Here is a 115,105-nt window from a genome sequence, read left to right as displayed (position 1 = left end):
GGGTACATTCAGATGTCACCAGATCCAGGAGTAAGCGAAGCTTATGATACGTCGGGATGACCATCCGGTGGGAGCGGCGCCAAACCTGTTGTTGTCAATGGTAGCGCATCTGCCGGATGGTCATCCTGAATGGAACGCAGTGGAACTGAAGGATCTCCTGTTGCAAGAAAAAAGTCCTCTGAAAGGGATTTGGTGCAGGGAGCGGGAGATCCCTCCACTGCGGTCGGGATGACCCTCCGGTTGGAGTGGCGCCAAACCTGTTGTTGTCAAAGGTAGCACATCTGCCGGATGGTCATCCTGAATGGAAAGCAGTGGAACTGAAGGATCTCCTGTTGCTATAAAAAAGTCCTCTGAAAGGGATTGGGTGCAGGGAGCGGGAGATCCCTCCACTGCGGTCGGGATGACCCTCCGGTTGGAGCGGCGCCAAATCTGTTGTTGTCAATGGTAGGATACGAATTAACAGATCAACGCATGACGGCCTATTTTGTGTCCTTCATCTTCTGCCGAATGCCGGACACGTATTCAATCGAGACCTCCAATGCAGACGCAATTTGCTGATCTGAGAGCAAGGACTGCTTCACAAGATTCCTAACCGCTTTTTCTGTCTTTTGCTCCATACCAAGCTCTCTGCCTTCTTCCCGCAAATAGTCCCACGTGGTCATTGCTGTCTTTTTTATCGTTACAGGCGCCATATTGATAACTTTTAGTATTTCTTCTCTCTTTAACCCGCTATTTACAAATATATAAATGATGAGGCTGGTTTGCAAGTCTGTACCGGCTTCGTCAGCAAGCCTTAATGTCAGCGGCATCCATACTTTAGGGGCGTCTTTCAACACGCTGTGTTTCAGTGCCAAAAGCGCCGCTGCGAGAAATTTGTTATGCAACATCCGGAGGACATGATCCGAAATTTCTCCCAGGTTATGATAGACATAATCAAAATCAGGCATAAACATACGAAGCTCGGGATCGAGGCCGTCGAAAAGATCATTCAGGGTTCTGTACTTCCATTTTTCTTTGCCGTGGTAGAGGAGAACCGGGACAGGGAAATCTTAACCTTGTGGCGTCGGTCTTTCATTTCGCAGGAGTAAACGATATCCGATACCGTTTTCTGGAGTTCTTTGGATACATAGGTGCCGGGAAGTTGCGCCAATGTCTGAAAATCCAGCCGCTCCGTTATATAACCAGGCAGTGCGGTGCGGAAGTAGTCAACGGCAATCTCTTTATCGGCCAGAATTGACCTTATAAACGTATCGTGTACAGCAGCAGGTTTGTCCATAAAGTATAGTAGTTATATTGCTGTCAAAGATAGGGATTTGGTTTCACTAAAGGCGGGTCGTCCGGAAACAGGATTCCTCAAAGCGTTAACGTTGATTTTTTAAGGTTTCGTCAAGATGAAAATTACCGATTCCCGCATACCTTCCGAAATATTGCCGCAGTTGTCTCTGGCTGTTGAGGTTGTCAGGCAGCATCTGTCATCAAAGCTGCTGGCGATACACTTGTATGGCTCTGCCCTCGACGGGGGCTTAAAGCGATACAGCGATATTGATGTACTGGTCACCATAAACGAAGGACTTGACGAAGCGCTGCGGAAGGCGCTGATTACCGACTTGCTTAAAATCTCTGCCCCGCCGGGGGAAAGCCGAATTCTGCGCGCCCTGGAGGTTACGGTGGTTGTGCTTGGCGATGTTGTTCCCTGGCGCTATCCCGCGGTCAGGCACCTGCAGTTCGGTGAGTGGCAACGGAAGGAAATTATAGACGGGATATTTGATTTGGAAGTCAGTGACCCCGATCTCGCCATACTGCTGACAAAGGCCGGTCAGAAAAGCATAGCTCTGTTCGGACCGCCGGCCGCTACGCTTTTTGATCCTATTCCTGAACGGGATTTTTATGCGGTTCTTTCCGATACCCTGAACCTGTGGAAATCACCTCCCGACTGGGAAAACGACGAGCGCAACGTGGTACTTACGCTGGCGCGTATCTGGTACAGCGCCGCGACGGGAATGATCGCATCCAAGGATTTCGCTTCTGCCTGGGCACTTGAGCGATTACCCGGAAAACATGCGTCCGTGCTGTCCGAAGCGCAACGGGCATACCTGGGGCAGGTGGAAGACCGCCTCGCCTTAAAGGGGAACGAAGTAGCTGAGACCATTGCCGTACTGAAAAATGAAATCGCCGGGGTGCTCCGTTCAAAACCCGGTTCGGATTGAAGACGAAATTTACCGGTCAGCGGGTCGGTTGGTTTGCCAAAAATGGTAACTTGGAGTATTCTAATAAGCATAAAATATACCTATATGGATACCTTGAAACAATTGAAAGAAGAACTGACAGAGGAATATCAAACAACAAAGAAGTTTTTCGAGCTATTTCCCGATGGGAAAAACGGCTATGCGCCGCATCCCAAAAGCATGAAGCTGATGCCGCTTGCACAGCACGTAGCCGAAGTGTTTGGCTGGGCAGACATTGTTCTGAAAACAGATTCTATTGATTTTGCCTCCGGCGACAGGCCTCAACCGTTTAGCAGCAGGCAGGAATTGCTGGATGCGCTCGAGAAAAACCACGCTGTTTCCATAGAAGCGCTCAGCAGAGCGGCTGAAGCAGACCTGCTTCCTCTATGGTCGGTAACTTACAACGGGCACAAGGTAGGCGAATGGACGAAATATGGCGCTATCAGGCACTCGTTAAACCAGGCCACTCACCACCGTGCACAGTTGGGCGTCTATTACAGGCTGAATGACATTAAAGTGCCGGGCAGCTATGGGCCTTCCGCCGACGAGATGTAGTAGCACAAGGTTGACCGGCGCCGTTATTCGGAGAGCAATATTATGAAAGGTTCGGATACAGGAATTCCTGCCTGGGTTCAGTAAGTTTGTTCTTCCTGTGACTTTTTTATACTAGCATTTTGCCGGTTTCGTTACCGGCGCGCCCCCGGGAGTTTTTAAAAGAAAATTCGACGTATCATGGGATCGGACCGTTTTACCGTTGATGAAAAGCAGTTGTTGGAAAGGCTGGCCAGGGGGAATCCGGAGGCCTTCACGATTTTGTACCGTCGTTACGGGCGGAAACTGCATGCCCATTTGCTTCGCATGATCCGGTCCGAGGAAATTGCGCGCGAAATCTTCCAGGATGTGTTTATGAAAATCTGGGAATTCCGCGAAAAAATAGATGTCAACAAACCTTTTGCCGCTTTCCTTTATCATATTGCCGAGAATAAGGTTTATGATCACTTCCGGCGAATGGCCCGCGAAAAACGCCTGGCCGAAAACCTGGTGATTTCCTATGCCGACTTTTATATGGATGACGAGGACGAAGCCCTGTACCAGGAAAGGTTTGGCCTGATCAACAGTGCAATCGACTTGCTGCCCCCGGTACGTAAACAGATCTACCTCTTTTCCAGGCTCGAGGGAAAGAGCTACGAGGAAATAGCGCGCTTGCTCGGAATTTCCACGTCTACGGTGAATGACCACATTGTAAAAGCCAACCGCTTTCTCAAAAAAGTACTGGCCGGGCATACCGGTACTGTGGCGCTCTGGGTTATCCTTTTCGGGGTGTAGGTATTGGTTATAAGTCGGGTATTATGCTGCCAGCTGTAGCCTGCGGGCGGAGGAGAAAGTTTTTTGCCTGAAAAAAGACGCGAACAGAGCAGATGAAACAGGCGGGTCGCGCGTAATCCTTGTTTGTCCGTTATAATCCTGGGGAACCGAAAAAATTACATCCCGCTACCAGTGTTAGGTTAATTTAGTTTTTTGTTTGCAAATCGCGAACAAAAACTAAGTTTGGATTATGGTAGCACATAACGGCATGAGACCGCAGGATGCGGTCATCCTATGTAAGATAGTTTTATGGGAAAATAGACCTTGGCAGTATCGGGATATTGCGGTAGCGTTGGACGTTAGTCTCTCCGAGGTGTCCCAGTCGCTAGTCAGTATTGATCTCACTAATAAACCATAGGCTCTCTAAGCCAAATTCAATACCACATTTAGTGGATACGACAACATCCGGAAAGTAGCTCCAGATACCAATTCCGTGTTAGGAACCTCTCCTGGCCATCCACCACGCCTTTCATTTATTCCTTTTAAGACCAAAATTATATCCGAAATGAAGGCCGGGTTCCCAACCAAAATAGTTGGGCCATTTACTTTCCTTTTCTCTAAAGGATGGCGGTGTATTGGTTTTTACAGGCCAATGAGTCAACCCGACAGATGGTTCTATAAAAAACCGGTTGTTAAATAGTTTAACCTGGTAACCCAAGCGGTAAGTCATAAATAATGTGAATCCGTTGGCCATCTTTTTATTGTCTTCGTTATAATATCTTTGAAAAGCATTCATTGCATGAACGGCGGTATATAACCCTTTCCACCAAAAACGGTTATAAGCCAATCCAAGTACATTCTGGCGTACATGCCCTGGATAGTTTTCTCCCGGTGCATCAAATGATTTTCCCCAGGGGTGCCTAACGGGTAAGCAAACCTGGATCTCTTTAATTCCAGGAAAACAACATCCTTGGGCGTGATCCTGTATCCGACATTCAATTGTATAAAATGAGGCGGATTAGGGTCATCAGGAATAAGATTTCCTAACATCAGGAATGTGCTCCCGACAAAATATTTTTTATAAGCACTGTCTTGTCGGGCGTATTGTGCATTCAGCTGTAAACTGCCTGCCGTCATCAAGGTCAAAGCGAACGATAGAATCTTCTTTTGCACATCAATAGTTGTTAAATGATGATGCAAAGGTAGACGGGCGGAAAATACCGGCTCGTTCACTTAAGTTAAGAAATGATCCTTACCGCTTGTCTTTCTCTACAATCCTTGCTCTCAACCTGCTTAACGACTGGGGTTTGATGCCTAAATAGCTCGCTAACTGATGCTGGGGAACGCGCCGGATAAGGTCTGGTCTCCTTTGTAGTAAGTTCAGGTAGCGTTGTTCGGGCGAAGAAGTTTTAAACTCGTCAAAGTCCATTTGTTGCTTGGCCAGCAATTCTTCCGACAACATTCTGCACATCATTTCAAACTTTGGAAATTTACTGTTCATTTCTACTTCCATATCAGAACTTGAAACCAGGAGAATACTGTCTTCAACACAACTAATGAAATAATCAGAAGGGGTTTTATGGATAACACAATGAGGCGTCAGGGCGTCCATTTCTGTATAGAATGCTGTTGTTTTTTCTTCTCCATCTTTGATGTAGTGAACCCGGATACAGCCTTTTAAAACAAAATAGCTCGCTTGTGAAAGCTGCCCTTCTTTGAGTAAAATCGTCCCTTTCTTTACCGAATGAAATATGTTCAAAGAAGTGATTGCATCCTTTTCATCCTCTGTCAGGGAAATGTATTTTGAAATAAAGTCAAATAGTATATCCTGCATTTTGTTGATACGTTTTGATCATAACCGTGCAACTTTTGGAAGGGAACCGGATAGTTGACCGGGGATGCGTTCCAGGACTATGGTATTGAGTAGCGTTTGTTTGGGAGATAACAAAAGTAAATTATTCCGGAGATATTCGGAAGAGGATGGCCACGAATTCGAGAGAAGCGGCGCTGGCTGGCTTTGATTTAAATAAACAATCTTTAGGTTTTGACCTGGTTGCGGATCAGACATGCTGCAGATTGTGTTAAATGGGTTCGACGGGCTCACCCGCCTACCGGATGGCAGCCTCCGGTAGGCAGCCTCCGGTAGGCAGCCTTCGACGAGCTCAGGCGCCATCCGGCACCCGCCATCCGGCAGGCACCATCCGGACGGCGCCTGAGCCTGTCGAAGGCTGTTCTTTGGATACCCATTCAATAGAAGCCATACGTTCCATTATAAGCCATCTGTAACTTTGTTGTACAGAATACACGAATGTAATCGTTTACGGTGGCGGTTCAACTGTGGATGGGCCGGTAAAATACCGATGCTACCGCGAAACCGTGCTGTATCCTTCCGGCGCATACCGCACTATTACTGTTGGATAACCCTTTCTTAATGGTTATAAAAAAAAAGTAAAAAAGAAGCAGATGGAATCCGCCGGTCAAGCGTAGTTAAAAAAAAACGCGGGCGGCGGACAGAGCAAGCCGGTAAGCCGGGCGGGTGTTGTGGTAAATTGTAGGGAAGCGGTTTGAGTTAAATTCCGAAAACGATGAAAAGAGACGAGGTTATCCGGGAGCTTTTTAAGAAATACCTTGCCGGCGATTGTACGCCCGGGGAGAAGTCGGCAATAATGGCCTACTTTCATTCGGAAAACAATGAAGAAGCCGTCAGGGAGCTGATCCGGGAAGAATTCAGCAAGGACATACCGATTGATACCCACACTATTAAGACCGTAGAGGAAGTCTACGCTACATTTGACTGGGTACAGCACCCCCGGAACACAAGGCGTCCCGGCATCCGCCTGCCGTTTACGCTCAGTTCCAGGGTTGCTGCTGCCTGGGTTGGTATATTCCTTAGCCTGGCCGCCGTCTCTTATTTCTACCGCTTAAAAAAGGACACCCCGGGAAAAACCCTGACCGCCGTTACCGTTTCAGGTGAAAGGAAAAAGGTTACCCTGAACGACGGCACGATCGTGTGGCTGAATGCGGCGAGCCGGCTGACCTACCCGGAGCTTTTTTCCGGGGACCGGCGGGAGGTCGTCCTGGAGGGAGAAGGTTTTTTTGACGTAACTCGTAACCCGGAAAAGCCTTTTGTGATCCGGTCCGGTACTTTGAAAACCACGGTGCTTGGAACAAGTTTCAACATCCGGGCATACCGTGAAGACAAAACCATGTCGGTAGCCGTCGTAACGGGTAAAGTGAAGGTGGCTTCGCCGGAAACAGAACTTTACCTGAAGCCGGATGAACTTGCCGTCTTTGACAAAAAGCAGCGCAGCCTGGACAAGAAAGCGGAAAGTGCCGCTTCCGAAGTAACAGGCTGGAAAGATGGCGCCCTCCGGTTTCGCAACACCACGTTTTCGGAAGTAACCGCCGTTTTACAGCGGAGCAGGGGCGCCGGTATCGCGTATGAGCCCCGGCTCGAAAACTGCCCGGTAATTCATGCCGATTTTGATGCGGGTGATTCACTGGAAAGCATTCTGAACACGCTGATGATTGCCGTCAACGGCAGGGTTGAGAAAAAAACGGACGGAACCTACCTCCTCCGGTCGGACGTCGATTGTCGCTTATAAGCAGCTCATCTTATTATTAAACAAAGGAATCGTGCCTATGGTCGACTAAAAAAAGAAAGCCCGGAGTTGCGCCGGGCCCTGTCAGGAAAACCTTAAAACCGGGAAACGTGGACGAGCGCTTCGAAACAAACGACCACATCCCGGAAGAGAATAGTTCCACCTTAACTAACCAAAATTATGAAAAAAATGTGTACCCGGAGTGGGGATCTTATTTACTATGTTAAGAAAACCATGAAATACAGCGCATTCCTTGTTTTGCTGGTTTGCTCCGTGGCCTCCGCTACTTTTGCGGAGGAGTCCTATGGTCAGCAGTTGCTGAAAGTACCGGTGACGCTCCGGCTGGACCGTGTGACGTTGTCGGAAGCGCTGGATAAAATCGCGAGGCAAACCCGCGTGCAGTTCGTATTTGTCGGTACCCAGCCGCTCCAGAAGAAAATCACCACGCTCCACACCGAAAATGAAACGCTGGAAAAAGTGCTTGATAAACTTCTGACCCCCTACGGGCTGTTTTACCAGGTGGTGGAAAGCCGCGTCGTAATCCGCAGTATAAAAACAGACGCAACGGGCGAAAAGATAACGCCTTTGCCCACACGTGAGGAGATACGGAGCGGGCTGACAGTTTCCGGGCTTCCGGAGCGGTTATTCCGGCGGGAAGATGTTGTCTCGGAAGCTGTCCGGGAAATTCGTATATCAGGGAGGGTTAGCGATGAAAAAGGGGAGCCGCTCCCGGGTGTAAGCGTGCTGATCAAAGGAACGCAACGTGGTATGAGCACGGATGTCAACGGCAGGTTTGCCATAGAGGTACCAGACGAAAGTACGGTCCTGGTATTTTCTTTTGTGGGTTATACAAGCCAGGAAGTAGCGGTAGGCGACCGGAGTACAATGGAAGTGCGGATGGAGGTAGATCAGAGATCGCTCGAGGAGGTAATGGTCGTCGGGTATGGTACTCAGAAAAAATCGGATCTGACCGGGTCGGTCAGCTCGGTAAAAGGCGCCGATCTGACCCGGCTGCCTACCCAGCGTGTTGACCAGGCGCTGCAGGGAAGAGCCGCCGGCGTGATGGTACAGAATACCGACGGAGCGCCCGGCGGAAATGCGATCATACGCGTCAGAGGGGGAAATTCAATTACCGGCGGAAACAATGCGCTCGTCGTGGTGGACGGAATTCAGGGCGTCAACATCACTACGATCAATCCCAATGATATTGAATCGCTGGAGGTTCTGAAAGACGCTTCGGCGACAGCCATCTACGGCGCCCGCGGTGCCAACGGCGTCATCCTGATCACGACAAAGCGGGGGGCGTCCGGGAAAGCGGTTTTTAACTACGGGTTCAGCATGGGGGTGCAAAAACTTGGCCATAAGCTGGACCTGATGAATGCCGGCGACTATGCCCGTAAATCCAACGACTGGGCAGCGACCCAAAACGGTACCGTCAGCGCCCCGATCGACCCGGTGATCCCTTTTTCGGCAGAAGAGATCGCCCGGCTGGATGCCGACGGCGGCACCGACTGGCAGGACGAAATATACCGGAGCGGCAGGATGCAGAACCACCAGTTGTCGGTCAGCGGCGGCAGTGAGTCGATACGTTATTTTGTATCGGCGGGCTATATGAATCAGCAGGGTATTGTGATCAACAGCAAATACACCCGTTACAACCTGAGAAGCAACCTCGATCTGAAAGTAACGCGGTGGCTCAATGCGGGCATTAACCTCAATGTGATCAAGGACAAAGGGAACGTGCCGCCAGTGGGGGAGGGCACGCGTTTCGGAGATATTCTCGGACAGGTGATCAATACCGTAGCCCGGTTTGACCCCGTTACGCCGGTTTATGACGCAATGGGGAACTACAATACCAAGGCACTGAAAGGAGGGCCCGACGGTTCAAAAATTTACGCCGACAACGATGTCTGGAACCCGGTGGCGACCGCGCTGGAAACAAAGTCCGAGAAAAACAACATCACCAATGAAATCAGCACTTTTCTCGACTTCCGGCTGCTGGAGGGCCTGTCGCTGCGGGTTACGGGTGCGGCCAGCATCAATGCCAACGACGACCAGCATTACTACAGTACCAAAACCCAGCCCGGCCGGGGAATCAGCGGGCTCGGTGACCTGGCGGAAAACAAGTACCAGTATTTTCAGAATTCAAATATTCTTACTTACAGCAAGGTTTTCGACAAGCGGCATGCCTTCACGCTCACCGGTGTCGCCGAGCAGCAGCTCATACAATCGAAAGGCTTTTTTGTTTCGGCTCAGGGTTTTTTCAGCGACGACACAGGCATCAACGACCTGGGCGGCGCCTCCCAGATCAACGAGCGGTATAATTCACAATCCAGGCAGGTGCTGAATTCGTACCTGGGCCGCGTGAACTATGTTTTCGACGAAAAGTACATGGTCACCGCCAGCTTTCGCGCCGACGGATCATCGGTTTTCGGCGCCAACAACAAATGGGGATATTTTCCTTCCGCCGCCGCCGCATGGCGGGTTTCACAGGAAAATTTTATGCAGCTCGTGAAAGCGCTTTCAAACCTTAAATTGCGTGGAAGCTGGGGAAGAACGGGCAACCAGGCCATTCAGCCCTACCAAACGCTTGCTACCGTAGCATCGGGCTTCAATTATCCATACGACGGCAATGACGCCACCAACATCGGTTTTGCACTGGGCCGTGCCGCTAATCCCAACCTGAAATGGGAAACGACCGAACAGTCGAATATCGGTATCGACCTTGGCCTGTTCGGGGAGCGGCTCACGGCAACCGTTGACGTTTACAACAAGAAAACTACGGATCTGCTGCTCAACAAGCAGGTCGAAGCCTATACCGGATTCAGCACCATCCTTTCCAACGTCGGCTCGATTCAAAACAAGGGAATTGAGATCTCGTTGGGCGGCAGGCCTTTACAAAGCAACAACCTGAAATGGAACACTTCGTTCAACCTGTCTTTCAACCGGAGCAAGGTGCTTGCTTTGCTTGACGACGCGCCGCTGGCCATCCGGACCAGCACCGGCGGCGGTTACCAGATATGGGGCAGCGGTTTTTCACTGAAGTACCTCCAGGTGGGGCAACCGGTCGATCAGATGCGCGGCTATGTCAACCTGGGCACCTGGAGCGAGGCAGAAAGGGAGCAGGCGAAACTGATGGGACAGGCGCCCGGTGAGGCGAAATGGAAAGACGTCGACGGGGACGGCAGAATTACCAGGGCCGCCGACGGACTCGAAGTGATCGGGAACGCATCGCCGAAATTCATCTACGGCTGGAACAACAGCCTGAGCTTTAAAAACTTTGACCTTACCTTTCTGATCCAGGGCAGCTATGGCAACGATATTTTCAATGCGGTGCGCATCAAAACCGAAAACCCGTCGGTAGGACTGAGCAGCAACCTGAAAAACAGGTGGACCCCGGCCAACCAAAATACCGACGTACCGGTATTCATGAGCTCGCGTGAAAGAAACCTCCTTGAACTGGGCAGCAACCGTACCTCCGGTATCGGGGTAGATCAGCGCTCGAGCCGCTGGGTAGAAGACGGTTCGTACCTGCGGATGAAGAACGTGACGCTTACCTATACCATTCCGTCGGAAATCATCGGCAAAGCGGGTGCAAGCAGGTTGTCGGCCTATGTAACGGCGATTAACCTGTTTACGGTCACGAAATACTCGGGGTATGACCCGGAAGTGAGTTCGTTCAATGCCGGCGGGGCAGGCGGTATGGGGATTGACCTGAGCAACTATCCCACGGCCAAAGTATTCATGTTTGGAATTAATCTCACCTTCTGACTTCTGAAAAAAATGGGAAAGCACCTGTTTTCATACAAGTTTGTTGCAGTACTGCTGTCGTTTACCGGGATTTTCTCCTGCCAAAGCCTGGAAGAATCGCCGGAGGGTATTTCAACACCTCAAAATTTTTATTCGACCGTCGGCCAGTGCGAGGCAGCTTTTGCCGGCGCGATGAATGCGCTGTTCGTTCAGTGGGACCGTTATCAGAACATTCCCATGTTCCCCGACGGCCAGTTCGAGGGCGCAAGCCTTGATTTTGGGGCGACCTCCTTCAACGAGCTCTGGACCTGGCACTACAGGTCGGTTGCAAACGTGAACGCTGTCCTGAAGGCCGTGAAAGGCGGCAGCCTGGCCGGCCTCCCGCAGGAAGAGATTGACGGCGTAGTGGCCCAGGGCAGGTTTCTGCGGGCTTTCAACTATTTTACGCTGGTACGTCTCTACGGAAAAATACCCTACCTGACCGAAGATACGCCCGACCCGGTAGCGGTGCCCCTGACGCCGGCATCCCGGCTGGAAATTGCCGCGGTATACGACCTGTTGGAAGCTGACCTGAGCTTTGCCGTTGAACATCTTGGCGACTATAGCGCGGGTACCCCCGGCAAGCCCAACAAATGGATAGCAAAGGGTTTCCTTGCCAAGGTATACCTGACCAGGGCCACAGCTCCGCTCAGCCAGTCCGAATACTACGCCAAAGCGCGCGACATGGCCGACGACGTGATCACCAGGGGGCCTTACCGGTTGCTGCCCGACTTCAGGGAGATTTTTAAAACTTCGAACAACCGCAACCTGGAAACATTGTTTGCCTTTTACGCTTCGCCCCAATCGCCTTACATGCCCGGTAATGCCTGGGCCCCTTCCGAGATGGACGGCTGGAGCGGCGGTCCTGTGAAAATCTACTGGGCGTTGAACCTGTATCCCGAGCAGCCGCGCAAGCATAGCTATTTGCTGCTGGATTTTACTTCGGATATCTACGATCCCGGCGCTCCGATCATCAATTGGTCGAAGTCATCGGACGGCGTACCCTATATTGGCAAATACAACATGCCCAATCTCACTTTCGACCAGCAGGTCGGCGGCGGCAGTTCGGGCATCGAAATGAAGCTGCTCCGCTTTGCCGATATCCTGCTTATCTACGCCGAAGCTGCCAATATGGCTGCCGGGAAACCGACCCAACTGGCAGTAGATCGCCTGAACATGATCATCGACCGGGCCAATGCGGGTACCGGCAAAGAAGCCAGGGCGTCGCTGTCGATGGCGCGGGATGAGTTCGACAGGAAAGTGATCGACGAAAGAAGTTACGAGCTGTGTTTCGAAAACGACCGCTATTTCGATGTGCTGAGGAAACGGATTCTGGAGCAGGTCAATTTACCGGACAACGCGCAGGGCTACGATGAAAATGATTACCTCCTGCCCATTCCGGCACTTGACGCAGCGGCGATCGGGCAGAACCCCGGTTACGAATAAACCCGGTAATCACGACCGCTTTATGAGGCTTTTAAAGAGTGTTACCGTGTCGGTCTGCCTGTTTGCGGCCGGCACGGGTTTTGGTTCCGCGCAGCCGGATCTGCCGCTCCGCGAAAATGCGCCGCCGCAGGTTTCCGGCGCCGGGGAGGTACACTGGGAAAAGATAGGACCAGGAGGCGGCGGAGCTACCTTTATCCCGACATTTTCCTATCACAGCCCCTCCGATTTCCTGCTGAAATGCGACATGACCGGTTCCTACCACTCCCGGGACGGCGGTAAATCCTATGACCAGATCAACCTGCCGGACGGCGCCGGTTGTTTTGCCTACGATCCGCATGATTCCAATACGGTCTACATCGGCTCGGCTGTACTGAACAGGAGCCGTGATGGCGGCAGGACCTGGGAGCAGTTGTTCCCCGAAAAAAAAGACATGCTCGGCGCTTCGTTTTCCGGGGATCATGCCGGTTACAGGCCTGTAACCCGGCCAGGTTCGGATTACGAAAAAAACGGGCGGATCGGGACGATCAAAGTGGACCCCTCCCGTGCTTCTTCCATGTATTTCAGTATGGGAGAGTTTTTGTTTGCTACCGGCGACCAGGGCAAAAGCTGGCAGAAAAAGCAGATCGGCGGGCCAATCGAACTTCTTTACACCAATACGGCCGGCCTGAAAGAGGAACTGGTCATTTTTACACCCGATGCTGCCTTTACGCTGGATAAGCGTACGGGTAAACTTTCGAAAAATGCTTATCCGGAACAGATGAGCCCGGCATTTTCATTTACCGCCGGAATCGATCCGGTGCGGGGACACGAGGTTTTTTATGCGTTGCATCACGATACCAGCCGGGAGGTACGGGAAGAGTTCGGGTACAGCGAAGTCTGGGTTTCGGAAGACCGGGGCCTTACCTGGGCGGTGCGTCGTAACCCGGTGCTCGCCAATACCCGCGCGGGCGTAAAACCGAGCTATTCCATGATCGCCTGCTCCGAATCCGATGCCCGGCAGGTTTACCTTGTGACGAACCGGTACGAAGAAAAAAGGGAAAAGGGCGTGGTTTACTGGTATGGGGCCATGAAAAGCGAGGATTCAGGCAAGACCTGGGATTGGGTCTGGAAGGGCGGCGGCGGTTCGGGGCGATATGGTGTGAAGGACGGTGTAGGCGTGGCCAACCTGGAAGATGCCTGGGCAGAAGAGGCCTTCGGAGGCGAGTATATCCGCCTGATGGATATCGGTGTATCGCCGACTGACGCCCGTACCGCTATTGTGACCGACTGGTACAGGGCGATGAAAACAACCGATGGGGGCAAATCCTGGAAGGAAATTTACAGTGACCGGCTGCCCGGCGGGACCTACAGGAGCCGTGGCCTGGACGTCACGACCAGCTACGGCGTTCATTTCGACCCGTTCGACAGCAGCCACCTGGCCATCAGCTACACCGACATCGGTTACCATCACAGCTACGACGGCGGCGAAAGCTGGCAGCGTTCCGTGAAAGGAGTGCCCTCCGAATGGGTGAACACCTGTTACTGGGTCGAATTTGACCCGGAAGTAAAGGGGAAGATTTGGTCGGCTTGGTCGGGCATGCACGACTACCCGCGCGGAAAAATGACCCGCGATCCTGCATGGAAACAAAAGGCGAAAGGCGGGATATGCGTATCGTACGACGGCGGTAAAACCTGGGAGCCCTATACAGAAGGAATGGGAGCGGATTCCCCGGCTACCTCCCTTGTGCTTGATCCGACGTCACCGCCAGGGAAACGTACTCTGTATGCGGCCGTTTATTCAAAAGGTATTTTTAAATCCACGGACGACGGCAAAACCTGGCAATTGAAAAACAACGGAATAGGGGACAACACCTGTGCATTTGAACTGACCAGGACCGGGAACGGCACGCTGTTCCTGACGGTGAGCCCGACGCCTGTCCACAGGAACGGTAAAAAGGGACGGGAGTTTTATCCCGGAGCCGTGTACCGGTCGACGGACGGAGCCGAAACCTGGACCCGGCTGCAGGTATCTGAGGGTCTGCTCTTCCCGAACGGAATCGGGTCTGATCCCCGTGACCCGATGCGTCTTTACCTGGCTTGCTGGTCGGATATCGACCTGAGCGACCTGGTCGGAGGAGAGGTGGCGCGCGCCACCGGCGGAAATAAAAAACTGGCTACGCCGGGAGGGGGTTTCCTTTCGGAAGACGGCGGCGATACCTGGCGCAGTATTTTCGATTCCACACAGTACGTATATGACGTGACCGTAGACCCCGGTTTCCCGGGAAGGATATACTGCAACACCTTTAACGGGGCTGCCTACCGGAGCGACGATCACGGTAAAACCTGGAACCGCATAAAGGGGTACGATTTCCATTGGGGACACCGGATTACGATTGACGAAAACAATCCCGGGCAGGTTTATATCAATACTTACGGTTCCAGCGTCTGGCACGGTTTCCCGGTGACCGCCGATGCGGGAACACCCAATCCGAACGGCCGGAACGACGCCTGGGGGTTTGCGGGATTCGGCGGGGGAGGGGCCATGTTTTACCCGACGGTGAGCCCGCACAATCCCCGCCGGGTATTGGTAGCCTGTGATATGACCGGGTCCTATGCAACGCATGACGGGGGAAAGTCCTGGCGCATGTTCAACCTCCGCGGACCTGCCCATGATTTTGTGTTTGATCCTTCAGATTCCAACACGGTATATGCCAATACGATCGCACTCTTCAAAAGTATGGACCGGGGAACGACGTGGTCGCTTTTCTATCCCTCCCCGGCCGAAGTGAGCGGTTTTGTTTCGCAGGGCGACCATGCAAGTGAAACTGTAATAACGAAAGACAGCACCCTGAGAAAGGTGATTGCATTTGCTATAGACCCCGGTGATTCCCGAAAGCTGTTCGCCATTATTTCCATCAACGGGAAACCTTCTTTTTGTACATCGGAGAACGGGGGAGGTAACTGGCGGACGGAAAGGCAACTTGAACCCGGAACCAGGAAGATTTTTATTGATCCGGGTTCTCCACCCGGTGACCGTACGGTATTGATCTGTGGTGAAGCGGGCATTCTCAAACGGCAAAACGGGCATTGGACCCCTCGGAGCGGCCCGGGGGGCGTGCGCGTAATTAATGAGTTTTCGGGAGGTTACGATACACAGAGCAAGCGGTTTGTGGTATATGCGATTTCAGGCAGCTCCTATTTTAACCCGGAAAAAGAGAAACCGGGGATTTTTTATACCAACGATGGCGGCGCTACCTGGATAAGCCGGCAGGAGGGGCTTTTGAAACAGGCCCGGAGTACGGACCCGGAATGGCGAAGCATAGCGACCAGCACAATGCATCCGCACGTCGTGTATGTTTCCTATGCCAACCTGAAAGTGCACGGTGATACCACCTGTATAGGCGTCGCAAAAAGCGAGGATTACGGAAAAAGCTGGACGCTTGTGTGGAAGGACCTGCTGACACGGAACGGCGATGTCGCTTCGCCGAATTTAGAAGAAGAATGGCTTACCGAACGTTTCGGCCCCGGCTGGGGTGAAAACCCGTTTGCAATCGGGGTATCGCCCGCAAACCCGGAAGTCTGTTATACGACTGATTTCGGTCGTACCCTTAAGTCGGAGGATGGCGGGAAAACCTGGGAGCAGGTATTCACCAGGAAAAAACCGGGAGGAGGCTGGGTATCCAGGGGATTGGAAGTTACCACAGGATACCAGCTTGCTTTTGATCCCTTCGACAAAAATCACGTATTCACAGCCAATACCGATATCGGGCTTATGGAAAGCCTGGATGGCGGCGAGAGCTGGACAAGCGCAACCCGCGACAACGGGGTACCGAAAAACTGGTCCAACAGCACGTATTGGGTGGCTTTCGATCCGGAAGTGAAGGGCAGGGTATGGGTAGCGATGAGCGGAACGCACGATTTGCCCAGGCCAAAAATGTGGCGGAAAAACGGGGTTAGTGGCTATAAAGGGGGAGTACTCGTGAGTGACGACGGAGGCAAAACATGGAAGCCGGTCAGCGGGGATATCGGCGAGGGAGCGGTGACGCATCTGCTGGTGGACCCTTTGAGCCCGCCGGCGGGGCGGACACTGTATTCCTGTGTGTTCGGGAAAGGCGTATACAAATCAACTGACGGCGGCGCTACCTGGATGCAGAAAAACAAAGGCATAGACAATCCTGAACCGTTTGCCTGGCGTATCGTGAAAAGGGACGAGGACCACACCCTGTTCCTGGTGGTGAGCCGGCGAAGCGAGGGCGGAGAGACCGGCACAACCGGAGACGGCGCACTGTACCGGTCGTCGGACGAGGGAGAGACCTGGACAAAAATGGCATTACCTCCCGGGACAAACGGACCCACCAGCCTGGCGGCGGACCCGGACCGGCCTCACCGTCTGCTGCTTTCCGCCTGGGGCCGGAAATCGGCCGGGCGTTTTGCACCGGATACAGGCGGCGGGATTTTCGTGTCGGACGACGACGGACGGACCTGGAAACCTGTTCTGGAACAGGATCAGCATGTACACGACCTTACGTACGACGCCCGTGTGAGACGATTTTACGCCTGCGGATTTAACGGGTCGGCCTACGCTTCGGAAGATGCCGGAATGACCTGGACCCGGATAAAGGGCTATAATTTCAAATGGGGGAAACGGGTGGAGCCCGACCCGCGGGACCCCGGAAAAATATTCATTATAACCTTCGGAGGCGGTGTCTGGTACGGACCTGCAAGAGGCGATGCAACCGCCTTAGAGGACATCGTGCCGGTGCGTTGAATCCGCATAATTTTTACCTTCTGGCATTATCACCGGGAAGCAACTTTTATTAGTAACTTCATTGTGAAAATGTTAAGGTAAATGACTCCCGAAATATGACCAATCGACAGCCTGCTTTCCTGTACTGTATCCTGTTGTTATTCCTGGCAGCGACCGCTCGGAGCAAGGAGATTACAGCCAAAACCGAAACGAACCAAATGGTGGAGCTCACCTTTAAAACGGGTACAAATTACAACGACCCGTTTAATGAAGTAGAGCTGGACGCCGTGTTTACTGATCCCTCGGGGAAGGAGCTGAAAGTGCCCGCTTTCTGGGCCGGGGGCGATACCTGGAAAGTGCGGTATTCATCGCCGTTAACCGGCACGCATCGTTTTACAACGGTTTGCTCAAATGTCGGTGATAAGGCCCTGCACCTGGTAAAAGGGAAGGTGGAGGTCAGGAAATACCGTGGCGACAATGTCCTGTTTCAACGGGGAGCGCCGAAAATAGCCACCGACAAAAGGCATTTTGCCTACGGTGACGGAACGCCATTTTTCTGGATGGGGGACACCTGGTGGATGGGATTGACCAAAAGACTGGTTTGGCCGGCGGAGGTGGAGATGCTGGCCGAAGACAGGATCAGGAAAGGTTTTAACGTAGTCCAGATCATCGCGGGCCTGTACCCGGATATGCCGGCGTTTGACCCCCGCGGAGAAAATGAAAACGGTTTTCCGTGGGAAGCGGAGTACGCCAGCATCAGGCCTTCGTATTTTGATGCCGCCGACAACCGTATTCTCTACCTCGCCAAAAAGGGGATCGTACCCTGCGTCGTGGGGGCATGGGGGTATCACCTGCCCTGGCTGGGGGTTGAAAAAATGAAGAAGCACTGGCGCTACCTTATTGCAAGATGGGGCGCGCTGCCGGTTGTCTGGTGCGCAGCGGGGGAGACGACCATGCCGTTTTATTTGTCGGCCAGCAAAGAAGCAGACAAGGCTTTCCTGAAAAAGGAATGGACCACCGTCATGCAGTACCTGAAGGAAACCGATCCGTTCCACCGCCTATTGACCACCCACGCGGCTTATCACGACCGGACTACCCGCGAATCGATAACCAAACCGGAGTTGCTGGACTTTGACATGCACCAGAGCGGTCACGGCGACGTGGCGACCAAACAGGCCGCCCGTGCCCTTGAGGGATGGCGCCTGCAGCCGCCCATGCCGGTTATGAGCGGTGAATCGCGCTATGAAGCGCTGGCTATTCCTGATCCGCTTCCTGCGGATGCGCCAAGAAGCGCATTCTGGGCGCATACCGTCAACAGCGGGCTGGCCGGGCATACCTACGGCGCTAACGGGATCTGGCAACTGAACGGAATTAACAAGCCTTACGGCAAGTCGCCCGGCGGCAATAACTGGGGAGTCACGCCATGGAACGAAGCCATGAAGCTACCGGGCTCGGCGCAAATCGGGGCCGCGCGGCAACTGATCGAATCCATTCCCGGGTGGAGCAGCTTTCAGCCGCGCCCGGAAATGATCACAGAATGGTCGTCTGCGGATGCAGCCGTGCTGGCAGTAACCGATAACAACCGGTCCGCATTGGCCTACCTGCAGTCGCCCGGCAGGATTACCCTGACGTTACCGGCGACTAACCAGGCCTATAAAGCTTTCTGGTTCAACCCGGTAACTACGACAAGAGAGCAGGCGTTTACAGTGGCCACGGACACTTCGGGTAAGCTGGCGGCGACTTCACCGCCCGCCCGGCAGGACTGGGTGCTGGTGTTGACAAAATCTGACTGAATCTCCGGGCTGATGGCATTAATTTGGGAAAATTGTCCCGCAGTATAAATGGTTTGATGATGAACAGCTACCGACAGCTTTGGGTAATAATATTGCCGGTGTTTTTTTGTGTAAGCTCGTCCGCGCAATCGCAGGTAAATGTGAAATACAGGCTGAAGCCGGCCGGACCGGTCGAGGCGCCGGTTATTCTGCAGGGGCATCCTGATGCCGCCGGTAATAAAAATGGCTTCGAAGGCGGGACGGTCTTCCGGGAAGGCAAAGATTTCCATCTTTTCGTAACGGAAGAAATGAAAGGGTGGTCGCAGACGCGGACGGGACATTGGGAAAGCAGGGATGGAAAGAAATGGCGCCGGCTGAGAACCGTTCAAAGTCCCGCTGCGCAGCCTGAAGACCCGCGGTATTCCATCTGGTCGCCCATGCCGGTGTACAATCCTAATGAAGATCGGTGGAACCTGTTTTACGTGGGGTATGAAACGGAACGCACCATCCACGGACGAGTGTTCCGGGCTATGGCCGGGAAGCGGGGCAGGAAAGGTTTGGAAGACACTTTCAACGATGTAGCAGGCACGGTCATCGCATTTACGGATTCTGTCCGGAACGATTGGGAAGGCGTACAGGGTACCGACTCTTTTTACCCGTTCCGGGCAGGCGACAAATGGCTGGCTTTTTACGGGAGTTCCGACGCGGCATCATACTGGTACGTGGGGCTCGCGGAAGCCGACAGCCTGGAAGGGTGCTGGAAGCGTATCATAGGCCCTCCGGTTTTCAGAAACGCCGAAAACCCGATCGTTATTTCACTGGGAAACGGTACTTTTTTCTGCGTTTACGACGACCTGACCCGCCTGAACAACGACAATCGCATCGGCTATGCCTGGTCGGCTGACGGGCTGAACTGGGAGTCTGCCTCGCTGGAAATACCTTTACCGGCTCCTGTGACCAATATCCGCACCCCGCAGGGTATGATCCCGGTCGGTGACGGCGCCTACTGGATTTACTATACAGGCAATACCGCGTCACGCTTTGATGTAGTGGCCCGCGTGAAAGTGAAGATAGAGCCTTACTGATCACGCAGAGGCTAATGGCAGCGTGCGAACAAAAAAACATAGAGGTTAGCTCCCCTTTCTGTGTGCCCCTGTGCCGGTAAAGAGCCAATGGGAGAGGCCGGTGTTGGGTGACTACTTAGCACGGTCGGTTTTAATAGCAGCAATATGCTTTCTCAATTGGTCTCCGTCCGTGATCAGTTCTTTAAGATTCTGGCCAGGCCGGAAAATAATGTAGTGTCCACCGGGGATATAACCTTTGCGAACTACGTATTGAACGGACTCGCAGTCCAGGTTCTTCAGAAAGTTGGTGCATATTTCAGCCTTTGCCGGGGCATTGGGCATTGAAAGGATATAAAATCCGTCTGCGAATACCTCCGGCGTCACCAGATTGTCTCGCATCAGGCTTTGTACAATAATGTCCTTACGTTTCTCATCCGCTGCGAAACGAACATAAGCGCCTAACAGCAGCGAAAGTTTTTGCCGCCTGGTTTCGAGTTTCTCCGCTCGAAGCTTCCCGGTAAATAGGGTGTCGCCTCTGTGGGTTCGACGAAAATCAGGCTTGTACTGGTAATATTCGTCGATTTTAACTGCCAATGCCGGCGAGTACAATTTGATACCCATAGGGGCGCCATTGTTTGCTATTGTGATATCCGGGTAAAGCGGGCTAAACAAAGAATCCAGAAAAACGGCAAGGTTTAACTCACTTTTGTGCAGTATGTCGACTTTCTGATAGTAAAAGCCCCCTTCAACGAATGTACGCTGATATCCCATGTATTCGTTAAGCAGGCCAAGCAGGAAACTGTGCTGATCGTATTTTCCGTTTTTGAACTGCGCGCTTGCTGAAATTGCAGGCAAAAAGAAAATGAAAAAAAGAAAGAGCGGGCGACAGGATAGGATTACCATTGGGATGTCTGGTTTAAGGAGAAATTTCCGGCTTTTTTTGCTTTCGCTCTTCCTTTATTTTTATGAGAATTCTTTTCAACTCGTCCAGTTCGTCATGTGTAAAGTCACGTACCGTGCTATCGGGCAGCGATAGTATTCCAAACCTTACGCCTTCGCCGTAGATAAGCGCATTGCGGGTGGCGCGTCTGATGCGTTGTTCCCAGTTCTCCCTTTCGGTGTCTGACAGATAGATTTTTTTCGGCTGAATTGTATCCTGATACGATGCCGTATATCCGGTTTTTACGCTTTCATGTGAAAGCGTGTCTTCTCTTCCCAGGCCCCGATTTCCCCGGATTATAAGGGTCGTCCCGGCGCTAGGATGGGAGGCGAGCCGCTCACCAAGGGGTTTTCTTTTCAACCTGCCTGTATAAAGCGCTTCGTCTTTCAGATAGGGAATCGGGAAACGAGCGGAATTCGGTTCGATCAAGGCGGCACTATCGGTTCGCACGGTTACTTTTCGGTCCTGTTTCCAATTCCTCCGGGCCACCATGACCTCCCCCTGGGAGTTGTTATAGGTAGCGAGCCGTTCATCAGAAGTAGAGGTGTCTCCGGGTAGCTTTCCGAATCCTACTATTACTATCTCGTCTAAAGCGCTGTCCGTCTGTGTGGCCGCAACCGGGGGAGCGTCGTACAATTTTGCGGGCGGGTATTGGCGGGTAGAAAGTCTGAATTTTTTCGCCTCTGTCTCTTTCGTTTTAATTTCTCGGTGAAAGTCCGTCACGTCAATAGTCACTATCCCTGGTTCTACAGGCTGGTAAATTGTATCCGGCAGGAAAGCAGATTCTTGTTTCAGCGGGAAAAAAAATGGGCGGTGGTAAATCAGAAACCCGCCGGTGATCAACAGGAAGGCGGCCGCTACGTAGGGCCAACTCCTTCTGACTGTGGTCTTGACTGCAGGCGTCCCGTGTTGTAGCTTTTCTTTCCAATAGCCTGGCTTTACTCCATCATTCAGCATCATTTCGAATCCTTCGTACGCCTCGCGCAGGAACGAATCGTCAAGCATCTCTTCCTCAAATTGATACTGTTCTTCAGGTGTCATTTCGTTGAAATGATACCGGTGAAAATCGCTGAATCCATATTGTTTATGCGTTTTCATTTCTTTCCAGACAATTTTTTAAATTTCGCTTTCCATTCTGGATATAACTTTTCACTTTGCTGATGTCAAATCCTGTGACTTCTGCGATCTCCCTGTAGCACTTTCCTTCCAGATAAAAAAGCGATATACTCCGGCGCTGATTGTCAGGCAGTCTGTTCAGGCACGCGGTCAATCGATCGAGCTGGACATCCGATACCCGATAGCCGGTGTCGCTTTCGTCCTTTTCTTCAAGGTCTTCCAAAGATTTGCCGATTTCAATCGGCATCCGTTGCCTCAATTTCATCAGGCAGTGGTTTCTGGCGACCGAATACAGCCATGCCTTAAAATTTTGAGGCTCATGAATTTTTAACTCCACATTTAGCTTCTCAAATAATTCCATCACCGTGTCCCTGGCGTCTTCCTCAGTTCTGAAAAATTTATAGCAGCGCGCGAAAAGGACTTCCATGTAAGGCTGATAAATCTGTCCCAATACCTCCATATCACCAGACAACCGAAAGCGCCGGATTAACTCTTTCTCATCAGAAGTTTTACCTTTAAACAGTTTTAAAAATTTCAATTTCAGCCCGGTTGATACTTATCAATAACCTAAAGATGCGGTCGGTCCGGTTTCTCCATAAAAAGTTTGAAAAAAAATATGGAAAAACCGGCGACATATAATCCTATGTATAAAAGTAATGCGCCTGTTCCAGGGTCAAACACAGCCTGGATGGCTCGAAGCCTTTATATCCGGTTAAAATGAAACCTATTGTATTATGAAAATGAAATCCACCGTATTCCTGTTTTTGCTGTTCCTGGCTTTTGATGGCAACGCGCAGTCCATTTTTAAAGGAAAGGTAGTCGACTCCGGAAAGTTGCCGCTTCCCGGTGTACTGGTGAGTGTGGGGGGCGCATCGGCAAGGACTGTTACCGACCAACAGGGGAATTTCTCTGTCAAACTGGCTCCAACCGACAGTGTCCTGATTTTCCAATTCGTTGGGTATCTGACTAAAGACATCCGGATAAGTGGTTGGCAGGGCCCGGTTATGCTGATTGAGGATCAGGAGTCACTTGAGAAAGTTGTGATTGTGTGTGACAACAAAGAAGTCCCCGGTGAAATAGTTAGCAGGGTAAAATCGGGGTTTATACCGCTGTATCACAACGGGCAATCCAGGTATCACCGGGGCCCGTTCCGGCATAAAAAGCCCGTGGTTACCGGAATTGGTACCAAATTGCCGAATGGAATCGTGTACTAGGAGGGTTAGACCAGGCTCAGCTGTGTCCCGGCCTCTCTGTTCCGTCCGAGCAGGGGAATGGTGTCGATCACGTCATACTGCCGTCTCTGCTCATTGTATCGCCGGATGACAAACGACGTGCATTCGGAATGCGCCTCGAATTCCGGAAAGATAGAATAGGCAAGGTTGATCCATTCGGGCGTAAGTCTGCGGCCGATTGTCATGTGAGGGGCCTTCGATTCGTCCTGCCATTTTCTCATGTACTGCTTCCGGATAGGTTTGCCGAAGGTCTCCCGGACGATTTTATAGCGATGCTTTACTGCCTCTTCTGATTCTTTTTTCAGCCGGACGAAGAAAGCCGGATAGTACCCGTCGAAATGACCGTACCCTGAAAATTCAACGGGGAAAGGTGATAACCCGGCCAGGATCCGCCGATACTCCACCAAAACCAGGGGATAATGGCTCTCATCTGCTTCAAAGCTATCCAGAGAGATATGCGCATCCGCATTTGCGCTGCCGTAACTCTTTCCGATTTCTACCCGGAGCAGCTGTTTCAGGTTTTTTACTTTTTCCGCGATCGGCGGAGCGGGCATTATGGCCAGGGAATAGATCATCTTTTTAAAATTTCCCGTAAATTTTTGTGTTTTTATTTTTTATATCCAATACTATGCTGTAACTTTCATATCTAAATCTTGATTTTAGATAGATTCTAAGAAAAAGATTCACGAGCCCCGCAGTACATCTTTCGAGATAAATTGTGGGGCTTTTTTGTTTATTTTGACCTCCTGCTTTCCCATTCCTGACACCAATCCGGCTGTTTTCAGGTCGATTTCCCCCGTAAAGAATAACATTCACTTTGATTTTGCAATACCACCGATTGGATGCGTCCGGCAGCAATCCGGTTTTCCGCCGTTGTCGGAGAAGGCCGGCTAACAACGACGCTACAAAAATTCATACTGGTCTGACACCATCAACCGGGTGGGCTCCGGCAGTAGAATGTTGTAAAATCGTGTAGAAATTAGTTTAATATTATTCTATGTCTAGTTGTATGTGGATATGTTTGCTTTATTGTGTAGAATGTATTTGATTTTATTGTGGCATATTGTCGTAATTTTTCTCTGATTATTCTATTGATGGTCTTCCTTTGTAGGAGCGCGATGTCTAGAAAAGGTGCTTTTTTGTCTTAATTTTGCTTTTTTAGTCAAATTGAAGTGGTTGTATGCATTTTCTTTCTATCGAAAAATGACTATTGTCATGTTTGGATGATTTGTAGAATAGGTCGATGTGTGTATATCTTTGTAGCGTGTAGATGAGCGCAGTTCTCATGCGTTTTTATACACTTACTACTATTTATACTTTATGCAACCAATTCACAATTTCATGACAAATTTACTTTTACGATCCACACTTATTGTGTCGTTCCTATGTGCCTGGCAGGCAGCCGAGGCGCAGGTAACACCATCAACATTTAATGGTGTTGTTTTCGACGATGCCAATAGCAACGGCGTCCAGGAACCGGGCGAAGCGGGAATTCCCGGTGTGCTGGTAGAGATACGCGGCGGTTTAACTGCCAATGATCTTCATGCAGCGGTAATTTCCGGAGCAGACGGTAGTTACAGTCTAAGCGTGGCTTCTCATCCAACCGCTTCCAATTACCGTATGCGCTATTATTTCCCGACGGAGGCTTACCTGGTAACTGTTCCTTCCGGAACTTCATTTTCCGGGGGCTCAACTCGTACACAACCATTTTCGCTCACTTCCGGGGTTCCGGTCAATGAAACGTCGACACTTGGGTTAAGGTCAAAGTTTGAAACCAAGGCGTTCAGCACGGTAAAAGGATTGGCGCCGACCAACTGGGGAGTAGAGTCCCTGAGCCTGCCGAAGTCGCCGACCGGTGTGGGTATTGTAAAATCGGTTAAGCTTTATATCAACTACCACGTTGTTAACCCGCTGGTATTGATCAGAAATACAGCAGGTGCGGGCGAGGTTACCGGGCGTTTCACTACTTCGGCTGACTTCAATCTGGAGACGCCGTTTAGTAATGAGCAGCTGACGCATGGGGCATCATATAATTCGCCAAATATCATTCCGCTTGGCCCGGGAAGCGAGCTTGTCTTGAACAACCTTCACAGCACCTCGGGCGCAAATGAGCACCTGTACGAAGATTTTTTCTCGGAATTCGTAGGAGATAATTCTTTTTCAGTACCATTCAGCTCAGAAGGGTTTTCGGGGTTCAACGGCAGCGGAAACTTCGACGCGAGCGTCACTACTCAGTCAGCTGTTGGTCTTTTTGTCGTTTACGAGTACGAAGAAGGGTCCCTGCCGGTTAATCTCCTGAGCTTTTCAGCAGTAGCGGAAGGACAGAATGCGGTTTTAAGGTGGTCAACGGCCGCTGAAATCAACAGCCTTGCTTTCGAAGTCGAGAGGAGCCTCAATGGAAAGAGCTGGACGAAAGCCGGCTTGGTAAGCGCTCGTGGAGAAAGTAATGCGGTTTTGAATTATAGCTTTAACGATGTGAATACGGTAAAAGGAATAAACTATTACCGGCTCAAAATGATAGACCGCGATGGTGCTTTCGAGTATTCGCCGGTAGTCTCCCTGAGGTTCAGGTCCGGAAGTCAACCGGCTGTGTCGGTTTTTCCGAACCCTGCCTCTGAGGTCCTTTTTATCAAAAATATTGACGGTTCTGAAGTTGCGGAATTGGCAATTGTGAATCAGACGGGTGGCCGGGTATTGACCGCCAACAGGTACGACGCGTCGAGCGGTGTTGACATCAGGAATCTGAAGACGGGCCTTTACGTAATCAGATATACGTTGAAGAGCGGAGAGCAGAAGTCATTAAAGTTCCTGGTTAACTGATATGCTATTTCTAATGATAGCCCGGAATATCATATCCGTTACAACACCAACTGTGTTTTGATTTAACAAGCGTTGAATTTGTGCTTCAGAGAGCTCCCTTAGCCGGGAGCTCTTTTTTTTTGGGGCCCGTTGCCGGAACGACCGGTCGGGTTACGTATGCCCGTGTCAATAGTGTGGTATTGAACCCGGAAGGGCTTAAAAATAATACGAGTTACTTGTAGGATTTGTTTTAAAAAAAAAGACAAAAAAAACTACCGTCAGCGCTATGATTTTCTGCCTCAATAGATCAGATTTTCAGCCATCGCATAGCAGGAAAACCAATTCCTTTGATAGTTGGAATCGCAAATATTGGTAGCGTCTGCGAAATCGCGACTGGAGCGGTCATCATCAATGTCACTATTAGATCAACTTCACATAAATCACCATTAGAATGAAACACCCATCTACGTACTTAACTGGTAAGGGAACAATTCCTGGCAGGCTAGCGGCCGGCGTTTTCCTGGTTGCAGTATTTTTAACATTGTGGACGTCGCCTTTTCTCTACGCCCAGGATTGTAATGTAAATGCCGGCGGCAACGCCCTTGTCTGCGGGTCAACTACCACACTGGTAGGAGGAATTGAGAATAATGCGGGAAGCGGAACGCCGACATGGACGTTCATCTCAGGCCCTGTTACGCCGACTATCGTTTCTCCAAACGAGTTTACTACCAACGTAACCGGTATGACGGTGGATGGCGCCTATGTATTTCAGTTGAGCCATGCATGCGGTACGGGAACTGCAACCAACCAGGTAACCATTACCGCCCGTGCGAGGCCCGCCTCTTTTACCGCGGGACCTGATGTTACCGGTATTTGCGCCACCGTCGGTACCACCACATTGGCCGGCGTTATCCCTGCGGGTTTTACCGGACAATGGCGGTCTGTAAACATTTTTAGCAGAAACAGGTATGCTACTACGGTATCTACCAATTCAGAGTTCAGCAGCACGAGTTCGGCCACGCCCGCATTTTCCCTCACGAACAAAGCGAACCACCAGATAGACCCTGCCTATTGGGCTATTTTAAAAATCACCTCGGCGGATGGCGTGTGCAGCTATGAAGACACTACGGTAGTAAGGTTCATACCCAACCCGGTGATCATACCTCCAGCCACGAAAACGGTGTGCCGTACGGCCGGATCAACCGACGATTTCATAGACCTTCTGACGACTTCTCCTATGTTCAATACCAGTTACACCGGGTCGGCCGGTACGGTGGCAAATGGTACCACCGTCACCGTAAATGTCATTGAGCAGCCTGCAGGAGGTAACATCAGTTTCAATCGCATGGATGATACGAGGAGGGTATACTTCAACGGGATGAGCGTGAACGGGCTCTACCGCTTTACCTTAACCGTAACGAACAGTTGCGGAAGCCACACCACGCCCGAAATCGCTTTTACGTATACCGGCACTACGCCGCGTCCCGTCAATTTTCAAGTAGCGGGACATCCTGAACAGATGGTTGTCTATGGAGCGGGAGGCACAGGCGGAGAGGTCCACTGCAGCACTAAAGTCGGATCCACAGCGCCTGAAATATTCTATTTTGACATCAACGCTTTGGATAACGCGGCAAACGTTACCACCGTTGTCACACCCTCGGGTATCTATCCGCCGGGTGGTGCGCCCAGCGTTTCGGTTAGCGGCGCAGGAACTGCAAACCGGGTGGCCACGGTAACGCCCCCTTCCGGAGGCTGGCAGGTAGGGACTTATAAGTTCAGTATCACCACAAGCTTCTCCGGATCATGCGGCATCAGTCAGAGTTACTACATCCATGTTTCTGATAGCGGCAGGCCTGACGTTGCGGTGGCAGATCAAAGTGTCTGCTACCCGGGAACCGGCGCGATATCCGCAGAAATTCCTTTGCCCGCCGTTTACCAGGAAGTGGTGAACAGCAGTTATTTCCAGGACTTTTCAGGGGTCTATAATTTTAGCGTAGTGTCGAAGCCGGCCGGGTCGGGCACGCCTACCTATGGGACTTCCGACCAGCGGTCAACCAAACTTACCAGTACCACAATCGGTAATCTGACCACTCCCGGGGATTACGTTTTTCAAATCACGGCTGCTCCCAGGGCGGGAAGCAGCGTAGGTGCATTTCTCCCCGCTGAATATGCCTGTTCCGGGACCTCGCTAACCTCCACTTTTACCATACATGTCGAGAACCTGGTCAACGCGAATGCAGGTTCAGACCTGACAGGTGCATGTCCGACCACGACACTCCTGGGCAATAACCCGGGTGCAGGCACGGGCACATGGACGCTGGTTTCGGCTCCGGCCGGAGCCACCCCGAGCATTGCCAACCCGTCGGCCCCCAATACGGCTGCGACGAATATGAATGTTGAGGGGGTGTATCGTTTCCGTTGGACGATTAACAGCCCGCTCGGTGGCTGCACCAGCGCCGATGAGGTTACTTACACTGTTTCCTCCACTCCCCCGGCGCTTAGCGGCAACGCACTTGCCAATACTTGTCCCGCTACCTCCGTAGATCTGACCGGACTGTTTGCTGGTACGGCGCCTGCCGGGACTTCCGTGGTATGGTACAATAACAGTTCTCATACCGGCGCCCCGGTTTCCGACCCGGCGGCAGTGAGCGTTTCGGGCACCTACTACGCCTTTTTCCTGTCTACCGGCGAATGCTACTCGCTTCCTTCCGCACCTGTAAATGTCACCATAGACGGCAGCTGTTGCGCGGCCGGCGATGCGGCTCCGGTAATCAATCCGTAGGCAGCTGTATGCAAGAAACCATAATATAGATCATTATGATAAAAAATATAGAAATGGGTTTCCGTATAATGTTCGGTGCCGCTGTCTTGTTGATAGCTGATATGGCATACGGGCAAACCACGGTAGACCTGACAGCCAGAATCACACCCCCTGCAACGGCCGGCGTAGTCATCCGGTGGTTTACTGACGCCGGGCATACCAACCCTGTCGCGGACCCTACCCAGGTGGTTTCTACCAGTACACCCACCAATTATTGGGCGTTTTTTTACGATACTGCCGGGGATTGCTACAGTTCGGGAGCGAAGGTTACGTTAATGGACGCTGCCTGCCCGGTCACGACGGTGAATCTGAAAGCATTACCGGGCGGGGATGCCCCGAATTTGGTATGGCATTCGGCGCCGGTTCCGGTAACTGGTGACACGGAAGTACCGGATCCGACAGCCGCAGGGCCGGGTACCTACTGGGCTTTCTTTTTTGACGCCGCCCAGGATTGCTACAGTCCTGCCAGCAGCCCGGTGATCGTGCAGGGAGAATGTTCCCTTCCCGTGTCGCTGCTTTACTTCGATGCTGTCGCGGAAGGAACCGGTGCATTACTAAAATGGGCTACCGCCAGCGAGGAGAACAGCAAGGGTTTTGAAGTGCAGCGAAGCGCCGATGCAAAGCACTGGCGGAACCTCGGGTTTGTAGAGGCAAAGTCAGTGAACGGAGTGAGCGTGCGCGAATTGAAGTACAGTTTTACAGACGCGGCGCCACCGAGCCGGCAGAACTACTATCGTCTTAAAATGATCGATCTCGACGGTACTTTTGCTTATAGTAATATCGCAGTGGTAAGAAATAACGAAAGTATCGTATACACCTTCCCGAATCCGACATCGGGTCTCATCCGGCTTACGCAGGCCGGACTCGTAAACGCCGGAAAAATTGAGCTGATCAACATGGAAGGGAAGGTGGTATACAAAGCCAACGGCATGACGGCGGAGGGGATCAACGTAAAAGGATTGGTGGCCAAAGGCGTGTATCTCCTTAAGGTATACCAGTCCGACGGAATACAGTCGTCCTATAAGGTGATGCTTACAGACTAGCCTTACGCTGCTTCAGGCTCGGGTTTGCCTGAACGATACGCAAAGCACACCGGTCAAAGCCGACCGGCGTGCTTTGCTTTTTACCGGTAGCCGTTTTTCAGGAAAGCCGGCCGGTTGTGCTGGGGAAGCCGTTCGAAACAGGGCCGGATGATATCGGCCGCATTGCGCGCCAGGATGCGTTCCTTGGCGGCTTGCGGTAAGTCGGAAAAAATGACCCATCCCAGTTGTTGCCTCGGATCGCGCATCGGGAGGTCGGAGCCATATACCACGCGTGATTCGCCTGCTCCGGCTACAAGGTACTCAATGATCCCGCCGGTTACGGAGGTAAAGGTAATTTCGGCGTAAACATTGGGATGTTTCTTCATCATCTCAATAGCCAGGTCGGCCATGCGGTAATTACTGCCGGTATGTGCTACCACCCAGCGTACCCGCGGGTACCTGGCAGCGAGTGAATCTACTTCGAGCAGGTCGGCCCGTGAAGGATGGATCAGCGCATAAAACTGGTGCTGGTTGCCGAACTCCCACCATTTGTCGTACACCGCATTATGGTATTCCACACCGAAGAACAGGTAAGGTTTCATACCGATAAAACGGGGGTCGGCATATACCTTCCGGATCTGCTGTTCCATTTCCTGCTGGCTGTAATGGGTCGGGTCAAAGGTTGCGAGTCCCCAGAATCCGCCAGGAGAAAGATCCAGCGCGTTGCGGGTGGTTTCGTTCCCGGCTTCCGAAACAAAGCTCTGGATCCCGTTCCAGCTCATGAGGCCGCCGCCCTGGTACCCCAGGTGGCTGACGGCCTTGAAGACGCCTTTCGGGTCTCCGTTTTGCATGCGGTAATGCCGTCCTACGCCGAACACGCCGGTGTCCAGGATGTGCATGTGCATGTCTACGATCGGCACCGCGGGCGCGGTTCCCCGGCGGACAGCTGCCATCAGCGCATCCTCGTTTTTGTTTTCCCGGGCTTTCGGCAGCCCGTCCAGCTTCAGCAGCCGGGCCAGGTTTCCTCCGGCTATTTTCTGCCGGGTTGCGGCGTCGGTCCGGGCCAGGTCGACGAAAGTCCGGTGCGCGCCTACCGCCATGGCGGGGGCGTTTGATGCAAAAAGCAATTGGTCGGCCAGCCCTTTGCCGGCCAGGTATTCGAGCCCCTCGTTGATCTGGAACGTTTCAAAGCTGATGTGCAGGTTCTTTCTGCGGGCCATCAAAGGAAGCACAAAGCGCTGCTCACCGTAGGTAGCGCTGGTGAGCAGTAGCGGGACTTCCGGGTAGCGGCCGAGAAACTCATCCACGTCAGACCAGGTGCCCAGCTCGCGGGCCTGGGTAATAACCAGCATTTTCTGCTCCGAAATCCAGCGGAACAGGGCCTCGCTGTCGGGCGATTTCCAGTCCCAGGAGTTGGACTGCGGGTAGATGCTGAATGCGCGGACATTATGCTGTTTCACCAGACCGGCCAGTTCTGCCGGAGCCGGGTATTCACCGGAATGATGCGGCATCACGTTCCAGATGGCATGCAAGTGGGGGTATGGCTTCAGCATGCTGCTCAGTTCCAGGTTGGAGTGATGCAGGTCGTAATTGGTAGAAAGCGTATAGGCTACCAGCGCCCCGGAAATGGAGCAGCGGTCCATTTCCTTGAGAAGGTCTTCCAGCCGCCACCGGTTGGCGGGGTGTATCACCTTTTCCGGACCGATCCGTGTATAAGCATCCAGGTAAATAAGGGGGGCTTGCTCGGTGAAGCTGCCGGCCTGTGCGTGAGCAAGGGTGATGAGCCCGGCCGCGCCTGCTGCACCGGTTTTCAGAAATTGCCTTCTCGAAAAAAACTGAGTCACGTAGTCGTAGAATATCGGTTGATGGATCATGACGCCCCGGGTACGTGCGTCTCTCTTCAGACGGGGCGGGTTTTGTTCCTGACGGGTCTGTCTAAAAAAAAGCCACCTGCCGGGCCCGGATACTCATCTATTTGATTAGTTTTGGCCCCTGAACCCCGACGTTTGTGATATGCCGCCCCGGCGATTTTTTTCATGGTTGACAGGATGGTTGTTTCTGTGGCTGCCCCTTGCGGTTTCCGGGGAAGGCGCGCCGTTACCGCTCAATGCCGGGAAAATCCGCCGGGCAAAGGAAGCTGAACAGCAGGCGCTCCGTAATAAGGATTCGCTGCAACTTGCCGAGGCGTACTACCTTTATGGAAAGGCGTATACCTTCGCCGGGGACCATACCCTTTCGCACCGTTATTTTCTCCGGGCGCTGGCCATCCTTGAACCACGCGGCGATTCGTATGAACTGGGGCGTTTGTACTGCCGACTTGCCGAATACCCGGTTTATTTGAAAAACAGCCATGAAATGCAGTACGCCCGAATGGCCACCGATGTTTTTAAGCGGATAGGTTCGCTGACGGGACTGACGACTTCCTACAGCCTTCTGGGGCAGGGATATGAGAAAGAGGCCAGGGAAAAAGGCAACAAAGCCTTTGCCGACAGTGCGCTGAGCTATTTCGCGGCAGTGGAAAAAATCGGCATCCGGTTGAAAGATACGGCGGCGATTGCGCAGGCGAACCTGCTGTTTGCCGAGTTTTACGGGAATTCTAACCCGCGCTGTATTCCTTATCTCGAAAAAGCGCTCACTTTATTTTCTGCAAAAGAAAACCGGAGACCGGTGGTCAATACGATGATCATTCTCGGGGATGCCTATTGTGTGGCGGGACAACTCCAGCGGGGCTACGCGCTGCTGATGCGCGCCAAACAGCTTTGCGAGGAAAAGGGAATGGATGACTATCAGTTGGCGCTCACGCTAGACGGCGCCCTGGTGCGGTACTATGAGAAAGCCGGAATGTGGAAAGAAGCATTTGCCTATCACAAAAGACTCTCACTAAATGAAAAAGCCCGTTTTGTCAGAGAGCGGGACGGGGCCTTTCTGAGACTTCAGACCGAATATGAAACGGGAAAGAAGGAGGCGCTTGTAAAAGCGCAGAAACGGGAACTCGGCCTCAACCGGAAGCTGATGAAGGTACAGCGGGACGTGATCGTGTCGGTAGCGATGCTTTTTGTCCTGGCGGTGGGGGTCAGCATTCTCTTTTTCCGGTTATCCCGTAAAAACCACCGCATGAGCGAGAAAAACGGGCAGTTGGTGAAGGAACAGAATCACCGGTTAAAAAATAACCTGCAGATGATCTCAAGCCTGCTGAACCTTCAGGCGCGGGCGTTATCGGATACGGATGCCAGGAAAGCCGTGCAGGAAAGCCGCTTGCGCGTACAGTCTATGGCGATTATCCAGCGGGCACTTTATGACAATACCCGCCCGGAGCATGTGGATCTGTCGGTATTTATCCCGGAGCTGACCGAAGGGGTTTTGTTTGCCTGCGGGTACGCGGATGCCCGGCAGGTATACGAGGTAGCGCCTGTGTTACTGGATGCCGACCGGATTACCTCCCTGGGATTCCTGCTGACGGAGCTGGTTATGAATGCCTGTAAGTATGCCTTCCCGGATAACCCGGAACCTGTGCTGACGGTAAATTGCCTGGAAACGGAGGGGATGATCCGCTTTACGGTTGCAGACAACGGCCCCGGTTTTGAGGGCCTGAAAGCCGGCCGGGAAACCGGCTCTTTCGGGATGCGGCTTGTGGAATTGCAGGTAAACCAGCTTTACGGGACCCATCGTTTTACCCGCGATAAGGGTACTGTGTTTACCCTTGAGTTCAAAAAATAACGGCGCGAATGGAGCCCATCAAAATACTTATTATTGAAGATAACCTCATGACCGCGGCCGATATCCGGGGATACATGGAGGATGCGGGGCATACGGTGACGGGCGTTGCGCGCAACCAGAAAGAAGCGGTACGGTTGGTAAAAAACGACCCGCCGGACCTGTTGATCGCCGATATTACGCTGGGGGAAGTCGAAGACGGGGGGATAAAGGCCGTAAAGGAAATCCTTGATCAGCACTGGGCGCCAGTTATTTACCTGACTGCGCGTACGGATGACGAGATGGTTAACAAGGGGGCGGAAACGGCGCCGTCAGCCTATCTGTTTAAACCGTTCAGGGCCGAAGAGCTGGCCATACAGGTGCGGCTTGCCTATGAGAATTTTACCGGCAGACCTGAACCCTCACGAGGGGAAACAATAGGGGAAGACAGTTTTTATTTCCCTTTCAAAACCGGGCATTTGCGTGTAAAAACCGATGAAATCCTTTTTCTGAAGGCGCTTGGGTATTGCACGGAGCTACACCTTGTCCGGCAGAAGGCGCCGCAGGTGATCGGGACAAACCTCGGGAAGCTGGAAAGATATTTTACAAAGCCCAATTTTATTCGTTTGTCCAAATCGTTGTTTATTAACCTCGATCACCTGAGACAAATTGAACGGGACTGCATTTATATGGGTGATGACCGCGTGGAAGTGAAAATTTCGGAGGCTAACCGCAGGGGACTAATGAAAAAGCTGCAGATTGTCCGTACCAGAAAGTCGCCCGGCGCCAGCTAGCGGTGGGTAGGCCGTGTTTGGTTACCAATCCCTTACAAGGCTTTCATCGTCCAGCTATGAATTGTTACGCCCGCACCGCCCAGGCGCACATTTTTAAGGACGTTCGGGAGTCCACCGGGAAGAACGGGCTGCTCGGTCGGATCCGACTTGAATACCAGCGGTTTTGCCGCTTCATCTATAAACAGCTGAAGCTCGTATTCGAAGCGGCCCGATACCTGGCGTTGCCTCACGACTGTTTTAATCCGGTGCTTCTTCCCGTCAAATAAATCGACGTCTTTCTCTCCATCGAAGAAAAGACCGTCCAGTTCATACGAGAATTGGTACAAATCAACACCAATCCGAAATCCCAGGTCGTTCTGTGAATCGAAATCGCCTCCCAGTCGTATGCCCGCATTCGGCGCATATTCATCGGTAAGGGTGAAGCTGTATTCAGATTCAAAGCCGTTTTGTATATAGAAATTGTCGCGTAAGGCAATGCTTCCTCCTTCTTCGCCGGGAACCAGGTTCGATCCCGCCACTTTCATTTCGTTCAGGGCAAAATCAGGTGTCAGCCGGCTGAAATCGGCGATTGAGATATGGGTCAGCATTTTCTTGTTCTCGGCGTTGCGGGCTCTGCCTGCGTAACCCGCGTCGCCGGTCAATGCCACATCTTCAATACAGCTTTCCAGCGCCTGCGGGTCGGTAACACCGGCATTTTCGCATACCGTCCTGGCTTTTACCCGCTGCTCGCCTGTAATCGTGATCTGCTTCCTGGGGTATGAGGTGTCGGTGTAGGTAGCAGTGCTGGTGCCGGTGGCGTAAGTAAAGAGAGAATTGGCCTGGGTAATCCGCCAGCCCGGGGCGTACCGTTTGTACAAATCGTCATAGGATTCACCTACTACCTGCCCTCCGGCAGTCATGAGGTCATTTTGGGCGTTTCCGTCGAAATTGCCCTGTAACCCACACAATTTTCCTTTCCGGCCGGGGTTCGGCCATATATAGTAATCGAGGTCGCCAGGGTAGAGCTGGACTTCGACCAGATCGCCGGCCGGCGTTTTTACGGATACCAGCGCGCCTGCCAGGTTGACGCTGCCGCCATCCCGCAGCCTTTCGCCGGTGGCTTTGATGGTCGTGAGCTGGTCGTTGATGTAAATTTTTTTATCCGCGAGCACACTCACTTTGTCGCTGCCGGTGTGGATCGCAATGGCCGTATTGAAGGATGCAACGCCGTCGTTGTTTTTGCTTTTGATCTCCTGCTGGCGTACCTGTACCTCGAACCTGTCACCGGAGACCGTGGACTTGGCGGCAATAAATTCCCCGGTAGCCATAAAGCCGAATTTTTTTCCGTCAAAAGTGGTCAGATGCGGATCGCCGACTCCTTTTCCTACCACCGCCGCTTCTACCTCCGCGGAGCCCTGACCGGGTTGTTCAGGAGTAAATTCCATCACCTGGCCGCGGTGTACAATTCCCAGCTCATTCTCGGCGAAAGCCTGGTAGTAAACCTTCTCCCTGCTCTGGAAGGTAAAGGACATGTCGAAAGGATGGGGGGCCTTCAATCCTCCCGGCATGTCGCTTACATTTTTGATCAGCGACGTTGTGCTGACCATCCTGGACGGATCACTTCCGACGAGGAAACCGAACCGTACGATATTCTCGCTGTTCAGGAAATTGATCCTGCCCTGAAGTGTAGCCGAGGATGCGGTAATGTTTTTCGCCCCTATAGTTTCCACCAGCTCCTCGCAGAACGCGAGGGTACTGCCGTCATATTTTATACAGAATTCGTAGTAGTCCTTGTGAAAGAGGATGCCATTGGCGACGTGGACCGTATTTACCACGGTCCCCACTTTGGAGAAAGCGTCCAGGCGCTTTACTGCTTTACTCACTTTATCGAGGTAAGCCAGCCATTTCTTGTCGATCACGGTTGCTGCCGCCTGTTCGACGTAGCACTTTCCGCTTTGGGACATGAGGTCCTGGACCGTTTCGTTCAGAACCCCCACTACGGTCTTCAGATCCAGATTTCCCGCTTTTGTCAACAGTTTTTTCAGTCCTTCGTCCGCAATCTTCCCCGCCGCTGTCTGGTAGCAGCCTGATTTAAGGAATCTCTGAAAGAACCGGATGTCGGTCATTCCAATCAGTTCCTCCATGGTAAGGGCCAGGGTCTGCAGGGTCGCTGCCGCTGCCAGGTCCTTTGCACGATCGGAAGCAAGGGGATTGGCTACCTTTACCCTGTATTTTCCTGCGGTTTTGAACTCGAAAAATACCTCTTCGGGAAATTGGTTCTGGAAAAACTTATTGCAAAAGGCCGGTACTTCCTTTGTGCCGAAGTTGTCATTGCATTCTCCGAAATTGGTGATGTAGGTGAAGGTATCCGAAAACAAATCTTGTATGGAAGTATTCGCGGTCCGGAGCTGCCCCAGATCCAGCGGCCCGGTATATGGACGGTCGTTTTCATCATAGGTGCGGGCCATGTAGGTAATCCCGGAGCGTTTGTTTTTTAACCCCAGTTTGTTTCCCCCGACAATCCGTTTTTCTATTACATCGTTATCGGAAATCAGCCCGGAAGTACGTAACGTACCTTGTTTCCCGTCTTTAACGCCCAGGCGATGAATGGCATTGAGGGCGCCGAGCAGCTCTTCATTGCCCGGATCAAGCGGAGACTTCCCGGCGCTTACAGCCGTGCTGATCTTTTTTACGAGCTCCGGGTACTTGGGCTGCTTCTGATATTCCACGAGCAGCCTTTTTCTTGTTTCGATGTCCAGTGAAGCCACCACCGGGTTGAGCATCACCATGGCGTCGGCGGTTGAAGCGGCGTCCATGCGGATATTGGTCTGCCCCGGGAATTGTAAGGCCAACAACAGGATATTGCGCTTTGTGTCGCCCAGATAGAGCTGACGGTAAGTATCCAGGTCAGCTTCGGGCATGCTGAACTGGTTATTTTTAAGGTTGAATTCGCCAAAACTTGTTACTACGGTGAGGCCTTCTGCGCTTATGCCGTCCGGGAGTACAATCTGGCCCGTCACGTTCCCCGATGGCACAGGAGGCTTGTCCCGGGCCGGATCGTCTTTTTTACAGGCCAGTGGCAGCAACAGAAACATCATGAAACTGGAAATGGAGATCAGTTTCTTCATTCGCGTAGTCTTGGGGCGCTTAAGGGAAATCGGTGCGTCAGATTAACTTCTGCGCTTTAAATACGCCGTTTTTCAGCGCTTTGGTTTTGGAGGAACTCTTTGTTTTCAGCGTTACGTCGAGCTTACCGGCAATGTTTTCGCCGTCGAAGCTGGTGACTTCGAGGGTTCCTGTAGTGGAGATCCACTCCGGTATGTTGCTCCCCGAGATTTCAGCCTCCGTTTTGTAGGTCACCAGTACTTCTCCTTTCTGCACGGTGTAGGTGGATTTTCCGGGCTGGAAGTCGGGGATAGTAATCGTCAGTGCATCTGCTGTAAGGACTGAAGCCGCTTTCAGGTAAGGCATTTCCATTTCTCTTTTTCCATTCGCTTCCGGGAAATACCTGAACCCGGCCGAAGTCATTTCCGTTTTCTTGCCGTCGATGTCGACCGTCAGGTCCACGCGATCAGCCTGGTCGGTCTTTTTTTCGATCATCTTGTCGCAGGAGGTCACCGAAATGGCAATAAAAAGTAAGAAAAGGTGTCCGAGTGTAGTTAATTTAGATACGCTCATAAATAAAGGTGGTCTTTAAAAATTGCAGATAGCTGGTGTTGTAGAATAGTGATATGGGCTTCGCCCTTTCCGGGTCCGGAGGCTTTGAATTTTAAAGCGTTTATTTCGGCAGTGGGTTTTTTGGACACAGATAACGGCTGCAAAGTAGCGACGCGGTGTTTTACCGTTCAAGCGGTATCCAATGAACCGGGAGGATTTTCTAACCAACCTTGCTTTTTTTCTAATGTGCGGCGGGTCGTTCCAGGAAAGAAGTTTTTTGCGAAAACCCCTTGGGGTAGAGATGACAAATAGATGTTGTCAATAGAAGTCAATGGTAGCCGGAGGCTACCACCCGGACGGTCATCCTGAAGCGGAGCGCAGCGGAGTCGAAGGATCTCCTGTTGCAAGAAAAAAGCCCTCTGAAAGGGATTGGGTGCAGGGACCGCGAGATCCCTCCACTGCGGTCGGGATGACCCTCCGGTTGGAGCGGCTTCAAACCTGTTGTTGTCAATGGTAGCGCATCTGCCGGATGGTCATCCTGAATGGAACGCAGTGGAACTGAAGGATCTCCTGTTGGTAGAAAAAAGTCTTCTGAAAGGGATTGGGTGCAGGGAGCGGGAGATCCCTCCGCTACGGTCGGGATGACCCTCCGGTGGGAGCGCCTTCAAACCTGTTGTTGCCAATGGTAGCGCATCTGCCGGATGGTCATCCTGAAGCGGAGCGCAGCGGAGTCGAAGGATCTCCTGTTGTTATAAAAAGTCCTCTGAAAGGGATTGGGTACCGGGAGCGGGAGATCCCTCCACTGCGGTCGGGATGACCGTCCGGTTGGAGCGGCGCCAAACCTGTTGTTGTCAATGGTAGCGCATCTGCCGGATGGTCATCCTGAATGGAACGCAGTGGAACTGAAGGATCTCCTTGTTTATTGCAAAAGAAGTCTGAAATTTGATATGCGTCTTTTTTTTCCTACCTTAACCATCCGGCTATTTTGCTGAATGCAGCAATCCGATCACACGCTTATGACCGTTTCAAGATTCATATACAGCTTTCTGGCGGTGTCGGCCGCTTTTGTGACCGTACTTACGGCTTGCCAACGAGGCAACTCCGTTGACCCCGACTGCAAGGAGCAGCCCAGGAATGACAGCGGCTGCTACGCGGTTTATGAACCGGTTTGCGGATGTAATGGTAAAACGTATAGCAATGACTGCGAAGCGCTCGCTCATGGAATTGCTTCCTATCGGCAGGGAGCATGCGGCGATTCCAGGTGAGCTGCTCTTCCCTGGCTATTTGCGGTAATCATAAACTTCCTTTAAATGAAGCGCTTTCCGGGCCTGTTCGGAAGGGCGGGGCGTAAAATCGCGCGGTTCATAATAGGTAGCCTTGTCCCAGATTAGGTCTTCCCCGGTCATACGCGGGTCATTTGTCTTTTTCAGGTAGGCCGTAAGCTGCCGGTTAAGCGAGTTCTTTGTTTTGCGGTACCGGCTGTCCTGCGCCAGGTTGACCGTTTGGTCGGGATCGTTCCGCAGGTCGTACAGCTCCTCTGCAGGGCGTTTGTCAAAGGCCATATGGAACAGCGGCGCCACTTTCGGATCGTCCCGGTGTTCCAGCATATACAGTTTCGTCGGCGCGGCGTAATGCAGCATGTGAGCGTCTACATCGCCGAATAGGGGCGGGTCACCTGCCGGCCAGCGGTCGGGTTCCATATTCCGGATAAAAAGAAAATCGTGGGTACGGATCGCCCTTCCGGGATAACCCAGTCCGTGCTGCCGGACAAACGCATGGCGTTCACGGGCCATTACCGTAAAATTCCGTGTTTTGTCAAGTCGCCCGCTCTGCGGGGCACTCAGCAACGGTACCAGGCTCCGGGCAGTATAGGAAACAGGAACGGGAACGCCGGCCAGCTCCAGCAGGGTAGGAGCGACGTCGTTCAGGCTGATGATATCCTCCACGGTACGTCCTGAGCGGACCAGCCCGGCCCAGGAAATAATGAGTGGGACCCGCGTTCCGAAGTCGTAGAGATTGGCCAATCCCCGCGGCATCTGCCAGCCGTTGTCGCTGCAGATAATGATAACGGTATTCTCAAACTCGCCGCTTTTTTTCAACTCTTCCAGCAGGCGCCCGGTTTCCTGGTCGAAGTACTGGATGGCGGCGTAATAATCGCCGATATCTCCTTTGGTCGCCGCTACGTCCGGTAAATAGGAAGGAACCCTGATAGCGGAGGAATCGATGCCCGCGCGTGTCCCTGAGCCGACCTGGTAAGGCCGGTGCGGGTGTTTGCTGCTGAACCAGTAGGTCCAGGGTTTTTTGCCTTCCGTTTTATTGCCGGCCAGGAACGAAGCAAAACTTTTATAGAAATCGCCGCCAGGGTTCCGCTTGCGGCCCGATGCTTCTACATTGCCCGGTCCCCAGCCTTTTCCTTCATAGCCTACGCGGTAACCGGCCTCTTCCAGCAGGTCGGGATAGGTCTTGAATTCCAGGGGCAATGTTCCCCAGAGATTGGCGCCTTCCCCGAGTCGGTATATTTCCTGTCCGGTCAATAGCGCTGCCCGGGCGGGGGTACACGAAGGTGAAGAACAGAACGCATGTGTAAACCTGACGCCGCTTTGCGCGACTTCATCAATATGAGGGGTCCTAACAACAGGGTCCCCGTAGGCGCCCAAATGGTTCCACGACTGGTTATCGGACATGATAATGAGAAAATTGGGGCGTGATTTTTCCTTTTCGCCCCAACCACACGCTGCGAGCACGCTGAACAGAAATACCGGCGACAACAGGATGATTTTCAAGATGGAAAGGCGCTTTCCGGATAATGGCGTGCGAAGGAATGCGTACATGGTGCAGAAGCAGGTTATTTGCGCTAAAAGTAGGATTTGTTTTTTACAGTTAAAAAATAATCTCCTTCACATTTTACGCCCGGGTGCCGGATTTTTTCCAGGATACCACCCTGTATTTTGAATACCGGGATTAAACACCGCAGCTTTCGGATTTTCTACGGCCCGAATGTGCGCTAAATTGCCGGGGAATTAAGCTACCGACATGAAAAACATTGATAAGAGGCTATCGGAACGGAATTGGCGGAACATCGCAAGGGAACTGCATGATCAGGGCTTTGTGGTTGTCCGAAACGTACTCGACAAAGAGGAATGCGATGCGTTGATCGCCGGATACGAGGTGGACGATACCTACCGGAAAACGATTGACATGGAGCGCTATCGTTTCGGTTCAGGCGAATACAAGTACTTCCGGTACCCCCTGCCGCAGCTCATTTCGGACCTGCGCGAGCAGCTATATCCGCGAATTGTACCCGTGGCGAACTTGTGGATGCAGGAACTGGGTATCGACACGGAGTTCCCGGCAACCCATACGGAGATGAAAGCACTCTGCGCGGCGCATGGACAGGAAAAACCGACGGTTCTTATCCTCAAATACGGGGCGGGCGGTTACAATACCCTGCACCAGGACTTGTACGGTGATGTATACTTCCCGATTCAGATGGTTTTTATGCTCGACCAGGCAGACGAAGACTATACCGGGGGAGAGTTTGTAATAACGGAACAAATTCCCCACGCACAATCCAAAGCAAACGTGCTGAAGCCTGACCGAGGTGATCTGGTGATTTTTACTACCAATTTCCGCCCGGTAAAAGGGACGAGGGGTTACTACCGCGTGGTCATGAAACATGGTGTGGCAACGGTACACAGCGGCGGGCGGCATACACTCGGCATTATTTTTCATGACGCCAAATCGTAAGGACATCATACACCATACAGACCTCGGGCAGGACGCAGATGAAAGGAGCAAGGCCGTGCGCGCTTTGATCCGAAAAGGACAAATTACTCTTGGCGGCTATAAAAAAGGAAAGATCTACGGTCTGCTCCACTGTGCCGCCGGCAAACGGATGAAACCGGAAAACCGGGTTTTCTTTCAGGATGAGACGGAGGCATTGGCAAGAGGGTACCGGCCCTGCGGACATTGTTTAAGGGAAAAATACCGGAGCTGGAAAGCTGAAGGACGGTCAAGCCCTTAGCCTGGTGGAGTTAAGGCGGGTGTGATATACCGTAATCCGGCTGCGCGCCTGTGAATCCACTCAAGTAAACTTGATTTTATTCAAGGCGAAAAAGGTCATTTTCATGACTAACCAGTCATGTATTTCTTAGGTGCGTGACCCCGGCAACGAATTCACGAATGAAAATAGCCTATTTGTGAATTCTGTACAACAAAGTTACAGATGGCTGATAATGGAACGCATGGCTTCTATTGAATGGGTATCCAAAGATGAGCCTTCGACAGGCTCAGGCACCATCCGGATGGCGCCGTCCGGCTGGTGCCGTCCGGATGGCGCCTGAGCTCGTCGAAGGCTGCCTACCGGAGGCTGCCATCCAGATGGCGGGTGAGCCCGTCGAACCCCTTTAACACAATCTGCCGGATGTCTGATCCTCAACCAGGTCAAAACCTAAGCGTTGTTTATTTAAATCAAAGCACCAAACGTGCTTCAATGGAATCCGTGGCTTTAAAAACCGGGTAGAAAGGTACACATTGTATTAAACGACAGAAGCGGTTAAGGGAAAACCTTTCTCCCGCCAATTTTATTCACCCGACAGGAAAATTAACGCCGTTCGGGCTTTTACCTACGTTACCTGTTTTTGAAAGATGAAGAACCCGATGCACAGACTGAGAAAAGACCTGTTTGTATTGCTTTTGTTGCTGATGACGGCGCTTGACGGGAAATCGCAAACATTTATCCGAGCCGCGCTTTGCGACAACAGGATTAACCCCACAGGCATAGACACCGGGGATCTTTTCTTTTCCTGGGAAATAGAATCCTCTGCATTTGAAGTGACCCAGTCAGGTTATCAACTGGTAATAGCCTCTTCACCGCAAAAGCTTGGTGCAGGTGTTTATGATATTTTGAATACCGGCAGGGTGAACAGCGGTCAAAGTATTCAGGTCCGCTATAAAGGTCAAATCCTTGCACCCGCCCGAACTTTTTTCTGGAAGGTAAGAATTTGGGACAACAACAAAAAGGCAACTGACTGGAGCCGGGACCAACACTTCACTACGGGGATATTTCAGGAAAAGGAGTGGGAGAACGCCCGGTGGATCGGTTGGGAGGAGCTGCCCGATTCGATGCGTGTGGTACCGTTTGTTCACATGCGCATGAAACCCGGAGACTGCCGTATCATGCCTAATGCCGTGTCCCCGCTGTTGCGGAAAGAATTTGCGGTCAATAAGAAAGTCAAAAATGCACTGCTGTTCATCAGTGGCCTTGGTCACTACGAGGCCAGCCTGAACGGGCAGAGGGTCGGTAAATCGTTCCTGGCGCCGGGCTGGACGAGCTACGACAAGACCGTTCTGTACAATACCTACGACGTTACCCGCCAGGTTCGCCGCGGCGCCAACGCCATCGGGGTGGTCCTTGGAAACGGATTTTACAATATTTCCCAGGAGCGGTATGTAAAGGGTTCCGGCGCCTTCGGGAATCCAAAAATGATCGCGATGTTGAAAATCACGTTTTCCGACGGCAGTACGCAGTATGTGATTTCGGACGAAAGCTGGAAAAAGGCACGCTCACCGATTGTTTTCAATACCATCTACGGGGGTGAGGATTACGATGCGCGACTTGAACAGGAAGGCTGGAACAGCGCGGGATTTAACGACAAAAGCTGGGCGCATGCGCTAGCGGTCAAACCGCCGGGCGGCAGGCTGTTGCCGGAAATTGATGATCCGGTATTGTTCCTGGATTCATTGAGCAGTTTCAAAAAAAGTGTGTTGAAAAACGGCGCGACGGTTTACGATTTCGGTCAGAATATTTCAGGGGTACCCAGGATAAAGGTGAAAGGCAAAGCCGGGCAGGTGATCAGGATTACCCCGGCCGAGTTGGTGGGGCCCGATGGCGATGTTAACCAGGCGGACGAGGTCGCACCGCACTATTATACCTATACCCTGAGGGGGAATGGAGAAGAAACCTGGCAGCCCAGGTTTACGTATTTCGCCGTCCGGTATTTAAAACTGGAAGCTGTGGAGGGCGCGGGCATGCCGGAGATTTTGAGCCTGGAATTACTTCATAACCGGAACGCAGCGCCGTCGAACGGGGCCTTTTCCTGTTCCAACAATCTTTTCAACAGGATCTGGTCGATGATCGACTGGGCGGTAAAGAGCAATCTTCAAAGCTATATTACGGACAATCCTCAGCGCGAAAAGCTGAGCTGGCAGGGGGAACAGAATTTCATGCGGACTGCCATTCATTACAATTACGACGTATACAACCTGTACCGGAGCCTGATTCAGAATATGAAAGATGCACAGCACGATAACGGGCTGGTGCCCGATATTGCGCCGGAATACATCAAATTCAGCGGTCCGTTCGTCGATTCACCCGAGTGGGGATCCACTGCGATTCTCGATACCTGGTTCCTGTATGAAAACTATGGCGATACGGCCATGATCGGCAAAACCTACGACATGATGACGCGCTATGCGGACTTTCTTGGTAGCCGCGCCGAATCGGATTTGCTCAATTACGGCCTGGGAGACTGGCTGGACCTGGGAAATGTAACGCCCAAAGGGCTCACCGCAACCGCCTATTATTTCCATTGCACAGACGCTTTAAGCAAAATGGCGGCCCTGACCGGTAGAAACGAAGACGCCCGGAAGTATGCCGACCGGGCGGAGAGGATCAGGAGGGCCTTCAATAAGAAATTCTTTCATCCCGAAACGAAAATTTATGCCACAGGAAGCCAGACGGCCATGGCCATGCCTTTGAGTATGGGGATCGTCGATGACCAATTCAGGGAAGGGGTGTTGCAGAACCTGGTGAGGAATATTCAGACATTGGATTCAAACCGCCTGACCGCCGGAGACGTAGGCCACAAGTTCCTGGTGAGGGCTTTGTATGAAAACGGGCACCCGGAGACACTTTTTGACATGACCCACCGCGACGACGTACCGGTTATGGCTACCTCCTGAAAAAAGGGGCTACGGCGCTCGTTGAAACCTGGGACGGGAAACTGTCTCAAAACCAGCTTGCCATGGGCCATATCCTGGAATGGTTCCACGGCGGTATCCTGGGGATTGGCCAGATGGAAAACTCGGTAGCTTTCAGGCATATCCGGATTCGCCCCCAGGTGGCTGGAGATCTGACAAGCGCCGATGGAAGTTTTCATTCCCCGTACGGATGGATCCGGAGCAACTGGGTAAAATCGGCTGACGGGTTTACCCTGAAGGTTGAAATTCCGGCAAACAGCAAAGCGTCGGTGTACCTGCCGTTGCGCACTTCCTCAAAAATAACGGTAAATGGAAAAGAGATTGACCACACAGTGTCTGCCGACGGACTTGCTACATTCGACCTGGGTTCGGGGAAGTATGTGATAAAAGTCGGGTAACCGCAGACGGCCGCCGGGCGACGGTCACAGGGAACGTATTGTGGACTTTTAGGGCAGGTATTTCTCAGGATGAATCCGGGCGGTCTCGTACTTACTCACTTCATCGCCAGGCAATAGGCCTGCAAACGGGGCGTTATTATGCAAGTGGGGCCTGCAATGGCCATAGTAACTGCCGCCGGAAGTTATTAAGCTTCCTAGCACGGAAATTGCAGCCTCGCGAAGTTGCGGAAGGTACTGCTGCCGACCGTAACCGGTTAGAACACACAATCGTTAAATAGAATACGTTATGAAAAAATCGAAGGAAAAAACTCCGGAAGCATTTCCCCCTCAAAGTCAGGCCAGGCAGCCGGGTATCACCTCGGAAATGGTGCCTACTCCCGATACCGAGCCCCGCTCTTATCCCCAGGGCAAAAAGCTGCACGAAAAAGTCGCGATTATAACCGGCGGTGACAGCGGGATAGGCAAGGCGGTGGCCCTGTTATTTGCAGAGGAAGGGGCAAAGCTGGTAATCGTTTACTACGACGAGCACGCCGATGCGGAGCAAACTGAAAAAGAAATCCGCGCACGTGGAAGCGATGTCCTGTTAATTTCCGGCGATCTTACGCGGGAGGCTTTCAGCACCGAAATCGTGGATAAAACGCTCGAGAAATTCGGAAAGATCGATATTCTGGTGAACAACGCAGCCGTTCAGTTTCCCCAGGCATCGATAACGGACATTACAAGCGAACAACTGAAACTGACGTTTAGCGTTAATTTTTTCGCACCGTTTTATCTTACACGCGCCGCCTTGCCGCATATGAAGCCGGGCGCTAATATTATCAACACGTCGTCGATAACGGCATTTCGCGGGAGCGACCGCCTGATTGACTACTCGGCTACGAAAGGCGCGCTGATTTCATTTACCCGTTCTTTGTCTTCCTCGCTCGCCGAAAAGGGAATCAGGGTGAATGCCGTTGCCCCCGGGCCCATCTGGACGCCCCTAATACCCGCAAGTTTTGATCCGGCTGAGGTAGCGGAATTCGGAACGGATGTTCCCATGGGGCGCGCCGGCCAGCCGATGGAAGTGGCTACTGCCTTCCTTTTTCTTGCTTCCGGGGACGGAGCTTATTTTACAGGACAAACGCTGCATCCCAATGGTGGCGTTGTGGTGAACACCTAAGCAAAAGATCATGAGAGCTATCTGGACAGGCGCGATCGGCTTCGGCCTCGTCAACATACCTGTCAAAATCTACAGCGCTGTACAGGACATCCGTCCTGATTTCGACCTGCTCGAGCGAAAAACACTCGCCCGTATCCGCTACAAAAGGGTAAATGAGGATACCGGTAAGGAAGTGGACTGGTCCGATATTGTGAAAGGGCACTATCTGAAGGATCGCTACGTCGTCCTGGAAGAAGGCGACTTTGAGGCCGCCAGCCCCGAAAAAACTAAAACGATTAATTTGCAGTCTTTCGTTCGGGAGTCGCAAATCGAAAGTGTCTTCTTCGAGTCGCCCTACTATCTGGCTCCCGTAAAAGGAGGGGAAAGGGCCTATTCGCTCCTTTTTGAGGCGCTCCGGAAAACGAAGATGGCCGGGTTGTCTACCTTTGTGATGCGTAACACAGAAAGCCTTGCGCTGATCCGGGCATACGAGGGACTTCTTTTGCTTAACACCCTGCGTTTCCAGGAGCAAATCAGGCCTGCGGCTGAACTTAAAATAAGTATCGCGCCAGTTTCAAGGCCTGAGATGGAAATGGCGGTCCAATTGGTGAAACGACATAGCGCAAACTTCGATATCCGGAACTACAAAGATGAATACAGCAAGGAGCTGAACAAGCTTATTAAGGAAAAAGCACGCGGGAAGCATCCCACTATTCGTAAGCTGAAAGCAGCCCCGCGCAAGTCTGATGATCTTCTTGAACAGTTGAAGGCCAGTCTGGCCTGATAAACCCTTTGTGTTATGGCACTCAATGAATACCGCAGAAAACGTGACTTCAAAAAAACGCCGGAACCCGATAGCGGTGAGACAAGCGGCGAAGCGCTCCTGTTTGTCGTCCAGAAACACCATGCATCCAGGCTCCACTACGATTTCCGGCTGGAGCTGAACGGTGTGCTCAAAAGCTGGGCGGTGCCCAAAGGGCCCTCTCTTAATCCTGAAGACAAACGCCTGGCTGTAGAGGTAGAAGATCACCCGTTTGATTACAAGGACTTTGAAGGCATAATTCCGGAGGGTAATTATGGCGCCGGAACGGTCATAGTCTGGGATCAGGGAAGCTACGAAGCATTGGAGGGTGGTACTAAAAAAGAAATGGAGAAGCGTCTCTCCGAACAGTGGAAAGACGGCTCGATGAAATTCAGGCTGAAAGGAAAAAAGCTGAAAGGGGAGTTCGCCCTCGTCCGCATGAAGGGGAACGAGGACAATGCCTGGCTGCTTATCAAACACAACGACCGGTTTGCAACCGCGAAGGAGATAATTACCAGGGACAAATCGGTGGTATCCGGTAAAACGCTGGAACAGGTGGCCGGTACGAAGCGGACGCCCGGCAGGATTCGGAAAAGCGATCCGCCCCGAAAAACCGAAAAAAAAAAGATAAGGATAGCCTGACAGGCCAGGTCCCGGGCTTGGAAGAAATCATGCAAAAAGCGGCGAAGGCACCGATGCCCGCTTTCGTATCGCCCATGCTGGCAACTTTGGTGGATGCCCCGTTCGACAGGCCCGGGTGGGTTTTTGAAGTCAAATGGGACGGGTACCGGGCCATAGCGCATTGCAGCGGCACGGAAGTCGCTTTACAGTCCCGCAATGGTAAATCGTTTGATGAAAGGTTTTACCCGGTTACGTACGCTCTGAAAAATTGGGGAATAAATGCCGTTTTCGACGGCGAAATTGTCACAATAAATGAAAAAGGCATCCCCGGGTTTGCCTTGTTGCAAAACTGGAAGTCGGAGGCGGATGGGCGGCTTTTCTACTATGTTTTTGATGTGCTCTGGCACGACGGCAGGGATTTGACAGCTCTGCCGCTTACCTGGCGCCGCAAAGTTTTAGCGGCTTTGGTGCCGGCGGACGACCCCGTAGTCAGGGTCGGCCATAGCGCCGAATCCGACGGGCTTGCCTTTTTTGATGCTGCGGTCAGGCTGGGTCTGGAAGGGATTGTCGCCAAGCGCTCCGACAGCCGGTATGTGGCCGGGCAGCGTTCTGCCGACTGGCTTAAAATGAAATCAAAGCAGCGGCAAGAGGTTGTAATAGGCGGGTATTTTTTGCTGGATGGTACTTCGCGCCCGTTCAGTTCGCTGCTTTTGGGTGTCTACGAGAACAACAAGTTGCGATATGCCGGAAAAGTAGGTACCGGGTTTGATGAAAAGGAGCAGCAAAAAATGCTCCGGCTTTTTTCTGCTTACGAGCGGAAAACAAGTCCATTTACCGGGCCGGTAGGTAGCCGCAGCAATGTTCCGTATTACGCGGTTCCGGCAAAATCACAAACCGTGTGGCTGGAACCGGAGCTCGTATGCGAAATCTCTTATTCGGAGATAACTACTGAAGGACTCTTCAGGCACCCGGTTTTTATTGCGTTGAGAGAGGACAAAAATGCAGAACAAGTCATGAAAGAAAAAGCACGCAAGGCAGAAGAAGTCTTAAGTACAGCACCCCGGCCCACCGGACGCGCTGCCAAAGAATCCAAACCGGCGACCTTCCCTGAAACTAAGGTCGTAAACGGCATCCGGCTGGAGTTTTCCAACCTTAAAAAGGTGTTATGGCCTGATGACGGTTATACCAAGGGCGATATGCTCATGTACTATTCCACGGTGGCGCGGTACATACTGCCCTACCTGAAGAACAGGCCTCAATCGCTTAACCGGTATCCCAATGGGATCAAAGGGGGAAGTTTCTATCAAAAGGACGTTACCGGGAAAGTACCGGACTGGGTAGAGAAATTTCCCTACAAGACACCCGAGGACAGGAAGCAAAAACATTATATGCTTTGTAATAACGAAGCAGCCCTGCTTTTGATGGCCAACCTCGGCGCGATAGAAATGAATCCCTGGAGCAGTACCATTCAAAAGCCGGATTATCCGACCTGGTGCATATTTGACCTGGACCCGGACGAAGGCAATAGCTTTGACCAGGTTATCGAGGTGGCCGCGGCTATCAATGATTTTCTTACGGATATAAAAATTCCTTCGCGCTGTAAAACCTCCGGTTCGACCGGAATACACATCTACGTTCCGCTGGGCGCCCGGTATACTTACGATCAGTCGCAACTGTTTGCCCGGTGGGTGGCTACGGAGGTAGACAAGCAGTTTACATTTACAAGCGTAGAGCGGATGACCGATAAACGGACCGGCAAGATATACATTGACTTTCTCCAAAATCGTCCCGCTGCGACGCTGGCGGCCCCTTATTCCCTGCGGCCGAAACCCGGCGCGACTGTTTCGATGCCTTTGTATTGGGAGGAAGTAAAGCCCGGCCTTAAAATGACCGATTTTACGATTTCAAATGCGGAAGAACGTGTCAGATCGGAAGGTGACCTTTTTAAGCCGGTATTGGGAAAAGGAATTGATCTGAAAAAGATTCTCAGGCAAATCAGTTAACCCGGTCATTCCGGGAAAGAAGTTTTTTGCGGCCGGCCCTGATAACAGAGCCGCGAATTCGAGAGAAGCGGCGCTGGCTGGCTTTGATTTAAATAAACAATCTCTAGGTTTTGACCTGGTTGAGGATCAGACATGCTGCAGATTGTGTTAAAGGGGTTCGACGGGCTCACCCGCCATCCGGATGGCAGCCTCCGGTAGGCAGCCTTCGACGAGCTCAGGCGCCATCCGGCAGGTAGCCTTCGACGAGCTCAGGCGCCATCCGGCAGGTAGCCTTCGACGAGCTCAGGCGCCATCCGGATGGCAGCCTCCGGATGGCGCCTGAGCCTGTCGAAGGCTTATCTTTGGATACCCATTCAATAGAAGCCATGCGTTCAATTATCAGCCATCTATAAGTTTGTTGTACAGAATTCACGAATACAAATCTATTCGTGAATTCGCGGCCTACACTTACCTGAAAGCCTGTGGCAACAGCCGGTTTACTTCATTGATAATTTTTTCTTCTACATCCTCTTTGAATTTGGATGGTTTTTCATAACCGATCATTGCCGTTTCGGCTTCGTAGCCGCCTTCCTTCAATACCCTAAGCGAGGGAATGTAACAGGGCATGTCATTGGCGTAGGCGTTGATCCAGACCCTGTCTTTCCCGATTTGCTTTTTCAGTCGTAACGAATAGTCAACCACCACTTCTCCTGCCAGGAAAATCATCGCCAGGTCCTTCCCGAAGTTCCAGACCTGTATGGGATATGAAATTTTTTCAGGCATTTCGCTTCGGGCCATTTTACCCAGCATCAGGTTGGAATAGTTGCTGGTCCGTCCGCTTCCGCGCGCGTCTTCGGCCAGTTTCATCGGGTCCGGCATACCGGCAAACTCCAGGTCGACGTTAGACAAAACACCTTTCGGAGCCTCGGTTAGCGATTTCAGCTCTGACGATGCGATCAACCTGCTTACTTCACCGGCAATACTTTTGCCCTGTATCCTGGCATTTTCCAGGTCCATTTCCGGATTTTTGGTGTTCATCCTGGGGTTGGAATTCTGGTCGGCGCCGCACCCTACCGACACCATCGCTATGGCCCCATCAGGCAGGCTCTGCTCGATCTGAAGCTGTGCTTCTCCGACCCAGTCGCCGTGTACGACATTATTGAGCGGACCGAGCGTAACCGCATGACAGGCATAGCTGACCAGTACGGCGCGTATCTTACCGTCAGGGTCGGTAATTTTCAGAAGCGGCATAGCATGGTCAACGGGGCCGTTGGGCTTGATATGCTCCCGCCTGTTAACGGCAAACCCTACCTCGCCCTGCCCCCAGGAGACGCGGGCAGGTGCTATTGTCCTGATAGCCTGCAGCGAAACTTCCTTCAGCTTGGGTACCAGCCCTTGCGAATAGAGAGCCACTTCTGCAAGTTCATCCGGCGATAAGGGTTTGTGAAAATGAGAGACGATGCTCCCGATCTGCGGCCCACTGTGCGTATGGGACGCGCAAATGGTGATGTTCTCCGGCCGGACATTCATCTCCCGCGCCAGTTCCTTGCGTACATGCTCGGTAATCCTGCCCGGGATACCCAGCAGGTCTAACGTGATCAGGAGAGAATACCCGTCCTTTGAATTTCCGAAAGCAAGGGCTTTCCCCCATAGTTTGTGGTGCACGCCCGAAAAAGGAAAATCGCGGTCGGAATAACCGGTAAGCCGGATCGGCCTGACGGGCGTGATTTCTATTTTGGCCACGCCGACTTCGATAAGTTTCGGCTTTTTCATGGCCGGTAACCTATCCAGGCTACCAGCCAGGAGAAAGAGAAAGATGATAAGCTTTTTGTGATTTTTCATTCCAATGATGGTTTACGATTGACCAGGTGTCGCCACGGAGGCAATTGATCTTTGTGAAAATGGTTATGGTTGCTTCAGGAAGGCCAGCAAATCGGCCATCTCCTGTACCGGGATAGCAGTTTCCAGGCCCGCCGGCATAATGGTTACCCCAAGCGCCCGCATCGATTCAATGTCCTGTCTGCTGATTATCTCCGGTGCGCTGCCATAGATACTCAGGGCGATGGTAGTAGGGGTTTCGGTACTGATAATCCCCTGCCTGCTTTCGCCGTTTGTCAGCTTGAGCTCCCAAAGGTCAAAACCGTCGGCTATAGACAGTGACGGGTCCAGGATGTCTGTCAACAGTGATTCGGGCCGCCTGTTCCGGATCGTCCCGAGGTCGGGTCCGAAAGCCGTTCCGTAGTTTCCTCCGATCTGGTGACAGACGGAGCAGTTCCTGGCAAAGACCTGCTGTCCGTTCTCTGCATTGCCTTTCCCGCTTAGCGCGCCGCTGTAGCTTGCGATGGCTTTTTTACGCTCCTCTGTTTTGGACTCGTCTTTGAAGATAACCCTGGCCTTTTTTCTCAGCGTATCGTTTGCAAGCGTCATCAGGTAAATCTGGCGGTAAAAGTCGAGCGAAGAAGGGTCGATTACATTATTTTCGAGTGCTTTTATCAATATCCGCGTACGTTCTTCGCCGGCCAGGAACAGGCCGATGGCAGCGTCGCGGAGTTGAGGAGAAAGCTGCTGCCAATTGTCGGTAAGATAGTCAGCTATTTCAGTGCCGCTCATTTCACCTAACACTTTGAGCGCCGCCTTTTGAAGCCCAACCGGTTCTTTCGGCGTCAGGAGCCGGTAAAACACCGGCCGCAGTGCCTGATCCGGGTTGATCGAAAGGAAGGCGAGCGCATGCAGCCTGTCCTCTGTTTTAGCCGAGGGGTTTTCCAGTATTCCCTTGCTGGCGGCAAGCACTTTTTCGGTAGGCCCGCCTTTGGGCAGCCCGGTTATCCTGAGCAGGTTAAGGCTGGCTTCCTGCACGGCCGGGTAGGGGTGGCCGGAGGCGGCTTTTACCAGGATGTCCCGCGTAGAATTATAGTCTTCATGCCTGAAATCAGTGGCCTTGTTGCGGGCCAATCCCGTCAGGATAGCCGATTGCCATCCCCCGGCATGCCGGTCGCGGGCTCCGATCGCTTCTGCGATCAGCGACCTGATCTGATCGTGGCTGCCTGTTTCACCCGGCATCGAAGTAAGTCTTTCAATGAGACGGTGGCAGGCGTCATCGGTAGACGAATAGCGGCGGATGGCTTCTTTTAGAAGAGATTCATAATCAGGTGCTTTGGCTGAAAGGGCTGCGATTTGCATCCAGGAATCGCGAATGTCCCCGAATAGCAGCTTCATACGGGCTTCTCGTGCTTCAGGGGTATCCAGGGCGCCGAGTGTGCACAAAAGCTGGAACCGGACACGGGGATCGGGGTCTTCCCGCAGGGCCAGGAGCGCCTTGGTGATTTCAGCATGCTCCCCTCCCAGAAGTTCCGACAAGACAATACCGTTTTCCCGGAGTTCCGGAACCCGGCTATCCAGCAGTGCGGCTACTGTAGCGGGGGTAAGCGCATTGAGCCCTTCGAGTGTCCAGGCGGCGTGTAATTGTCCCAGCGGCTGACTGTTTTCGGTCGCCAGGGCAGCGAGTTGATCAACCACTGAACGCTCCTGCCGATCTACCAGCAACCGCTGCGCATTTTTTCTGTACCAGACGTTTTTATGGCTCAAATACCTGACCAACTCTTCATTGCCGGATTTTTCCAATTGAAGTCCCTTTGTCCATTCCGGACCGGGTGTTCCGACGGGGGTTATCCGGTAAATGCGTCCTTTGTCTTTGCCGTCATACAGCGCGCCTGATTTCACGATGTCATCTGCCATCCACTCCGGGTGCTCGATATAACGCCGGTGGTAGTCCACCACATAGAGCGCACCGTCAGGCCCGATATAATGGTTGACCGGCCGGAACCAGGCGTCTCTGCTGGCGAGAAATTCTTTTTTCTCCAGGAGCCGCCCGGCTTTAAAGCTCGCTCCGTCGCCTTTGAGCGTGGCGGCATGGACGAGGTTGCTGACAGGTTCGGCAACAAAAGCCACGTGGTCAAACTGTTCCGGAAACAGGCCGCCGCCATACAAGTTGATTCCGCAGGCGGAAGTAAAAACGCCGACATCGGTAAAAATCTGGTGCTCCGCATTTTCGGTAATGGGGTAGACATCCGCAGGCATTCCATACCCCGACAATGTGTGCGTGGCGTTGGCGACCGCCAGATGCGGGTTCCGGGCCAGGTACCGCGCCTGTATTACCTCATGGTAGAGATGATTGGTGTTATTGCCGAAGAATTGCCGGCCCCAGACATCCTGTGCGTTGCTGTACTGGGTGGCGCTGGAGAGCATTTCCAGCTGGTGCCGGTCCGGCCTGAAACGTACGCTCCGACCGTTTGCATTAGGGGGCAGGACGGCGCTTCCGGCCGCACCGGGAAACCGTATTTCCGTCCCGGTATCGCCGAATTCATCCATATAGAGCTTGGATGCCGTGGCCGGTTCGTTGGCTACATAAATCCAGTTGTCCAGCCCGTATTTAGGCGTACTTACTTTGTGCTGCGGGTTAGAAAGAGCAAACCCGGTCAAAAGCGTATCCTTTACGTCGGCACGACCGTCGCCGTCGGTATCTTCAAAATAGAACACGTGCGGCGCATCGGTTACGAGGATCCCTTTTTTCCAGCGCATTACGCCATTGGGAAGTACCAGCTTATCGGTAAAGACCACTGATTTGTCCATCACCCCGTCGCCGTCCTCGTCGCTCAGCAGTTTCACGCTCCCGGAGCCGCTCTTGTCGAGCGGATAGCCATGCATCTCTATCACGTACATTCTTCCGGACTCATCGATTTCCATCGCCACCGGGTCGGCGATGAGGGGCTCGTGGGCCACTACTTCTATCTGGAAGCCCTCCATTAGTTCAAAAGAACGGAGGGCCTCTTCCCGGTTGAAGGGAGCTGCCGGTTGGTCGCGGCACGATGCGAGCAGGAGCAGTGCGGTGAGACAACCGGCAGCGGTAACAGGGTTAAGGGTTCGTTGTGACATAGTCAGGTTATTCATTAAACTTAATCAACATCCCACCAGAGGGGTGTATACATGCTGTCTTTTCCGTTGAGGTATTTGTTCACCGCTTCTGCGACGGCATCCTGGCTGGAGTTGGTAATGGACGTGGGGTACGGAATACGCCTGATGAATCCGCCTTCCGGAATGTCTCCATTGCTGAAGTTCTGTACGACCGGCCAAAGTCTGGGATACCCGGTACGGCGGAATTCCGACCAGGCCTCCTGGCCTTCGGGGAAGAGGGCGATCCATTTTTGGGTGATAATCCGCTCCAGGTTTTTTTCGGTCGTCGCCGCGGCATCCCATTTCACGGTGATGGAAGAAAGCGCTTTTGCATTATTTTTCGGGTTTACAGGATCTACATAATCCAGGGGTAGCCGGGTATTGTTGCTGAGGTAAGCGTCTGCATTTCCAGTACCATAGGCGGTAAAAGAGGCCTGTACACCCTTTTCATAGAAGTCTTTGGCATTTCCGCCCATGTTCCAGCCGAGAAGGGCGCCTTCGGCCCGGAGGAAGAAACTCTCGGCGACATCCATGACTTTGACATAGGGGTTGCCATTGAAATTAACCTGTGAATATTGGAAAAAATTGCCTTTCTCGAAAGAAGCGCCGGATCTGACGCCTTTGAATTTCCCTTTGAAAGCATCGTGCGTGGCCGGCTTTGCCAGCTTGGGCAGGCGGGGGTCTTCAAAACCGGCCATATATGATTCCAGCGATGCGCCGAACCGCGTTTCCTGCCACGCCTCCGTGATGGTTTCGAGGGGGTGAACCGTCCCTGTGCTCATTTCGAACGACTTGTCTGCCGCATCCAGCACTCCCGATTGTACGGCGGCTTCCGCTTCCTGCCTGGCTTTCGACGGGTTTACCTTCGAGATCCGCATGGCCAGTCTCAGGCGCAGTGTGTTGGCCACTTTTACCCAGGCAGCATAGTCCCCGCCATAGCGGGAACGGTCAAATTTTGCGTACCTGATCTTATCGGCATTCGGATTCGCGGTCTCGGCTTCCTTCAGTCTTTCAACCACTTCTTTCAATTCTGTAAAGAAAAGGTCATAGGCCGATTCGACCGAGTCAAAGGTGACATTACTGGAAACTCCGTAAGTAGAATAAGGGATGGGGCCGAAAGTGTCGGCCAGGCGGTGAGCCGCAAAAACCTTAAAGAGCGTGGCCATTGCAAACAGGTCGGGGTATTTCTTGTCGAACTCCCTTTTTTTCATGGACACCCATTGATCCATCACCTTGGTGGAAGGAACGAGCCAGATCTGGTTGTTCCAACTGTCGATCATTGCATACGTATGGTTGTTGCGGTTGTCGGCGTAGGGCGTAGGGAGGTTCATGTAACCGGCATAGCTGTCGGCGTTGAGGTTAAGCTGCATTTCATAACGCCAGGTTTCCATTACGTCGATAATGCCGAGCTGCATACCCGGGAGCTGGAAGCCGCCTTCGTTGGCGTCAATCATAAGGAGCTCGTCTGTAATGAGTTTTTTATCTGCATTGAGATCTTTCAGATCGTCGGTGCAGGCGTTTATCAACAGGCAGATTGCGGTCGCGATAAATAGGTTTATTTTCTTTTTCATGTTGGTTAGGCTTGGGCGTTTAGCTTTCAGATTGGGCCGGTCGGGCTGCTATCGCCGGTTTTTGTCAGCCAGTGTGGTTCTCAGGCTGAATCCGAACGACCGGGTGGAAGGCAGCACAAAGTTGGCGTGCCCCTCGTTCCCGGGTGAGCTGCCCACCCCTATCTCAGGGTCAAACGGTGCTTTTTTGTAAAGGAACAGCAGGTTCCTGGCAATGAATGACAGCGTCAGGTTGCTGAATACCTTGCTGTTTTTTAGCAGGTTGTACCCAACCGAAAGTTCCCTGAGCCTGACATTGGTAGCGCTGAAGAAGTATTCCGAAGCAGCCGGTGTCTGCCCGGCCCCGGTTTGGTTCAGATAGTAGCTTTTGGCATCTACCATTTTCCCGTTCACTTCTACTCCGCCTTTGTCGCGCGCCTCTCCGGTTCTTTCCGAAAGGCCTTTATAATCAAGCCACATTTCAGTACGGTTGAAAATCGCCCCACCCCAGCGACTGTCTACCAGGAGAGAAAGGTGCAGATCTTTGTAGGCGAATGCGTTGTTCAGTCCGGCGATGAGCCACGGATTGGCATTGCCGAGATAAAAGTCCGGATTGGGTGAAATCTGGGGCATTCCTTCGTTGTTGAGCTTGTATGCTCCTGATTCATCTCGCAGGTAGGTTCTCCCGTACATATCGCCGAATTGTCCGTACTTGCCGTCCTTGGGGCGCATCAGGCGCACGCCCACCTGGCCGCCATGACTGTGAAAGCTCAGAGAGAAAAAGTCGGAATCAAGCTGGTCGCTCAATTCGAGGATCCGGTTTTTATTATGGGAGAATGTCAGCGAAGGCGTCCATTTTACTTTCCCGATCGACGTGCTGTAGGTGACCAAACCTTCAATGCCCCTGTTGTCGATTACCCCGCCGTTTATCCAGAAATTAGCTGCTCCGGCCCCGGCCGGCGCCTGTATCTGGAATACCTGGTCGAAGGTCCTGGCATTGTAGTAAGTCAGGCTCACATTGAGTTTGTTATTGAAGAACCTCAGGTCGGTACCAAATTCGAAAGACCGGGTTCGCTCGGGTTTCAGCTGGATGGTATCGGCGCCGTTGAAATAGGGGAGAGTCCCCCTGCCGACGATGTTGCCGGCGTTGTCGAGGGCGTAAGGCGGCCGGAGGTTGTCAATCCCGAAAGGCAGGCTGTTACCTACTTCCGAATAGGATCCCCGGATTTTGGCGTAGGACAGGGGACCGTAACCCGATTCGGTCAGGATATAACTGAGCCCCGCCGAAGGGTAAAAAAACGGAATGGATACGGTAGAAGTCCATTCATTACGTGCTGTTACGTCAAGAAACAATCTTTCCCTGTAACCCAGAGTCGCATTTCCAAAAACAGCCCTGGAGACGGTTTTCTGCAGGTACTCCGACTTATTGTACAACCCGTTCAGGGCGTATACGGAGAAAAAATTGGGAAAGGACAATGAAGTGGGTACCGTGCTTGATAATCCTACCCCGGCGCTGGTACCCTCCCGGTTACTTACACCGATGGTTCCGGCAATGGTAAAGTTTTCATTGATGGATTTGTCAGCCAGCAGAAGCAGGTCGGTAAATAGCCCGGTAGAGCGCGAGTCGCTAATGCCGTACCCGCCGTTCGGTCCTTCAATAGTCCCCTGGGTAGACGCATAGTTTCTTTTTTCCCAATGCCCTGTTCCATAGTCATAAGTGGCGCGCGCCTGCAGGCTTATCCCGTCGGCGATTTTGTAGCGGGCCAGGAAAGATGCAATTGTTTTGTTGCTGAAATCATCGGTCTGGTTCCTGCGCTGCACCCAGTACGGGTTTTGGCTGGGAAAGGTTTCGTTGCGGATGTAAGGCCAGTTCTGCACATTCACCTGCCGCACGGGGTCCCAGACTTCGAAGTTGTTCCCGCTGTACCTGGACCAGTCGTCGTCGATCGGGAAGGAATATACGCCGGTGAGGGAGCTGTATCCTCCGATGGCATTCTGATTAAAGATTTTCCGCTTCACATAGTTGACCGAACCGTCGACGGACAGCCGGTTGTTGAGGTATTGCGAAGAAACCTTGAGCGTAAAATTATGCTGTGAAAATTTGTTTTCCGGGAGAATCCCGCTGGCAGACGAGTTGGAATAGGACAGGTAAGTCTGGGTGGTTTCGTTGCCGCTGCTAAAAGAGATCGAATTGATTTTACTGGTTCCGGTTTTGAAAAATTCGCGGATATGCCGGTCGCTGCCGTTGGTGACTTTCTCTCCCCAACTGTCGTTATATTGGGGGTCGGTACGCCCGTAGGTAGTTTGAAGCCGTGGCAGGTCAATTGCCTTTTCAAAGGTGAAAGCAGACGAGAAATCTATCTTAGAGCTACCTTTCTGCCCTTTTTTTGTGGTAATGAGGACTACGCCGTTGGCAGCCTGGCTGCCGTAAAGCGCTGCTGCGGAAGCGCCCGGCAATACCTGGATACTCTCGACGTCGTCGGGGTTGAACTCTATTGAAGCCGGCACGCCGTCGATCACATAAAGGGGTGAACTGCTTCCTGTAAAGGATTTATTGCCGCGGATCAGCACGCGAGACGGGCTGCCGGGGCCCATGGTACCGCGGGTAATAATCGCACCGGCCACCTTCCCGGCCAGGGTATTGACATAGTTGAGGTCCTTTACTTCCGAAAGCTCGTTGCCCTTTATCTTTTGTGTACTATAGGTCAGGCTTTTGGTTTCCCGCGTAATGCCAAGTGCGGTAACGACCACTTCTTCCAGCGCTTTGGTGTCGGGGTGCAGGGTAATTTCAAATGCTGTCCTGTTCCCTACCTGGATTTCCTGCGTGATATAACCGACGAACGAAAAGACAAGCACGGATTGTTCATCGGGAACTTCGATTGAAAAATTGCCGTCGCCGTCGGAGATCAACCCCTGCTGGGTGCCCTTGACAAGAATGCTGACACCGGGTAATCCTTCGCCTTTTTCATCGGTCAGCTTTCCTTTCACGGGAATGCCGGCCGCCGCCTCGGTGTATTTCTCCGGTCGCGACATGGCAGCCGACGAGTTGCTTTCTTTCGAGGGCGAGAGTACAATCACTTTATCGCGACGGATTTCGTAGGAGATGTTTTTCCCTTTCAGGATCTGGTGAAGCACCTGGCCCAGGTCTTCGTCCTTGAAATCGACCGTGATTTTTTCTTTGTCATCCAAAAGTTCGTTGCTGTAGAAAACGGTGAGGCCGGTTTTTTTCTTGATAGCCTGGAATACTTTCTGGATGCTGATGTCTTTCGCCGACAGGCTCACTTTTCGTTGCTCCTGGAGCGCAATCGAGTTAAATCCGCATAAGAGGAGCCAACCAAGCAGGAAAATGCCCGGAAGCCGGACACGGCGCGCGGTGTAGTAATAATTCATGGGCGGTTAAAGTTTAGTGTCATACCTTTTTTGGTACAACTACAACCTGCATCGCCAAAAGGGTGAATGCTTCAGGAAATTTTTTTCCCGGTTTTATTTGCGGCTGAGCGTGAGCAGTTGATCGTTCAGGTCGTAGGTGATGTTGGAAGTTGCCCGGAGATCTTCAAGAAACTCGTTGAGATGCCCTTTTTCCAACAGGCCGGAAACGCGGTATTGTTCTAAATTCCCGGGTTTGAAAGCAACCTTTACGCCGAACCACCTGGAGATGACACCGCTTAGCTCGTCCAGTCGGGCCTGGTTGAAATAGTGCACCCCGTCTCTCCATGAAAGCACTTCCCCGGCTTCAAAAGGCCTGGTCGAAAAGCCATTGGTATCCTCGTAAGCAGCTTCCATTCCCGGGGTTAACAGCACAGGCCCGAAAGCATTCGCGGTCACCGAGACGCTGCCTTCCACAAGAGAAGTGCGTACACGGCCCTTGTCGTAGGTATTGACGTTGAAGCGGGTGCCGGTGACGCGAATATCCTGGAGTTCGGTCCGGACGATAAACGGTTTGCCGGTATCCTGCTCCACTTCGAAGTAAGCCTCGCCTTTCAGAAGAACTTCCCGTTTGTCGCCGTTGAAATAAAAAGGGAACCGGAGTTCAGAATCCGAATTGAGGAAGACACGGCTGCCGTCGGAAAGAACGACGGCATAATTTTCTTTCACGGGAACAAAAAGCGTATTGAGTTGTTCCGGGCTGTCAGGCCCACCCTGGTAGACCAGGTCTTTCCCGCTATTTTTGATCCGTACATTGCCTATGGTGAATTCACCCGGCTGATTTTTATCGATGAGAACGGTTTTCCCGTTGCCGGTGGTTAGGGCGACCGAATTTGCAGGCAGTGGTTCGCCTGTTTTATAAGCGTAGGTCGAGAATGCGGGATTTGGAAAAAGCAGGCTGTGTTGCCAGTAGTAATAAGCCAGGCTCAGCGCGACGATGAAAGCTGCGGCGGCAATCCAGCGCGGCGGCGCCAGGAAATAGGGCCGGCGTACCCGCTTTCCAGGCCTTTTTTTCCATTTGTTGAGTGCATTTTCAGGATCAATCCGGGCCAGTACCGAATCCGCGTCCAGGTTTTCATTTTCTCTTTCAAGTTCGTTCCAGATGTCGCGGGCTTCACTGTTTTCCTCCAGTAAAACCCGCAGGTACAAAGCGTCGTCATCGCTGATTGTGCCTGTAAGTTTTTCCAGGTAAAGCTGCCTGATATGGTCGTATGGTTGGTTCATTTCTAACAAACTAAATGGATTTGACTGAAACCGGCTAACGTGGGCTTAGTTTTTCACGCAGGTTCCTTATGCCGATTTTGAGATGCGTTTTGAGGGTATTCAGGCTAACCCCCATTTCATCAGCCGCCTCCTGGTATTTTTTCTCTTCAAAAAAAACGCGTTGCAAGGCCTCTTTTCGCTGAGGCGTGAGATCGTCCAGTGCATTCCGGAGCCGGCTCAGGCTGAGTTCCGTGTTTTCTGCCTCCTCCTGGCTATCGGGTGTCTCCCGGCTAATGAATGCAAATCTCCGTTGTTCGAGCGCCTGCTTTCTGTGGAAGTTGATGCAGCGGTTCTGAACGGCGCGGTAAAGGTAGCCTTTGATATCGCCTTCCAGCTTCATGTACAGCTTTTTATCCCACAGCTCAAATAAGAATTCCTGTACAATGTCTTTTGCCTCCTGTTCATCTTTCAGGTGGAAGTAAGCATTGGCAATCAGTAGTTTATAGTATTTAAGGAAAAGGACGTCAAAAGCTTTTTCATCACCGCTTTTGAGTTCTTTCAGCAGAACAGAGTCCGGGTTTTTATACATTCTTCCAACTGAAAATGGCAATCGCCTAGATGAATGAAACGAAGTGGCGTATCGAGGTAAAAGGTCAGATGTAGAGAGAAAGGTAAGGGCCGGTCGTTTTTACTATGTATGCCCGAACAAATCCCGTCGGTTTTGTGCGGACCCTATGGCTTTTTTGGTAAATTGTAGGAAAAAAATCTTTCTCATAACTCGCTTACGATGAAGAAAATACTGCTTTTGCTTCTATTGGCGCAGCTCCTTGCCTGCATTGGTGTAACTGCGCAAACCCGGAAGGTAGGAGGCCCTTGCGAAGGCTGTGAAGCAATCCACGAATGTCCTGTTCCGTTCGAAGAGCTCAAAGCATTTGTAACCATGCCCGATGCTACCTGGGAGAACCGCAAGCCTCTGGCTATTAATGGTATCGTATACGAAGCTGACGGAAAAACCCCCGCACCAGGAGTCGTAATTTATCTTTACCACACCGACCAGGACGGATTCTACACACCGGGGCCTGGCGCAAAAGGTTGGGAGAAGCGGCACGGGCGGATACGGTCCTGGGTGCGGACCAACGAAAAAGGTGAGTATAAGTTCGTGACGCTTCGGCCGGCCCCGTATCCTGATCGTTCCGAACCGGCCCATATCCACATTACAGTGAAGGCACCCGGTGTGTCCGAATATTACCTGGATGACTACGTATTCGACGACGATCCGTTGGTAACTCCCAAATACCGGAAAAAGTCGGTAAACCGTGGTGGAAGCGGCATTATCAGTCTCAAAGACGTCGGGAACATGTACAAAGGCGAACGCAATCTGTACCTGGGGCGTAATATTCCGGGGTATTAGGAGGTGGAGGTCGGAAATCGGAGATCGGAAATCGGCCCGTTTGCTCCGGAGGTATCCGATTTCCGACTTCCGACTTCCGACTTCCGATTTCCGATTTCCGATCTTCCCAATGGCCGGAAATGCCGCTTTAAGGGTAATCAGGTGAGCAAAATAAATTAATAACCGAGTACAGATAGGCTTGAAGTATAAGGCAGGCGGTTTGCCAGGCCCTCATACCTCACCCCTTACACCTCACCCCCCTTACCAAATGAAACTAAAAACAGTTGCGGCGTTGGTCATTTGCGCTTTCCTGTCGGCGTGTAATAGCCGGCCGGAAGCGCGGGAAGAAGTGAAAGAAGCAGAATCAACGGTTCCGGACTGGGGGCCTGAAAAGTGGAAAGAAGTACCTGAAAACCCGCTTATTGATCCTGCGGGTTTTGGCTTGCCGGAACTCGTAATAGGTGATCCTCAAATCCTGACGCCCGGTGAATTCGATGATCAATGGCATGCGTTTTACCATGGGTTTTCCCACGATGAAAAGGGCTGGCATACCTGGTTTTTCCGGTCTGTCTCAAAAGACGGGCTTGCCTGGAAGGAAGTATTCCGGGAAGAAGGGGAGGTGGGTATCCAGTACATTTTTTCGGACGGTGATCGGTGGATCCAGTATTATGCGGCTACCACCGCGGCAACGGGCGACAAGGAACTTAAGAAAAAGTACGGCACCATCATCCGCGCCCGAACAACGACCGATTTTGTGAATTGGTCCGAACCGGTTGACCTTATCAAACCCGACCTTCCCCTGGAACGGGAAGGATCCGGCGTGGAGGCCCGCAACCCCTGCGTAATCCGCCTGCCGAACGGACGGTACCGGATGTATTATAGCGCCGGTATGGTTTTCCTGAATGATGCGGGATACGGTGAGCCGAAATATATCTTCTGTGCTGAATCGGATAATCCGCTGGGACCTTTCACCAAGCGGGAGGAACCGGTTTTGATGCCCGATCCGAAATTGCCTTTCCGGAACTATGGCTGCGGAGGTTTTAAAGCTTTCGGCTACAAAGACGGTTACGTGGCTTTCTACAACCCCATTTATATTGACAAAGAGCAAAAATCCCGCTCCGAAATCCGGATGCTGACCAGCGCTGACGGGCTGGTTTGGAAAGAAGCGGAAGCCAACCCGATTGTGAAACCCGAACCCTCCGTTCCCTGGCGCTCCGCCATCATCTACCAACTCGATGTAGTGCCGTGGAACGACGCTTTGTGGATGTTTTTCAACGCCCGCGAAGGCTGGCGCGGTGGCGCAGAACGTATCGGCGCCCTGCGTATGAACCTGGACGGCAGCACGCCCCTGGTGAAGCTGCAGGAGCCGTTTAGGAAGAGGTGAGGGGGGAGGTGTGAGGTATGAGGTTTGAGGTTTTGCCTCACGCCCTACACCTCACACCTCACCCCTAGTAAATTCCCACTCGTTTTTGCTTTTCCAGGGATAACCTTGACGCATATGAACGCAAATCCGGCAGGAATTTATAAATTCAGAAAACCAGGCGGGGCTGTGGCCCGGATATGGCCGGTCCTTTTTTTCGTTTTGTTGGGCGCCTGCTACCATAAAAAGCAACCGGCTTCAGAAGGTATTATGACCAGGGGCATTGTCCTGGACGTGAACGACCTGAGTACGGTTGACTGGCCGAAGCGGGCCAAAGAGGCCGGCATTAATACCATCGCCACCCATGTTACCCCCAGCCAGGTTAAAAGTTTTATACAGTCAGAAAAGGGCCGGACATTTCTGAGTGAATGCGAAAAGTATGGGATATGGGTGGAGCATGAGCTTCATGCCATGGCCGATCTGCTCCCGCGGGAGTTGTTTTCAGAAGATTCAACTATGTTCCGGATGAACGAAAAAGGCGTTCGCGTAGGGGATTTTAACCTGTGCGTACACTCAGGAAAGGCCCTGGATATCGTATGCCGGAATGTGGTGGACTATGCAAAGGTGCTGCGCTCCACCTCAGGACGCTACTTTTACTGGATCGACGACGGGCAGCCCATGTGCAAATGCCCGGATTGCGGCAAGTTTTCAGACAGTGAACAGGCCCTTATCCTGGAGAACCGTATGGTGGAGGCGCTTAGAAAAGAAGTTGATCCCAAAGCTACCCTGGCGCACCTTGCTTACATCAACACGCTCGATCCGCCGCGGAAGATAAAGCCGGCGGCGGGGGTCTTCCTGGAATTTGCGCCCATCCACCGGACCTGGGAAAAATCTATCAGTGATACTGCTGCCCGGCAGCCCGCTCAAATCAGCCACGGGGATTACCTCCGGCTTCTTGACGCCAACCTGGAGGTTTTCCCGGCAGAGACGGCGCAGGTACTAGAATACTGGCTGGACGTTTCACTGTTCAGTCATTGGAAAAAGCCAGCCGTTCAGCTACCCTGGAACCGGGATGTTTTTTTGCAGGACCTCGACGCGTACGGGAAACGGGGAATCAGGAATTTTTCCAGCTTTGCAGTCTACATGGATAGCGCCTATGTAAGGAAATATCCTGATGTTTCATTTCTCAAGGCATACGGCGATGGCTTTGCAGCTTTTGAGCATCGCCCTAACCCGACTTCTTCCAGGCCATGATACGTTGTGCCATTCGTCTATTCAACCCGCTTGCCGCACTTTTTGTATGTGTCGCCATTGTACCCGTCGCGGCATTTCAGGGACCTTTCAACCCGGAAAGTATCCTGTCGGGTACCGCGCCGCTGACCTTTGAGGGGGATCTTTCATCGAAGCTGCTGGAGGAAGCGCATGCCGACATCGAACGGAGAATTGCGGAGGCACCGGCAAAGCGGGCGCAATTCTGGAACCGGGACTTTTCAGGCGCTGCCGCCTATAATGCCTCCATAGCGCCCAACCGGGAGCGCCTGAGGCGTTACCTTGGCGTAGAGGACAGGAGCCGACCAGCGGTCAACTACAACCAGGGATTGCCTGATAAGTACCCGCAAGTAGGTATGGAAATTTTTTCAACCGCCAATGAGCCGGCGCTCGTCGCTGAAACTGAAAAATATGAGGTCTACCAGGTGAGATGGCCGGTTTTGGAGCGGGTCTCGGGCGAAGGATTACTGATTCGTCCCAAGGGAAAACCGGTAGCTAATGTGGTGGTTGTGCCCGATGCTGATCAGACACCGGAGCAGATGATTGGCCTGGCGCCGGGAATAGCTCTTTCCTCTCAAATAGCGAGAAAGCTTGCTGAAAATGGGATACAGGTGCTGATACCCACACTTATTGACCGGGGACTTCTTTTTCCGGGCCAGGCAAAACAGCAGTCAAGGCGTGAATGGCTCTATCGACAGGCATTTCATATGGGAAAACACCTGATCGGATATGAGGTTCAGAAAGTGATGGCGGCCATTGACTGGTTTGAAAAAGCCTACTCGAACGATGTGAAAGTGGGCGTGGCGGGCTACCTGGAAGGCGGACTGATTGCCCTATATACCGCCGCTCTTGATACGCGCGTCGATGCCACCCTGGTGAGTGGGTACTTCCAATCGCGGCAAAACATATGGCGGGAGCCTATTTACCGTAATGTATGGGGGATCCTGGAGGAATTCGGTGATGCGGAAATAGCTTCTATGGTCGCCCCGCGCGCGCTGGCGATCGAGTACAGCAGCATTCCCGAAATCTGGGACGGTTCCCGGGCAGACTCGCTTATGGTTTACCGCCATACCGGGTTCAAAGGAAAACTCCAAACGCCGGTTCCGGCAGAAGTACAGCAGGAATACCAAAGGCTGAACACCCTGGTAAAGTCGGGTTTTCAAAAAAGGAAACTGTTTACCGGTGATAAAGGCAACCCTGTTGCGTTCGGTTCGGATGCAGCGGTTTCCGGGTTTGCAGGCTGGGTCGGCGCCTCCAGGTGGAAGTCAGGGAACGACGGGGCGCCTGCGGAGAAAAGAAGCTCGTTTGACCCGGCCGAAAGACAGTTCCGCCAGGCAAAAGAAATTGACGAACATGTGCAAAACCTGTTAAGGATCTCTGACTACCAGCGAAATGAATTCTTTCTCTACCAGGCGGTACCTGATCTGAAAAAACGAACCTGGAGCACCAAAACATATCATCCGTACCTTTCGCCAGATGGGTTCGCAGAAAAAGGCAATTCATTCAGGCAAATATTTGCTAATGATATTATCGGGAGATTTCCGGATAAACTGACCGATCCCGCACCCAGGTCCCGGAAAGTGTATGACATGGCGCGCTGGACCGGTCATGAGGTTTTGCTGAACGTTTTCGGTGATTTTTCGGCAGCCGGTGTTATTTTGATCCCAAAAGACCTGAAGGAAGATGAGAAAAGGCCGGTAGTGGTCACCCAGCATGGGCGGAACGGTGTTCCGGGGGATGTGATAGCCGGAAACACAAGCTATAACAATATAGCCGGCCTTCTGGCTGACCAGGGGTTTATCGTATTTGTGCCTTACGGATTGTATAGGGGAGAAGACAGGTATCGCTGGTTGTGCAGAAAGGCGAACACCGTCCGGAAAACTTTGTTTTCATATGCTTTAGCCCAGCATGAACAAATCCTGAACTGGCTGAATACGCTCCCGCAGGTAGACGGCAAAAGAATTGCATTTTACGGCAAAAGTTATGGGGGGGAAATGGCGATGCGAATACCTTCCATCCTGGAAGGCTACAGTCTCTCCGTGTGTTCCGGTGACTTCGGAGACTGGAGCAGAAAAGTAGCGGATACCAGGTTCGGCTACGGTTTTATGAACTCAATGGAATGGGAGATGCCCTATTTTAACATGGGGAGTACCTTTAGCTACGCCGAAATGGCCTACCTGATATTTCCCCGGCCTTTTATGGTGGAACGCGGGAGACAGGACCTGGTGCAGCCCGACGAATGGGTGGCGTATGAATATGAGAAAGTCCGCTACCTGTATGACGTGTTCGGGCAGAAGGATAAAACGGATATAGAATTCTTTAACGGTGGCCATGCTTCAAAAAACGACGGTGTCTTTCGTTTTCTTCGCAAGCATTTGAATTGGCCGTAATTACTTGCCGGATAAGGCCCACTTCAGGAAATCAGGCATGACCTTACGCCAGGTAGCCGGGTTGTGTTCCCCGTTCTCGACTTCCAGATACCGCACATCACGGTTCCATTGAAAACCCTTGCGTTCAAGCTCGGCGATACAATCCAGCGTGTCACTGACCGAATCAATTACCCCGTCGCCGTCCCGGTCAGAGGTCTCGTCGGCGGTGCCTGTTTGGAACCAGAGCTCCAGGTCGGGCTTCCGGGCCGTTTCCCGGATGGTTTCATGCATGATCCGGTCGGAGTCGTCATAATCCGGACTGAAGGCTTTGGAGCGCCACCAGAGAGAACCGGAAAAAACACCCGCCTTCGCAAATTGCTCCGGGTGGTTCCAGGCGATATCAAGTGCCATTAAGCCGCCCAGGGAGAAACCGGCAATCGTTCTGCGGGTTTTGCTGGTCCGGAAGTTGGTTTGCAGATAGGGCAGGAGCTCTTCCAGGACGAAAGCCGTATACCTGGCTGCACGGCTGCCGCGGCCCATATAGTCCGGCCGGCGGGCCGTTCCATATTCGTAAATCCGGTCTTCGTTCGCATGTATGCCGACGATAATCGCCGGTGAAATTGCCTTTTCAAGCAACAGGTCTTCTATTGTTTCTGCAAGCCGAAGCGCTTCAAAATCCTGGCCGTCCTGGAAAATCAGCAGTGGGAAAGATGGCGCGCTGTTGTAATGTCTGCCGGGGTGTATCACGCTGACAGTCACTGTTCTTTGCAGGTTTTTAGACGGCACGTGGAGTCGCTGACCGGATATCGTCGTGTAAAGAGGAGATTGGGTAAAATCGTTCACCGGCTGCTTTCGGTTGGTTGCACCCCAAATTTAATATGAAAATGTGGAGGGCTTGCAATCCGGCTTTTGTTTTGAGAGGATGCGTGCATTTAAACGCATCCTCCGTGCAGGCACCTGGCTTAATTTTCCTCAATCTGGCCAAGCAGCGATTTGGCACGCAGAAGGAGGTCTTTCAGTCGTTTATCGGAATTCCTGTTTTTGCCCTCGCAACAGTTGATGATGAATTTCCGGAACCATTCCAGCAATAACTTGATTTCATCACGCAGTTCGGGCCTGCCGTGGGATAACTTCGAGAGCAGCGACTCCAGTTGCGCATACATTTTTTTTGCTTCATCACAGCTGTGCCCCGGTTCATTTTCATGTCCGCCGCCGGGCGTTCCATCTCCGGCTTTGAAAATGAGGCCGGTCAGGTACCGGTACCGTGTGACTTTTGCACCCAGAGGTGTTGTGGCGAAAGCCGTAACCGCGATGTGGTAAACACCGGGCTGATAGGTATCGTCGAAGCTTCCCCGGTAATGATCTGCATTGGGGTCCAGCCGGATAATTTTTGTGACGCCGTCGGGCCTTGTGACATGCGCTTCTACCGGCAGGGTAAGCCCGACGGGCTGCCCGTACAGGGTGGGTTCTATAATAACAGACATAGCAGAACCCGGCGCGTAGTCGCTTTGGGCTACAAAGCCGCGAAGCCTCAGGTCGCTCCGGGCTTTGGTCATTACTGCATAGTAGAAATTTTTGCCGTAGCCTTGCGAGGAAGCCAGTCTGTATTCTGATTTCCGGTTGGCCAGCCAGACCCTCCAGCGCCCGATATGTCCCTCAGGTTTATCCGGGAAGGCCGGGAATTGACAGCGGAAATAGACATGTCCGTCGCCGGATATGAACTGGAAGTTGGGGAAGGTGGTACCTGCGTCACCCGGCCGGATGAGCGCTCCGTTCGGGGCCTCAAGCCAGATTTCCACATGGGGGTAGCTGGTCATCTTCCTGTAAACGACTACAAAATCTACGGCTACGTCTACTTCGCCGATATACACATCCGTGGCCTGCTCCGTGCCCGGGTATAAAATCAGAGTGGGGTCTTGTACGAATGCCTCGTCTGCCACGTCGGTCAGAATTTGTACATACAGTTTTTGCAGCAGGAATTCCCGGTCGCCTGCGAGTTCGCCAGTTATCTGGGCCAGGCCGTTATTTACAGAGGCGAGTTGAACGAGCTGGTCTTCCAATTGGTTGAGCCCGAGCCCAACAGCGAAAATGCGCTGCCGCGGGGACTTTGCGCTTACTGCTGCGCTCGCTGCCGGGATATCGGGGCTGGTATTCTGGATACCGTCCGTGAGCACAACCACAGCTCTCGCCGTTGCAACGGCGCTGTCCAGAACCGCGCTGCCCAGTAGGGTGCCGCCACCGATGGAAGTATTACCACCCGGGTTCAGGTTGGTAGTGGTAAGTACATTCCGGGCTGCGGTGCGGCCGCTTCCAGAGACAGGGTCGCCGGCTACCACCAGTGACTGGAGTACATCGCCAGGGTTGGCGGCCTGGTGGTTGAACCGGACAATACCGATGCGGTCATTGTCTTTCAGAAGCGAAACATACAGGTTGGCAGCCTGTATGGCAAGGTCCATTTTTGAAGCTCCCGGTACGCCGGTAGGTTCGCTCATGCTGCCCGACCGGTCAATGACGAGCACCGAGTCAACCGGCGGTGGATCAACTGCTGTTGCGGAGAGGTTGAGCGTTACTGAGGAAGTGACCGGGTCGTCAGGGGTGGTGACGGTAACCGGTCCTGAAAAGCCAGGTCCGCCGGTGGCGGGAGAGGCAAACGCAACGTAAACGCGTCGCGAGGTGAAGGCCTCTGTCGCCAGGGGGGCGGGGAGTATAAAATTCAGGGAGGTCCCGGGGGCATAATCGAAGCCTGCCGGTGGTGGACTGAGCTGCACCTGCAATTGAGAAGAGCAGGTATTGCGAAGGTTTCGTACTTCGAACCAGCGGTACATGGTGAGCCGTCGCGCGACGTCGCCGAAATTGAGCTGCGTGGTACCGTCGGCGGTCTGGACCTGCATGGTAGCCATGGGTGTACAGACCAATGCGGTCAGTGCAATCCCGAGAGCGGCGGCGTTGCTGGTGATTAGCAGGTCGCCGTTGCGAACGCCTGTGGTGAAAGCCGGCCCGAAGGTAACCGAAATGGTTTGCGCCTGCCCGGCATTGAGCGTTCCGACAGCGGCGGGAGATACCGTAAAGTTGGGACTGGAGCTGGTGAGGGAAATACCGGTCACGGGCTCAGTTCCTACGTTGCTGATCTGGAAAGTGAGCGTCAGCGTAGAGCCTGCGCCGATACTCCCGAAATCCAGGCTGGTTGCAGAGGCCGCGAGTGCAGGAGTAGACCCGAAAAACGTGCGCAGGCGATTTTGTATGGCGCCGGCGCATACCTTACAAAATGGCTGTGAAGAATTCCGCATTTTACACGTATAGGTGGGCCGGAACAATCCGCAATGGTAGTAGCCGGCTCCTTCGTACAAGCCAATCTCTGTGTCGGTGGGGCGTACATTGGCCCTTTCGTCGCAGGTTGAGCAATCGGGGTTTTCCATCGTAGGAACCGGCGTCAGCGGCCCCACAAGAGGTGCCCACTTCAAACCTGCCAGGTTTCTGTGGGCGGTGATATTCGGTTCTGCGGGCTCGCCGCCCGGGGCGTTGTCACGGTCGGTTTCGCCGCTGGTGCATCCTGCCCAGGTACTGTATTCGTCGGCCAGGTCAAATGCCGCGTGGCCCAGTTCGTGCATGACCACATCGAGCCAGTCGTTGCTGAGGGCGGTCGCGAAGACGTTCCCATTGGCGCAGCCGCCTCGAATGGAGTTGTTGACCAGTACTGCTGCCGCGTGCCATTGCGGCAGCTGTGCATTCAGCGTGGACCTCACCAGGTTCCAGTCGCAGGCCAGGCATCGCCTTATCCCGGAAGAGCAATAACTGGCATCAAAATACGTGTCTGCGGTAGTGGCCGTTGCCGTAGAACTGTCCGGGCAGGTGGCCGGATTATCGGCCCCGTTGTCATCCGAACGTACATTTAACCGGTGAATATTGATTGCGCCCAGCAGGCCCGCCCCGAACCAGGGTTCGGTTTGAAAAGCATTGACTATATCGTTGCAACGGTTGTTGAAATCAACCTGTGCCGCTACCGAATTCCCCTGGAATCCTTCTGCGACAATCACGATGTTGAAGCGTTGGTTATCGGGACCGTTGTCCAATATTTTGGTTAGTCCCAGTATTTCTCCGTCTGAAGCTCCCATGGTATTGTTTATTTAATGGTGTGGATGATGGGCTATTTCCTGCCGAGTTTCAACACCGTGCGGCCGGTGTGTGCGGTTGCATGGTGTTCGTGCGTATTTTTTCCCGCCGTGTTGTCCACCACGTGAAGCTGCGAGATTTCTGCGACCCCGGGTATCAGAATTTCGAGCGTGAGGTCATGTGGTGGATGGTCCAACCGGTACATATATCCTTTTTCGCTGAATTGTTCCATTCCCAGAAAGGGGTTGGTGATGACCTGCCTGTAATAAATATTACCGTCATTGTCGTAGGCTTCGATCCAGAAACCCCGGCTGTTTTCCCCGTCGGGGAGTTGCGATGGGGCCGGGAGCGTCATATCATTGACCACGACCTGGCCCTCAACCGTCCACTTTTTGCCGTTCCAGCGTATGGTTACGCGCCGGACCGGACCCGGATAGCGGACCTCCATCCATTTGGGGGCGATGTTTTCTTTCATAAGTTTTTGTTTGGATTTGACCTGAATGGTGCGTTGAAGAAAATGAGATTCTGAGGACGATCCGTTCTGCTGCGTTAAGTGAAGTAAATTTGAGTCGTTAAGGATTGTAAATCAACAGGTTGTTATTGAACGGTGGATGTATTGATTAAACGGGATAGGGGGTGGGGAGGATAAGGATGATAGCCGGGAAAACCTTTGCAAAGCGCTTGGTTATCAGGTCGTCACACGATAAGTCTGCCTAAAAAACGGGTATTTTCTTCCATAATATCGCTTTTACCGAGTAATCCCTTCCACGAGGGAAGAGTTGCGGGGCGGAAAACCTCGATTTACACACGTTAATTAAGGCATGACCTCGACGGAAGAAAAAAGCTATGCGGCGCACGCGCGCTGGTTTGAAAAATGTTTCCCCGATCAGAATACCCAGGACGATACCATTCGACGCTGGATCGAGGACAAGGAAGGCGGGTATATCAATTATTGGATTCATCAGCAGATGTTCGGGCTTGCCGATCCGCTTTGCGAAGATCTGGCAAAGACCTGGCTGACTGTGGGGGACGGTTATGGTACCGATGCGAGCTACTTTTTTGAAAAGGGGATGGAGGTGACCGCAACCGATATTTCCGGTACATTCTTACCGGTAGCACGCAGCTTTCGTCTTATTGATAAGTTCTCTGTTGAAAACGTCGAAAAGTTGTCGTTTCAAAATGACAGTTTCGATTACGTTTTTTGCAAAGAGTCTTATCATCATTTTCCGCGTCCCCAAATGGGCGTATACGAAATGCTTCGGGTTGCCCGCGAGGGGATAGTCATCATTGAGCCGCAGGACCCGATCTCCAAAATGCCCCTTTTGCTGGGGCTCCGGAACCTGGCGGATCGTTTTGATACCGGTATGCTCAGGCGGCTCTGGAAAAACCAGTATTCTTTTGAAGAGGTCGGGAATTATGTATCGAAGCTATCTTTCCGTGAAATGGAAAAGCTTGCCAATGGCATCGGCCTGCCTGCAATGGCGGTCAAAGGGGTTAATTGCAATTTCTATACTCCGGCCGTAATAGGGAGCAAAGCAGATAACAGCTCGCCGGTTTTCCGGAAAATAAAACGCAGGAAACGCATGCTGGACTTGTTGTCGTCATGGTCGCTCATACCGGAACAGGTGCTCTGTGTAATGATTTTTAAGAAGAATCCGGCTGAAGCGGTACGGCAACGGCTCAAAAAGGCGGGTTTTCGCTTTTATGATTTCCCCGCCAACCCTTACCTCGTTCGATAACCTTACTCCTTCGGAACCGCAATTTCAATATGGTGAATGCTGACTTCCGGCATTTCAACTTTACGACCCCAGCCGCATTCTATTGCCCTCATTTTACCTGTACGCGAAAATTCAATCTGTACAGGGATGCGAAATAAACCGTCCCGGCTTCCCGCGGATTCAATAATGGGATTGATTTTTTTCATGGAATCCTCGCTGGGCGCAGTAGGTCCTGTTTCCTCGCCGGTGTGCTGCTCAAAATGCCAGGAGCACCCGTCTATAGCGAGTTCGTTGACGAGGTAGGCGTTAGCGGTTTTGACGGCAATTTTGTGGTTTGAACAACCTGCGGACAGTCCCAGAATTGTTATGCCTAACAGTAAAAATTTCATCGGTATCAAAGAGTTTGGGCGCCGGGACTTGCCGGACCGCCGTACGATAAGTGCCGGGGCCGGCTGCTTCTGCGGCCTGGTTATCAAAAAAAAATGGTGATCTCCTTGTTGATCAGAATTTTATTCTAAATTAACGAGAGTTTTTCTGCATAAAAATAGTTGGAATCAGATCAGGTATTATAAAACTGCTGACTAATTGAATAGCAAACGTCGTGTCACCGAGGAAAACGACCGGTTTCTGCAACTGTGGCTTTTGTCACAGCAGGGAGACAATACTGCTTTTCGAAGCCTGGCGGATGGTCTTTATCGTACCCTCTTCAACTACGCCTTCAATTTTACCAGTGATCGCGAGTTTATTAAAGATACCATCCAGGAGCTGTTCATCACAATATGGGCTAAAAAACACCGCATTCATATGGAGGTGGTTGTGCTATATTTCCTGAAATCGCTACGCAATCAGCTCTGGCAGCATTTCCGGCGCCGCGGCAGCTCCGTCCATTTTTACGATATCAGTGAATACGCCGAACTGGAGGAAGAGGAAGGCAACATAGAGGAGATCATCGTAGCCGATGAGGTGTGGGCCGAAAATGAGCACAGGCTGCAGGCCGCCCTGAGGGAACTTCCCAAACGTCAGAAAGAGGTGGTCTTCCTCAAATATTATGAAGGCATGGACAACGACCGTATTGCACAGATTATGCAGGTCAACAAACAGTCGGTTGCCAACCTGCTTTTTAAGGCCATGCAGGTATTAAGAAGCCAGATGGCGGCCAGGGTTTGAAAAATGCGGAAAAGTTTTCCTATCTTTACGAATAACATCGCACGGGGTGCCTGAACTGCTACAAACAGTGATGTGCTGAGATAATACCCGTATAACCTGATCCGGATAATACCGGCGTAGGAATGCTGCCACTTAGCGTGACTTGTCACCTGTTTGTCTCGTTGCATACGCCTGTACTGGCGGTTCAATGAATCAAACATTTAGCAAGTATGTTACCGCAACAAAAAGAGTTCGGCCAACTTTCAGGCCATCTTCAGAACTGGCAAGGCCGCAGCGAATGGTTTTTTAACCGGGAGCACACGGATACCTATGAGCTTTGGTACGAGGGGCGCTATAAAAGAGCGGAAATCTTTCAGAAGAAAATTATTGGCAGCCTGGTCGGGAAAGACGAAAGGGTGAAAACACTGCTTGAATTCGGCTGTGGCACTACCCGTTTTACACGTTGGTGGAAGGAAATCGGTATTGAAGCTTCGGGAGGAGATATTTCCCCGCTCATGCTCGGGCAGGGAGTGAGGCTGTTCGATGGCAACCTGGTGCTGGCAGACGCGCATTTCATGCCCTTCAAAAATGATACTTTCGACGCGCTGGCCTTTATTACTACTTTTGAATATTACCGGGACCCGGTTCACGTTATCCGGGAAGCCGCACGGGTAGCCCGCCATGGCATTGTTTTCGGGATGATGAACCGCAATTCTCCAAAATTTGTGAGAAGACGGGTCCAGCAGTTTTTCGGTAAAAACCCGTTTTATGTCACGGCTACCTTTTATACGCCGCAGCAGTTGGTGGCGTTGGTAGAAAAAGCGCTGGCCGGCAGTCTTTACAAGATTGAATGGACCTGTACAGGGCTTCCCAAGTGGTTCCCGGTGCAGCAATGGGGGCTCCCCTATGGCGACTTTTTCGGGCTTTATGTGCGGTTGGAGAAATGAAAACGAACCAGCAACCCGGCAAAATAGACCGGGAAACCTTTCAGCATACCATCTGGAAAAAAGTAGGGCGGCACCGGCAGGAAGTAATCGCCGGTCCGCAATACGGGGTGGACGTTTCCGTGATCCGGTTGCCCGGGGGCGGTTTCATGGCGAGCGCCAGCGACCCGGCTTCACTGGTGCCGGGCCTTACCCTGGCTGAATCGGCCTGGCTGACCGTGCACCTGACTGCCAACGATCTCGCTACTACGGGACATCTGCCCATGTACGCCCAATTTGTGCTGAATCTGCCTGCGGAAATGAGCACTCCCGACTTTGAAGCTTACTGGACCATGGTACACGAGTACTGTGACGATCTTGGAGTGGCTATTACCGGCGGTCATACCGGAAAGGTGCAGGGACAGGCCTGTACATTTGTGGGTGGAGTAACGATGTCGCTGGTAGCCCCTGAAATTTTACTAAGCAAAAATATCCGCCCCGGCCAGTGCATAATCGTGACGAAAGGCTGCGCCTGGTCTGCTTCGGCTATTCTCGCAAAGGTGTTTCCCGAGACAGTAAAGATGCTTTTGGGCGTGCCGGAATGGGAGAAGGTGGGTGCCTCTTTTCAAGGGCTTTCCGTTGCAAAAGAGGCCGTAGCAGCCTTTCAGACCCGGCAGGTCAGCGCGATGCATGACGTCACGGAGGGCGGCGTTCTGGGCGCTGTTCATGAAATGTGCCTGGCGGGCGGCGTGGGCGCACTGGTCAACACAAGTGTGCTGCCGGTGAGTCAGGCGGTCAGTCGTATTGCCGGCCATTTCGGATTTGATCCGCACTGCAGCCTCGGTTCGGGCGCCCTGCTGATGGCCTGCAATCCCGAAGCAGCCGACACCGTGGTTGACACGCTCGGTACGCTGGAAATTCCTGCTTTTAAGATCGGACATTTTACCAACCGTTTACAGGGCGTAGCCTTATATGAAACCGACCCGGAACATCACCGGATTTTCCTCCCAGCGCAGTACGACGGGTATTGGAATGCCTATTCTGCGGCGCTATCACGTGGATGGAAGTAAGGTGTGAGGGATGAGGTGTGAGCTGTGAGCTGATGCCTACCCTCAACCCTCAAACCTCATACCTCACACCTCATACCTAAAAAACAATGAAAGGCATCTACCTTATTTTAAACCCCGCCAGTCCCCGGTTGTTAGCCGGTCTCGCGGCGGTGCTCGAAACCGGGACAATCGGTTTGGTGCAGATCTGGGATCATTGGCCGGAGGGCCTTGGCAAAGCCGGGCTGGTTTCGGAGATTCTTGCGTTATGCCGGTCGAAAGGTGTGCCGGTATTGGCCAACAATGATGTGAAACTATTGGAAGAATTTGCATTGGACGGAGTTCACCTGGACCACCTGCCCGGGGAACCGCTGGTTTCTTTCCGGAAAAAGCTTCCACCGAAAGCGATAATCGGGCTGACCCTTGGGAACGACCTGTCTGCGTTAACCGGCGCGGAAGCACATCAATTGGACTACGTGTCTTTTTGTTCGGTTTTCCCGTCCGGGTCGGCAGGAGTTTGTGAAATCGTTTCCCGCGAGACAATTTCAAAGGCCCGGTCATTCACCGAACTGCCCATTTTCCTGGCCGGCGGGATCAACGCAACCACAATTTCGAGCCTCCGGGGTCTGGCTTTTGACGGCGTGGCGGTGGTCTCGGGAATAATGGGAAGTGAAAACCCGGCCGCTGAAGCGTTAACTATTTACGGGGGGTTAGGTGTGAGGCGTGAGGCGTGAGGTGTAACCTCATACCTCATACCTCAAACCTCACCCCTCATACCTCAAACCTATCTCCCATGAAAACTTTTTTTGCCGATAAATTGTGTTGTCCTTTTGACCATGCGTCGTTGTCGCTGGCTGAGTTTGTCAAAAACCAGGCGGGTGATATTCTGGAGGGACTGCTGACCTGCCCGACCTGCAAGCGTTATTACCCGATTATTTACGGTATACCGGTTATGACGCCGGATACCTACCGTGAGAAAGCGCTCGAAGCGCCGGTTATGGCCCGTTGGCTGCCCGGTTACCGGGCAAATGGCTTTCAGCTTTTGGTGGACGAACCGGGAGTTGATGATTGAGGCTCGGGGGCCGGTTTCCGATTTCTGATGGTGCGGGTTCCCGGATCCTGGAAAAACTCCGTTATATTTAGCAGGTTGTTTCAGGAGAAGCGACCTTACACCACCTATGAAAGACATCGTTAGATCGGCATACCGGCATCCTTTGCTCGTCGGGGAGGACCTGGAACGCCTGGTAGCTGCGCACCACCGGTGTGAAGTTGAAAAAGGGAAAGTGCTGATACCGGAAGGGCAAGTAGCCGGAGAATATTACATCCTGCAATCGGGGCTGATCCGGGCGTTCGTTCACGACTATGAAGGCAGTGAAATTACCACCGAGTTTTTCGTTGCCGGCGAAATTGCGATTGTACCGGATTCCCTTTTCCAGCGAAGCCCTTCCAAAGAAACCCTGGTGGCCGCGACGAACTCGGTTTTGTGGAAAATTTCATTTGATGATTTTCAACTGCTGTTCCACCAGGTTCCGGGCTTCAGCGAATGGGGGCGTCTATGGTTCACCCAGCAGCTTTTTGCTATGAAGCAGCGGTCGCTCGAAATGATTACGGCCAAGGCCACCGACCGTTATCTGCGGCTGGTGACGGAGAAACCGCAAATTATCCAGCATGTGCCGCTCAAGCAAATAGCGTCGTTTTTAGGCATTACAGATACTTCCCTGAGCAGAATCAGGAAAGAAATCTCCCAGTAGGCGGTGCGGTCGTTTACGCTGCAGCAGTCACGGTGTTGAACCTCAGAGGCTTTGGTAATTTCCCGGTATTAAATTTTGTTTTCTTGTCATTTGGCAAGTGATTCAATGTGGGTGCAGGGGTAACTTTGACTGGTTATAACCGGGGCCACATCCTGGATTACGTCACATACGGACCATTTAATATCAGCACAATATGGAAAACAGGCCAGTAGTCTGGTTCGAAATCTATGTCGATGACATGGAAAGAGCCACGAGCTTTTATGAGAAAGTATTGAATGTAAAACTTACACAAATGTCGGATCCGACGGACCAGGACGAATCGATGATCATGCGCGGCTTCCCGGCCAGTATGGAAAGCCACGGATCGGGCGGCGCGCTCGTAAAAGTGGAGTGGCTGAAAGCAGGCGGGAACAGCAGCGTGGTGTATTTTGAATGCGAGGATTGCGCAGTTGAAGAAAGCAGGGTGGTTGCTGCGGGCGGTAAGGTCCAGCAATCGAAAATGTCGCTGGGAGAATTTGGCTTTTGCACCATCTTTACCGATACGGAAGGGAATATGGTCGGCTTACACTCGATGAAATAAAAGCGTTAACTATTAAACAAAAAAAAGATGCCTAAGATTAATCCATATCTCAATTTTGACGGACAGGCCGAAGCGGCCTTCAACTTCTACAAGTCGGTTTTTGGCGGCGAATTTCTGGGGGGTATTCACCGTATGGGAGATGCGCCCGGCACGGAGAGCCTTTCGGAAGACGAAAAAAATCGTGTGATGCATATTGCGCTGCCTATTGGGAATGACCTGCTCATGGCTTCCGATATCATACCTTCTATGGGCCATGTTCTGAAAGTGGGAAATAACAATTACGTTTCGATTTTCCCGGACTCCCGCGAGGAGGCCGACCGCCTTTTCAATGGCTTGTCAGCCGGCGGAACCGTGGAAATGCCTTTGGCTGACCAGTTTTGGGGCGATTACTACGGAAGCTTTACCGACAAATTCGGCATCGGGTGGATGGTGAATTTCACCGCCCCGAGATAATCGCCGGCACATTTTTTTGTCCGGCTTAGGCGCCATCTGATAAAACTGACTATTCAATGAGCAAGAAAATCACAGTAGAAGCGGTTATTCAAGCCGAACCTGAAAAGGCATGGAACTATTACAATTCACCCGAACATATCACGAAGTGGAATTTTGCTTCGGATGACTGGCAATGTCCGCGAGCTGAAAATGACCTGCGGCCGGGTGGCAAATACGCGGCTCGTATGGAAGCGAAGGATGGAAGTTTCGGGTTCGATTTTGAAGCGGTGTACGACAAGGTGGAAGACGGAAAATCGTTTCAATACACTATGCCCGACGGCCGGGTAGTAAACGCGGAGTTTAAAGACCTGGACGGCAAAACCGGTGTGACGGTTACATTCGACGCCGAGGATCAGAATGACCCGGAAATGCAGAGGGCCGGATGGCAGGCAATTCTCGATAATTACCGGAAGTACACAGAGAATAATTGACCCGACGGATTTGAACTAATCGTCCCGGGTCCGGGGTTGTTGATGTTAAAATGCCTCCAACCTCCTATCAAAGTGCGCGGGGGCTATTGCATAAAAATGTCAAAAACAGAACAACTCAGGCAATCGGTCCTGCGGAGTGTACAGATGGTACGTTACGCGGTCCCCCTCCGGGAGGGCGGTTCGCTGCCCGCCATTGCAGAGGGAGACGACGGGTTCGACTATGTAATCAAGTTTAAGGGTGCGGGCCAGGGAACCCGGGCGCTCATCGCCGAGCTGATCGGAGGGGAACTGGCCCGTGCTGCCGGCCTGAAGGTTCCCGAACTGGTTTTTGCCGAAGTAGACGAAGTCTTCGGACGTACCGAGCCGGACGAGGAGATTCAGGATTTACTGCAGGCAAGTACTGGTATCAACCTGGCCCTGCATTACCTGAGCGGCGCATTTACTTTTGATCCCGTGGTGACTGACGTGGATGCCGACCTGGCATCGCGGATCGTATGGCTCGACGCCTTCCTCATGAATGTAGACCGTACCCGCCGCAACACCAATCTGCTGGTTTGGCACAAGGAGTTGTGGCTGATTGACCATGGGGCCGCCTTGTATTTCCATCACAACGACGACCATTATAGCGCTTATATTGACCGGCCCTTTGCGCAGATCAAGGACCACGTGCTGCTGCGGCGCGCCCGCCGGCTGGAGGACGCCAATGTACATATGAAAACCCTGCTTACCCGGCAGGTTATCACGTCGGTCGTAGCGCAGGTGCCGGACGCATGGCTGGACAATCATGGTGCACCTTTTGACGACCAGCGCCAAGCTTATGTAGATTTCCTTTGCGGGCGACTGGATAAGTCCGATGTATTTGTAAAAACCGCGGAAGATGCAAGGAATGTACTTGTTTGAATACGCGGTGCTTCGCGTTGTGCCCAAGGTAGAGCGGGAAGAATTTATGAATATTGGCGTAGTACTGTTCTGCAAGGAGCTACAATTCCTGGAGGTGAGGTTTGAGCTTGATAACCAGAGACTTCAGACCTTCTGCGTCGACCTTGACCTGCAGGAACTGGCGGCCTATTGTCGCTCTTTTGCCTCAATCTGCCGCGGCGACAAGAAGGGCGGCGAGCTGGAATCGCTCCCGGCGGCATCCAGGTTCAGGTGGTTGACAGCCAAAAGAAGTACCGTACTGCAGGCTTCTGCCGTTCATCCGGGCCTCAGCCCTGACCCGGCAGAAGCGCTTCAGCACCTGGTGAACAAGCTGGTGCTTTGAGCCGTTACAGTTCGCTCATAAGGCGGACGATCTCCATTAAAGCGTGGGTGACCTCTTCCGTTGCGTCTGGAAGATATCGGTTGGCATTGACCGCAAAACAGAGGCGAAGCCCGCTCCGGGTATTGATATAGCCTGCATAGGTACGGGTTCCTTCGAATGAGCCGCTTTTGGCGCGAACGTTTAGCCGGTTCCCGAAGCGGCGGCTTCGTACCGTACCCGCTTCGCCCGCAATCGGGATTCCCTCGTAAAAGGTGCCAAATGACTTGAATTGCGATGCCTTTTGCAGTATTTCGGTAAGGTTATCAGGGCTCAGCAGCGCAGCCCGCGCCAAGCCGCTGCCATCTTTGAATATAACCCCGCCCGTATTGACTCCTTTCAATGCCCAAAAGGAAGTTAATGACTCCGCTGCGGTCGCGAAATCCGGTTTCCCGGCAAGCTTGAGGGCCATTGTTTTGAACATGGCATCGGCGTATATATTTACGCTCCACCAGTTGGTTTCCCTGCAAAGCTGTGACAATGGGGGAGACTGGTAGGTATGCAGCAGTTTTTTTGTACCGGGTTCCGTTTCAATGCCGGCAGTTTCGGGTTGGCCCGAGACGGGGAGACCCTTCCCGGTGAGAAAATCAGAAAAGTAGCCTGCCAGTACCCGCGCAGGATTAAGCAAGGCACCGCGTACCGCCACTTCTTTCCGGCCTCTGGGTACCGAGCCTTCCACTCTTAATATTTTTTCTGCTACCAGGGGGAAAATACGGGCGTCGGTCCCGGACCCTGTCGGTCCCGTTGTTACGCTGTTGACCAGTTTAAATCCGGGAGTTACCGGTTCCGACCGTATCAACAGGGCCGGGGCTCCGGCTTTCGCGTCCGGCCGGAAGATAATCCGCAATACATTTTCATTCCAGTTGAGCCCGGTCACGCCTGCGCCGTAGGCATAGCCGATATCTTTCAGTGCCCACGTATCTTCAAAAGTCCCGCTGTCAAAATAACGGTCATCGGCGATAATACTGCCGGTTATCTTCTTAATGCCCGCGCGTTGCAGGGCGCCCAGCCAATTGTTGAATACCGTTGCCGAATCTGTCTGGTCTTTAAACCTGGAACTGCCCAGGCTCGGGTCTCCTGTCCCCCTGATGTAGAGATTACCGTCCAATGCACCATTTACAATTGCACCGTCGTACTCGAGGTACGTTTCAAAGGCAAAGGTATCACCCAGGATTTCCAACGCTGCCGCCGTGGTCACGAGTTTCATGGTAGACGCCGGCGGGAAGGATTTTTCTCCGTTAAGGTTGAATAGGGACTGACCGTTTTCGAGGTTGATAAGGGAAATACCCAGAAGACCGTGCCGCATACTTTCGCCGGCCTGAAACCGGCCCACGGCGTCCTGCAAGGCTGCCCAGGCCAGCGAATCCGGCGCTTGCCCCCTGGTGATCAAAGGGAGATAAACCAGTAAGATGAAATAATAGCGGCGCATGGTTGGTTGGGAATCGGGAATCAGAGATCGGGAATCAGAGATCGGAAATCGGAGATCGGAAATCGGAAATCAGAAAACGGGAATCAGAAAATAGGGTAGCCAATTGTGACGGCCCTACGCTGCGCGACTGATTTCCGATTTCTGATTTCCGACCTCCCCTTTAACTGACCTCCCCTTTAACTGACCTCCCCTTTAACTGACCTCCCCTTAAACTTAGACGAATAAACTGAGAAATGATTATGTCTTTTTCAATTATTCGTAGTTTTGGCCGCAGAAAACATGAGGTCAAAAAAAGAGCGGTTACCTGAAACGCGGGGAAACGCCTCCTGCATGTGAAGTAGAATTTATGAGATTGACATTTTGGGGAGCCAGCAGGCAGGTGACAGGTAGTATGTACCTGCTGGAAATAGACGATTTCAGAATACTGATCGATTGCGGTCTGGATTTTGATTTGGATGAAAAAGGCAGGAAGCTGCTTTACGAAGAACAGAAAAGTGTATTTCCTTTTGAGCCGTCGATGGTTAATATTGTGTTGCTGACACATGCCCATATTGACCACTCGGGGCAGATACCGAATTTGTACAAAGAAGGGTTTGAAGGCAGGGTAGTGTGCACCGAGCCCACCGCTGCGCTGACGGAGCTGTTGCTTTATGACGTTGCCCGGGTGAACCGGCGGCGGGTCGAAAACCAGCAAACCGGGGCCGCAGGTAAAAAACGGCGCCGGAAGAGGAAAGAGTTTCCCAAAGATCTGTACCTGGAAAAGGACGTCGCTGAAGCGGTCAATAACTTTGTCCCGGTTGCTTTCGGAAAGAGCTACCGGCTTTCTGACCATGTACAGGCGACTTACTACCCGGCCGGCCATCTTTTGGGGGCAGCCCACATTTTCCTGGAGATATTTGAAGGTGGAAAGCGGAAGACCATTTGTTTTTCGGGGGATCTCGGGCGGAAGAATTACCCGCTGCTGGTTGACCCGGCGCCGGTTCCTGCTGCGGACTACCTCATTTGTGAGACCACCTATGGAAACCGCCGGCACGAGGACACCACAACGCCGGAAGATGCGCTGATGGCGGTGATCCGGCGTACCTGCGTGGAAAGGCCGGGAAGGCTGATTATCCCGGCTTTCAGCGTAGGGCGTACCCAGGCTTTGCTGCACGTGCTCAACCGGCTGTATGTGCGTCACAAACTACCGCCTATCAAGGTTTTTTCAGATAGCCCGCTGGCGCACGCTTCTACGCGTGTGTACCAAAAGTATTACCGGATGCTGAACCGTGAAGCGCGCGACTTCCAGGAAGACGAGAATACGCTGTTTGACTTTGAAAACCTGAACTATATTGCCAGTACGGCGGATAGCCACAACCTGAACAATTACAAGGAGCCGTCTATTATTATTTCGGCGTCGGGGATGATCCAGGGGGGGCGGGTAGAGCACCACGTGGCAGCCAATATTCAGAACCCCTATGCGACGATTCTGCTGGTCGGATATGCTTCGGAAGGGACCCTCGGCTGGCGCCTGCTGAACGGGCAGGAACACGTGAACCTCAAAGGAGAAGCGGTTAAAGTTCTCGCGAATGTCGAAAAAATTGACGTATTTAGCGGCCACGGAGACTTGTCTGACCTTGAGAATTTTGTAAAGCAGCAGGACCCGAAACAGCTAAAAACCGTTTTTTTAGTTCATGGAGAAGCTGAAAGTATGCTCTTTTTTAAGTCAGTATTGAACGGACACGACTTCCCGAATGTAGAAATGCCCGAGCGGGGCGCTTCCTACGAACTTTAAAAAGAAAACAACTTCAAGCGCCATCAAACTCACTTTCATGAGAACCTATCTCGATTTTGAAAAGCCCATTGCAGAATTGGAAAACAAGCTTGCAGAAATGATCAAGCTTGCCGACGAAAATAAAGTAGATGTTACCGAAGCCAGCAAATCGCTGGAAAGCAGCATTGTCAAGTTAAGAGACGAAATATTTAATAACCTCACGCCCTGGCAGCGGGTGCAGCTTTCCCGGCACCCGGACCGGCCTTACACGCTTGATTATATCGAGTTGATGTGCGATGAGTTTATAGAACTTCACGGCGACCGGCAGGTTCGCGATGATCCGGCTATTATTGGTGGATTTGCTAAAATAGGAGGGGAGCCGGTTATGATCATCGGGCAGCAGAAAGGCCGTAATACCAAACAGCGCCAGTACCGGAATTTCGGCATGCCTAACCCGGAAGGGTACCGGAAAGCGCTCAGGTTAATGAAACTGGCCGAGAAGTTTAACCGTCCTATCGTTACGCTGATCGACACGCCGGGCGCGTTTCCGGGGCTTGAGGCGGAGGAACGTGGTCAGGGAGAGGCTATTGCCCGGAACCTGAAAGAAATGTTTATGCTGAAAGTGCCGGTTATCTGTGTGGTAATCGGTGAAGGGGCATCAGGCGGGGCGCTCGGCATAGCCATCGGCGACCGCGTGTTTATGCTTGAAAATACCTGGTACTCGGTGATCTCTCCCGAAAACTGCTCCACCATTCTCTGGCGGAGCTGGGATTACAAAGAACAGGCTGCCGAAGCGATGAAAATCACTTCCGGCGACATGCTGGAGCTGAAGCTGATCGACGGCATTATCCGGGAACCGGTTGGCGGCGCCCATGTGAACCACGAGGAAATGGCGGAGTTGTTGAAAAGCAAAATCCTGGAAAGCCTGAAAACGTTGTCGAAGATGTCGCCGGAAAAGAGAATCTCGACCCGGATTGACAAGTTCAGCAATATGGGCGTGGTGCTTGAAAAGTAGAGCCGATGGATCAGTCATATAAAACGATTGTGGTCGGAAATCCTTCCGAACAGAGCGCCCGGAGTCGGGTGCTTGTTGTTTATACGGGTGGGACTTTCGGCATGGTATATGAATCGAAGGGGCGCCAGCTCGTGCCGTTTGAATTTGCCCATGCACTGGATTACCTGCCGGAATTGCAGCGCCTCGAAAAGGAGGTGGTTTTTCTTTCCCTCCACACGCCTATTGATTCTTCTGACATCACGCCGGCGCTTTGGGTGGAATTGGGACAGATTATTAAAGACCGGTATACGCAGTTTGACAGCTTCGTTATTTTGCACGGTACGGACACAATGGCCTACACGGCTTCTGCTTTGAGCTTTTTGCTCGAAGGTCTCAACAAGCCGGTGATTCTGACGGGCGCCCAGCTACCGGTGGGGATTGCGCGGTCCGATGCCCGCGAAAACCTGCTGACGGCATTGGAAATTGCATCGTCAAAGAGTGAGGACGGAAATCCGATGGTGCCGGAAGTATGTATTTATTTTAACTCCTTGCTGCTGCGCGGCAACCGGGCGCGGAAGAAGGAAACCTCGCAATTCAACGCTTTTTACTCGGAGAATTACCCGGTACTCGCCAACGCTGGGGTAAAAATAGACTACAACAGGCCCTACCTGAGGCCTTACCAGCAATTTTCCCAGCTCCTGCTGCACACCCGTCTCGATACCAATGTGGCGTTCATCAAGCTTTTCCCGGGGATTGACACGCGGATTATCCGGGCCATACTCTCGGTAGACGGGCTGAAAGGCGTAGTGCTGGAAACTTTCGGAGCGGGGAATGCTCCCCAGGACCCGGCGTTGATTGCTGCATTGGAAGCGGCAATCGAACGGCAGACGGTGATTCTCAACGTCACACAGTGCGAAGGCGGGCGGGTTGTTCAGGGGCAATACGGCGCGAGCAAGCGACTGGGGGAGATAGGAGTGGTAAGCGGATCGGACATCACGCCTGAAGCCGCTATTACGAAGCTGATGTTTCTTCTCGGTCAGAATCCCGGTTATGCGGAGGTACGCAGGCGACTTTCGAAACCTGTCTGCGGAGAGATGAGCATGTAGGAGGCCGGCATCCTGCCCGGGTTTTTATCTTTTTCTTCCACTAATTCGCAGATTCCGTCTCTTTTCACTTGTTTATAGCGGTTTCATTCATTAGTTTTGCATCCTGATTCATAGAGAGGTGTCCGAGTGGTTGAAGGAGCTACCCTGGAAAGGTAGTATACGGGTAACTGTATCGAGAGTTCGAATCTCTTCCTCTCTACGCATAGTGTTGTAAATGAGTGAGTTATAAATAAACTGCACTTTCTTACACACAAAATTTAGCCCTGAACACACAATTCGGGGCTTTTTTGTTTTACTTCTGAACATACCAAGCATTCCCCAAACCTGGGGCAGGGTAGAGGTCAATCAAACTTTCGATCCCTATCTTCTCTAACTTTGGACAGGCTTGCCTCATGGCAAAAAACTAATCAGTCAATGTGGTGGCGTAATTTTGAACCACGAGGAAAAAAGTGAACGCCCTTAAATTGAAGTTGGTTAACCGCCTACCGGCGGAAAACTCCGCTGGCTTTATTTAATGGTTATTTGATCACTACGCTAATTCTCGCAGCGGCATACTGTTTCGATCATTTCCGAAGATAATCGGAGATCAAAGCCAGATCAGCGTTCTCTGATTGTAGTGATATTTATCCACCGGCCTAGTTTTCCTACTTCATCTTCTTTGTGCGTAAAGCGAATCCATACTTTTGTGCCTTCTGTTCGGAATTCAGACGGGACTTCTGCTCTGTACGAAGTAGTTGAATCCGTCCAGACACTCCATCCCCCACACCATCCGCACATTGTTCCATCATAATTCCCGATAGTTGCTGCCTGTTCTTTTGGCTTGACATCTGAGCAGCCAGTGAATAGTGCGCCTAATACCAGAACTATAAGTAGGTCCTTTTTCATAAGATAAGGTTTTAGCTATTGACCTGGCTAGTTGATAAAAGGTTGGAACTTGGGAGAGAGCCATTAGTTCCGGTGTCCTGATCGGTTGGGGAGTTTTTTTATATCGGTAAATTCGTTTAAAGACGAATTTACAATGTCAGGGAAAGTGATATCATAAAAGCGGGAATTCTCGCTTTTATAAACCTACGAAAACATACATTTATAAAAGCAGGAATTCCTGCTTTTATAGTTGGCTTACTATTAACCGGTTCTATAAAGACCGGAATTCTGGGTTTCATAACGTGTTGATTTTTAGTTCGTTCCATAAAAACCCTGAATTTGGGGTTTTATAACATCCTACATGTCTGACGTGAGCGGAGTTATAAATTGTAACCTTTCGCCCATTCCGATGGACAAATTTGTCCACCGGTGAAAACGGTGTTTGGAGGCTTTGAGTAGATGAGACCAACTTGTCAGGACTCGGTAGGTCTAGCGCCAGCTGTCTTTTTTAATATATTTACTCACTACCCAGCATTATCAAGACACATGAAAGTTAAAGTATTGAGTTTATTTGAAGAGGCTCTCAGTGCTTGTCTAGGTCTTTTCCTGGTTTGGGCTATGTTTTTTAAGGGCGGATCAGCCCAAGAAACTCTTATGGTTGCCTGGATAGTTTCGAGTGAAATCATATGGCTCGTTCTCAAGGTCCGTAGCGTAAACCGAGCCCCCTTTCCTACAGCAAAAGCTTTTCGTACCGACTACGACTTGCCGAAAAGTGGCCGCCGTCTCCGACGGATTATCTATACGACCAATATTATAGAAGGCTTCAATAGGCAGATTCGGAATGTAACAAAGAACAAGGGAGTCCTTACCTCTGAAGTCGCATTAATGTATCTGTAAAATAAAAATTCGTTCCGGACATAGGTATGAAAGAGTACAAATGCTGTTTTTATCATCGTACTCAACTACCTCAACGATGATAATCCGGACATTTACCTTCTCTCTGTGTTTACTTTCCCTGCTTACCCTTTTAGCGATCACCTATCAAAAAAATGATAGCGGAATCACCGGCGACCTGGTGATTATTGACGAATCGCTGCAAGACTATCGCTCACTGGCGGCTGACCTCCCGCCGGGGGCACAGGTGATATACGTCCCCAACAGCCCGGAAGGTTTTCAAAATCTCACCAAACAACTGGCAACGCACGGCAAAGTCAGTCGGGTGCACCTCATGACCCATGGCGCGGAGGGCAATTTTGTGCTGGGGCAGACACAGCTCAACAGCGCCAATATCGGCGAGTACGGCGGCTTTTGGCAAAGCCTGGGGAATGTGCTCGAAAGAGGGAAATCCAGCCTGCTGATTTACAGTTGCCAGCTCACGGCAGGCAGCGACGGTAAGAATTTCGTACAGAACCTGCACCGCATGCTGGGCGTATCCGTAGCTGCTTCCGACGATCAGACCGGCTCCGGGCGCCGCGGTGGCGACTGGGATCTTGAATATGCCGCCGGAAAGATTATCAAAAAGCAGGTATTGAAGTTTCTCGATTTCAAAGGACTGCTCGTGCCCACCTTTACGCAGTTGACCGGAGCGTCCAGCCCGTTCACACCTATGACCATTATGAGCGACAATCAGCTCATCTACGGGGATTTCGATGCCGACGGGGATATTGACATTCATTCTTACGACGGTTCTTCGGTAACCAACGACTTCTGGCAAAATAACGGGAGCGGGTCATTTTCGAAAGTGACCGGGGCGGCCAGCCCGTTTGAAAATGTGTTTGAAAACGCAGTTTTCTATAGCGCCGACAGGGCTTTCGTGGCGGATTGGGATAACGATGGCGACGCCGATATCTATGTTCCGATGCGCAACAGCGCCCAAAACGAGAAAAACTTTTTTTACCGCAACGACAACGGGAAATATGTGCTCCTGAGCGGCGCGTCCAGCCCTTTCAATAACGTCGTTGTGAGCGGGTACAATCAGCTGATCTTTGGCGATTTCGACAATGACGGTGATATTGATTTGCACAACTATCCCGGCAGCCAACTCGACAATGAATTCTGGCGCAACAATGGCAGCGGCGTGTTCAGCAAGGTGACAGGGGCCCAAAACCCGTTTGACAACCTGCCGGGCAAGGCGGCATTTTCCAACGCACAGTATACCTATGTAGCCGATTGGGACAATGACGGTGACGTAGATATTTTAATGACCAGACGGGGAAATACCTCGGTAAGAGAGTACTACCGTAACAACGGCGGTGTTTATTCGCTTCAAACAGGCGCCTCAAATCCTTTCAACGGAATGCCGATCGCTACCGATAACCAGCTTATCTTCGGTGACTTCGATGCGGATGGCGATATTGACCTGCATACCTCGGACGGCTCTTCCACGCTGGTTTTCTGGCGGAACAACGGCAGCGGTATCTTCACGCAGGTAACCGGTGCGGGAAACCCGTTCAATACGCTGCCCAACTCCGGCGCTTTTTATAACAATGCTTTGATGGCTTTCGTGGCTGACTGGGACAACGATCACGATGTGGATGTGTTCACGACCAACTATACTGCTACGGGGCAGAAATATTTTTTTCGTCAGAACGACGCGCCACCCCGGATCACAGCTACCAGCCCCGCCAACCTTGCCGCAGGGGTATCCGTCAGCGGCAATATTTCACTTACATTCAGCCGTGCAGTTACCGGCGCAGGTGGCAAGAATATCCAGATCCGTCGCAGCGACAACAATTCCGTTTTCGCAACCATTGCCGCTAACAGCGCACAGGTGACCGGCAGCGGCACGACTACCATTACCGTTGACCCGGCAACGGACTTCGCCGGTACGACCGGCTACTATGTGACAATCGATAAAGCCGCGTTTGTGGATTCGGAAGGCCGTATTTTCGAGGGTATCAGTAACAATACCACATGGAGGTTTACCACCGGGGCTGCACCAGTGGCGCCTACAGTGACAACCGGGGCTGTGAGCGATATTGCGTTAACAACTGCCCTGCTGAGCGGTACGGTGACGGCCGATGGCGGTGTTGCCGTGACCGAGCGGGGCTTTGTCTGGAGTACCTCCGCAGCACCTACCACTTCGTCCAATAAGGTGGTGGTGGGTTCGGGAACCGGTGCTTTCAATACGACGGCGACGGGACTCCCGCAGGGAACGCAGATCTATGTACGGGCGTACGCCATTAACGCCAAAGGCACTTCCTACGGCAGCGAGGCAGATTTCTACACCCAAACGAGTATATCGTCCATTACTCCGCTGGATGCCAGCCCTGGTAGCGCAAGTTCTGTGACCTACCAGGTGATATTTGCGCAGAGCGTGGTCTCGGTGGATGCTACTGATTTCACGCTGACCACCAGCGGCGTTTCCGGTGCATCCGTTTCCGGCATTTCCGGTTCGGGCACTACCTATACGGTTACCGTGAACACCGGAAGCGGCAATGGAACTATTAAGCTGAACTTTACCGGACTGACCGGCACGGTACCGAATGTGAATGCTGAATTTACCACGGCAGGTGCCTACACGATTTATAAAGTTTCGAACGCCGGCGATTATTACAGAAGCGCGGGACCTAACGGACTCTGGACTACGCCAGGGAGTTGGGAATCATCCCCGGACAACAGCTTCTGGATTACGGCTACATCTTCTCCGGGCAATGGTGCAGCCGGGACGCTCATTGCCGGTGGGCATACGATGCGGATTCCGGGTGCGACAGACCTCAATATCAATAATCTCACGATAGATGGCGTGTTATACTCCGGCGATGCCCAGTTGAATCTGCAAGGCAACTTTACCAACAACGGGACAGTCCGGGGGAATGGCACATTCAGTGGCCTTGGGATGACGAACGCAGGCTCGCTTTCACCGGGAGAATCGCCCGGGGCCCTCGGCTTCACAAGCGGACTGGCCAACCAGGGAACCCTGGTGATGGAGATCGGCGGCACGGTGGCAGGTACGGGTTATGACCAGGTCAAAACCGGCACATTTACTGCCGGAGGCAGCTTGTCGGTATCATTGATCAATGGTTTTACGCCTGCGCTCGGCGATGCGTTTATCCTGGTGGATGCATCCGCCATTACCGGTACCTTCTCCACACTGGACCTTCCCGATATTACTCCCCGCGTTTGGGAAACCAGTTATGAAAACGGCAATTTCACAATCACGGCAGTGAACGACCCCATGCCGGTTACGCTTGTGAGCTTTACAGCTTCGAGGAAGGAATCGGCGGTGGAGCTGACTTGGAGCACTTCCAGCGAGATCAACAGCAGCCATTTCGAGATTCAGCGTAGTCCGGACGGTAAGTTCTGGAAAAACATCGGCACGATTGCTGCGCGTAACTACAGCCCGGAAATTCTGCGCTATCGTTTCGCCGATACGCTTCCTGCACATGCCGTCAACTTTTACCGCCTCCGCATGGTGGATACCGACGGTACGTTTGCGTTCAGCAGGATCGAGCGCGTACGCTTCGCTGAGTCAAGACAACAGATTAGGGTCTATCCCAACCCGGCTACCGAACGGATTTTCCTGGATGCAGCGAACGCGGAAGACATTCAGTCGGTGGAGGTTTATTCGGTTTCGGGCATACTGCATTCTGTGGGTAGGTATACGCAGGCGGGCATTGACGTAAAAGCGCTGCCGCCAGGAATTTTTCTCCTGAAAACGACAAGCGCCAATCGCGAAGTGAGGACTTTCCGTTTTGCAAAACACTGATAAAGTGTTTTAATTAAATTCTGCCTCGTCGCGTCAGGATATAACAGCCGGGAGTATTTGTGTTTATCACGCTTCTCCCGGCTCAATTGCTTATTGCTGACCTTCTAAACCGGTCTTCAGAGAATGCGTTGAAACAAAGCTTCGTTCCGCTGCATAAATGTTCAGGATACGGAAACTGTCCCAAAGGGGATGGTTCGTAGCTTCCGGAAGTTTATTCCGCGCAGCAAACCAAGAGACCGGAACCGTCGCGAAGCAGACAAGAACAGCCGGATTGTATTGGTTTTAGTTTAAATTGCTATCTTCAAACGGCGGGCAAACAGACGCCGCCCTGTAGAATGAGGCGGGCGGGTATCAGTTGCTTTTGCGGCCTGGAGCGCGACTTTAATCAACAATAAACTGAAATGAAATTAGCAGGCACCTGTATTTTGCTTTTAATGCATTTGTTTACTTTTTCACAGACCCGGCCTACAACAATAAATATCGGAATAGATAGCCTGCTGGCAGCGCAAAACCTGGCCGGTGCGGTATGGGCAGTCGTGGACGGAGACCGGATTGATTACGGAGGAACGGGTTTGAAAAACCTCGGAACCGGTGAGAAAATCGATAAAAATGACAAAGTCCATGTCGGTTCCATTACCAAAACCGTGCTGGCGTTGGGCATACTGCGGCTGGCTACGGAAAACCGGTTACATATCGACGATCCTGTACGGCGTTATTTACCGGGGCTGCCTTTGAATAACCCATGGGAGTCTGCAAATCCTGTAACGGTAAGGCATCTGCTTGACCACACCTCGGGCCTCAGCGACATACGGTTATGGCATTTTTTCAGCGACACATCCACTCCCGATGCGCCTCTCAGTGAATTTTATAAAAGAAGCCCCGATGTTCTTAAAATTAATACCCGACCCGGCACCGTGTTTTCATACTCCAATATGGGCTACACCGTGCTGGGAATGCTGATAGAGGCCGTGGTTGGAGAATCCTACGAAACCTACCTCGATAGGAAGCTGCTTCAACCCCTCGGCCTGGAAAACAGTACTTTCCGGTTCGTCTCTCAAAACGCCGACAAACGGTTGGTGATGGGGCATTTTGACAATGGTGACCCGGCGCCTGCCATGCCCATGTACGTCCGTCCTGCCGGGCAGTTCACTACCACCCCTTCGGATATGGGGAAACTCCTGAAGTTCATTCTCGATGAAGGGCGGCTAAACGGAACCGGATTTATCCGCAAGGAATTTATCGGTAAGCTGGGAATCCCGGCAAAAACCATCGCGTCTGAAAACGGACTGAAAAACGGGTATGCGTTCGGGGCTGTCTCCAGGGATCGCCACCGCGTGACAGGCATTGCCCATTCCGGAAATATTGTTGGATTTCACGCGATGTATTACCTCTTCCCCGGGTTGAGAAAGGCTTTTTTTATATCGCACAATATGGACAGTGAGACTGCTGATTACGAAGTGTTCAACCATTTTTTGATTCATTGCCTGGGTATTCCGCCGGAACCTGTGGAACGCGACAGGCCTTATATCGCCGGAAAATCCAAAAAGTGGGATGGGTATTATGTGCCGTTACTTACCCGGATAGAGCCGATGAGACTTTTTGATATAATCGGTTCGCATGTATGGGTGAAGGCTGTACCGGAAGGAATGTCGCTTGCGCCTTTTCAAAAAAAAGAAACAATGTTGAAGTGGGAGAAGGATCAATTGTTTCGCGGGGAAGACAAAACCAATGTCTCGCATTTGTTTTACGAAGGGAAAAACGGGGAGAAATACCTGACTACGGGAATACTGACGCTGGAGAAAACGAACGGGTGGAAGATATTCGGGATCGCGCTGAGTTTTGTCATTGGCGCGCTGGGCTGTTTGCTTCTCCTGCTTTCGGGAATTTACAAATTGGCCGGAGCCGGGAGAGAATTTTTTAAGGAACCGGTTTTCTGGGTGTTTGCAGCCGTGTTCCTGGTTGTTGCTGCAGGCACGGGCGTGCTTTTCAACGGGGTAATTCATATAGGAAATAAAAACGCGGTGACGTTCCTGCTCTTTCTCGCAACTATTTTGTTACCGGCGGGCAGCCTGGTTTCACTCGCGTTGTATGCAAAAAGAATAAAATATAATCTCATGAAACCGGGTTTATGGATCACGGTAAGTGTGCTGCAGCTTGCCGTGCTGCTATGGTGTTACGGCGTTATTCCTTTTGCGACGTGGAGATAATCTGCTGTTCTCACGGTTCCATAATAAGTCGCAAATAGGATCAGCCCGCGCAAAACCTATAAAAAGTAGCTGTTTTTCTTGGTTTCTTTTCTTCGTTCATGGTAAAACGGATCCAGGCTTTTGCGCTGTCTGTTCGGAATTCAGGCGGGACGTCAGCTCTATACCATGTTGTTGAATCCGTCCAGATAAACGTTCCTCCACACTGTCCGCACATGGTGCCATCGTAATTCCCGATAATTACCGCCTGTTCTTTTGGTTGAACTTCCGAACAGTTTGTGAACAGCGCGCCTAATACCGGAACTACAAGTAAGTTCTTTTTCATAAGTTGAGGTTTTGGTAATTGACCTGTCCAGTTGGCAGAAGGTTGGAACTTGGGCAAGGGAGATCGTTCAGGAACTTCGTTTTAATGGATTCCGGTTGCTATTTACGACTCCGTTTACCTATGGTTAATTTTCGCATCAGATCAGCTTTTGCGGATTCAGGAACAACAAGCGGCGTGGTAATATCCTGAAGCCAGAGGCAACTCCCTTCGATCCGGTCAACAAGATGGAGATTAACAATCAGGGAGCGGGACAGCCTGTAAAAAACGGGCGGACTGAAATAGTGCTCTATTTCGGCTATGGAAAGCTGAACCGTTCTGGGTGTCTTTTTATAGACCTCAAAAAGATGGATGGAGTGTGTGCTTTTCCGGGTGGCGATATAAGCCACTTCCGCCTTGACGATTTTTTCAAATCCTTTTTCTACCGGTAAAAAGATGTGATTTTGCGATGGCCCCTCCGACTCTTTAGGCTGCATGCTGAAATTTTGCCAGGCGAGCTCCACCATGCGGACCAGGTCAGGTGCTCTGAAGGGTTTGGTGAGGTAAGCCGCAGGGGTAAAATTTCTCCTGGCGCGAATATAAGTTTCGTTTTCCGTACTTCCCGTAAGGACTACAATCGGTACCTGCCGATGTGCCAGTATCTCCTGAGCCGTGGCGATTCCATCACGGGAACCCGCCAAATGGATATCCAGTATCACAATGTCCGGCATATACGTTACTGCCGCCGAGAGGGCATCATTGAACGAACGTGCGCATGCCGGGACCGTATGGCCTGCCTTTTCCATTGTCCGCCTGAGGTCTTCCGCCACCAGGATTTCGTCTTCTATAATCAGAACGGAGAGTGATTCCATTGATAACAAATAGTCTATATCTCAATAATTTATCACCATTACAAGCGATTCGGTACAGGATCGGAGGGGAAATCCATTATAAAAACTATTCCTCTGTCGTAATAATACGTGAATTGCGCATACAATTGTTCGGCCTCCATTCGGATCAGTTTGATTCCGAATCCGGGAGATGGCATCGTTAGTGCCTGCCTGAATGCAGCAGTAACTTCACCGACCTTTTTTTTTGGCGCTACCGGTTGCATTTCAGCGTATAGTCCCTGTATTCCCGGGCCGTTGTCGGCGATTTCGAGATGAAAATGACGTTTGTTGTTTTTTCTGTAGGTATTGCATTGAAGCCGGAGCGCCGGGTCAGGTATTCCGGGAAATGCATATTTGCATGCGTTGGTAACCAACTCATTGACAATCAGTCCTAGATGGGCAGCCTGATCGGGAGAGAGGTAAATATCATCGATCAAAAAATCGGTGGAAACCTCCCTCAGTCCATAGGTATTAATTACACCGGTTACCAATTCTTCGAGGAAGTCGGGGACAAAAACCATGGCCAGTTGCTGGCCGTCGTACAGCTTTCTATGGAGAATCCCGATGGTTTCCACCCGCAGGCGGCTTTCTTCGATGGCCCGGAGCGCCGCAGGATCTGAGAGTTCGCTGGATTGAAGACTGAGCAGGCTGGACACCGCCTGCAGGTTGTTCTTGACGCGGTGATTTTGTTCCTTGACCAGTAGCTCGTTCTGGCGACTGATCAGCAGGTTCCTTTTGTAAAGGCGATAGAAAACCAGGCTCATTCCGGCCATAACAATCAGAAGAGCGAAAGAGACAACCAGGAATCTCTGCTGCGCTAATAAAGCACGATTGCGAAGGGCGAGCTCAGTATCCTTGGCTTTTAACAGGATGTCTTTCTTTTCCATTTCATACTCTTTTCCGAGCCTGCTGATTGCTCCGTCGCGGTCTGCCGTATAATTTGAAACCTGGAGCTGGTGCGCCCGTTCATTCATTTCGTATGCCTTTTTCCAGTTGCCGGTAAGGCGATAATACCGGGAATACGCGCTCTGGAACCTGTCCAGCAGCCATAGCACGTTGAACGGGTTATGGTCGTAGATTTTTTGAGCCTCATTGAGGTGCGCAAGTGCGGCAGCCGGTCTGTTAAGATCGAGCAGGATTTGGGCGAGGTCTATCTTTGTGACCATCAGCTCACCATCTTCCTTCTTCAGCGTATAGTAATCAGTCGCAACGTTGAAATTCTCGAATAAATGGCTGGTATCCCGGAAACTCTTCCATTTATAGGTAGCCAGGTCCCTGCTGATGCCTGCGATAATAGCTGAATCCCCCGTTCGGTGCCCGATTTGAACGACTTTTTGCAGGTAATACAATCCGCTGTCCGGTCGCGGTCCTGGCAGGTTCGGTTTTTTACCTTTATCCGACCAGTCCCGTTCGTGCATGCTCCTCATATTTCCATAAGCGCGACAAAGGTTTTTGTAGTCCTTGAGGCGCCTCGCCATGTCCATACCCAGGCGCGTAAGCCTCATACATTCTGCATAGTTGCCCTGCGTATAGGCATTGGTGAAAAGCCGCAGATAGAGCCGGCTCAGCTCTCTTGAATCGCCGCGGGGTTCGAGGATTTTAAGGGATTTGTAAAACCATTTATTTGAAAGCAGGATATCTCCCGTTGCTTCGTAGGTTTTGCCGTACAGGTAATAGGCTTCAGCCATCAGCAACGGGTCTTTTTTTGCAATTGCCTCCCGGTAGACGGTGTCCGCATAGAGTAGCTTGTGAGGCTGTGGAGCCAGGAATATTCCTTTTTGCGAAACACCCGAACGGGGGCACAACCACGCGAAAGAAAATAGGAGGCAAAAGAAAAGGTGTTTCACAGAAAAGAAGCGTATCGGGTCTATGCAAAATTAAATAAATCAAAATCGCTAAAAAAGTTGGTTCGTGCCCGATTTGACCGTTTTCGTGCGGGATATACCGTGATTGGTGACAAGGCCTTGTTAGATGGCCGAAAAATGGGGAAGTTCGTTGCATCCAGGCCCATGGGAATAGTCATTTCCAGTTATGGCGCGACCCCGAAGGCCTGTTTCAGTTGAATATAGTCTGAAAGTATATTTTGTGATGTATGCGGGCTTTTTTTACGAGAGTATTTTTATTATCCCTGGTTAATCTAACCATCGTCATTACAGGGATTAAAGCATCGAACGATGAGGTAAGGGCCATAAAAGAGAAGGTCCGGAAAAACAAATTGTATGATGTACCGCTCAAGTATTACGAGGTCAGTTACCCCTACGCTTTTCTGGCAGTAAACGAAAACGATCCAAAAAAAGAAGCGAAAATCCTGAAGATACTTAAGAGGAAATCGGGCTTCAAATGGACGATTATTAAATGGTGGTCAAGATATCTTACGATAGTTCCTGAAATTCTTGTAGGAGAATATGAGCTTTCAGGGAACTATCAAAAGGGCGAACTGGCGGAGGAGATAGGAACGTCGCCCGGAAGGAAATATTCGAAAATATCATTTAGGCCCAGGTATGAGGAGGCTGTATGCCGGAAATACGGTGTGTCGCAGAAGGATTTCGATGAATTTGTTTTATTTCAGCAATTGCAGAATCAGGCGCGGTATCCCTTCGCCAGTTACAAAAATATGGCCGAGTTTTCGAGCGAGCACCGGAAGATTCCGATCGAGCCGCGGAAGATGGTGTCTGAAAAGGGATACCCGTATTATGGAAAGGTTTCTGTAAAAATGCTGGATGAAAAGAAACGTCAGGTAGGGGCTTTCGGTTACGTATATGATAAAGACGTTCAGGTTAAACCCTGGGGTGAGGAGCATACCAGGGAATATTGGTCGAATGTTTCTACGAGCACTACGACGGTAACCTACGAAGTAAGCTGTGACAAAAAGCCGGTCGGGGTCTTCCAGAATGAAGTCAATTCCGTTTCTGAATCATTTGAGGGCAATCTTGCCGGATCGATCCTCTGGACCTTGGCTGCTGAAGGAATAAAAAGATCCAATATCAGGGGGTATGAGGACGAGTTGTTTCGTATGACCCTGATCAAGGCGTGTTATTACGAAGGGGATTCGACCCATCGGGACGCCGCTCACGCAATGGAAAAGTATAAAAAAGCCCGCAAGGAGTATGAAAGCGGAAATTTTTTTCTCGCGTTTCAGTATTCCGAAGAGTCGCTCTGGCTGCGGGAAAATGCGGAATCCTATGAACTAAGGGCAGATATCTACCGGCACTTCAATTATCTTTTAGAGTCCATATCAGATTATCTGACTGCAATTGAGATCAGGAAACGCAAAGGCGATCCTTTAACCGATCTTTACCGGAAGATTGCGATTTCGATGGGCGGACTTGAATTTCAGTCGCTTAAAGACTCGCGAGATTTCTACTTCGAGCGTCACAAGACTTTGGCGACGATCAGTCCTGATATGGCATTGGCGTACATCAGGAAAGCTGACCCGGCCCTGGCCGATCAAATGCGGACACTTAGCCCTAAAGAACAGGCCCTTAAAATTGCAGCATTGAAATGAAAAGTATTGTACGTTTATTATTCTTATGCCTGACAGCTTCTACGGGCTGGTCTCAATCAATAGATTATTTTATTGGAACGAGATATCCAAAGGAGATGGAGAAGCTTCCTGAAATGTCCATGGCCAATATTGGGCACAACTTTTGTAGCGGCTGCTCCACTTATGGAGCTCATGAATTCAAAGGGGTGAATATGAATTATGAACTCGTTTCCAATTACAGAGTTAACTTTACCTGGGAGGAAGAGCTGACGCTCAATCCGTCTACAGATTCAAACGAGATCGTGTATTCGGCGTATGTTATGTATTCCGATAAGGATCAATTTGAGACGGAGGCCAAAAAATTGGACGTAATCTCAAAAAAGAACGGTGAATTCTGGTATGGTGAAAAGCCTGTCTCGCTTTTTGACAAACCCTATAACTACAAAATTAAGCGTATACAATTTGTCGGCGGCAATGGCGCTATGGTGTTGTATCGGGGTTTCAAGATCAGGTATTTTCCGGATTAGGAGACTATAAACTGAATTATGGCCGGAAGTTTTGGAATGTAATTTTAACTCTATCGCCCAGCGCTCTTTTTACACATCAGTCACCGTTTGGGTATCCGGTCAGTAGCGCCATAATGGTTGAGCCTGAAGTGTTTCTGTGGGACCGTCAGTCCGGCGGCGTCAACATCATCCGGGATTCGGTACGGACGAACCCCGGAGCCTGCAAAGGCAAGTTTTACCCTGGCCAATTTTGAAGAAAGCCTGTGGAAATATATAAGTAACTCGTCACAATATGATGCCTGGCTGGCAAACTTGGGAGAATCAAGTATTCCGCTCGCTTGGCAGAAGGCCCTACCACCGCAGCGGCGGCCGCTTTTTTTCCAAGACATCCTTTAGCATGGTGTTTTGTAACGCCAGGTCAGCATACATACGCTTGAGTTTGGCGTTTTCATCCGCGCGGCGGCCGCCTGGAGCTCTTTTGGCTCCTTGAGTTGGCTTGCTTCCATACCTGAATACTTCTACTTTAGAGCAAAAAAGAAGCCTGATTCTCTATTTGGGCTGTTCTAGATTTGGGGGATCTTAAGATGATGATGAACTAATGATCACGATGCTGGTGTTCAGTATGAGTGTTAGGAAACCTTCTTTATTAAGTTGCTCTAAGTAGTCGGATTAATTTAACTCACGTTTTTTTTGAATATTTTGTTTGTCTTTCGCAGAGTAGTACTCGTAATTACGGCTATCTGTTCTGCATATTTTGCTAAAGCACAGGCTTTCAGGAATTTGGCCGGATTGGAAGCCGGTTCAATGTCTAATGCCAGAGGGATTGTTCAGGATAAGCAGGGCTTTATGTGGTTTGCAACCTATGCAGGCCTATTCCGGTATGACTCTCACACGCTGAAAAAATACCTGCACAACTCTTCCGATCCCAATTCTATTTCGTCCGACATGCTGAATGCCGTCTTCTGCGACTCGAAAGGTGACCTTTGGGTGGCCGGAACGGGCGGACTCGATCGGTATAACCGGGAGACAGACAATTTTACGCACGTCGATCACAATCTGCTTAACACAAACCCCGAACTCAATAACAACATCTATACAATAGCGGAAGACCGCGATCACCGGATATTGGTGGGAACGCCTTTCGGCTTAAATAGTATCATGGTTGCAAAAGGTGGAATAAAGGTGACCTATATTCTTCACCGTACTTTTGAGGGGCTCGACAAGGATATTTTTTCAGTAAGCCAAACAAGCGAGGGTGATTTCTGGGCGGGAAGCGATAACGGCTTGGTCCATGTACCCGCTAATGGAAATCCTCCGAAAGTCTTTCATTTCAAATCAGCCAATAAATCGCCGCTGATTAATGATTTCCGTACACAGTATCTGGATGAACGAAACGTAATCTGGCTGGGGCCAAGCTCCGGCGGGATTGTTCATTTTGACATAGCGACGAGGACGTTTAGTCCAATGAAAGACTTCGTCGCCCCAGACGGGGTGACACCCGTTGTAAGCTGCATCTTGCCCGAGCGTTCGGGAAAGCTTTGGATCGCAACGCATTCCGGGCTGGCTTTGTTCGATCCTGTTAGCCGAAAGACAACCTGGTATAGAAATCAGCCTGGTAACATTTATAGTCTGGCCGATAACAACATCCAAACCATGTGTGTGGATCGTCAGGGCGGAGTATGGCTCGGAACTTACTATTTTGGGATCAGTAATTTCTATCCGGATGCTCCCCGTTTCCTTCCATGGCCATTTACAGTGAGCGGCATCTCCGATGTTCGCTATGCCAATTCATGGATGGGCAATAGCAAGGATGGCAAACTTTGGGTAATCGGAAAAGATCAGAAAAAATTGCTCCTGTTTGACACCTCGGGCATGCAGACGAGATCGTTCGACATGAAATTACTACCCTCCTCCGACTATTATCATTTTTACATTGACGGGAACAACACGCTCTGGGCGGCAGGAAACACAGTGCTGACAAGCCTCGACCTTAATTCAGGGAGCTATCGCCATTACCCTACTGCGGCCAGCGGAAGTTACAAAGCGGTGGATGATGGTAGAGTGCACGAGATTCTGGAAGATTCCGGAGGCCGGTTTTGGCTGATAGGTACTTTCGGAGCATTATTGTTTGACAAGCATACGGGCCGGTTCAGAAAATGCAAGTCTGTCAGCTACGCCCACAGTGTATTGGAAGATTCGAAGCAAAATATCTGGATAGGCGGCGGTGATGAGGTATTTGTACTCAAAAATGGCGAGGTCGATTTTTGAGGAATTGGCTACAGACAAAAGCAGGGGAGCCGGAAATTTTGCTGCGGTATGGCGATTGACGGAAGACAAGGCAGGCAAGATATGGGCAGTAACCCGGCAAGGTTTGCAGAGCTTTGACCACTCTTCGGGGACATTCCGACCCGACCCGGGAATAACGCTTTCAAAAATCGAAGATATCCAGATAGACAAAAATGGTTATTTCTGGCTGGCCACTGAGGCCGAGTTGACACGTTATCATCCTGAAAAACGGACCTTGCAAACTTACGGCTACCAGGATGGCCTCCCTTTCAATGGAATTTCGCGGCCCGCGTCGAGCGTGAAAAGTGCGTCGGGGATGCTTTATTTTACAACCAACAAAGGGATTTTTCAATTCTCGCCAAGCCAGGTGACAGCAAGGACCGGTGATTCACAATTGGTATTAACACAGCTGAAATTATTGGACCGGGAGATGAAGGCCGGTGATGACACAGGTTTGCTCGAGCGAAACCTCGATCACACCCGGGAATTGACCATGCGTCATGATCAGAACATCTTTTCTATTAGTTTCGCACTGTTGAGTTTCCCAAGATCGGAACGAAACCGGTATGCTTACAAGCTGGAAGGATTCGACAATACCTGGACCTACACGAGTAGCCAACCTGCTACTTATATGAACCTGCCGCCGGGAAACTACGTGTTTACGGTAAGGGCTGCGAACGGGGATGGCTACTGGAACCCTGAACCGCTCCGTCTGAAAATCAACGTACTGCCACCCTGGTGGAAAACCTGGTATGCCGGCCTGGCCTATATTCTGCTGATTGCTGCCACTGTGTATGCAGTGACAAGGTTTTTCTGGCTCCGCAGCTCGTTCCGAAAGGAAAATGCGCTGAACCAGATTAAACTCGACTTCTTCACCAACCTATCCCACGAAATCAGGACGCACCTTTCGTTGATTTCTGGGCCCATGCAAAAAGCCTTTCAGCATGCATACGATGGTAAAACCGTTGAACATTATTTTGGATTTGCCAAAAATAATTCTGACCGTTTGCTACTACTGGTCAATGAGCTGCTCGACTTCCGTAAGGTCCAAAGCGGCGGGGTGAGGCTCCAAGTCCGGGAATATGATGTCGTCAAAATCATGAAAGGAACCCTTGCCGCATTCGAGCATATCGCGAAAGAAAAGGACATTGAAACGATGTTGGTATGCCCGGACACACCGGTGCTGTTGTGGCTGGACCAGGCCCAGATGCAGAAAGTATTTTATAACCTGCTCAGCAATGCATACAAGTTCACCTCCGAAGGCGGCGGGGTAGTAGTACGCATTGTAGAAGTCAGTAATGAGGTGAGCATTGCCGTTCAGGACAACGGCAGAGGCATAGCCGTTGAGCACTTGCGGAAACTATTCACTTATTACTACCAGGCGGATTCGGAAAAGCCCGGTTATGGAATTGGTTTGGCGCTTTCAAAAAGTATTGTGGAACAGCATCGCGGCGCCCTTACTGCCGAGAGCTGTCTGGAGACTGAAACTACGGCTGGCGGTACAACGTTAACGATTCGGATGCTCCGTGAAAACCGGCACTTTTCCCCCGAGGAAATCGCACCGAAAAACACTGATTACATTGACAGCAGGTTAACAGAAACTGCGGCAAAGTCGCCATCCTCCCTCGTAGGCGCCTCTGCAAAAAAAGCCAATACGATCCTGATTGTCGAGGATAATGACCAGTTACGCGTGTTTATCAGGGAGCTTTTCGAAAGCGAATTCAACACGCTCGAAGCCGAAAACGGTCTTCGCGGTTTACAACTTGCAAATGAGCATCTTCCCGACATCATCCTGTCGGACATCATGATGCCAGATATGAACGGGCTGCAGTTATGCAGCCAACTGAAAGAGAATATTACGACTTCACATATACCAGTCATGCTATTGACGGCAAGGGCACAGAACCAGCAAATCATCGAAGGGCTCGCTTCCGGAGCTGATGATTATCTTGTTAAGCCGTTCGATCCGAGGATTCTTGAGTTAAAGGTGAGCAACTTGATCCGATTGCGAGACGATTTCAAAGACCGTTATCGTCAGTCTGTCTTAACGGACCATGACGAGTGGGGAAGGAACATTGCCAAGGACAAGAACGAGGAATTCATCATCAAACTTAGCTCGCTTGTTAAAGAGCATATTTCCGATCGCGATTTTGGAGTCAATGAGCTTGCTACGCAGATTGGAATGAGCGTATCGGCATTGTATAGAAAATTGAGGTCGCTTACGGGGTTGACAATCAATGGATTCGTGAAAGAGATTCGATTTAATGAAGCCAAAAAGCTACTCGATTCGGGTGTTTACAACGTCAGCGAGATAAGCACGATGATCGGTTTTGAGGGCAGCAAATACTTCAGTGCAGAATTAAAAAAAATTTATGGTAAAACGCCGACCGAGGCTAAAAAGGATAATGAGCGCTAGCGTGACCCTGCTTGTCTATCCGGACATTGCGCCTGAAAGTCATACGTATTCCAACTGATGGGTATCCGTACGCATCCTCATTTTTGCCAAACAGAACCGGGTGAAAAAAAAGATCAGCCAGGTGTCCGGAATCGGTGCCTTGCAGCGATGTGAATCGCGGGTTGTTAGAATGATGGTGGTCGGTCCACCGAAAGAAATGACAGGCGGATCTTTCAAGCCACTTTATCGTGCTTTTCTTTAAAACGTCAGTACTCTGAGCAAGTATCTTATCCCTTAACCTATAGATCGGATTGCTTAAACATGATCATCTGGGTTTTTTATGTCTCAATCATTTATCAATGCCTGAGTCGGATTCATCAGTGCTGCGGTAAGGGATTGATAACTAATAGTCAATAACGTTACCGAAAATATAAGAATTGCGGCACCAATAAAGACTCCGTAGCTAATGTTGATGTGATAAGCAAAGTTTTGAAGCCATCGATCAATTAACCACCAGGCAGCAGGAAATGCAATGAAGACTGCAATTAAGACAAGAATTAGAAAATCTTTGGCTAGCATCGAAACTACATTGCCAACCGTTGCTCCAAGTACTTTTCGCACGCCGATTTCTTTCTTGCGCCGATTTGCTGTAAAAGCCGCAAGTCCATATAATCCGAGACAAGAAATAATAATCGCCAGCACGGCAAAGTAACGGGCAAGTTCGCTCACCAGCTTTTCAGACGCATACTGGACCTGAAAATCGTGATCTAGAAATTGGTAGTTAAATGAATACCCTGGATTGAATGTTTTATAAAAATCCTGAATGCGTGTGATGGTTTCCTGCTCCTTTCCCGCGCTTATCCTGGCCATAACCAACATGGTTTCCTGAGGGGAAAAATAAAGAATAAAGGGCCGGATTCCTTGATGCAGCGAGTTAAAATGAAAGTCTTTGACCACGCCTACAATGTGTCTCTCAGCGTTGCCAAACATGACAGTTTTTCCGACCGGGTCACTTAACTCCATAGCTTTTACCGCGGCTTCATTGAGAATGATACTGGATGTTTCGGTTCCGTACTGCCGGGAAAAACTGCGCCCTTCCGCCATCTTTATACCCATCGTCTCGATCAAATCGAAATTGACCGGCATTTTAAAAAAGCGGATTTTGTCATCTTCATTTTTTCCGTCCCAGCGCACGCCAGATCCATTTCCAGGCAGCATGGCAGGCAAAATGATTTTCTGCTGAATGCTCGAAGCATTTATAACTCCCGGTAGGTTTTTTAATTGGGACAGAAAAGCTTCGCCCTGCGCAGCTACACGCCCTTCCATTTCGAAATAAATGACGTTGTCTTTGTCATATCCCGGATTCTTGTGCTCTAAAAAATGAATCTGTTGATACACTACAAATACTGAAACAATGAAAATGACCGAGACGGTGAATTGGAAAACTACCAGCCCCTTTCTGAGTAGCAACTCGCTGAAGGGACTGACTAACCCGCCTTTTAGAGAAAATGCAGGATTAAACTTCGAAAGATAGAATGCAGGGTAGCTACCGGCGAGCAGACCAGTCACCAATGTAATTACGAGTATTGTCCCAAGGCTTTTTAGTTCAAAATGCAAGGAAAGGTCTTTGCCGATTACATTGTTGAAAGCCGGAAGCAATGCCCAAGTAATCAATATTGCAATCGCGAGTGCCAAAAAACTTAGTATCAGCGATTCGCTTAAAAATTGAAATATGAGCGTAGACCGGTCTGCTCCAAGTGCTTTTTTAACTCCCACTTCTCGTATGCGCATAGCGGCTTTGGCCGTAGACAGGTTCATGAAATTAATACAGGCGATGATCAGTATGATGAGTGCGACGATGATAAACAGGCGAACATAGGTGATTTTGCCGCCGGCCTGCACACCATTTTCATAATTTCCAAACAGGTAAGCGTCAGAATATTTACGTAAAAACAATCGCGAAGTGGAGTCGTTGAAACTGGTCCTGGCAAGAGCTGCCATCTTTTCATTTAATAAGTTAATATCTGCTCCTTCTTTCAAAACAATAAGGTTGTTGAAAGGGCCACTACTTGCCCGGGTAGTACCAGGTGGTATGATCTGGTTCCAGGCGTCCATTGACAGCAAAAAATCGTATTGTTGGGAAGAATTCTTCGGAAAGTCGCTAAAAACCCCACTGACTAAACACTTTTCGGAGTACGCCTGCCATTTCCATACCAGGACTTTTCCCATTGCAAGTTCGGGAGACTTAAACAGCCGGGTAGCCAGTTTTTCAGAGATGGCAATAGACATTTTATTAGCCAAAACCTTTTGCTTGTTGCCTTGAATTAATGGAAAAGACAAGGCCTGGAAGTAATCGTTACTGGCAAAATTCCCGACAGCACTGACTGTATTATCGCCAGAAGATAAACTAAACCTCTGAAACCAGGCCGCAGGTGTTGTCATTACAGCCGTTTCGACCTCTGGCATTGTATTCAGGATGGTTTCTCCAATATATTCACCGGTACTGTTTGAAGTCGCAATGCCATCACCAATCTTTTCATGGATCATGACCTCGTAAAGACGGCTGTCTTTTTCGTGAAATTTATCGAAAGCAAATTCAGCATTTACCCATAGTCCGATCAGCAAAGCTGATGCCAGGCCACTGGACAAGCCAATAATATTGAGCAGCGAAAATTGCCGGTCTTTCAACAAGCGGCGGCTGGCGGATTTAAATTGATTGCGAACGAGGTCGAAATTCAGCATTTTTCTTCGATGTCTGATATGACACTTTCATGGTCAGCCAATATTAACATTTTTTTTTAAGCACAATATTTATTTGCGCTCTTTCTGATCGTTCAGGCAACCGGGGTTCCTCGTCGGAAGGTTATATAAATCAACTGAGGCAGGCTCACAAGCCAAGGGTTAAGACTTCCGCTGCCTCATTCTCCTTCTTAAAAGTGCAGGACGTCAAGTAAATATCCTCATCCTTAAGCACTCCGCCTACAACGTCGTACTGCTCTTTGACTTCACAGGCCATATTCAATGATAGCGGGTTCGGGGGGAGGGGGCTTGCAAGCGGAGCTAAGCGACTCCTGTGTCTGCTCCTCCTGGCAGGTTATGCTGGCAAAGCATTTAGTGAAAAAACTGCGGAAAGCGAAAGAAAGAATGTATCATACTTGCAACATTGTTGCAAGTATGATACATTTGCAACAATGTTGCAAGTATTAAGGTCCATTTGCGGAATGTGCCCATTCCAGGTATTAAAAGCTACATCTCTCTTTATTTTTTTCGCTCTAAGTATGAAGTTATTTACAAAAGTAATTTTCAGAAGACTACCCGCAGTAGTGGTAGTGTGTTTGACCTCGGTTCCGGCGTGGGCCCAGACTACAAAAAACGGTACACTTTCCGGGAAACTGACAGATAGATCGGGAGAAGTCATAACCGGAGCAAGCATCAATACGGCAGACCGGCTATACGTGACTTATTCCAATCAAAGCGGTGAGTTCCGTTTGATATTGCCTGAAGGAAGACACATAATGACGATATCACATCTGCGTTTCGGTGCAACAAGTTACCCGGTGGAAATCTTATCCAATACAGTCACTAACTTGTCGCCTGTACTTGAAGAAGCAACGAATGGGTTGAACGACATTGTGATATCGGCGTCAGCGACGCCTTCCGAACTACGCACTATCGCTTCCAATATTTCCATATTGAAAGCGGGTCAGCCCGAGCTTCGTCAAATGCAGACGATCGATGATGCCCTCCAATTTATCCCGGGAGTGACCATAGACCGCAATCGCGGGTTGACCACTACCGGTACTCATACGGCTGTGACCATGCGCGGCACGGGTTCGGCCAATAGAACATTAATACTGAAAGACGGCATTCCCATCAACGATGCGTATACTGGCGGAGTGAGCGAGTGGAACTCTATGGCGACTGGAAGTATAGCCCGCATAGAGGTTGTGCGTGGCCCGGGATCAGCCATACACGGTTCCAATTCGATGGGCGGAACGATCAACCTTGTGACCGCTTCTCCTACCGAAAAACCTACATTGGGGGTGGATCTACGCTATGGATCGATGAATACCCTGCAGGCCGGCGTCAAAGCCGGCAAGGCATTTAAGAGTGGGTTCGGTATTATGGTGTCCGGCGAGTACAAAAAGACCGATGGGTATCGGTATATGGCTGACAGCTTGTGGCGTGACTATTTTAAGACGCCGAGTATGGAATTGTTCAATGTGAATACCAAACTGGTCTATCAGATCGATCCTGCCTCGAAACTGGAGGCTGTTGTGGATCATCATCTTCAGATGCCCCTCTCAGGGACCTCCACGATCTATGATGATAAAACCACCATTACCAATTCACTGCTACGGTATATAGCCGGGAAAGGCGCTGTAAACATAGAAGCAACCGGGTATATCAATACGCAATTGCGTGTGTCGGATGCGAATCAATGGAACAATGTCGACAAGGCATACAGCAAGGACAACTATGATTCAAGGACACCGGTGGATATCTATGGCTTTATCGGAAAAGTCAGCCGAAGTTTCGGCAGTCACCTGATTACCACCGGAGCCGATCTTAGGTACACTTCCGCTTCAACCAGGCGATTTAACTACGGCTCCGGGTACCAGAATTTTTCAGGAGGTCAGAATTTCCTTTCTTTTTTTATCAATGACGACCTAAAGATTGGGAGCAAGGTGAATGTAAATGTAGGGGTGAGATACGACAATTGGCAAAACCTTAACGGAAGGCTGTTTGACAGTACTTCTGGAGAAGAGATACACCTTGAATACGATAAAGCGTCGGCCAGCGTTTGGTCGCCTAAAGTCGGCGTGGTATATCAGGCATCTCAGAAGCTTCGTTTTCGTACACAATTTGCACAAGGATTCCGCGCCCCGGCCATTTACGATCTCTACATTTCGGGTCCCCTCGGGTCTTCCTTTTTTCGCCTCGGGAATCCCGATCTGAAACCCGAGAGGATGGTCTATTCGGTTGAGTTGGGAAGCGACCTCTACTTAGGTAATATCGAGTTAACCTTGACTGGTTATCTTTCACAATACAGAGATTTTGCGGAAAGAGTAGAAGTAGACGCCTCGAAGCTCCCGTCCTATCTTGATCCGGGAGGATTGCCCGTAAGGCAATTCACCAATATCGGGCAGGTGAATCTCGGGGGAATCGAAAGCTCGCTCCGCTATTTATTGACAAAACACTTTACGCTGATCGGCAGTTATTTCTATAATCATTCCCGGATCGCCAAATATGAGACCAATCCGGACTACGTCGGAAATGAAATGAACGGAAATCCCAGACATACTGTCAGTGGAGGCTTAGTGTTCGACTTACCCGCTAAACTGTATGCAGCAATATGGGTAAGAAGCACTTCCAAGAGCTTTGGAAACCTAGAAAACTCCGCCAACCGCGTCATGGCGCCTGTTACTACAGCTGATCTGAAGGTAAGCTACCAGCTGAAGCGATTTACGTTGAATGCCAACGCGCTCAACCTGCTTGACAAATTGTATTTCGGTAGTTATACATCTCCTACCAGCTACCAGTACGCTCCGCGGAGGTCGGTAAACTTGGGCATTTCTTTTAGCCTGTAAAAAACAGTATAACATGCACGAATGGGTCGGAATACTGCTGGCACTGGCAGGCATATTGTGCAGATTGTGGTTGGGGAAAGTCCTGAAACGGGCTGACTCACCGATCTGGTTGCAGACAGTTTTAGCTAACGCGGCGCTTATTCCGACCGGGTACGGACTTTTCCTTCTGGCCAGCCTTTTTTGGAACGGCAGCCCGACTGCGACAGCCGATATGGGACAGAATTCATCGTTGACGCTGTCTTTCACCCTCTCTCTACTGATTTTGGGCATCAGCTTTAGTTCTGGTATCCTTTTTAATTGTAATAAAAAATAATCATGCTAACGTACATCGAATCCTTCTTATACCAGTTTGCAGTCGCGTTATCGTATCCGGTTTTTGTCAGTTTAGCCCTCATGATCCTGTGGTCAGTTTACAGTATGGGCGATTTTCTGAGGGAGTGGATCCAACGGCGCCACGGTAACGCGGATCCGGGGCAATCCTTTATCAGAACTTACTCCACGCACTTGGACAAAGCCCTTTCAATGCCCGAAACGGCCGATATACACATCACCAGGTTGGTCAGATTATGGGAGAAAGATAAGATTAGTCGTCTGGACCGTGTACGTTTTATGGTTAAAGTAGCACCGTCCGTCGGACTGATCGGTACGCTGATCCCGATGGGCGTCGCCCTTTCTTCGCTTTCCACCGGCGACCTGATGAGTATGTCTTCCAATATGGCCAACGCCTTCACCGCTACCATCGCCGGACTAGCCTGTAGCGTAATGGCTTATCTTATTTCACAGGAAAGAGAAAAGTGGCTGAAAACTGATTTTCTTGAAGTGGAAACCCGGATGGAAGAGCTGCTCCGCGCCCGGGAGCGCCATGAAGTCGCAGGCGAAAACGGGCCTGTCATGAAAATAGAAACACTTGTCAAACATTGGTTCACACTATGAGATTGCTTGGAAAACGCACCGAACAGGATACTCCCCTGGAAGATCCCGTCAGCGGGGTAGCCAACCTTTTCGACCTGAGCGTGGTGCTGATTGTTGCCATGATTTTTGCGCTGGTGTCTACGCTGGACATGCTGGATATGTTCACTGAATCGGATGTAACCTATACCAAACAGGCTGCTAACGGAGAGATCGAGATTATCGAGAAAAAGGGAAAGGAAATCAAAGTAAAAAAGATAACCAAAGACCAGTCGTCCGGTAAGGGGGAGCGACTGGGGACAGCCTACAAGCTGGAAGACGGACAGGTGATCTATGTGCCGGAATAACAAGCAAAATGTTGCCCAATCGGGGGCCACAAAGAGCGGAAGGATCTGTGGATTTCGCAAAACTCATAACCCCATTTATATAGATTAAACTCATGAAAGATATAATTGGGCAGGTTAGAAAAACAATGCTGCGTCCTTTAGCTGCATTTACACTGCTTTGGATAGCAAAAACTGCGTCGGCAGAAAAAATCAGTATAATCGTGTCCGACAGCTACGCCGCCGTAGCTTACCGCGTTTCGGAGAACCTCGAAAAATCGTTGCCGGAATTTTCGGATAAATACGAGCTGAAGGTTTATTCGCAGGGCCACTATCAGGAGAGAGAGCTCTCGCATGTGGCCGAATCAAAGCTGATTTTTGTCTATGTGCACCAGGGAGGTCTTGTGGAGCAGGCTTTGCCGCAACTTCAGGAGGCTCTCAAGCGGGGCGCTTCGGTATATGCACTGGGGGGAACTCCCGCCGAGAACGCATACAAGGAGCTTGGGATCGTATTTGACCGGAAGGTTTTACAGTATTTTGACCAGGGCGGCATAGAAAACCTGCGAAACATGGTTTTGTATGGTTTGAACAGGCGCGGAGGATGGCCCCTACCTTACCGGGATGTGATCGGGTACCCGGCTTCCGGTATCTATTCTTTCGAAAAAGACACTGTATACCTTTCCCAGAAGGAATATATAGCGGGGTACGGAAAGCATAAGCCGGGACAACCCTGGGTTGGATTCTATTCTTTCCGTTTCGAAATACTGAACGGACAGCACCGACATCTCCACGAGCACATTCGCAAGCTCGAGGCAGCAGGATTTAATGTCCTCCCGCTTTTTGGCGTACCGCTCGGCAAAACGCTGGAACAGTTCGCCTACGACGATCAAGGCGAGCCATTAATCAATTTGCTGGTTTCCGCCTCGTCCCTACCCGGATCGTCACCGGAGGAACTGCGGCATGTTTTTGAAAAAATGAATATTCCCGTAATCAGTACCATCCAACTCGACCAGTCGAAAGCAGAATGGGAGGGCTCTAAAATAGGATTGAGCGTCTTCAACCGTACGCTCCATCTGAGCCGGTCTGAAATATCAGGGCAAATACAGCCTACGGTTACCGGTAGCCTGGAAACAGCAACCTACCCTGACGGTACACAGATCAAGGTGAAGACCGCCATTCCCGATCGTGTCGATCGCCTTGTAGGAAGAGTGATGGCCTGGGACAGTCTGCGACGGAAAACCAATGCGGAGAAGCGCATTGCTCTCATTTACTACTCCAACCCACCCGGCAAGCACGCAATCGGCGCCAGCTATCTCAATGTACTGCCTCAAAGCATACAAAGTATTCTTGAACGGCTTGGGAGAGAAGGATATGATCTCGGCGATCAGCAGCCTGACAGCAGCCGATTATTTCAACAAATCATGAATTATGGCCGGAATATTGGCAACTGGGCTCCGGGCGAACTACAACGGTTGGCCACACAAGGGCATCCTGTAAAAGTCCCGGTACGGCAATACAAGGAATGGTTCGGTCAGTTGCGGCCTGCGTTTCAGCAGGAAGTCCTGGCTAAATGGGGGCCGCCAGACAGCTCCCGGATCATGACATGGCGCGATGACTCCGGAGAACCCTATTTTCTGCTGCCTGCCGTATGGTACGGTAAAATCCTCCTGGCGCCGCAGCCGGCACGCGGCTGGAACCAGGATATCGACAAAGCGTATCATGACGTGACGCTCCCTCCGCATCATCAGTACATTGCCTTCTATCTCTACTTGCAAAAGCAGTTTAAAGCCAATGCCATCATCCATCTGGGCACACATGGGACCCACGAGTGGCTCTCCGGTAAAGAAGCCGGACTGAATGACGACGATGCACCCGAGGCCCTGATTGGCGATATGGTTAATCTATACCCCTATATTGTAGATGACGTGGGTGAGGGCATCCAGGCCAAAAGACGCGGAATGGCAATTATTATCGATCACATGACCCCACCTTCAGACACGGCGGGGCTTAACCCCGAGCTACGGGAATTGTCGGGCCTGATCAACGACTACCTGGCAGCCGGAGAGAAAAGCCCCGTTCTGGCGTCGTCAAAGCTGGAGCAGATCTGGCAATTGGCCCGGGAGCAGGGGATGCTGAAAGACATCGGTGCCGAAGGAAAGCCTGACGCGGATAGAATTGAAGAATTAGAACATTATCTGCAGGACATCGGGCAAAAGCAGACGCCCTTCGGGATGCACACTTTCGGAAAATCGCCTGATTCGACTTACGCCCGCAGCACAGCGGTAGCAATCGTGAAGAGAATTTCCGGGCTGTCAAATGAAGCGTACCAAGCGCAGGTTTCAGACATGATGGATCGCATACTGAAAAGCGGTGAAAGCGAGCTCTCGTCACTTGTCAATGCGCTCAATGGAGGCCACGTCCGTTCCGGTCAGGGAAACGACCCTTTACGGAATCCCGCTTCGCTTCCTACGGGGAAAAACTTCTTTGCGTTCGATCCATCAAAAATCCCTTCCAAAGAGACATACAATACCGGGAGCGCACTGGCGGAAGAGCTGATAGCGCATTACCGAAAAGCACACAGCGGAGAATTCCCCGAAAAGGTGACGCTCAATTTATGGTCCGTCGAGACTATACGTCACGAGGGCGTAATGGAGTCCCAGATATTGCGTCTTCTGGGTATCAAGCCGGTCTATGACGGTATCGGGAGGGTGAAAGGCGTTGAACCGATTTCCCGGCAAGAGCTCGGTAGGCCGCGGATCGACGTCGTGATTATTCCATCGGGGTTATACCGTGACATGTTTCCCAATGTAATGGAGCTGCTTGACAAAGCTATTAGCTTGGCGGGGGAGGCAGATGAATCGGACAACTTCGTAAGGTTGAATATCGCAAAGCTCAAACAAACCCTGATCGAGAAGGGTATCAAAGATGAAAAGCTGGCGGAACGTCTCGCTTCGGTACGCATGTTCTCGGTTCCCGCGGGGGCCTACGGAACAGGCGTAGAAAACGTTGTGGAGGCGTCGGATACCTGGGAAACAGAAAACCAGGTTGCCGACGTGTATTTTAAGCGGATGAGCCATTTGTATGGTCAAGGCTTTTGGGGAGACAAGCCAGAAACTATCGATATCACATTAGGAAAGGGGCTGAGTGTGGCCATGATGAAAAAAGCTTTGTCAGGAACCAAGGCGCTGGTGCATAGCCGGTCTTCCAATGTGTACGGCGCGCTCGACAACGATGATTTTTATCAATACCTCGGCGGCGCGGCACTGGCGATACGGTCGATCGACGGCAATACTCCAGACGTTCTGGTGACCAACCTTTCCGACCCGTCGCAAGCCGGTCAGGAAACACTGGATAAATTTATAGGGCGGGAAATGAAAACCCGCTACCTTAATCCAAGGTGGATCAGGGAAATGCTGGATGAAGGGTATTCGGGAGGCCGGATGATCAGCAAAGTCACAGAGCACCTCTGGGGGTGGCAGGTGACGGTACCAGATGCGGTCGACGGAAACAAGTGGCGACAGGTGTACGAGACCTACGTAGAAGATAAATATGGGCTGGATATTCGTGAGAAGTTTGAAAAAGGAGGTAACCTTCATGCCTATCAGGTTACCCTTGCACGTATGCTTGAGACGATCCGCAAAGATTACTGGAATCCCGGTGAAAGCGTCTTACAACGTCTTACCAGCGAATACCTTTCGACCGTAGAAGCAGCAGGCCTCGCCTGCAGTGGCAATGTATGCAACAATCAGGAGCTGACCGATTTCGTCACAAAGATAGCCAGTCGAATTCCTGGGCAAAGTGGCCCCCCTTTGGCCAGTTACAGGCAGCAACTTGCCGATATCAAATCTCCGGCAGAAACAAGTTCCAGTATAAAGAATCCGGGGCAGAAGGGAAACAGCAGCGCCGATCTTAATCCCGCCCCGCAAAAACTGGAAAATACACAGCCTGAGTCGCCTTCCACGAATACGATTGTGGAAATCATGGGATATAAAATGGAAGAGTCTGTTAGGGAACTCTTTGAGGACCGGGAAAAAACGGAAAATGCGCCTTCTTCAACGGTCGGGATAGTTTTGATAATCGCAGCGTTGCTGGCTGCTTTCCGGGTAAGGAGGGAAGAACTATAGAGCTATAATCGCTACCTGGTATGGCACACGGCTTTTACAAGAACGAGCCCCGGTTGGATATCGACCTGTTGCACCGGATTGCCGGGCGCTACCCGCAGGATAACGGAGCCGGTCAAGGCCAAGCTTGAAATAAAGGAGAACATTCCGGTATAACGTAGGACCGTGACTGTCGCCAACCCTAATAAAAAAGCATGAGAGCCCGGCCCTCATGCTTTTTTATATTACCCGACCAGCCGGAATCGGGTTCCGGCGTGACCTTTGCCTATTTTACTAAAAATTTGCCGGTGCGTACGTCGCCGTCCGCCGAGATGAGGCGCAGCACGTAA

87 protein-coding genes, 1 tRNA gene and 1 riboswitch are annotated in these 115,105 nt (G+C 51.4%); of the genes, 60 read left to right on the top strand and 28 right to left on the bottom strand.

Going from position 1 to position 115,105, the window contains the following annotated elements:
• Positions 1-129 precede the first annotated feature (129 nt).
• Complete coding sequence (locus ABD852_RS11720; RefSeq protein ID WP_345028879.1) at positions 130-276, top strand: hypothetical protein; 147 nt, start codon at positions 130-132, stop codon at positions 274-276.
• Between the two features lie 25 nt (positions 277-301).
• Positions 302-448 carry a hypothetical protein gene (locus ABD852_RS11715; RefSeq protein WP_345028878.1) on the top strand — a complete coding sequence of 49 codons (147 nt, stop codon included), beginning with the start codon at positions 302-304 and terminating at the stop codon, positions 446-448.
• Positions 449-479: 31 nt separating this feature from the next.
• Here the strand turns inward: ABD852_RS11715 and ABD852_RS11710 are convergent, their stop codons facing one another.
• Both ABD852_RS11710 and ABD852_RS11705 read right to left on the bottom strand, forming a co-directional pair.
• Positions 480-992, bottom strand: a complete 513-nt coding sequence (locus ABD852_RS11710; protein ID WP_345028880.1) for an RpnC/YadD family protein — start codon at positions 990-992, stop codon at positions 480-482.
• Positions 989-1,276 carry an Rpn family recombination-promoting nuclease/putative transposase gene (locus tag ABD852_RS11705; protein ID WP_345028877.1) on the bottom strand — a complete coding sequence of 96 codons (288 nt, stop codon included), beginning with the start codon at positions 1,274-1,276 and terminating at the stop codon, positions 989-991. Before ABD852_RS11705 ends, ABD852_RS11710 begins: the two co-directional genes overlap by 4 nt.
• A 115-nt stretch (positions 1,277-1,391) precedes the next feature.
• Between ABD852_RS11705 and ABD852_RS11700 the strand changes: the two genes are divergently transcribed.
• The 3 genes from ABD852_RS11700 (at position 1,392) to ABD852_RS11690 (ending at position 3,551) form a co-directional block, all read left to right on the top strand.
• Positions 1,392-2,207, top strand: a complete 816-nt coding sequence (locus tag ABD852_RS11700) for an AadA family aminoglycoside 3''-O-nucleotidyltransferase (RefSeq protein WP_345028876.1) — start codon at positions 1,392-1,394, stop codon at positions 2,205-2,207.
• A gap of 84 nt (positions 2,208-2,291) precedes the next feature.
• Positions 2,292-2,780: a DinB family protein gene (locus ABD852_RS11695; protein WP_345028874.1), complete on the top strand. Its 489-nt coding sequence runs from the start codon at positions 2,292-2,294 to the stop codon at positions 2,778-2,780.
• A gap of 177 nt (positions 2,781-2,957) precedes the next feature.
• Positions 2,958-3,551 carry an RNA polymerase sigma factor gene (locus ABD852_RS11690; protein WP_345028872.1) on the top strand — a complete coding sequence of 198 codons (594 nt, stop codon included), beginning with the start codon at positions 2,958-2,960 and terminating at the stop codon, positions 3,549-3,551.
• A gap of 771 nt (positions 3,552-4,322) precedes the next feature.
• Here ABD852_RS11690 and ABD852_RS11685 read toward each other — a convergent pair.
• Positions 4,323-4,763, bottom strand: a complete 441-nt coding sequence (locus ABD852_RS11685; protein WP_345028870.1) for a hypothetical protein — start codon at positions 4,761-4,763, stop codon at positions 4,323-4,325.
• Between the two features lie 19 nt (positions 4,764-4,782).
• Complete coding sequence (locus tag ABD852_RS11680) at positions 4,783-5,364, bottom strand: Crp/Fnr family transcriptional regulator (protein ID WP_345028867.1); 582 nt, start codon at positions 5,362-5,364, stop codon at positions 4,783-4,785.
• Positions 5,365-6,115: 751 nt separating this feature from the next.
• Here ABD852_RS11680 and ABD852_RS11675 point away from each other — a divergent pair.
• From ABD852_RS11675 to ABD852_RS11650, 6 genes are all read left to right on the top strand, one after another.
• Complete coding sequence (locus ABD852_RS11675; protein WP_345028865.1) at positions 6,116-7,135, top strand: FecR family protein; 1,020 nt, start codon at positions 6,116-6,118, stop codon at positions 7,133-7,135.
• Between the two features lie 177 nt (positions 7,136-7,312).
• On the top strand, positions 7,313-10,903 hold the full coding sequence (locus ABD852_RS11670) for a SusC/RagA family TonB-linked outer membrane protein (protein WP_345028863.1): 3,591 nt from the start codon (positions 7,313-7,315) through the stop codon (positions 10,901-10,903).
• Between the two features lie 12 nt (positions 10,904-10,915).
• Complete coding sequence (locus ABD852_RS11665; protein WP_345028861.1) at positions 10,916-12,367, top strand: RagB/SusD family nutrient uptake outer membrane protein; 1,452 nt, start codon at positions 10,916-10,918, stop codon at positions 12,365-12,367.
• Positions 12,368-12,389: 22 nt separating this feature from the next.
• Positions 12,390-17,114 carry a VPS10 domain-containing protein gene (locus ABD852_RS11660; RefSeq protein ID WP_345028856.1) on the top strand — a complete coding sequence of 1,575 codons (4,725 nt, stop codon included), beginning with the start codon at positions 12,390-12,392 and terminating at the stop codon, positions 17,112-17,114.
• A gap of 95 nt (positions 17,115-17,209) precedes the next feature.
• Positions 17,210-18,886, top strand: a complete 1,677-nt coding sequence (locus ABD852_RS11655; protein ID WP_345028854.1) for a glycoside hydrolase family 140 protein — start codon at positions 17,210-17,212, stop codon at positions 18,884-18,886.
• A gap of 32 nt (positions 18,887-18,918) precedes the next feature.
• Positions 18,919-19,950 carry a glycoside hydrolase family protein gene (locus tag ABD852_RS11650; RefSeq protein ID WP_345028853.1) on the top strand — a complete coding sequence of 344 codons (1,032 nt, stop codon included), beginning with the start codon at positions 18,919-18,921 and terminating at the stop codon, positions 19,948-19,950.
• A gap of 111 nt (positions 19,951-20,061) precedes the next feature.
• Here the strand turns inward: ABD852_RS11650 and ABD852_RS11645 are convergent, their stop codons facing one another.
• From ABD852_RS11645 to ABD852_RS11635, 3 genes are read right to left on the bottom strand one after another with little or no spacing between them, the layout of a single operon-like run.
• The gene (locus ABD852_RS11645) at positions 20,062-20,832 is read right to left on the bottom strand and encodes a hypothetical protein (RefSeq protein ID WP_345028852.1); all 771 of its coding nucleotides are present in this window, start codon (positions 20,830-20,832) and stop codon (positions 20,062-20,064) included.
• 13 nt (positions 20,833-20,845) lie between these two features.
• On the bottom strand, positions 20,846-21,967 hold the full coding sequence (locus ABD852_RS11640; RefSeq protein WP_345028851.1) for a hypothetical protein: 1,122 nt from the start codon (positions 21,965-21,967) through the stop codon (positions 20,846-20,848).
• Positions 21,954-22,523 (bottom strand): RNA polymerase sigma factor, encoded by a 570-nt coding sequence (locus tag ABD852_RS11635; protein WP_345028850.1) that lies wholly within the window; start codon positions 22,521-22,523, stop codon positions 21,954-21,956. Before ABD852_RS11635 ends, ABD852_RS11640 begins: the two co-directional genes overlap by 14 nt.
• A 196-nt stretch (positions 22,524-22,719) precedes the next feature.
• Between ABD852_RS11635 and ABD852_RS11630 the strand changes: the two genes are divergently transcribed.
• Entirely contained in the window at positions 22,720-23,199 is a 480-nt protein-coding gene (locus ABD852_RS11630) for a carboxypeptidase-like regulatory domain-containing protein (protein ID WP_345028847.1), read from the top strand.
• A 5-nt stretch (positions 23,200-23,204) separates the two neighbouring features.
• Here the strand turns inward: ABD852_RS11630 and ABD852_RS11625 are convergent, their stop codons facing one another.
• Positions 23,205-23,792: a 2'-5' RNA ligase family protein gene (locus ABD852_RS11625; RefSeq protein WP_345028844.1), complete on the bottom strand. Its 588-nt coding sequence runs from the start codon at positions 23,790-23,792 to the stop codon at positions 23,205-23,207.
• A 766-nt stretch (positions 23,793-24,558) separates the two neighbouring features.
• Between ABD852_RS11625 and ABD852_RS11620 the strand changes: the two genes are divergently transcribed.
• The 3 genes from ABD852_RS11620 (at position 24,559) to ABD852_RS11610 (ending at position 29,880) form a co-directional block, all read left to right on the top strand.
• Positions 24,559-26,037 carry a T9SS type A sorting domain-containing protein gene (locus ABD852_RS11620; protein WP_345028843.1) on the top strand — a complete coding sequence of 493 codons (1,479 nt, stop codon included), beginning with the start codon at positions 24,559-24,561 and terminating at the stop codon, positions 26,035-26,037.
• A 430-nt stretch (positions 26,038-26,467) separates the two neighbouring features.
• Positions 26,468-28,798, top strand: coding sequence for a hypothetical protein (locus ABD852_RS11615; RefSeq protein ID WP_345028842.1), 2,331 nt, complete (start codon positions 26,468-26,470; stop codon positions 28,796-28,798).
• Between the two features lie 53 nt (positions 28,799-28,851).
• Positions 28,852-29,880, top strand: coding sequence for a T9SS type A sorting domain-containing protein (locus tag ABD852_RS11610; protein ID WP_345028840.1), 1,029 nt, complete (start codon positions 28,852-28,854; stop codon positions 29,878-29,880).
• 80 nt (positions 29,881-29,960) lie between these two features.
• Here ABD852_RS11610 and ABD852_RS11605 read toward each other — a convergent pair whose 3' ends face one another.
• Positions 29,961-31,733 carry an amidohydrolase family protein gene (locus ABD852_RS11605; RefSeq protein WP_345028837.1) on the bottom strand — a complete coding sequence of 591 codons (1,773 nt, stop codon included), beginning with the start codon at positions 31,731-31,733 and terminating at the stop codon, positions 29,961-29,963.
• 139 nt (positions 31,734-31,872) lie between these two features.
• On the opposite strand from ABD852_RS11605, the gene ABD852_RS11600 reads away from it, so the two are divergent.
• Together ABD852_RS11600 and ABD852_RS11595 are read left to right on the top strand one after the other, a co-directional pair.
• Positions 31,873-33,576, top strand: a complete 1,704-nt coding sequence (locus ABD852_RS11600; protein WP_345028836.1) for a histidine kinase dimerization/phosphoacceptor domain -containing protein — start codon at positions 31,873-31,875, stop codon at positions 33,574-33,576.
• A gap of 8 nt (positions 33,577-33,584) precedes the next feature.
• Positions 33,585-34,346, top strand: a complete 762-nt coding sequence (locus ABD852_RS11595) for a response regulator transcription factor (RefSeq protein WP_345028835.1) — start codon at positions 33,585-33,587, stop codon at positions 34,344-34,346.
• Between the two features lie 32 nt (positions 34,347-34,378).
• On the opposite strand, the gene ABD852_RS11590 is transcribed toward ABD852_RS11595, so the two are convergent.
• Both ABD852_RS11590 and ABD852_RS11585 read right to left on the bottom strand, forming a co-directional pair.
• Positions 34,379-37,453 carry a VWD domain-containing protein gene (locus ABD852_RS11590; protein WP_345028834.1) on the bottom strand — a complete coding sequence of 1,025 codons (3,075 nt, stop codon included), beginning with the start codon at positions 37,451-37,453 and terminating at the stop codon, positions 34,379-34,381.
• 37 nt (positions 37,454-37,490) lie between these two features.
• Complete coding sequence (locus ABD852_RS11585) at positions 37,491-38,003, bottom strand: hypothetical protein (RefSeq protein ID WP_345028833.1); 513 nt, start codon at positions 38,001-38,003, stop codon at positions 37,491-37,493.
• 310 nt (positions 38,004-38,313) lie between these two features.
• On the opposite strand from ABD852_RS11585, the gene ABD852_RS11580 reads away from it, so the two are divergent.
• Genes ABD852_RS11580 through ABD852_RS11560 form a run of 5 tightly spaced genes read left to right on the top strand, consistent with a single transcriptional unit; the run spans position 38,314 to position 39,247 of the window.
• The gene (locus tag ABD852_RS11580) at positions 38,314-38,499 is read left to right on the top strand and encodes a hypothetical protein (RefSeq protein WP_345028831.1); all 186 of its coding nucleotides are present in this window, start codon (positions 38,314-38,316) and stop codon (positions 38,497-38,499) included.
• Positions 38,493-38,627, top strand: a complete 135-nt coding sequence (locus tag ABD852_RS11575) for a hypothetical protein (RefSeq protein WP_345028830.1) — start codon at positions 38,493-38,495, stop codon at positions 38,625-38,627. Before ABD852_RS11580 ends, ABD852_RS11575 begins: the two co-directional genes overlap by 7 nt.
• Before the next feature lie 37 nt (positions 38,628-38,664).
• A complete protein-coding gene (locus tag ABD852_RS11570) occupies positions 38,665-38,799 on the top strand; it encodes a hypothetical protein (protein WP_345028829.1) in 135 nt (44 codons plus the stop codon).
• Between the two features lie 37 nt (positions 38,800-38,836).
• Complete coding sequence (locus ABD852_RS11565) at positions 38,837-38,974, top strand: hypothetical protein (RefSeq protein WP_345028828.1); 138 nt, start codon at positions 38,837-38,839, stop codon at positions 38,972-38,974.
• A gap of 24 nt (positions 38,975-38,998) precedes the next feature.
• Positions 38,999-39,247, top strand: a complete 249-nt coding sequence (locus ABD852_RS11560; RefSeq protein ID WP_345028827.1) for a Kazal-type serine protease inhibitor domain-containing protein — start codon at positions 38,999-39,001, stop codon at positions 39,245-39,247.
• A gap of 15 nt (positions 39,248-39,262) precedes the next feature.
• Here ABD852_RS11560 and ABD852_RS11555 read toward each other — a convergent pair whose 3' ends face one another.
• A complete protein-coding gene (locus ABD852_RS11555; RefSeq protein WP_345028826.1) occupies positions 39,263-40,813 on the bottom strand; it encodes a sulfatase-like hydrolase/transferase in 1,551 nt (516 codons plus the stop codon).
• A gap of 202 nt (positions 40,814-41,015) precedes the next feature.
• Between ABD852_RS11555 and ABD852_RS11550 the strand changes: the two genes are divergently transcribed.
• The 8 genes from ABD852_RS11550 to ligD all read left to right on the top strand — a co-directional run bounded on the left by ABD852_RS11550 (position 41,016) and on the right by ligD (position 49,925).
• Positions 41,016-41,729, top strand: a complete 714-nt coding sequence (locus ABD852_RS11550; protein ID WP_345028825.1) for a 2OG-Fe(II) oxygenase — start codon at positions 41,016-41,018, stop codon at positions 41,727-41,729.
• Positions 41,713-42,006, top strand: coding sequence for an Ada metal-binding domain-containing protein (locus ABD852_RS11545; protein WP_345028823.1), 294 nt, complete (start codon positions 41,713-41,715; stop codon positions 42,004-42,006). Before ABD852_RS11550 ends, ABD852_RS11545 begins: the two co-directional genes overlap by 17 nt.
• A gap of 635 nt (positions 42,007-42,641) precedes the next feature.
• Positions 42,642-44,945 (top strand): family 78 glycoside hydrolase catalytic domain, encoded by a 2,304-nt coding sequence (locus tag ABD852_RS11540; RefSeq protein ID WP_345028820.1) that lies wholly within the window; start codon positions 42,642-42,644, stop codon positions 44,943-44,945.
• A gap of 62 nt (positions 44,946-45,007) precedes the next feature.
• On the top strand, positions 45,008-45,361 hold the full coding sequence (locus tag ABD852_RS11535) for an alpha-L-rhamnosidase C-terminal domain-containing protein (RefSeq protein WP_345028817.1): 354 nt from the start codon (positions 45,008-45,010) through the stop codon (positions 45,359-45,361).
• Positions 45,362-45,647: 286 nt separating this feature from the next.
• Positions 45,648-46,520: an SDR family oxidoreductase gene (locus ABD852_RS11530; RefSeq protein WP_345028816.1), complete on the top strand. Its 873-nt coding sequence runs from the start codon at positions 45,648-45,650 to the stop codon at positions 46,518-46,520.
• A gap of 10 nt (positions 46,521-46,530) precedes the next feature.
• On the top strand, positions 46,531-47,283 hold the full coding sequence (gene ku, locus ABD852_RS11525; RefSeq protein WP_345028815.1) for a non-homologous end joining protein Ku: 753 nt from the start codon (positions 46,531-46,533) through the stop codon (positions 47,281-47,283).
• A 15-nt stretch (positions 47,284-47,298) separates the two neighbouring features.
• Positions 47,299-47,943, top strand: coding sequence for a DNA polymerase ligase N-terminal domain-containing protein (locus ABD852_RS11520; RefSeq protein WP_345028813.1), 645 nt, complete (start codon positions 47,299-47,301; stop codon positions 47,941-47,943).
• Between the two features lie 29 nt (positions 47,944-47,972).
• Positions 47,973-49,925, top strand: a complete 1,953-nt coding sequence (gene ligD, locus ABD852_RS11515; RefSeq protein WP_345028811.1) for a DNA ligase D — start codon at positions 47,973-47,975, stop codon at positions 49,923-49,925.
• 214 nt (positions 49,926-50,139) lie between these two features.
• Here ligD and ABD852_RS11510 read toward each other — a convergent pair whose 3' ends face one another.
• The 7 genes from ABD852_RS11510 to ABD852_RS11480 all read right to left on the bottom strand — a co-directional run bounded on the left by ABD852_RS11510 (position 50,140) and on the right by ABD852_RS11480 (position 61,619).
• Positions 50,140-50,292, bottom strand: coding sequence for a hypothetical protein (locus ABD852_RS11510; RefSeq protein WP_345028810.1), 153 nt, complete (start codon positions 50,290-50,292; stop codon positions 50,140-50,142).
• Between the two features lie 80 nt (positions 50,293-50,372).
• A complete protein-coding gene (locus ABD852_RS11505; protein ID WP_345028809.1) occupies positions 50,373-51,746 on the bottom strand; it encodes a neutral/alkaline non-lysosomal ceramidase N-terminal domain-containing protein in 1,374 nt (457 codons plus the stop codon).
• A gap of 63 nt (positions 51,747-51,809) precedes the next feature.
• Entirely contained in the window at positions 51,810-54,836 is a 3,027-nt protein-coding gene (locus tag ABD852_RS11500; protein ID WP_345028808.1) for a PVC-type heme-binding CxxCH protein, read from the bottom strand.
• A gap of 20 nt (positions 54,837-54,856) precedes the next feature.
• Positions 54,857-56,425: a SusD/RagB family nutrient-binding outer membrane lipoprotein gene (locus ABD852_RS11495; RefSeq protein WP_345028807.1), complete on the bottom strand. Its 1,569-nt coding sequence runs from the start codon at positions 56,423-56,425 to the stop codon at positions 54,857-54,859.
• Positions 56,426-56,473: 48 nt separating this feature from the next.
• The gene (locus ABD852_RS11490; RefSeq protein ID WP_345028806.1) at positions 56,474-59,791 is read right to left on the bottom strand and encodes a SusC/RagA family TonB-linked outer membrane protein; all 3,318 of its coding nucleotides are present in this window, start codon (positions 59,789-59,791) and stop codon (positions 56,474-56,476) included.
• A 93-nt stretch (positions 59,792-59,884) separates the two neighbouring features.
• Positions 59,885-61,051 (bottom strand): FecR family protein, encoded by a 1,167-nt coding sequence (locus ABD852_RS11485; RefSeq protein ID WP_345028804.1) that lies wholly within the window; start codon positions 61,049-61,051, stop codon positions 59,885-59,887.
• A gap of 34 nt (positions 61,052-61,085) precedes the next feature.
• Positions 61,086-61,619, bottom strand: a complete 534-nt coding sequence (locus ABD852_RS11480) for an RNA polymerase sigma factor (RefSeq protein ID WP_345028803.1) — start codon at positions 61,617-61,619, stop codon at positions 61,086-61,088.
• 198 nt (positions 61,620-61,817) lie between these two features.
• Here ABD852_RS11480 and ABD852_RS11475 point away from each other — a divergent pair, with 198 nt between their 5' ends.
• From ABD852_RS11475 to ABD852_RS11460, 4 genes are all read left to right on the top strand, one after another.
• Positions 61,818-62,441 (top strand): dioxygenase family protein, encoded by a 624-nt coding sequence (locus ABD852_RS11475; RefSeq protein WP_345028802.1) that lies wholly within the window; start codon positions 61,818-61,820, stop codon positions 62,439-62,441.
• A gap of 247 nt (positions 62,442-62,688) precedes the next feature.
• Entirely contained in the window at positions 62,689-63,804 is a 1,116-nt protein-coding gene (locus ABD852_RS11470) for a glycoside hydrolase family protein (RefSeq protein WP_345028801.1), read from the top strand.
• 114 nt (positions 63,805-63,918) lie between these two features.
• A complete protein-coding gene (locus ABD852_RS11465; protein ID WP_345028800.1) occupies positions 63,919-65,034 on the top strand; it encodes a DUF4838 domain-containing protein in 1,116 nt (371 codons plus the stop codon).
• Positions 65,031-67,439 carry an alpha/beta hydrolase family protein gene (locus ABD852_RS11460; protein WP_345028799.1) on the top strand — a complete coding sequence of 803 codons (2,409 nt, stop codon included), beginning with the start codon at positions 65,031-65,033 and terminating at the stop codon, positions 67,437-67,439. The genes ABD852_RS11465 and ABD852_RS11460 overlap by 4 nt, the downstream gene beginning before the upstream one ends.
• Here the strand turns inward: ABD852_RS11460 and ABD852_RS11455 are convergent, their stop codons facing one another.
• The 3 genes from ABD852_RS11455 to ABD852_RS11445 form a co-directional block, all read right to left on the bottom strand.
• Positions 67,440-68,261 (bottom strand): alpha/beta hydrolase, encoded by an 822-nt coding sequence (locus ABD852_RS11455; protein ID WP_345028798.1) that lies wholly within the window; start codon positions 68,259-68,261, stop codon positions 67,440-67,442.
• A 119-nt stretch (positions 68,262-68,380) separates the two neighbouring features.
• Positions 68,381-71,530, bottom strand: coding sequence for a M64 family metallopeptidase (locus ABD852_RS11450; protein WP_345028796.1), 3,150 nt, complete (start codon positions 71,528-71,530; stop codon positions 68,381-68,383).
• A gap of 32 nt (positions 71,531-71,562) precedes the next feature.
• Entirely contained in the window at positions 71,563-72,003 is a 441-nt protein-coding gene (locus ABD852_RS11445; RefSeq protein WP_345028795.1) for a hypothetical protein, read from the bottom strand.
• A 346-nt stretch (positions 72,004-72,349) separates the two neighbouring features.
• Between ABD852_RS11445 and ABD852_RS11440 the strand changes: the two genes are divergently transcribed.
• Positions 72,350-73,267, top strand: a complete 918-nt coding sequence (locus tag ABD852_RS11440) for a class I SAM-dependent methyltransferase (RefSeq protein WP_345028794.1) — start codon at positions 72,350-72,352, stop codon at positions 73,265-73,267.
• A gap of 2 nt (positions 73,268-73,269) precedes the next feature.
• Here the strand turns inward: ABD852_RS11440 and ABD852_RS11435 are convergent, their stop codons facing one another.
• A complete protein-coding gene (locus ABD852_RS11435) occupies positions 73,270-73,635 on the bottom strand; it encodes a hypothetical protein (RefSeq protein ID WP_345028793.1) in 366 nt (121 codons plus the stop codon).
• Between the two features lie 196 nt (positions 73,636-73,831).
• Here ABD852_RS11435 and ABD852_RS11430 point away from each other — a divergent pair, with 196 nt between their 5' ends.
• The 11 genes from ABD852_RS11430 to ABD852_RS11380 all read left to right on the top strand — a co-directional run bounded on the left by ABD852_RS11430 (position 73,832) and on the right by ABD852_RS11380 (position 80,876).
• The gene (locus ABD852_RS11430) at positions 73,832-74,413 is read left to right on the top strand and encodes an RNA polymerase sigma factor (RefSeq protein WP_345028792.1); all 582 of its coding nucleotides are present in this window, start codon (positions 73,832-73,834) and stop codon (positions 74,411-74,413) included.
• A gap of 32 nt (positions 74,414-74,445) precedes the next feature.
• A riboswitch (TPP riboswitch) is annotated at positions 74,446-74,553 on the top strand.
• Between the two features lie 69 nt (positions 74,554-74,622).
• Positions 74,623-75,339 carry a class I SAM-dependent methyltransferase gene (locus ABD852_RS11425; RefSeq protein ID WP_345028790.1) on the top strand — a complete coding sequence of 239 codons (717 nt, stop codon included), beginning with the start codon at positions 74,623-74,625 and terminating at the stop codon, positions 75,337-75,339.
• Positions 75,336-76,385 (top strand): AIR synthase-related protein, encoded by a 1,050-nt coding sequence (locus ABD852_RS11420; RefSeq protein WP_345028789.1) that lies wholly within the window; start codon positions 75,336-75,338, stop codon positions 76,383-76,385. Before ABD852_RS11425 ends, ABD852_RS11420 begins: the two co-directional genes overlap by 4 nt.
• An 86-nt stretch (positions 76,386-76,471) precedes the next feature.
• Positions 76,472-77,095, top strand: a complete 624-nt coding sequence (locus ABD852_RS11415) for a thiamine phosphate synthase (RefSeq protein ID WP_345028788.1) — start codon at positions 76,472-76,474, stop codon at positions 77,093-77,095.
• Between the two features lie 59 nt (positions 77,096-77,154).
• On the top strand, positions 77,155-77,433 hold the full coding sequence (locus tag ABD852_RS11410) for a Trm112 family protein (RefSeq protein WP_345028787.1): 279 nt from the start codon (positions 77,155-77,157) through the stop codon (positions 77,431-77,433).
• Between the two features lie 106 nt (positions 77,434-77,539).
• Positions 77,540-78,112, top strand: coding sequence for a Crp/Fnr family transcriptional regulator (locus ABD852_RS11405; protein WP_345028786.1), 573 nt, complete (start codon positions 77,540-77,542; stop codon positions 78,110-78,112).
• 193 nt (positions 78,113-78,305) lie between these two features.
• Entirely contained in the window at positions 78,306-78,692 is a 387-nt protein-coding gene (locus ABD852_RS11400) for a VOC family protein (RefSeq protein ID WP_345028785.1), read from the top strand.
• Between the two features lie 27 nt (positions 78,693-78,719).
• Positions 78,720-79,145, top strand: coding sequence for a VOC family protein (locus ABD852_RS11395; RefSeq protein ID WP_345028784.1), 426 nt, complete (start codon positions 78,720-78,722; stop codon positions 79,143-79,145).
• A gap of 56 nt (positions 79,146-79,201) precedes the next feature.
• A complete protein-coding gene (locus ABD852_RS11390; RefSeq protein WP_345028781.1) occupies positions 79,202-79,615 on the top strand; it encodes an SRPBCC family protein in 414 nt (137 codons plus the stop codon).
• A 96-nt stretch (positions 79,616-79,711) separates the two neighbouring features.
• The gene (locus tag ABD852_RS11385; protein WP_345028780.1) at positions 79,712-80,515 is read left to right on the top strand and encodes a HipA family kinase; all 804 of its coding nucleotides are present in this window, start codon (positions 79,712-79,714) and stop codon (positions 80,513-80,515) included.
• The gene (locus tag ABD852_RS11380) at positions 80,493-80,876 is read left to right on the top strand and encodes a DUF3037 domain-containing protein (protein WP_345028779.1); all 384 of its coding nucleotides are present in this window, start codon (positions 80,493-80,495) and stop codon (positions 80,874-80,876) included. The genes ABD852_RS11385 and ABD852_RS11380 overlap by 23 nt, the downstream gene beginning before the upstream one ends.
• 4 nt (positions 80,877-80,880) lie before the next feature.
• Here ABD852_RS11380 and dacB read toward each other — a convergent pair whose 3' ends face one another.
• Positions 80,881-82,341 carry a D-alanyl-D-alanine carboxypeptidase/D-alanyl-D-alanine endopeptidase gene (dacB, locus tag ABD852_RS11375; protein ID WP_345028778.1) on the bottom strand — a complete coding sequence of 487 codons (1,461 nt, stop codon included), beginning with the start codon at positions 82,339-82,341 and terminating at the stop codon, positions 80,881-80,883.
• 346 nt (positions 82,342-82,687) lie between these two features.
• Here dacB and ABD852_RS11370 point away from each other — a divergent pair, with 346 nt between their 5' ends.
• From ABD852_RS11370 to ABD852_RS11345, 6 genes are all read left to right on the top strand, one after another.
• A complete protein-coding gene (locus ABD852_RS11370) occupies positions 82,688-84,115 on the top strand; it encodes an MBL fold metallo-hydrolase (protein ID WP_345028777.1) in 1,428 nt (475 codons plus the stop codon).
• A gap of 37 nt (positions 84,116-84,152) precedes the next feature.
• Positions 84,153-85,109, top strand: coding sequence for an acetyl-CoA carboxylase carboxyltransferase subunit alpha (locus tag ABD852_RS11365; RefSeq protein ID WP_345028776.1), 957 nt, complete (start codon positions 84,153-84,155; stop codon positions 85,107-85,109).
• Between the two features lie 5 nt (positions 85,110-85,114).
• Entirely contained in the window at positions 85,115-86,194 is a 1,080-nt protein-coding gene (locus ABD852_RS11360; protein WP_345028773.1) for an asparaginase, read from the top strand.
• Between the two features lie 112 nt (positions 86,195-86,306).
• A tRNA-Ser gene (locus ABD852_RS11355) sits at positions 86,307-86,393 on the top strand.
• Positions 86,394-88,031: 1,638 nt separating this feature from the next.
• Positions 88,032-91,766 carry a DUF4347 domain-containing protein gene (locus tag ABD852_RS11350; RefSeq protein ID WP_345028772.1) on the top strand — a complete coding sequence of 1,245 codons (3,735 nt, stop codon included), beginning with the start codon at positions 88,032-88,034 and terminating at the stop codon, positions 91,764-91,766.
• A gap of 401 nt (positions 91,767-92,167) precedes the next feature.
• Positions 92,168-93,973 carry a serine hydrolase domain-containing protein gene (locus ABD852_RS11345; protein WP_345028770.1) on the top strand — a complete coding sequence of 602 codons (1,806 nt, stop codon included), beginning with the start codon at positions 92,168-92,170 and terminating at the stop codon, positions 93,971-93,973.
• A gap of 40 nt (positions 93,974-94,013) precedes the next feature.
• On the opposite strand, the gene ABD852_RS11340 is transcribed toward ABD852_RS11345, so the two are convergent.
• The 3 genes from ABD852_RS11340 to ABD852_RS11330 form a co-directional block, all read right to left on the bottom strand.
• Positions 94,014-94,295 carry a hypothetical protein gene (locus ABD852_RS11340; protein ID WP_345028769.1) on the bottom strand — a complete coding sequence of 94 codons (282 nt, stop codon included), beginning with the start codon at positions 94,293-94,295 and terminating at the stop codon, positions 94,014-94,016.
• Positions 94,296-94,393: 98 nt separating this feature from the next.
• Positions 94,394-95,143 carry a response regulator transcription factor gene (locus ABD852_RS11335; protein ID WP_345028768.1) on the bottom strand — a complete coding sequence of 250 codons (750 nt, stop codon included), beginning with the start codon at positions 95,141-95,143 and terminating at the stop codon, positions 94,394-94,396.
• Positions 95,144-95,181: 38 nt separating this feature from the next.
• The gene (locus ABD852_RS11330; protein ID WP_345028766.1) at positions 95,182-96,849 is read right to left on the bottom strand and encodes a sensor histidine kinase; all 1,668 of its coding nucleotides are present in this window, start codon (positions 96,847-96,849) and stop codon (positions 95,182-95,184) included.
• Positions 96,850-97,253: 404 nt separating this feature from the next.
• Between ABD852_RS11330 and ABD852_RS11325 the strand changes: the two genes are divergently transcribed.
• The 4 genes from ABD852_RS11325 to ABD852_RS11310 all read left to right on the top strand — a co-directional run bounded on the left by ABD852_RS11325 (position 97,254) and on the right by ABD852_RS11310 (position 103,853).
• The gene (locus ABD852_RS11325) at positions 97,254-98,666 is read left to right on the top strand and encodes a hypothetical protein (protein WP_345028765.1); all 1,413 of its coding nucleotides are present in this window, start codon (positions 97,254-97,256) and stop codon (positions 98,664-98,666) included.
• A gap of 95 nt (positions 98,667-98,761) precedes the next feature.
• Positions 98,762-99,172 carry a hypothetical protein gene (locus ABD852_RS11320; protein ID WP_345028764.1) on the top strand — a complete coding sequence of 137 codons (411 nt, stop codon included), beginning with the start codon at positions 98,762-98,764 and terminating at the stop codon, positions 99,170-99,172.
• Between the two features lie 783 nt (positions 99,173-99,955).
• Positions 99,956-101,419: a ligand-binding sensor domain-containing protein gene (locus tag ABD852_RS11315; protein ID WP_345028763.1), complete on the top strand. Its 1,464-nt coding sequence runs from the start codon at positions 99,956-99,958 to the stop codon at positions 101,417-101,419.
• Positions 101,400-103,853: a hybrid sensor histidine kinase/response regulator transcription factor gene (locus ABD852_RS11310; protein ID WP_345028762.1), complete on the top strand. Its 2,454-nt coding sequence runs from the start codon at positions 101,400-101,402 to the stop codon at positions 103,851-103,853. The genes ABD852_RS11315 and ABD852_RS11310 overlap by 20 nt, the downstream gene beginning before the upstream one ends.
• A 324-nt stretch (positions 103,854-104,177) precedes the next feature.
• Here ABD852_RS11310 and ABD852_RS11305 read toward each other — a convergent pair whose 3' ends face one another.
• Positions 104,178-106,574 carry an ABC transporter permease gene (locus tag ABD852_RS11305; RefSeq protein ID WP_345028761.1) on the bottom strand — a complete coding sequence of 799 codons (2,397 nt, stop codon included), beginning with the start codon at positions 106,572-106,574 and terminating at the stop codon, positions 104,178-104,180.
• A 536-nt stretch (positions 106,575-107,110) separates the two neighbouring features.
• Here ABD852_RS11305 and ABD852_RS11300 point away from each other — a divergent pair.
• The 4 genes from ABD852_RS11300 (at position 107,111) to ABD852_RS11285 (ending at position 114,779) form a co-directional block, all read left to right on the top strand.
• Complete coding sequence (locus ABD852_RS11300; RefSeq protein ID WP_345028759.1) at positions 107,111-109,423, top strand: TonB-dependent receptor; 2,313 nt, start codon at positions 107,111-107,113, stop codon at positions 109,421-109,423.
• Between the two features lie 315 nt (positions 109,424-109,738).
• Positions 109,739-110,356 (top strand): MotA/TolQ/ExbB proton channel family protein, encoded by a 618-nt coding sequence (locus tag ABD852_RS11295; protein ID WP_345028755.1) that lies wholly within the window; start codon positions 109,739-109,741, stop codon positions 110,354-110,356.
• Positions 110,353-110,679 (top strand): DUF2149 domain-containing protein, encoded by a 327-nt coding sequence (locus tag ABD852_RS11290; protein WP_345028752.1) that lies wholly within the window; start codon positions 110,353-110,355, stop codon positions 110,677-110,679. The genes ABD852_RS11295 and ABD852_RS11290 overlap by 4 nt, the downstream gene beginning before the upstream one ends.
• 92 nt (positions 110,680-110,771) lie before the next feature.
• Complete coding sequence (locus ABD852_RS11285) at positions 110,772-114,779, top strand: cobaltochelatase subunit CobN (protein WP_345028748.1); 4,008 nt, start codon at positions 110,772-110,774, stop codon at positions 114,777-114,779.
• The last annotated feature ends 326 nt before the right edge of the window (positions 114,780-115,105 follow it).

Origin of the sequence: Ravibacter arvi (assembly GCF_039540405.1) — a bacterium.
GTDB classification, from domain to species: domain Bacteria; phylum Bacteroidota; class Bacteroidia; order Cytophagales; family Spirosomataceae; genus Ravibacter; species Ravibacter arvi.
This window is presented reverse-complemented; position numbering and strand designations above follow the sequence as displayed.

Coding starts and splice junctions, on each gene's coding strand:
- ABD852_RS11305 (WP_345028761.1), bottom strand. CDS start 106,574: ATGCTGAATTTCGACCTCGTTCGCAATCAATTTAAATCCGCCAGCCGC.
- ABD852_RS11440 (WP_345028794.1), top strand. CDS start 72,350: ATGACCTCGACGGAAGAAAAAAGCTATGCGGCGCACGCGCGCTGGTTT.
- ABD852_RS11600 (WP_345028836.1), top strand. CDS start 31,873: ATGCCGCCCCGGCGATTTTTTTCATGGTTGACAGGATGGTTGTTTCTG.
- ABD852_RS11655 (WP_345028854.1), top strand. CDS start 17,210: ATGACCAATCGACAGCCTGCTTTCCTGTACTGTATCCTGTTGTTATTC.
- ABD852_RS11700 (WP_345028876.1), top strand. CDS start 1,392: ATGAAAATTACCGATTCCCGCATACCTTCCGAAATATTGCCGCAGTTG.
- ABD852_RS11500 (WP_345028808.1), bottom strand. CDS start 54,836: ATGTCACAACGAACCCTTAACCCTGTTACCGCTGCCGGTTGTCTCACC.
- ABD852_RS11330 (WP_345028766.1), bottom strand. CDS start 96,849: ATGGCTGAAGCCTATTACCTGTACGGCAAAACCTACGAAGCAACGGGA.
- ABD852_RS11505 (WP_345028809.1), bottom strand. CDS start 51,746: ATGAAAAATCACAAAAAGCTTATCATCTTTCTCTTTCTCCTGGCTGGT.
- ABD852_RS11450 (WP_345028796.1), bottom strand. CDS start 71,530: ATGGGAGCTTCAGACGGAGAAATACTGGGACTAACCAAAATATTGGAC.
- ABD852_RS11335 (WP_345028768.1), bottom strand. CDS start 95,143: ATGGAATCACTCTCCGTTCTGATTATAGAAGACGAAATCCTGGTGGCG.
- ABD852_RS11640 (WP_345028851.1), bottom strand. CDS start 21,967: ATGAAAACGCATAAACAATATGGATTCAGCGATTTTCACCGGTATCAT.
- ABD852_RS11290 (WP_345028752.1), top strand. CDS start 110,353: ATGAGATTGCTTGGAAAACGCACCGAACAGGATACTCCCCTGGAAGAT.
- ABD852_RS11680 (WP_345028867.1), bottom strand. CDS start 5,364: ATGCAGGATATACTATTTGACTTTATTTCAAAATACATTTCCCTGACA.
- ABD852_RS11510 (WP_345028810.1), bottom strand. CDS start 50,292: ATGGCTTCTATTGAATGGGTATCCAAAGATAAGCCTTCGACAGGCTCA.
- ABD852_RS11445 (WP_345028795.1), bottom strand. CDS start 72,003: ATGAAAGAAAACATCGCCCCCAAATGGATGGAGGTCCGCTATCCGGGT.
- ABD852_RS11435 (WP_345028793.1), bottom strand. CDS start 73,635: ATGAAATTTTTACTGTTAGGCATAACAATTCTGGGACTGTCCGCAGGT.
- ABD852_RS11295 (WP_345028755.1), top strand. CDS start 109,739: ATGCTAACGTACATCGAATCCTTCTTATACCAGTTTGCAGTCGCGTTA.
- ABD852_RS11590 (WP_345028834.1), bottom strand. CDS start 37,453: ATGAAGAAACTGATCTCCATTTCCAGTTTCATGATGTTTCTGTTGCTG.
- ABD852_RS11670 (WP_345028863.1), top strand. CDS start 7,313: ATGAAAAAAATGTGTACCCGGAGTGGGGATCTTATTTACTATGTTAAG.
- ABD852_RS11585 (WP_345028833.1), bottom strand. CDS start 38,003: ATGAGCGTATCTAAATTAACTACACTCGGACACCTTTTCTTACTTTTT.
- ABD852_RS11340 (WP_345028769.1), bottom strand. CDS start 94,295: ATGAAAAAGAACTTACTTGTAGTTCCGGTATTAGGCGCGCTGTTCACA.
- ABD852_RS11420 (WP_345028789.1), top strand. CDS start 75,336: ATGAAAACGAACCAGCAACCCGGCAAAATAGACCGGGAAACCTTTCAG.
- ABD852_RS11695 (WP_345028874.1), top strand. CDS start 2,292: ATGGATACCTTGAAACAATTGAAAGAAGAACTGACAGAGGAATATCAA.
- ABD852_RS11425 (WP_345028790.1), top strand. CDS start 74,623: ATGTTACCGCAACAAAAAGAGTTCGGCCAACTTTCAGGCCATCTTCAG.
- ku (WP_345028815.1), top strand. CDS start 46,531: ATGAGAGCTATCTGGACAGGCGCGATCGGCTTCGGCCTCGTCAACATA.
- ABD852_RS11460 (WP_345028799.1), top strand. CDS start 65,031: ATGATACGTTGTGCCATTCGTCTATTCAACCCGCTTGCCGCACTTTTT.
- ABD852_RS11625 (WP_345028844.1), bottom strand. CDS start 23,792: ATGATCTATTCCCTGGCCATAATGCCCGCTCCGCCGATCGCGGAAAAA.
- ABD852_RS11555 (WP_345028826.1), bottom strand. CDS start 40,813: ATGTACGCATTCCTTCGCACGCCATTATCCGGAAAGCGCCTTTCCATC.
- ABD852_RS11400 (WP_345028785.1), top strand. CDS start 78,306: ATGGAAAACAGGCCAGTAGTCTGGTTCGAAATCTATGTCGATGACATG.
- ABD852_RS11365 (WP_345028776.1), top strand. CDS start 84,153: ATGAGAACCTATCTCGATTTTGAAAAGCCCATTGCAGAATTGGAAAAC.
- ABD852_RS11395 (WP_345028784.1), top strand. CDS start 78,720: ATGCCTAAGATTAATCCATATCTCAATTTTGACGGACAGGCCGAAGCG.
- ABD852_RS11350 (WP_345028772.1), top strand. CDS start 88,032: ATGATAATCCGGACATTTACCTTCTCTCTGTGTTTACTTTCCCTGCTT.
- ABD852_RS11415 (WP_345028788.1), top strand. CDS start 76,472: ATGAAAGGCATCTACCTTATTTTAAACCCCGCCAGTCCCCGGTTGTTA.
- ABD852_RS11610 (WP_345028840.1), top strand. CDS start 28,852: ATGGGTTTCCGTATAATGTTCGGTGCCGCTGTCTTGTTGATAGCTGAT.
- ABD852_RS11470 (WP_345028801.1), top strand. CDS start 62,689: ATGAAACTAAAAACAGTTGCGGCGTTGGTCATTTGCGCTTTCCTGTCG.
- ABD852_RS11595 (WP_345028835.1), top strand. CDS start 33,585: ATGGAGCCCATCAAAATACTTATTATTGAAGATAACCTCATGACCGCG.
- ABD852_RS11360 (WP_345028773.1), top strand. CDS start 85,115: ATGGATCAGTCATATAAAACGATTGTGGTCGGAAATCCTTCCGAACAG.
- ABD852_RS11300 (WP_345028759.1), top strand. CDS start 107,111: ATGAAGTTATTTACAAAAGTAATTTTCAGAAGACTACCCGCAGTAGTG.
- ABD852_RS11390 (WP_345028781.1), top strand. CDS start 79,202: ATGAGCAAGAAAATCACAGTAGAAGCGGTTATTCAAGCCGAACCTGAA.
- ABD852_RS11370 (WP_345028777.1), top strand. CDS start 82,688: ATGAGATTGACATTTTGGGGAGCCAGCAGGCAGGTGACAGGTAGTATG.
- ABD852_RS11535 (WP_345028817.1), top strand. CDS start 45,008: ATGGGCCATATCCTGGAATGGTTCCACGGCGGTATCCTGGGGATTGGC.
- ABD852_RS11475 (WP_345028802.1), top strand. CDS start 61,818: ATGAAGAAAATACTGCTTTTGCTTCTATTGGCGCAGCTCCTTGCCTGC.
- ABD852_RS11570 (WP_345028829.1), top strand. CDS start 38,665: ATGGTAGCGCATCTGCCGGATGGTCATCCTGAAGCGGAGCGCAGCGGA.
- ABD852_RS11630 (WP_345028847.1), top strand. CDS start 22,720: ATGAAAATGAAATCCACCGTATTCCTGTTTTTGCTGTTCCTGGCTTTT.
- ABD852_RS11645 (WP_345028852.1), bottom strand. CDS start 20,832: ATGGTAATCCTATCCTGTCGCCCGCTCTTTCTTTTTTTCATTTTCTTT.
- ABD852_RS11495 (WP_345028807.1), bottom strand. CDS start 56,425: ATGAAAAAGAAAATAAACCTATTTATCGCGACCGCAATCTGCCTGTTG.
- ABD852_RS11540 (WP_345028820.1), top strand. CDS start 42,642: ATGCACAGACTGAGAAAAGACCTGTTTGTATTGCTTTTGTTGCTGATG.
- ABD852_RS11465 (WP_345028800.1), top strand. CDS start 63,919: ATGAACGCAAATCCGGCAGGAATTTATAAATTCAGAAAACCAGGCGGG.
- ABD852_RS11720 (WP_345028879.1), top strand. CDS start 130: ATGGAACGCAGTGGAACTGAAGGATCTCCTGTTGCAAGAAAAAAGTCC.
- ABD852_RS11715 (WP_345028878.1), top strand. CDS start 302: ATGGAAAGCAGTGGAACTGAAGGATCTCCTGTTGCTATAAAAAAGTCC.
- ABD852_RS11405 (WP_345028786.1), top strand. CDS start 77,540: ATGAAAGACATCGTTAGATCGGCATACCGGCATCCTTTGCTCGTCGGG.
- ABD852_RS11565 (WP_345028828.1), top strand. CDS start 38,837: ATGGTAGCGCATCTGCCGGATGGTCATCCTGAATGGAACGCAGTGGAA.
- ABD852_RS11605 (WP_345028837.1), bottom strand. CDS start 31,733: ATGATCCATCAACCGATATTCTACGACTACGTGACTCAGTTTTTTTCG.
- ABD852_RS11660 (WP_345028856.1), top strand. CDS start 12,390: ATGAGGCTTTTAAAGAGTGTTACCGTGTCGGTCTGCCTGTTTGCGGCC.
- ABD852_RS11620 (WP_345028843.1), top strand. CDS start 24,559: ATGACAAATTTACTTTTACGATCCACACTTATTGTGTCGTTCCTATGT.
- ABD852_RS11550 (WP_345028825.1), top strand. CDS start 41,016: ATGAAAAACATTGATAAGAGGCTATCGGAACGGAATTGGCGGAACATC.
- ABD852_RS11410 (WP_345028787.1), top strand. CDS start 77,155: ATGAAAACTTTTTTTGCCGATAAATTGTGTTGTCCTTTTGACCATGCG.
- ABD852_RS11320 (WP_345028764.1), top strand. CDS start 98,762: ATGGAGAAGCTTCCTGAAATGTCCATGGCCAATATTGGGCACAACTTT.
- dacB (WP_345028778.1), bottom strand. CDS start 82,341: ATGCGCCGCTATTATTTCATCTTACTGGTTTATCTCCCTTTGATCACC.
- ABD852_RS11665 (WP_345028861.1), top strand. CDS start 10,916: ATGGGAAAGCACCTGTTTTCATACAAGTTTGTTGCAGTACTGCTGTCG.
- ABD852_RS11345 (WP_345028770.1), top strand. CDS start 92,168: ATGAAATTAGCAGGCACCTGTATTTTGCTTTTAATGCATTTGTTTACT.
- ABD852_RS11675 (WP_345028865.1), top strand. CDS start 6,116: ATGAAAAGAGACGAGGTTATCCGGGAGCTTTTTAAGAAATACCTTGCC.
- ABD852_RS11325 (WP_345028765.1), top strand. CDS start 97,254: ATGCGGGCTTTTTTTACGAGAGTATTTTTATTATCCCTGGTTAATCTA.
- ABD852_RS11615 (WP_345028842.1), top strand. CDS start 26,468: ATGAAACACCCATCTACGTACTTAACTGGTAAGGGAACAATTCCTGGC.
- ABD852_RS11530 (WP_345028816.1), top strand. CDS start 45,648: ATGAAAAAATCGAAGGAAAAAACTCCGGAAGCATTTCCCCCTCAAAGT.
- ABD852_RS11385 (WP_345028780.1), top strand. CDS start 79,712: ATGTCAAAAACAGAACAACTCAGGCAATCGGTCCTGCGGAGTGTACAG.
- ABD852_RS11580 (WP_345028831.1), top strand. CDS start 38,314: ATGGTAGCCGGAGGCTACCACCCGGACGGTCATCCTGAAGCGGAGCGC.
- ABD852_RS11315 (WP_345028763.1), top strand. CDS start 99,956: ATGTCTAATGCCAGAGGGATTGTTCAGGATAAGCAGGGCTTTATGTGG.
- ABD852_RS11485 (WP_345028804.1), bottom strand. CDS start 61,051: ATGAACCAACCATACGACCATATCAGGCAGCTTTACCTGGAAAAACTT.
- ABD852_RS11520 (WP_345028813.1), top strand. CDS start 47,299: ATGGCACTCAATGAATACCGCAGAAAACGTGACTTCAAAAAAACGCCG.
- ABD852_RS11380 (WP_345028779.1), top strand. CDS start 80,493: ATGCAAGGAATGTACTTGTTTGAATACGCGGTGCTTCGCGTTGTGCCC.
- ABD852_RS11310 (WP_345028762.1), top strand. CDS start 101,400: ATGGCGAGGTCGATTTTTGAGGAATTGGCTACAGACAAAAGCAGGGGA.
- ABD852_RS11480 (WP_345028803.1), bottom strand. CDS start 61,619: ATGTATAAAAACCCGGACTCTGTTCTGCTGAAAGAACTCAAAAGCGGT.
- ABD852_RS11575 (WP_345028830.1), top strand. CDS start 38,493: ATGGTAGCGCATCTGCCGGATGGTCATCCTGAATGGAACGCAGTGGAA.
- ABD852_RS11490 (WP_345028806.1), bottom strand. CDS start 59,791: ATGAATTATTACTACACCGCGCGCCGTGTCCGGCTTCCGGGCATTTTC.
- ABD852_RS11705 (WP_345028877.1), bottom strand. CDS start 1,276: ATGGACAAACCTGCTGCTGTACACGATACGTTTATAAGGTCAATTCTG.
- ABD852_RS11285 (WP_345028748.1), top strand. CDS start 110,772: ATGAAAGATATAATTGGGCAGGTTAGAAAAACAATGCTGCGTCCTTTA.
- ABD852_RS11690 (WP_345028872.1), top strand. CDS start 2,958: ATGGGATCGGACCGTTTTACCGTTGATGAAAAGCAGTTGTTGGAAAGG.
- ABD852_RS11545 (WP_345028823.1), top strand. CDS start 41,713: ATGACGCCAAATCGTAAGGACATCATACACCATACAGACCTCGGGCAG.
- ABD852_RS11560 (WP_345028827.1), top strand. CDS start 38,999: ATGACCGTTTCAAGATTCATATACAGCTTTCTGGCGGTGTCGGCCGCT.
- ligD (WP_345028811.1), top strand. CDS start 47,973: ATGCAAAAAGCGGCGAAGGCACCGATGCCCGCTTTCGTATCGCCCATG.